The sequence below is a fragment of the Zymobacter palmae genome (assembly GCF_003610015.1).
GTDB classification, from domain to species: Bacteria; Pseudomonadota; Gammaproteobacteria; order Pseudomonadales; family Halomonadaceae; genus Zymobacter; species Zymobacter palmae.
Genome location: NZ_AP018933.1, coordinates 2767452 through 2881110, shown reverse-complemented (window position 1 = coordinate 2881110; position 113659 = coordinate 2767452). Strand labels below are relative to the sequence as shown.

Below are 113659 nucleotides of genomic sequence, written 5' to 3'. Positions count from 1 at the left end.
CCGCGTTCTTCATCGCTTTGGCTATACGCTCGAACTGCCGCTGGGCCGAGGTCATTTCTGCCTTAAGGTCGCTTTGCTTGGTCTTTGCCTTGGCGTGCGCATCAGCGACCTTGTCGGTTTGTTGTTTTAAGCGGTTGAGGGCTTGAGCGCTGCGATTGATGGCGATGTTGGCACGTCGATAGGCGTCGATATCGCCCTGCGCCTTGTTAAGGTCGCGCAGTTCCTTGCGGGTGCTGCGCATGATCTTGGCGGCTTCCTTTGTCGCCTTACTGATACGGTTGAGGGGCGCAGTGGCTTTATCCACTGCACCCAGAAGTACTTCTAGCTTGAGTGAATGAGCCATGCGCCCCTCTCGTCATTCTTCATCGCCACAGTGGCGAAGGCGGGCACGTTCCCGCCAGTCCATCAGTTCTTCCAGTGAGAAGTCGTTCATTTCGGAAGGTGGCCAGTGGAAGACCATCGCAATATCTGCCATCGCGTCTTCCACTTCGTTGGGCGGTTTTAGCTCGCCATTTCCGACCCGACTAAAAAACCGGTGACCTCCTGCGAGATCTGGAAGAAATCAGTCACGTTCATCTGCTGCAGTTCGTGCTGCTGCAGGGCTGGGGTAGTGATACGGGAAGCGACGCGCATCACCTGATCGGTATCACCGGCGAGCAGCGTCATCAGCTGACAGCCGCGCATTTCACCGGCGCTAGGGCGGCGCAGTTCGATGGTGGTGATTTCGGTATCACCGCGCTGGAGCGGCTGCTGCAGGGTGATGGTGGTGGTGACAGCGGGGGTGGTTTTTGCCTTGGCCATGTGAATCGTTCCTATGTGTCAGAGAGTCAAAATGTGTGGATCAGGACAGCTGCAGCGCACGGCGGCGCGCTTCGAGGCGGTCGACGCCTTCGACCATGAACACCATGTTTACAAGGTCGATTTCGATCTTGGTCGTGCCGTCGATAACCAGCTTGTAGTAGCTAAGCGACGCTTTGAATTTGTGCTCGGTTTTGTCACCGGCCTTGCCGGTTCCCATGTCGATTTCTGTCCAGCGACCGCGCATCTCGACTTCGACGGCACTTTCACCGTCATCGCCTTCGTACGAGCCGTAGAACATCAGCGGTACCTTGGAAACGGATAGATCGCCGTAGTGCTTGAAGGCGGCCTCCATCAGCCCGCCACAGCTCACTGTGGCTTCGAGCTTGTCCTGCCCCATATCGAGGTCGACGGCACCTTCCATGCCGCCACCGCGCCATTCTTCGGTTTTACGAGTGAGCTTGGGCAGTTCGATGGATTCCGCTTCACCCAGCCAGCCCTCGCCGTCAACGCGGACGTTGAATGCTTTTAGTACCTTTGGAAGTGACATGCGTGCTCCTTACCCTGCGCTAACTTGCTGCGTGAAGTCGGCGAGGTATTCGTCGGTGATGGTCTGGGTAAAGCCGAGGTCTTCGAGCGGCGGCACGGGTGTGTAGTCGTAGGCAATGCGCAGGCGGCCATCGGCCAGCTGTTCCTTGCTGTTGTCTTCGGCCATCCATGCCTTGCCGCCCATTAGGTAGCCCTGACGCACCAGTGAGCGCAGCTTGTTGTTAATGCCGGACAGGATGTCTTTGACGAGGGCAGGGGTGAGCGTGGCATCGACGTGTGCCGCTTCGGCTTCGGCGATCGTATCGGCCAAAATCTGGGCGGTGCGGGTGTAGTTCTCGAACACGAACTTGCCGTTCTGGTCGCAGGTACGGCTGCCCCAAAAGCGGAAGCCTGAATAGCGCACCAGCGTAGTGACCTGCTTGGCGTTCAGTAGTCCCGCATCGTTGTCCGAGTCCTGCAGGTCGAACGAGACCGGCGGCTCAATGCCCAGCGGGCCACTCATGACCACGTTAGATAGGGTTTTGTGCCAGCCGATGTTCTTGTCGATCTGCGCGCGCAGGCCCACCGCGAAGGCTTCCGGCGCAATGACGCTGTTGGCGGCAGTGGCGGTATCGAACCAGTCGAACGAGGGCCAGATCACCATCAGCTCACGCACGCCGAGTAGGTCGCGGTATTTGATCGCGTCCTGCGCGGTGTTGCAGCCGCGCGCATGGACATAACCGAACGCGCGCAGTTTCTTGCAGATCGCGCCCAGTGCGGTGGCCACCTCGGGATAGCTCAACTCGGGCACTGCCAGAATGCGGGGTTTGACGCCAGTGCGAGACTCCGCATCCAGCAGCGCCTGCATGCCCGTGCGGCGGCCGTTGGCATCAGTGCCACCGATCAGGTTGGCCTTGATTGCATCGTCACCGTCGCCATCGTCGACGCGCACAACGATCACAGTCGTTGAGACCAGCGCATCAATGACAGACAGCGTACGGCGCAGCGTGCCCTGCTTACCGGCACTGCCGATCGCCTTAGACAGACTGTTGCACAGCACAGGGGTATTGAGTGGGAACACGGCCGGATCAGCGTCCTTGGCCGTACAGACCACGCCGATGACCGACGTGGACACGGTCTTGATGGCGAGCGTACCGTCGTTGGATTCGACGACGCGCACCCCGTGGTGATATGAATCGAGAGCCATTGGTATGCCTTCCTCATGAGTACGTGCCACATCCTGCGGGGCGTTACAGCGCAGTGCGAGTGATGGGCTGTGTGAGTGGTGTTGATCACATGCCGCCGCTAAAACAGCCCTGCCGGTTCGGCCTCGATGTCCCAGCTGAAGATCAGCACCTCGCGTGCCTCTGAACCCTTACCACCTCCCACCGTGTACTTAATTCCTGTGTCCTCGATATGAAAATCTGCGAACCAGCGGCGCACGTCAGGGTGGTCATTGAGGCTAACGATGGCCTTGCCTTTGAGGCGTTTCAGTAGGCTGGCCATCTCTTCGTACTCGTGTGCGCCAAAGTCCACGCCATAGCCTCCTGTCTGCCAGTAGGGTGGATCCATGTAGAACAGCGTGTGCGGACGGTCGTAGCGCTCAATGCACTGCTGCCACGACAGATGCTCGATATAGGCGCTAGATAAGCGAAGGTGTGCAGCCGACAAGGTTTCTTCCAAACGCAGCAGGTTTAACTTAGGTGGCGTCGTGGTTGCTGTGCCGAAACTACGAGCAGGAACGCAGGCACCAAAACCATTCTGCTGCAGGTAGTAAAAGCGGGCGGCGCGCTGGATATCGGTCAGCGTTTCGGGGCGAGTGGTCTTATGCCACTCGAACATCTGGCGACTACTCAACGCCCATTTGAATTGCCGCACGAACTCTTCAAGGTGGTTTTGCACCACGCGGTACAGGTTCACCAGCTCGCCGTTGATGTCGTTCAATACCTCGACCTCGGCGGGCTGCCGCAGAAAGAACAGGGCAGCACCACCGGCGAACGGCTCGACGTAACAGGAGTGATCGGGGAAGCGGGGAAAGATGCGGTCTGCCAAGCGACGCTTACCGCCCATCCACGGAATTATCGGGGCCACCATGTCGTGTACCTGCCTTTATATGACTGTATGTATATACATATAATGCAAGGTGAAAATGGCGGCGGCGAGGGGATAGGCGTGTGGGAAAAGAAAGCCACAGCCGCATAAAAAGACCCGTCATATTAGACGGGCCTTTGGCGGTTACGCGGCCGCTATGGTGGTGTCGCCGATATGGTTTAACTGGTCGATAAATGGCCCTGCAATGGCCGTGAAGTCGGCATCGTCAGCTGCAGCGCGTACAGCAGCTTTACCTGCCAATCGGATTGAGCGTATCTGGCGGATCACCTCTTCTCGGTGCGCGGCTGCCTCGGCGATTTCCTGTGCTGCCTGCAGCGGGGTAACGCCTTCGGCATCGGCCCATGCTTTGATTTCTTCGGGGCACTTGGTTTCATCATAACCATCGGCATACCAGCGCCCGTGCGCCTCGATGACCTGCTGGTATTCGATATCCAGTAGCTGACCTACGGATTGATCGCGGGCACGCGCACCATCAGCAGCTGAGTCGATAGCATCAATAGCTTTGTTCTTCGCAATGTCGACCCCTTCGTTATCCCTGAAAATGTGCCATACCTGTCCATTCCAGATGGCCTGCTGTCCTTCGCTAAGTGACGGCGGGGCCATGTCGATAAAGTGACTGCCCTCGGGGACGATATTGGACTCTTGATAGCCCATATATTTGCCTTGATCGTCAACAATTGAATATGTCTTAACGTTCATATCAGTCCCCGATGCGCAGCATCACCAACGTGGAATATAAATAAATTTGATCCCACGGACGCCCCTGTGTATGTAAAAACCCAGCTGTTACTACATCGCCAGCATTGAAATACGAAACGTCCACAATAGGGGCGTCCGCATCACGATTGCCTGCGCTACTGTTTGTGCCGACGGCCCCCTTGGTCACCTGCTCGCCATTTTTCATATAGGCAGCCATCCAGTAGGTGGCGGCACCTGTCACATCTCCTCCCGCCCACGCCCTAACATGGCCGATTATCATATATGTTCCTGCTACAGGTACTTTGAACTCGGTACCCGACACTGACCGCATCACATAATCGTTAGCGGTCGTGAAAGTGACAGATGTGTAAGAAGAATAATAATGTTCTTTTAAATAATTGGTCGTAATTAAATTACCTCTACCCGATACCTCTCTGCGCGCACCTTCTTTCAATGTGCCGACGCGATCGCGCAGCTCAACAAGCTGGGCCGTATCGGCCGTTTGATTATGATCTGCCGTCACTCCATCCAGCGCTTCAGCGTTATGCCCCATGCTTGCGGCAGCGCCTAACCCTTCTGTGACTTTTTTCAGGTGTTCCGCATTCTGTTGAATAGACTGTTTTGCCTCCTTCAGACCGTTGGCATTGACCTGCACTGACTCATCTACTTTTTTGAGTGCTTCCGCACTGGCCTTTGCCGCGTCGTCCACGTACTGCCGCGTCGCCAATACGACACTGGGGTCGACCTTGAGGGTGACGGCGGCGGTATCGCTGACCTGCATCACCATGCGCACGGTCTGGGTGCGGCTTGTGCCTTCGTTTAGCAGCGGCTTGTAGGTGGGCGGGTAGTTGCCGTAGGCGATCAAATTGCCTTCGTCATCGAATACGCCGATCTCGCGGATTTCCCAGCCGCCGACCTCGGGAGGCAGCACCTGCTCGCAGACGATGAAGTTCGGGTTGTCCTTGTCCACTTCGACGCGGTTTAGCGGCGCGCGGCGGCGTTCGTGTACCAGCGCTTTTGCACTGGCATCCGGCTGCGGGGTGACGCCGTTGGCATCGCCGACGGCCAGCGTCGATAGATTGACCTTCTGGCCGAGCGCCACGGCGTTGGCCACCTTGGCCTGCCCGACGCTGGTCAGAATCGTGTAAAAGCTCGCCATGAGTTACTCCGGATAGACGGTGGTGGTGTCGATGACGTCCAGCGCAATACCGGCGTAGGCGACGCCGTTGCACTGGGTTTCAGGGGGAATGTAGGGATAGACGGTGGTCACATCGCCGTCATAGACCGCTGCCGCGATAAAGGTCTGGCCACGCGTTTCGCCCAGCAGATCAAGGCCGACAATATGGCGACTGCAGGGCTTGGCATCGTTGACCAGCCGCACTAGTTCGGCATACATCGCATCGGTAATACCGGTGTCGAGTACGCCCACGCGCAGGGCGAAGGTGCCGCGTCGCCCCACAGGGTTCATCTGGTACCAGTGGGTAATTTCGAGCAGATAGCCCAGCGGCTCGACCACGCGCCGAATCGCGGCCACGGTGCCCTTATAGCGGTGGATATGAAACGCGCTGGCCACCACGTCGCGCTTGACGCTTTCCGGCCACGCGGGATCCCAGCGGTCAACCGAGCATTGCCATGCCAGATAGGGCAGCAATGACGCGTGACAGGTGTGCGGGTTTAATACGCTGCGTACGGGAATGGGCACCCGTTCAAGGTCGGCCAGCACGTTGGCCAGCCGACGCTCCAACGCGGTGCTATTGGGCGGCAGTAGATCACTCATCGGTGCCCCCGTTGGTGATCGCGATGCCGATACAGTGCGAGGCCTGCGTATTGTCCAGCACGATATCCTGCGCGGGTTCGAACAGATCAAGGTGCTGAACGCCGGTGACGTGCAGCGCGCCAATCACCGCTGAACGGCGGATGTCACGTCCGAGGCGACGCTGTTCCTGTACGTACTGCTCAATGCTGGCCTGTGCCGCCTGCATGATCGGTTCCTGCTCGGGGCCAGGGTAGATGTACAGCGTGGCCTTGATCGTGTAGTCGACGATCGTCGCCGACTGCACCGTGACGCGATCCGCGCAGGGAATGACGTCCTCGGCCGACAGCGCCTTGCGTACCGCTGCCAGCACGTCCTCATCAGCGGCCCCGTTGCCGAGTTTTGACAGCACGGTGACCACCACATCGCATGGTTCGGGGCTTTCGGCCTTCACGTCGGCGATGCGGCCATCGGCTGAGCGGGCGTGATATTCATAGGCACCGGTTGGGCCTGCCACCGACATGCCTTCATAGGCGGACATGGCACGGATGCGCAGATCAGCGTCGCTTTCCTTGCTGCCGTCGGTCAGCGTCAGGCGCGCGACCCCGTTGTTAGCGGCCGCCGCGTCCAGATCATCGCCACCGGCGAAGGCAATCAACACCGCGAGCACCGCCTCGTTGCTGTGCTGTCGCAGCAGCAGTTCGCGGTAAGCGTTTTCCTCTAACAGCTTGGTGATCGGCTCTGATTCACGCGCCAGCGTGGCGGTCATCTCTTCCCGCTCGCTCGCCGGTGTCAGTTCGAGCAGGCGCGCCTTACGCTCGGCAAGGATCGCCTCAAAACTCAATTCTTCAACGATCTTGGGCTTGGGCAGGGTCGACAGGTCGATCATGACGGACTCGCAAGTGACAGGGTTTCAGAATACTGCTGGCCCGCGTTGACATCGTGCAGGCGTAACTGCAGCTGCAGGTGTGCGCCTTGCTGTTCGAGGCTTTCAATACGGCTGATCTCGACGCGCGATTCCCAGCGCGCCAGCGCATCGACAATGGCTGACGCTACGCGCAACTGGGTTAGGCCGTTAAGCGGCTGGTCGATCAGAAAGGGCACGATGCTGCCGTAGTCACGGCGCATCAGGCGGGTGCCGATCGGCGTCATCACAATGTCGCCGATGCTCTGGGTGATGCTGTCGCGGCGGGCCAGTGCCTTGCCCGAGGCTTTACTCATCGACATGACCGATTACTCCGGCGGATCCGTTTTCGCGCTGCCACGCTGAACGCTGGGATGCTGATGGCTTATCAGGCTGATGCCGCCTGCCGTTACGTCGACGGCCGAGGTCACGCCTTGGGTGACGGTGACGTGCCCATCCAATGTGATGGCCGGTGCCTTAAGCGTGATGGAGGTATCCGCCGTGGCGGCGATAACTGGGGCTTTCACTGTGGCACTGACGCTGGCCATCGCGTCGATCTGCGGTGCCTTAGCCGTAATGTCCGCGTCAGACGTTACCGTGATTGCGCCTGTGGTCGTGACAATCGCTTGCCCTGGCAGTGTGGCGGTCAGGGTGCTGGACGCATGGTCGTATTCGAGGCGTGCGCTGTCGGGGTAGACCGTGACGGTCTTGTCGAGGCTGCGCTCGGGCGGCGGGTTATCCTCGGTGTAAAGACTGCCAATGACCCGCGCGTTACCGGTATCACCGCCAATGGCCAGCAGCAGCACGTCTTCACCAACAAACGGCGGCCGCCAGTGCGATACACCTGCGGCGCGCGAGGTTGTCCACGGGATCCAGTCGGTGTGCAGGCTGCCACTTTCGACGCGCACACAGGGCGGCGTTACGGCGGTGTCGACCATCGACACCTTGCCGGTGCGCACGATGCTTTGCAGCAAGCGGCGGATCTCGTTTAGATCAGCGGAATTAAAGTCAGGTAGGTTCATGCGGCCATCGTGTCGTGGCGTCGCAACGATGGCGAGCGGTGGGCCGTGTGAGTGATGACGACCACATAAGCACGAGGCGGATACAAAAATGCCCCGACCGACGTCGAGGCATTCAGGCTAGGGCATGCAGTGATCAGCTATGACCATAGCCACCTGCAGACGGCGTGCCCGCATCAGACGGTGCCACCTGCGGCGCTGCTTCCTGCACAGGTTGAACGTCGTATTTCATCCCAACTATGTCGCTTTGAAGCCCTTTGATGCGCACTTCCAGCGTCGGTGCGGCGGATTTCACCGGCACGACCTGACCGATTTCGTTGGTCGAGTAGTTGGCGTAACCAACGCAGTCGAAAACACCCGCCTTGGCGGTCGGTACCAGCTTCCAGCTGTAGACGTACTGCTGGTTCTGTTCCTGACCGGCGTACGGCGCGCCCAGTGACTTCTGCTGCACGACCACCCCTGAACCGTTCATCGGTTCGAACGGCCCGAACAGTGACTTGCCTCGGAAACCGAGCAGGTAGTCGCGGTTCGACAGGTCATCATTGTGCGTGACCAGCGTGTTCTTGTTGCCGTGACCGACGCAGAACAAATACACATGGCCATCGTGGTCGATGATGTTGATGCGCTCGATTTCATCGGTCACAAGGTTGGCGGTCAGCAGCGGCGGCATGAATTCAACGAAGGTGTTTTCGTCGTTGGTGAATTCCAGAATGCCGATGCAGCCATTGGCTTTCAGGTCGTCGATCGTCGGCTCGTATTCCGGCTCAAAACGATCGCTACCGATGTACGCGCGCTTGATGCTCCCCGCAGGGCACACCTCGGTACCTGTATTGGCTTCGAACAGCCCAAAGCGGCGACCCGTACGCGGACACTTGTAGTAGAGGATGTCACGGAAACAGGTGTTTTCAGTCTGATCGGAGCCGAAGCTGCGGCTATGCGCGGTGGGGAATCGCACTTCACGGAGGCTGGCCTGTTCGGCGGTTTCGTAGAAACGACCGTCCGGCTCGGCGAGCAGGTCGTGATAGTGAGGCACATCAATCACCAGCGCAGCATCAGAGGCCGTAACGTTCTGAATGGCGGTGGCGAAGCGCTGACGGGTCTGCCAGTTGCCGTTCAGCTCGACGCCCTGCGCGACGGTGTAGAACGTCTGCAGTTTGCCGTCGTCACGCAGCAGGGTGGAACCGCTCCATTCCTGACAGTCATCGAACAGGCGTTTTTCACCGAACAGGTAGCCACCGGCGGTGTAGTGCAGGCCATCCTTGGAATAGAAGAACACCATGCGCGCATTAGCGCTTTCGACGTCATCGACCGGACGGGCCAGCCCGACGATCACGGTGTAGCCACCGACGTTGGCCACTTGGTTCTGCTCGTTCATGGCGTACCACCAGTCCCAAAAATGCCAGCCCGGCATCAGGGTTTTGAGCTTCGCCAGATTGAACGGCGGGATAGTGTTGGCCGCAGTCGCTTTGATCTTGGCCGCGGCTTCGCGCGTCCAGTGAGACGGTGCGTAAGCGGTGGCCGTGGTGTTGGTCTTCGACGCTTTAGTGTGCTTGGTTTTCATGCGATCTCGCTCATGACGGATACAAGAATGCCCGCGCAGTGGCGGGCAGCAGGCGGCGGTGGCCGCATGCCCCGAACGTCACTCGGTCATGCAGTGACGGGGCTATCCTGTCCTTGATCGGGATTCGCTTCGAGCGGTGCGCCGTGTGAGACAGATCACCGACGCGGAAGATCATTTAGCACGACGTCGGAGACGATGCGGCGCGTCTTCGGCGTAACCCCTAATAGCTGACGGGCATCGTATTTATGCGTGCGGGGTTTATGGCGGTCGATCTTATCGCGCAGGCCGTACTGGTGGACTTCGGCGATCTTGGCCACCGGCCCGACAAACTGAATCGTGGCCCCGTTGGCGGTGGCAGTGGCCTTCATGTAGCGGGCAGTGCGGATCTTAGAAAACATGGCGGCACGCTTGATCTTGCCGCGTTTATTGCGTTGCTTGCGGCGGGGGACGTAAGCCGTGCCGTCGGGGTTACGCTGGGCTTTGATCCGTTGCTGCTGTTCTTTGCGCACTTCGCGCGCGATCTGGCGAGCCATTGCCGTACGTGATTTGCGATCCAACCCGTTGATCAACGGCTGTACCCAGCCTTCCAGCAGGTTTAGATCGTCCATTCTGACCCCTCAGCATTATCCGCCGTCACCAGTGTCCATGTGCGCGTTTCCGGCAGGCCGATATCGAACGCCGGTGCTTTGTGCTCGATGTCGATTTTGCCGGTTTCTTCGCTGGCCTTGGCCACCACACGTTCATTGAAGCGGATGCGCAGGATCAGATCGACCACGCCCTCATCCAGTATTTCCGCCTCGAACTGGATCGCTTCGTGGGGATCAACGTCCGGCTCAAAGCGCTGCATCCACATCAGTAGCGGCACCACGATATGGTCAACGTCTCGGCTGTAGTCCAGTAGCACGATCTGCGCAGTGTACGTGTAGCCGTGCGAGAGGCTGGGGCCGCGATGGAATTCGATCTTGCCGTCCTCGACCAGCGTCACGATCTGGTCGGGATTGCGTTGGTATTCGGGCAATGTGGTCAGTAGGAACTGCCGCACGTCGTGCAGTTTCTTCATTGCTGATTCTCTCCTAAACACTCAATGACGCGATCGACACGGGCGGCGCATAACCCCCACGCTTCGAGGGTGTCATCAAGCTGACGGCGCAGGTCACCGTTGGCCTTGGGGCGTGCGGCGGGCAGTACGCACGGCTCGGGTATCGCGCAGGTAGTCACGGTAACCGGCGGTGCCAGTGAGGGGGCCGTGTTGGTACAGGCGGGCAAGCTCATCAGGCAGGCGAGCGTTAGCCCACTCGCGGATAGCGCGGTTTTCACGTTGTAGATCCTCTGCGGTTTGCGTGGCCTGCGATGCTGCGGCGCGCAATTCGGCCAGTTCGCGGCCGTTGGCCTGTTGCTGTTCGTTGAGCTGTTCGAGGCTGTGGTTCAGGGTGTCGATAACGCGCTGGCGGCGCAGCGACTCGGCATGCTCCACGGCCTGTGCGTGCTGCGCTGCGTCACGCTCGGCGCTGACAGTATCAAGGCGCAGCCATAGGCCGCCGACGGTGATCAGCGCGATGACGCCACCGGCAATCACCCATTGATTACTCATAAAGACACAACTCCCGTTCTTCGGTGCGCCGCTGGCGAATACCGTCATTGACGACGTATTGCCCCGTCACAGGGTCATAGACGTAGATCCAACGCAGCAGCTGATCGCAGGCGGCCGGATGTTCGGCATTCAGCATTTGCAGCAGCGTCGAGCGTTTGAACTTGGTTTCGCCCACGTTGAACACAAACGAGGCCAGCCCTGCCTTGCGGGGTTCCGACATCGGCGCGGTCACGCTGCGATTAACGACGGTCAGTGCTTCGGCCAGATCCTCACTCAATAGCCGCTTGCACTCGTCATCGGTGACGCGCAGGCCGCGATGAACATCGGGGCCGGTGTGGCCGTAGCACACGGTCAGCACGCCCGCGATATCGACGTAGGCGGTGTTGCGTTTGCCTTCCCACGGTGCAATGAACGCCCCCGCAATCACGATGGCGGCCCCGCCGATCACTTTCTTAACGTGCGCCTTCATGGGCTATCGTCCTTGTCCACGGGCTTGGCCGCTGGCGTGTCCTGTCCGCGCAGGTAGCGGATAAAGCGTGCCACCCAGTACGCGGCCTGCACCACGACCAACACCAGCGTGGCCAGCTGGATCAGGGTCGGAATAGTGATGCCGTTCATAAACAGCACCGAGGTGGTCACACCGGGCGTGGCGTGCGTGGCACTGCGAGCGACGCCCGCGATGATGTTGTCGCCTTCGATCATGCGGCGTCTCCTGTCAGTCCCAGAGCTGTAGCATCGTGTCATTGGTCTGCTCCGACGCGGTCGTCGAGAAGTCCGGCAATGTCACGCGGGTACCGAGCGGCAGCACGGGGCCGAGAATGCACAGGCCGGAGTTAAGGGCATATACGGCGATCACGTCGTCGCTGGTACCGCCATAGCGGTGGCAGATCAGATCGACGGTATCGCCCTGTTGTGAGGTCACGACCGTGGTCATATCAGTTCAACGATGTTGTGCGGTCGATCACAGAGATCACAGATGGCGAACATGGCTTCACGGCGGTAATCGCCCGCGATCTCGCCTTTGGTTTCGCTGTCACGGGTACCGCTGCCCGAGGCGTCGTAGTCGCGGTAGCGTTCAATGAGTAGCGCATGGGCATGGCAGTACACGGCGCGCAGGTAAAGCGCGTTTAGGCCGTCCGGCGGCAGGTAGTCAGGCACCGGCACGGCGGCCAGTGATGCATGCCCCGCGGTCACCTGCTGACGCTGCCAGTCGCGCAGTAGGCGATTGACGGCGGCGATGGCGGTGGTGATCGCGGTCTTTAAGCGTGCGTCGGTGACGGTATCGGTGATGCGGTGGGTATCGCGCAGGTCGTCGGCGCTGATATCCGGCCACCAGTCGGCGTTTTTAACGGTGAGGGCAGGGCGTGCGGTGCGGGCATCGCCACCCGTCACTAGAAAGCTGCTCATAAGGGGATTCCGGCTAGGTGAGGGGGATAGACCTTGCCCTCAGAACAGGCCAGCAGGCTGGCCGTTCATCGGCGAGGAGTCCCCCTCGGTCGGCGGGCGACGCGGTAGATCAGCCGTCAGACTGATCGCTGTTCTTTTTCATCCGGCGTTCCAGTTCATTACGCAGTCGTTTGCAGCCGCATTTGTCATGCAGCGCCAACGCTTTGGCGTAGTGATCCAGTGCGTCCTGATCGTGGCCACCCGCTTCGCAGGCACGGCCCATCGCCTTATGCAGTTTCGCGCGCACGGGGTCGACGATGTCGCGCCCCTCGACGATGCGGGCGATCTCTTCCAGCAGCGGCAGGTTATCGGCGTCGATGTTGTCATCGCCGTCCATCAGTGACGCGACCGCTTCCTCGACCAGAATCTCAGCGTTAGTACGCTGATGGGCGTCCGGTGCGGCCAGCCCGTAGCGGATAGCGTATTCAGCGATCGGCAGTGCGGCGGCAATATCGCCGACGTCCAGCGTCCACAGCAGCAGGGTGACCAGCACTTGATCCGAAGCCCCTTGACCGTTTTCAAGTACGCCCTGCAGATACGACTGATAGTGCGGCAGCCTCTCAGCCTTGCGGGCGATCTTGTCTTGAATCGAACGGATGGTATGCAGTTCGGCCTTGTCACGATGCAGCATCATCAGATGCTGCTCGTAGGCTTCGCCCTGCATGCCCCCTTCACTGGCTGCCGCTGCTTCGGCAGCGGTGACCTTCATGTAATGGCGGCGGGCAGGGGTGGTCATGCGATCACCTCGATGTTTTCGATCAAGCACCCAAAGCCGTAGTCCTCTACGACGTAGGCGTCGTTGCTAGACTCGAAGTTTTCGATGCGGTCGCGCTTGGCGTTATCGACCACCACGCGGCGGCGGCTGCCTTCCTGCCAGTACAGCGACAGGTTAGATAGCGAGGTGATGAAAATGCCCTTATCCAGCATGAACGGCACCTTGTTCGCTTGCAGCCCCCCAATACGGCGCTGGGACACCATCATGTCGAGCGCACGGCTTTCGGTCGGCTGGTCGTACTTCTGAATCAGCGGGAAGTACTTGTCATGCAGCAATTTGCGGCCGACCAACACCACGAGGTCGGGGTCTTCCTGATACCACGGGTCGATCAGCTCGTTGACGGCGTCCATGACCAACGCATCAATGTTGGCGTAATCACCGCCAACGCCGATGGTGATCTTGCCCGCTTCCTTACCGGACGACATGACCCGTTTAGGGGCGTGTTCGCGGTACTTCTGCAGCCAACCGATGTTGACGTCCTGCAGCAGCGGGTTAGCGACCAGATCGGTGGTTTTGTCGGCACGCACACCGTTCCAGCCGATCGCAATGCGATCCAGCGCCTGACGCTTAAGGATGATGTCCCGTACGCGGGTCTGGAAGTCGGGGAACTTGGCCCACGCATCCAGCTGCTGATAGCGGATATGGGTATCGAAGTTGGTCTGTACGCACAGATAGCCGTTTTCATCTAGCGTGGTGACGTCGCGCGTCGCGCGCTCTTTTTCATCGGTGTTGGTACGTCCGGCAATTGGGCCAGATACGCCAAGGCCCAGCCGCTCGCCCATCTGCTCGCTGACCCCCACCATATTGATCTGGCTCAGAAAGTCGCTGGACTCCTGCATATTGGTTTCGAGGCGCTGCTGCACTGACGGCTCGACGGTAAATTTCTCGCTGGCATCACTGATGCCGTTGAGGTGGGCAATTTGGTCTTTCAATGCAGAAAATTTCTGACGCGTAGGCGTGCGCATGGTGATGTCCTTAGCAGTCGGTGAGAACGGCAGCGTTACCGCCCGTCGCAGGGGTACGGCGGGAATAGCTGGCCTGTGGCTGGGTATCGAGCGCCTGCGTCAGCGCCTCGATCTGCGTCTTGAGCGCCGTAAACTCGCCGTCACGCTGTTCGAGTTGGTCGCGCAGCTCGCTGTTGTCCTGCGCCAGTGCTTCTAGCGCCTTGCGCACGTCTTCACCGTCGCTGTCGCCGTGGTTTTCTGGCGGCTGTTCTTCTGGTTTCAGGCCAGAGAGCAGGACGGATATGCGACTAACGATGCTGTCAGCTAAGCGCATGGCTTTGCCGTCGCTGAAATCCAGCGCGGTTTCTTCGGCAGCGGTGAACAGGTTGTCGGGGTGCTGTTTGCGGTTGGACAGCGGGGAGGGCTTTTGCTGTTCGTGCTGCTGGGCGCAGAACTGCAGCATTTCAGTGCCGAGTGACGCGGGGTTATCGGTGACCGCAAGGCCCATCAGGTATGCCTTACCGGTGTCGGCAAAGCTCGGGGCCACTTCGATCGAGGTGTAGACCTTCTGGCGGTTCTTAACGATCGCCTTCAGTTCCTCGGTCGGGTCGAGCGCGGCCAGCAGTACCAGCTTGCCGTCCTTATCCTCTTCGGTTTTGAGCGCTGTCACATCGCCATAGGCCTTGAACGGGCCGTCCGGCGTGACGCCGCGAATATGTTCGCAGTTGATCCGTGCGCCGTAGACCTTGGGGTCGTACTGCGCGGCGGCTTGTTCCAGCCATTCGCGTTTCAGAGTGCGGCCGTCGCAGGTCGCCCCTTCTTTCGCAATCCGGAAATATTTCATGTCGCACCTGTGCTGTGGGTAGTCGCTGCACAGGGTCGATGGATTAACGGGCGGGGTAAACGCGTTAGGCGTGTGAGTGCGCGGTGGGACAGGGCGGCAGTGCTTCGCGCTATTGATGCGCTCGGTAGTCTGCCTGCCATGACTACATTACATGACACCTCAGACAGCGGCGGCACCGACCGCCTGACCGCGCGCCACCTCTACTGGATGGGGTGGCGGGTGGCCCGTATTGCCGAACACCTTCACCTCAAGCCTGCCACGGTGCACAGCTGGAAGCAGCGCGATAAATGGGACGAGGCCACCGAACACGAGCGCATGCTCGGCTCGCTGGAGGCGCGCTATATTTCGCTGATCGTGCGCGACAGGAAGAGCAACGCCGATTACAAGGAGATCGACGAACTTGGGCGCGCCTTTGAACGGTTGGCCCGCATCAGCAAATACAACGACAGTGGCAAGGAAGCTGACCTTAACCCCCGCATCCGCAAGCGCAACACGGCCGCGCGCAAGGCCAAGAACGATATCGGTGAGGAAGGGCTGATTCAGCTGATCGACGCGTTCGAGGGATCGCTGTTCAACTATCAGCGCGCTTGGTACCAAGCGGGCCTTGATGAGCGCATCCGCAACATCCTCAAAAGTCGCCAGATCGGTGCAACGTGGTACTTTGCCCGTGAAGCCGTGGTGAATGCCTTCGAAACCGGCAAGAACAAGATCTTCCTGTCCGCCTCGAAGAATCAGGCCCTGATTTTCCGCAACTACATCGTCCAGTTCGTCAAGATGGCGACCGGTGTCGAACTCAAAGGCGAGCCGCTCGTGCTGCCCAACGGTGCAGAACTGCACTTCCTCGGTACCAATGCCAAAACCGCACAGGGTTATCACGGCGACGTCTATCTCGATGAGTATTTCTGGATCCACGGCTTCCAGACGTTTCGTAAGGTCACGTCAGGGATGGCGATGCACAAGCAGTGGAAGCAGACCTACTTTTCCACGCCGTCCAGCATTGACCACGAGGCGTACGGGTTCTGGTCGGGCGAGCTTTATAACGCGCGCCGCAAGCGTGATCAGAAAGTGGCGTTCGACATTAGCCACACCGCGCTTGCCAAAGGGCTGCGTGGGCCGGACGGCCATTGGCGACAGATCGTCACCGTACAGGATGCCATCGCCGGCGGCTGTGATCTGTTTGATCTGGATCAGCTGCGTTTGGAGTACAGCGAAGACGAATTCGACAACCTGCTGATGTGCCAGTTCATGGACGACGCCCAGTCAGCGTTCCCGCTGTCGTTTATGAAGGGCTGCGCGGTGGATGCGTTCGATCGCTGGATGCGTGACTACAAACCGTGGACGAAGCGTCCGTTCGGTGAAAAGCGGGTCTGGATAGGGTACGACCCGTCGGGCGAATCGGAAGAAGGCGACGGGGCAGGGCTGGCCGTCATTGCCCCCGCCGAGTCGATGGGCGATGCCCATCGCGTGCTCGAGTATCACCGCCTGCGCGGGGCCGACTATGAAGCACAGGCCGAGTTCATCGAACGCGTGACCAAACGCTACAACGTCGAGCATATCGGTATCGACGTCACCGGCATGGGCGACTCAGTGGCCCAGTTGGTCGAGAAGTTCTTTCCCAACGTCACCCGCTACCGCTACACGCCGGATCTTAAGTCGGCGATGGTACGCCAGACCCAGCAGATCATCCGCAAGCAGCGCCTGCAGTTCGACGCGGGCGCGCACGACATCACCCAAGCCTTTACCGCTATCAAGCGCACGCTGACCAAGTCCGGCACCCAGATCACCTACAAAGCAGGGCGTAACCAGCACACCGGCCACAGCGATATCGCGTGGGCGATTATGCACGCGCTGCATTTTGAACCGCTCGACGGCCCTCAGACCACCCGCCGTTCCATTATCGAGGCTTACTAATGACTGACTCACAACAGGGCAACGCCCACATCGAAGCCTTCACCTTTGGCGAGGCCGAGCCGATTAGAACGGCGTACGATCTGGTCAACACCGGACTGTGGGCGATGGGCGGGCTGTGGTACGAACCGCCGTTCGACTACCGCTTACTGTCGAAGTGCTATCGTGCCACACCGCATCACGGTTCAGCGCTGCAGGTAAAGCGCAATATCCTTGTCCGCTCATTCATCCCGCACCCACTGCTGTCGCGTCAGCAGTTCACCGCACTGGCACTGGACTTTTTGACCTTCGGTAACGCCTACCTGCACCCGATCTATAGCCGCCTTGGTAACCTGATGGCCCTTGATGTGCCGCGCGCCAAGTACGTGCGCCGTGGCCTTGATCTTGACACCTACTATTGGGTACCGCTGTACGGACAAGAAGAAGCCTTCACCACCCCGCCGTGGCACCTGATGCAGCCAGGCATTGATCAGGAGGTCTACGGCGAGCCGGACTATATCGGCGCGCTCGATTCGATCCAGCTCAACAAGGAAGCGACCACGTTCCGCCTGCGCTACTACCGCAACGGCAGCCATGCAGGGTTCATTCTGTACACGACCGGCGACAAGATTGATCCCACTGATCAGGACAACATGCGCAAGGCATTGAAGGACTCGAAAGGCCCCGGCAACTTCCGCAACTTTTACATGCACATCACTGATGGCAACAAAGACTCGGTGAACCTGATCCCGATCAGTGAGATTGCGGCCAAGGATGATTTCCAAGCGATCAAAGGCCAGACCCGCGACGACCAGCTGGCCGCCCACCGCGTACCGCCGCAGCTGATGGGGATCATCCCCAACAACACCGGCGGCTTTGGGGACATTGAGAAAGCGGCGGCCGTGTTCGTGGCCAACGAACTGGAACCGCTGCAGGAAACGCTATCGGAGTTCAACGATATGATTGGGCAAGAGGTGATCCGCTTCGCCCCGTTCAGTCTCAGCCAGCCCCGTTCATAGTCCCCGCGTTATACCGATATCTAGGCCGCCCGCGAGGCGGCTTTTTTGGGCATCAGTTAGAGCTAACGATACTCTCCAATAGATATTGCACCTGAAATGTCCACTCTTTTTTTCCTTTGCGGAGCTTTGTCAGATAGTCACGGGTCAAGCCTGACCTGCCGCTTAGTTCGGTCATTGTTCCGCATACCGCTATGGCCTTTCCAATGATCTTGGATTGGTGGTCAGCATCAGTGCAATGGTCTTTTCTGGCATCAATCACTTTGCTGCTTCCATTTTAATTCTTGTGACATCAAGCATGTAGGCAGCGCCCTGCTCATCCTCAACCGCCACACCGATAAAACCCAATGCCTTTGCACTGCGAGCGGTTAGGCGCTGAACATTCCAATCCTCATCTGCCATGTCTTCTGGCTCGATATCCATGTCGTAGACCGACAGGCTTCCATCAAGAAGCCCCATCGCCGTGTCTTCGTCTACACTCAACCGCCCCATAAGCTCATCAATGAAAGGGCGTGCAGCTTCCCAGTTATCTTGATACCACAGACTACCAGCCTCAATGATTTCGCTGTCGTTGAGACTGGTAACAAACACATGGTAATCGCCAGCGGTCATTACATAGATAGTTGGAGAGAAGAATAGAAATTCATCGAAACGCCCAAGGGTGGACGGCGTGATTTCTGTTTCTGGGCTGGTATGGAAAAGCTGCATGGCAATGTCCCTTTAATCAATGCCTGTACTATATGTATTCTAAGAATACATTGCAAGGATTACCCCTCTCTCTGGTAGATAAAAATTTTCCGTCTTTTTTTGCTATTTGTTTGACATTTCAAGTTTTTATTGAGCTGGATTCTATCCGGCTCGCTAGAGCGCTCCTGCATTCGCACACGCCACCACGCGCAGTTGCCCCCCGCGCCTGCGGTTTCTAAATAGGTCGATTTTTATGCAGGGGGGAAGGATACGAAACAGCCCGCATGACGCGGGCTGTGGCGAGATTTCGAGGGCAGGAAAATTATGCGGATTTATGCGTTTTTGCACAACGTGACCGCATCACCTGCGCGTGCATCAACGTTGCGGCATCAACGGCGGCCATCAGGCCGATTTCTGACTCTATTCAACCCGTGGGCACATGTTTATTTGGCGCGCCGTGTGCGCCTTCTACGGCCGTCTCCACAGGCCGTTATGACGCCTAAAACCTACATAGATAAAGACGGCAAAGCCGCATGGAATGCGGCCTAAAATCGGTAATTTACACATATTTTTATGCTGTAAGTTGTTGTTTTTATACTATTTGTAGTTCTGCCTTGTAATCAGTAGGTCCCGAGTTCGACTCTTGGTGCCGGCACCATATTTAAGTTCTTGATTTATCAGGGATTTCGAAGACCACCCCACGGGGTGGTTTTTTCGTTTTGGGCCTTTTACATAGATTGTTCACGTAGATTAATAGGCCTTTCCCTATATTTCTGATGTTGCTGCAAAAGGTACACTCAGATCATATACGCCTATCATTTCGACCAATCTGTGCTTCGACGCCTTCTGGTTTCATGGTGTGTACCATGCGCGCCAGCCATTCCTTGTCGTTAAATCATGCAGGCCAAATCGTTTTGGCGTCTTGATCACTTCACTGTTTTCCATCCCTTTCTTCCTGCCTTGTTTCGTTTTGCTCCCTCGTGGCTGTTGTATTTGCCTTGATCAATGAATTCGTCATGGCTATCGCTTGCCGTCAGATGCCTGCCTACGGCACTTATCGTTAATCGCCCCCGTTCTTCCTGCTTGCAGGTCATAGGGGGTGGCGCACGCGTGTGTGTTTGCAAAGCGATGGATAAGGATATATCTGCGCGCATGAAAGCTAGAAGAAGGTGCTGTTGGGTGATGGAAGGCTGGATGTGTGAGGAGAAGGGAAGTACTTGAGGGGGCTACGGCCCCATGACGATCGTATATCGCCTTCATCATGGGGCCGAGGAGTATCTAGTGGCGCTTAGTACACCTGCTGGCTGCGCAGGTAGTCGTCGTAGGTGCCGGTGAAGTCGGTGATGCCGTCTTCCTTCATTTCGATGATGCGAGTGGCCAGCGAGGCTACGAACTCACGGTCGTGACTGACGAAGATCAGTGTGCCTGGGAAGTGTTCCAGAGCGAGGTTGAGCGCTTCGATCGACTCCATGTCCATATGGTTGGTCGGTTCGTCCATTACCAGAACGTTGGGTTTCTGCAGTGACAGCTTGCCGAACAGCATGCGGCCCTGTTCACCCCCGGACAGAACACTAACCATCTTCGGGATATCATCGCTGGAGAACAGCATGCGGCCCAGTGCGGTGCGTACCTGCTGCTCACCACCGGTTGTCCACTGGCCCATCCAATCGAACAGTGTCATGTCGTCTGCGAAATCGTGGGCGTGATCCTGCGCGTAGTAGCCGACTTCAGCGGCGTCCGTCCATTTGACAGCACCTTCATCGGGGGCTAGATCGCCGACCAGTGTGCGCAGCAGCGTCGTCTTACCGATACCGTTCGGCCCGATGATGGCAATGCGTTCACCCGCTTCGACCATCATCGACAGCTTGCTGAACAGCGCTGGGCTGTCAGGATAGGCCTTGCTGATATGGTCGACGCTGAGCGCCTGATTGTGGATCTTGCGGTTCTGCTCGAAGCGGATGAACGGGCTGACGCGTGAAGAAGGTTTGATTTCTTCAAGCTGGATCTTGTCGATCTGGCGGGCGCGTGACGTGGCCTGCTTCGCTTTCGAGGCATTGGCCGAGAAGCGGCTGACGAAGGCCTGCAGCTCGGCGATCTGGGATTTTTTCTTGGCGTTGTCGGCTTGCAGACGCTCGCGGGCCTGCGTGGCGGCCGTCATGTAGTCGTCGTAGTTGCCGGGGAACAGCTTGATCTCGCCGTAGTCGAGGTCGGCCATGTGCGTGCACACGCTGTTCAGGAAGTGACGGTCGTGCGAGATGATGATCATCGTGCTCGAACGCTGTACCAGTACGCCTTCCAGCCAGCGGATGGTGTCGATGTCCAAGTGGTTGGTTGGTTCGTCGAGCAGCAGCACGTCCGGATCGGAGAACAGGGCTTGTGCCAGCAGCACACGCAGCTTCCAGCCAGGGGCGACTTCGCTCATTGGGCCGTAGTGCTGTTCCAGCGGGATACCTACACCTAGCAGCAGTTCGCCTGCGCGGGATTCGGCGGTATAGCCGTCCAGCTCGGCATACTGCACTTCGAGGTCGGCGACTCTCATGCCGTCTTCTTCGCTCATTTCAGGCAGTGCATAGATGCGATCGCGCTCTTCGGCGACCTTCCACAGTGCATCATTCCCCATGATGACGGTGTCGATGACGCGGTGCTGTTCGAAGGCGAACTGATCCTGACGCAGCTTACCGAGGCGGGTGGACTCACCCACCATGACCTGACCGCTGGACGGTTCGAGGTCGCCCCCCAGAATCTTCATGAACGTGGACTTGCCGCAGCCGTTGGCACCGATCAACCCGTAGCGATTGCCGTTGTTGAACTTGACGGAGACGTTCTCGAACAGGGGCTTGGGCCCGAACTGCATAGTGATATTGGCGGTGGAGATCACGCTGGAAGATCCTGCTGAAGGCCGCGCGGCGAGCTCGTCGCTTGGCATGATGAAGGGCGCCGCACGCACGACGCGAAAGTCCCCGATTGTACGGGGTTCGGCGGGAAAGTGCAGCGGCGCTTTGAGGAAATGGCTTCGGCCGCGGGGGGAATGCCCCATGCGGTAAGGGCTGGGTGATCCGCATGGGGCTGTTTATGTTCGGGTTATTGACGCCAAGCCGGGAAGGGATCGGCCATCCGTTTCCACAGCGGTACGCCCGCGATCATCTCTTCGTCATCAAGTAGGCAGGCGTCGAGCTGGTGCGTGATCGCCTCCTGATCAAGGTCCTGACCGATGAACACCAGTTCTTGGCGCATATCGCCGAACGGTTCTTCCCATACTTCGTCGATCGATTTGAGGTAGTCGGGGTCGGTAGGCCAGCTGTCGTCGGGTACCGCTTTCCAGAACATGCCGGCAAAACCGTAATGGGCGATGCCGCCAGCCTGACTCCACTGTCCGGCGAACTGTGGGCGCGTTGCCAGCCAGAAGAAGCCCTTCGAGCGCAGTAGGTTTCCGCCACACCAGTCGCCGTGCAGTACCTCGTAGAAGCGCTGGGGATGGAACGGGCGGCGGGCACGATAGACGAAGCTGCCGATGCCGTACTCTTCGGTTTCGGGGGTATGTTCGCCGCGCAGTTCCTTCAGCCAGCCGGGCGAACGCTCTGCGCGCTCGAAGTTGAAGCGCCCTGTCTTGACCACTTTGTCGATCGGGATGTTGCCCTTGCTGATGGGGATGATCTCTGCCTCGGGGTTGAGCGAGCGCAGCACAGCCTTCAGCGCGTTCATCTGCTCAGTGGTGATCAGATCGCTCTTGCTGACCAGCAGTATGTCGCAGAACTCGATCTGTTCGACCAGCAGATCGGCGACATTACGTTCATCGTCAGCACCGAGGCTCTCGCCTGCGTCTTGCAGGCTTTGGGCATTACGGTACTGTTTGAGGAAGCTGGCGCCATCCACCACGGTAACGAGGGTGTCTAACCGCGCGATGTCCGACAGGCGCTGGCCGTTGTCGTCTTCGAACGTAAAGGTTTCGGCGATAGGCAGCGGTTCGGCGATGCCGCTGGATTCGATCACTAGTGCATCGAAGTGCCCTTCGCGGGCCAAGCGAGACACCTCGATCAGCAGGTCCTCGCGCAGGGTGCAGCAGATACAACCATTGCTCATCTGGATCATGCGTTCTTCGGCGTAGTTGAGTGATACCTCCTGTTGCACCAGTGCGGCGTCGATGTTGACCTCGCTCATATCATTGACGATGACGGCCAGTCGCTGTTGACCACGCTGGTTGAGCAGGTGATTGAGGACGGTGGTCTTGCCCGCGCCAAGAAATCCGGACAGCACGGTAACGGGAAGCGGCGATGACATGATGGCTGAGGCTCCGACGATAAATAATATTTAGAATGTTATAACATTGCATTTATAAGAATGGCAATGGGGTTCACTGGTGCGAGGCGTCGTCTGTCGTCTGTCGTGTGGCCGGGAGCCGAAAATGGCCTCCCGCCGCGGGTAATCCATCGGGCGGGAAGCGAGACGCAAGGCGTAAACAAGAGCAGCGTTAAGCGAGAACGTTGCTGCCCAGTGCGGTATAGCCAATGCGATAGTGTTGAGCGTCAGCAGCACCATCGGCACCTTGTTCTACCGCTGCTGGCGTGCCGAATGACACCTCTAAACGTTGCCACGACGTTGGGTTCCATGCCTGTAGTACGTTGGGGTGCTCGGCAGCGGGGGGGAGCATGGTGTTCAGCGAGGAATGGGCTGGAATAGGAACCACCCGCTTGTGGGCAGTGGTACAGGTTTTTACCCACTGGGCGTCTGGTGTGCTGCCAAGCAGCCAAGTGTCTACGGTAGGCCAACCGTATGCCTGCGTCAGGGCGGCAAAGCCTGCTGAGCTGAAGAAGCGTCGCATGCTGTCTGCGTCTTGCCACACATAGAGAGGGGCATACAGGTTCTCATGTGAAGGCTGCTGTGCGTCATCGCGGCGCGCATACAGATAGACTTTGAACACCAGCCCCGGGTAGTCATCAAGACGAGCGCCGTTGTCTCTGATGCGACGCTCAATGATCGCCATGTCGTAGTCGGCGGGGAGCGTGAAACTGTATTGCATGACGATCATTGCGGATCTCCTGTCAGTCCTTTGCCTAGCCCGAAGCACCAGTCTTCCGTCGCTGTGAAGCGGATGACGATCATCACGTCATCAGGGCGCACCCCAAGTGCGTCGACGAGCCGCTGTGTGAGGGTGCGATAGAGCGCCTGTTTCTGTTCGAGGCGGCGAGGCTTGCCCGCGGTAATCTCGAATAACGTAAAGCGTGAAGAGCGCTCGCCGGCCATGTAGTGCGGATCATAGTGAAGCTGCTCGGTCGGTTTGATATCAACGATCTGAAATCGGTCGGCAGCGGGAACATCGAATTCATCGACCAGCGTCTGGTGAAGGATGTCCTGCACTTGATGCAGCTCTGCCGCCGAGCGGCCTTCCTGTACGGTGATGCGGGTCATCGGCATCGTCATTGCTCCTCTGTCAGACAGCTTAGGCCGGAGACGGCCGCTGGCCATCCGGCGTAGAACGCTAGATGGGTCATAAGCTCGACCAATTCCTGGCGATCAAGTCCGTTATGGCGGGCAAAGTCGAGATGCCACGGCAGTTGCTGCGTACGCTCCAGTGCGACGAGCGCGGCGACGGTGATCAAACTGCGGTCTCGGGGAGAGAGCTGTGGGCGTTGCCAGATGTCATCGAACAGTACGTCCTGACTGAGCTGGGCAAGCTTGGGCGCGATATCGCTCAATGTTTCGCGTGTCAATGGGGTGGGCATAGTGATCATCTCCGTGGGGGATGACGAGAGTGTTGCGCCGATCTATGATTTGGAAAATCAAAATATACGGTATTTATCATCCCGAAAAAGAGCACCATTATGCCTGGAAGACCACTATCGCTGGATATGGACGCGCTGCGCAGTTTCGTGGCGGGCATTGAGCTTGGCAGCTTTGCGCTGGCGGCCGAACGCCTCTGCCGCTCGACGTCGGCCGTCAGTGCGCAGTTGAAGAAGCTGGAACAGCAGTGCGGTACGGCACTCGTGGAGAAGGACGGGCGTCATCTGCGGCTGACCGAAAGCGGTGAAGTGCTGATTGGCTATGCGAAGCGCTTGCTGGCTCTGAACGATGACGCGTTGGAGGCGGTAGCGGGGCAGCGGCTGGCAGGACACGTGAGGTTGGGTATGCAGGAGGACTTCGGTGAAGCATTGCTGCCCGAGGTACTGGGCCGCTTTGCGCGTGCGCACCCAGACGTACAGATCTCGGCGCGGATCGCGCGCAACAAGGCCCTGTGCCACGACATCGACAATGGGCAGCTCGACCTCGCGCTGTGTTGGCACGATGTGCACGCGATGCCTGATGCGCCCGTGCTGACGACGCTGCCGTTGCAGTGGATTTATCACCCCGACACGCCCGTGCAGCGCTACTTAGATCAGAAAGAGCCACTGCCATTAGTGCTGTTCGAGGCCCCGTGCCTGATGCGTCAGCGGGCACTGGCCGCACTCGATGATGCAGGCATTCCTTGGCGCATCGTCTTCACCAGCCGCAGTCTGGGGGGTATCTGGGCCGCCGTGAATGCGGGATTGGGCGTGACAGTGCGGACGATGATGGGAATGCCTGCTGTCTTGGCGATTGATACGGCGCAGGTGCTGCCTGCGTTGCCACCGCTTGGTATTTCGCTGCTGCAGTCTGGGGCTCGGCTGTCGGAGGAAACAACGCGGCTGAAAACGTTGTTGGGTGGGGTGATGCAATGGCAGATGGTGGCGTCGCCGCAAGGATAGGGTTGTGGCACGCACGTGCCGCTATGGGCAGTGCGTGCCATGCGTCTCAAGGGTGGGCAATGCGGACGATGGCTTCCTGACCGTTGAGCGACAGGTCGTCATGCAGCTTCTGTTTAATCGTGACGAACAGTGCACCGCTGCGTGGGTCGCTGGCGAGGCTGTTGGGGAACACCTTCAGCGGATACTGTGCGATGGGTGCGGAGGCCTGCCGTTCGCTCAGGGCATAAACGTTGAGCTGGCCACCATCGCGGTCGGTAACGTAGAGGCGCTGGCGAGCGGCATCAATTAGCAGTGCCAGTGGGCCTTGGAGGTGATCCAGCGTTGCAACGGTGGGGTACTGTCCGGCGGGGTGCCTGGTGTTCACGTCCAGTACCAGTACACGGTGGCCTTTGCTGTCGGCGGCGTACAGGCGCTGTGTGGCGCTGTCGTAAGTGATGTTGACCGGGTGAATACCCGCATCAAAGGTGGCACGTGGGGCGAAGGTTTGCGTTGACAGTTCAATGACATGCCCATCGGCATTGGAGACGAACAGGCGCTGGTGCGCATCATCCAATGCCAGCCCCGAGGTCCATTTGCCCATGTGTTCGATCGTATGCATAAGCTTTTGCTGCTGGGTGTCGATCACATAGACATTGCCATCTCCCGCGACCGCTGACATGTAGAGGCGGTTGCCATCGTCGGAAAGGCGCAGTTCGCGCGGGTGCACCGGAAAATACTTATCGGTGGGTGCCTTAGTGGCCACGGTGATAGTAGACCGTAGGCGAGCGTCATCACGGATATCCTGACGCATGTCGATGATCGACACGGCAGCGTCTAGTGTATGGCCGACATAAAGGCGGTTGCGAGAATCATCCAGCGCTAGGCTGAAGGCTCGCAGCGGCAGCGTGATGGTGCGTTTGAGTGCCAGCGTGTCAGGGTCGAGAACCTGAATCAGTCCCTTGTTGGCCTGAGGATCTCTGAGGTTGCCTGCCAGCGCAACGTACAATTCATGATGACGGGCGCTGTAGGCCACTTCATAGACGCCTTGACCGAGTGACTGGCGCTGAAGGTGGCTTTCCTTCGTGGTAACGGCGGGGGTGGCCGCTGCCTGCTGGACAACAGGAAGCCCGCTGAGACCCGTGGCAAGTAAGGCAAAGCCGATATGACGTAGACGCATAGTGAAGACTCCTGTCGGGTGCAATTACAGATCCATCGTGGCGGAGAGTTTGACGGTGCGAGGGCTGCCTTGGGTCAGGTAGCCGAAGGTGCTGACGCTTTCCCAGTAGCGTTCCTGAGTGACGTTATCCACACCCAGTCGCCAGACGGTCTGGTGACCGCCGAGGCGCGTGCCGTAGCGCATGCTGAGGTCGAGGCGATGCCACGGTTCGACGCGCAGCTGGTTGGCGGTATCGGCGTACTGTGGGCCCGTGCGCAGCACGGTGCCGCTGAGGGTTAGGTTATCCACCCACGGCAGGTCCCATTCGGCTCCGGCACGCATCTGATAGCGGGCCACGCCCATTGGGCGATTGCCGTCCTGCGTTCCACCCGCGGTGTTTTTTAGCTGCGCATCCATGAACGTCACGCCACCGTTGAGACGCACGACCTGTGCCGGTGCGCCGTACAGCGCGAGTTCGATCCCGCGGTTCTGCTGTTCGCCATCCAGTGCCAGTCGGTTGCTGGCATCGGCGCGGGCACTGGGCTGACGGATATCAAAGACGCTGAGGGTGCCGCCGAAACGTGCCGTGTCCAGCTTGATACCCACCTCATTCTGGCGCGAACGCACCACGCCAAGCGTTTCACCCGAGTTGGCGTAGGACGCACCGGCAGTCGGGCCAGCCTGCAGTGCTTCTATATGGTTGGCGAACAGTGCGATGGGCTTCCACGGCTGATATACCACGCCGTATACCGGTGTGGCGGCTGAGCGGTCGGAAACGGTGCTTTCATTGCCCTGATAGTCGTTGTTGACCACCCGCACGTTCTGATAGCGCATACCGAGGGTGAGCTTCAAGCGATCATCAAACATCGACGCCGTATCCGAGAGCGAGACGCCCTGTGACGTGTCGCGCTCGACCACGCTGGGGTGGTGCATATTGCCACCGGTGGTGGTCATACTGCCGGCGGGAATATAGGTGACGTCGCCGTCGTAGAGGTTGCCCGTGACCGAGCTGCTACCCATCGTATAGGCCGAGCGTTTCTGGCTGGTGTTCGCCGAGTAGGCCAGCGTGAGTGCGTGGTTAAGCCCCGGGGTGCTGAAGTGGCCGCGTAGCCCAGCATTGCCTGCAACGTTGCGTGTTTTTAGCGCCGTATCCATGCGGCTGTAGCTCACGCTTCCGCTGGAATTGGTCAGCGATGGGGATGAATAAACCCCTTGCTCGTCGTTGTAGCTGGCGCCGAAGGCCCCGAAAAGTGTCCAGTCTGTCGCAAGGTCGTATTCACCACGCGCCACGCCGTAGCTACTTTCCAGCGTTGATTCGGTCCAGTTGGGGGTGTAGTTGCGGGTGCCTGTTGGCGCTGAGGGCAGGAACGCATCGCTGCCGGTTAAGCGGCTGGTGTTGAGGCCCGCTCGTCCGCCCTCTATGTGCTGCCGCTGATAGCCCACGATTAGCGCACCGCGGGCACGTTCACCCGCGTAGTCGAAGGCTAGCGTGCCCGCGGTGGTACTGCGCTCATCGTTATCGACGGCGGTAGTGCCGCCACGCCGCACACCGTTAAAGCGCACGCCATAGGCGTGATCGGTACCGAAATGCCTCCCAATATCAAGGGATGTGCCGGCTTGGCTCTGGCTTGTGTAGTCGAATCCGACTCGTGTCAGTGGCGTGTCGCTCGCCAGTTTGGGTTCGAGGTTGACGCTGCCGCCCACTCCTGTACCGCCGTTGGGGACGCCGTTCATGAATGCACTGGAGCCTTTGAATAGCTCCACCCGCTCAATGGCCGAGGTGTCTATGATCTGACGTGGCATCACCCCGTATAGACCGCTGAAGGCGATGTCGTCGGGGTAGAGATCGAAGCCGCGAATCTTGTAGCTCTGGCCGTAGTTGCCATAGCTGTAACCCGTCTGCACCGAAGGATCCTGACGCAGCACCTCACCTACCGTATGCGCTTGTTGATCGCGGATGCCTTCAGCGGTGTAGCTCAGCACCGAGAACGGCACATCCTGTGCCGACTGTTCCCCCCATATTCCCAGCCGCCCACCGGGCGCGATCTTGCCGTTAGCGTGCGGTGCGGGCAGGGCATCGCCGTCGACAAGGGCACTGTCCGTCACGGTGATGGTGTCGAGTGCGCGTGAGCGAGTGTGGGCCGTTTCACCGCTGGCCAGTGCGGGTTGGGCCAGAGGCAATCCGGCCAGCACCAGTGTGGGCAGATGGTGGCGGGCGCGTCGTGAAAGAGGGGCAGTCATGGCGGTCACTTGATGAAAATGGATATTTATCGAGTACCAAAAAGGTACTGATTATGGGTAATAGCACCCCATCATCTGGGCATGTTCTTGGCGCTGAAGGCTATCGCGTTATGCAGAACCAAGGATCATGGGGTGTATAAGTCACTTACTGCGATGGTGGGGCTCTACGTTATTGCAAACGATAATCGTTATCAATATTAACGAGAGATAAAGGTAGTATCCCCCATTTATGAGCATGGCGGCCCTAGCTTTAGGCATGAACAGAACGGCTGCGCAGTAAGCAAAGCCGCTCAGGGAAAGCCTGTGCGCTGCCTGTTGCCGTCCTGCTAGGGTGAACTGGCACGAGCGTATTTCAAATTGCGGCAGTTGCAGCGTCAGCACGCACGGCTGAGCTGCAATATCGCGCTAAATCAGACACGGCTGGATCATCTGCAGGCGCGCAACGGCGTCACGAACGATGACCCCGTACTGACACAGCAGCAGCGCGACGAGCTGCAAGCGCAGCAGGCCCCACTCATCAGCCAGATGGGTCGTCTGGCTGGGATCAGGCTGGGGCGCTGAATACATTACGGTCACCGTTGCCGACCACTGATACAACTCCCGTTCCTCCGATACGGCCTACGCCGGTGCTGGGCAATGCCGCCGATCTGTTGCAGTGTCGGCCGGACATGCAGGCTGCCAAGGCGCGACTGCATGTCGCAACGGCGGAGATGGGTGTGGCGACAGCCGACCTATACCCGCGTATAACTCTCGGAGCTTCAGCGTTTTACCAGACGGTGGACTCTCGGTCGCTCGGTCACGGAGACTCGTCTCTATGGTAGGTCGGACCACCGCTGAGCCTGCCGATCTTCGATCGTGGCAGACGACGTGCTACTGTCGAGCTGATGCGGATGGATCAGCAAGTGACGGTGGTTGCTTGGCAGCAGGTGGTGCTTAACGCCTGGCAGGACGTGGATGATGCCCTCCATGATCAGACGGCCGAGCGCCAGTGCAATCCGTATCTGCGAACCCGTGCCGCGAACAGCTGGCCTTCGCGCGTACGCGTGTGGCTAACGGGCTAGTCGGTGGTATTGCAGGCAGCGCTACGCTGGCGCCAGACACAGGACGCGCGGGTACAGAGCGACAGGCGTCTGGAAATGTCACCGGTGCGGCTGCTTAAGGCCGTTGGAGGTGGTGTGTCGGAGGAAGGGCGTTCCGCAACAGAGCCGTCTGCTCGCTGAGACGGGGCTGAGACAGGACAGAAAAGAGAGGATATCAATACGGACTTCGTGTAGAAGAAGAGGTTCGTATCAATAAAAAAACACCGCTCGTGGCGCCAAGGCACCAGAGCGGTGTAGGTATCGGGACAGCGACCTCACAGCAAGTCGTATCATAGCGTTCGCCGTCATCCATGACGTTGAACATATGCGTTTGCCCCAGCACATGTGGCATTGCCGATCCTTGGCAGTGCCACATGCGTCATTCAGCCATCAGTCTACAAGTACCAACGCAACGTCGATGTTGCCACGTGTGGCGTTGGAGTACGGGCAGACGACGTGTGCTTTATCAATAAGCTTCTGTGCGACTTCCTTGTCGACGCCTGGCAGGCTGATGCGCAGTTCGACTTCGATACCGAAACCTTTCGGGATCGGGCCGATGCCAACGTGTCCAGTGATGCTTGCATCCTGCGGCAGCGCGATCTTTTCCTGGCCCGCGACGAATTTCAGAGCGCCGATGAAACAGGCGGAGTAACCGGCAGCGAAGAGCTGTTCCGGGTTGGTTCCTTCACCGCCAGCGCCACCCATTTCACGGGGAACGGACAGTTTTACATCCAGTGCCTTGTCGGACGAGGTCGCACGACCATCGCGACCGCCGGTAGCAGTGGCTTCTGCGGTATAGACAACCTTCTCGAGAGACATGGCGGACTCCTTGTTCGGTGAGGACAGCACGCCTTCAGATAAAGGCTGTGTTGTCTGCTTGGTCATTACTATGAGCCTTCTCGCTATACGATAGGAAACAGATCGTATGAAAAAATTGATAGGAAGTATGGAATGACCGATCGCTTCGAAGCTCTGCTGGAACACTTCTCGCTCAAAGCGCGGACGTTCCACTCAGGGCCGATCTGCGGCGTGCAAGAAGCGGAAATTGGCAAGGGTGTTGGGCTGATTCACTTAGTGTATGAAGGCGAAGTATCGGTTCATCACAACATGAAAGAGCAGGTCTATATCGATCAGCCTAGCTTGCTGGTATACCCGCGTGCACTGCCGCATACCTTTGTTATTCCGCCGCAGAAGAGTGCGCTGCTGGTTTGCGCGCGCCTAGCGTTTGGTGGTGGCGAGGCCAACCTGCTGGCGTCATCGTTGCCAGACTGGTTCTGCGTACCGCTGACGGAGCTGGGCGGGGCCGAAGGCGTACTGTCTCTGCTGCATGAAGAGGCCTTCAGTGATAACTGTGGCCGCCAGGCTGTGTTGGATCGCCTGTTCGAAGTGGTGCTGATTTATGTGCTACGCCTGATGGTGCAGCAGCGCGAGCTCCAACCTGGCCTGTTGGCGGGTATGGCGCACCCGCGTCTGCGATCGGTACTGATTGCTTTGCATGAGGATTCGGCTCGCGAGTGGACGCTGGAGTCCATGGCGGCGCTGGCGGGTATGTCGCGCAGCGTGTTTGCCAACGAGTTTCGTGAAGTGGTGGGGTGCACACCGGCGGTATATCTGCAGCGCTGGCGCATTGGCCTGACTCAGCAGGCCTTGTTGAAAGGGCAGTCGCTTAAGCTGATCACCCATGAGGTGGGCTACAGCAGTGAAGCGGCGTTGTCGCGGGCATTCAAGGCCCAATTGGGGCTAACACCACGCCAGTGGCTGCACGAGCAGGAAGCGCTTCCGTCCTGATCGTGCAGCGGTGCCGACAGGCTGCGGTCAGCGAGCATCCAGCGCAGCGGCGGGCTGCGAGGACAGATCGCGAATACTGCAGACGGCGCGCATGGCACTGGACAGCACGTCTTCATCACGCCACTGGGCAACGAGTCGTGCCGTGTTGCCTGCGTTGAATCCGACCAGTATCGGCTTGCCGAACACCTTCAAGCCGTTGACCCAGTAGGACCACAGCCCAGGTAGCTGACTGTCCTGCCAGACGAAGCTGGTGTTGTCGCTGTCCCAGAACGGTTCATCGAATTCGAGCCACAGCTTGTCCATCAGCCCGTTGCCCATTGCATTGATCGCATGCTGCTTTTCGATCGGAAATGCGGGGGTGAACTTGACTCGATTTTGCTTGAGTACGCCCAGCGGCAGCGTGACGACGCAGTAGTCGGCGGTCACCTGGTGGCCGTTCTGCATCATGATAATCACGCCATCGTCCTGCTGATAGACGTGCTTCACCACTTGCCCCGTCTGGATATCCAGCCCTTTGGCGAGGGCATCGACGATCGGCATGTAGCCTTCGCGCAGCAGCACGTCGCGCCCTTCGGCACGTAGCCCTTCACGCAATGCCATGATCGACAGTTCAGCCGGATCGGCCGCGAATTCCTGTGTGTACTGCACGTGTGCGGCCCAAGCTTTCTGTGGGTCGCTGGTCAGCCCGAAGGCGTGCGACACGCTATCGTCGGGCAGCAGCACTGATGACAGCACTTCCTCTTCCTGTGCGGCAAGTGCGTCGATGGCGGCGCGCTGATCGCTGTGGGCTCCCAGCGAGTCGTAATCGAACGGCAGCTGTTCAAGGGCCAGCTGGTCGGCCAGCTCCTTCGCCGTATTGTCTTGAGTATCCACGCCGTGAATCCATGCGGCCCCCAGTGGCGCAGGAATACCCGCGATCTTGTCAGCGCGGGTGCGGCCCCCGATGGTGTCCGCTCCTTCCAGTATCGTGACCTTGCGTCCAGCGCGGTGCAGTTCAAGCGCACACGTTAGACCTGCCAGCCCGGCACCGATCACCACGACCCGATGGGGTCCTTGGGCCGTCTCGCGCACGGCCTTGGCGGCCTCAATACCCGAGTTGATCGCCCCTTGCGTGGTGGCGGGAGCGTTGGCTGAGGTGGCTTCACCTGCAAAGAACAGTCGCCCGAAAGGGGCCTTGAGGGCTTCGCACAGGTGCTCTTCCGCTGTCCCCGCTTTTACGAACGAATACGAGCCACATGCCAGCGGGTCATGCAGCCAGTTAGTGCGTACATAGTGCTTTAGTGGAGGAATGTTGTTCATGTCGTGTCCTGTCTACGGCAATGAATGCACGCGTACGCGTTACATGCGTGATCGGTGCGGCTACTCAGTCAAGAACATATGCGCCGGTATGTCGACTGTAAGGCCGCGCATGACATCTCGCGCTGGCGCCAGAGTGGTCTTAAGTGTTCTCAGTATAGACGCCACAGCGGCGACTAGATGGCTGACATCAAAGGCTTTGAGCGTTAGCGCACAAGCTGTGCTGCAGTGTCGCACTGCACCAATGTTTAGCGAGCGAGGCCATTTTCGCGTTGTTTTTGGGCCTACCGCTGTGGGAAGAGGACAATCGTGATTTTTTCTATAAAAGAGTGAAAAGGCGTCCCTAGTGGACGCCTTCTTTATGAGCGAGTGTTGCCGACAAGGCAGCACGTTCGCTTGTCATCATGGTGTCATCAATAGACCGGCGTCAGAACCTGATCACTCGGTACGTAGTTGAACTGCACCTGTGCGCTCTGTGTCTGCGGCATAGTGATGCGAATAACCGGTAAGAACGCCTGAGTCTGGTTGTAGTAGTCGAGCTGGTAGTGTTGAGCGTCGGACAAACCATCGGTGTCGGCCAGATAGAAGAAGGCCTGCAACGGCAGCTGGCTGCCCTTGCCACTTTCCCACGTGGCCAAGCGGAACTCGTTCAGTTCGTTGAATCCAGTATCGCCCAGCAGCGCATGAGCTGTGGTCGCGACCTTGAAGCGTTCAGCCGCTGTCGCTTTATCACCGCTCAGATCGAAGCCGCACTGATGGTGCTGACGGTCATTCTGTTCGGACTGATAGTGTTCAAGCCATTTCTCGGCGGTCGCGATGCCGTAGTGATCGCACGTGTTGCTGGTGTCGGGGAACTCGGCGGTTGCGGCACCGCAGCCGTGATTGTCGCGTGAGGCGGTCGACGCATCCAACAGGAAGTAGCACAGCGCATCAACCTTGACGGCGTTTGCATCGGCTTTTTGCTGCGGGAAGAAAATGAAGCCGCTGTTGTAGCCGAAGGCCAGGTGTGAGTAGCGCGTATCGCTGCGCAGCCACGAGAATGACGTGCCGCCTGTTTTGGTCGAGAAGGGGCTTGGGTCCCAGACATGGTACTGATCGGAGTAGTTCTTATTAGAACGCAGCATTACCCCTGTGCACATGTAAGCCGGAGAGCCATCATTGCACTGTGAGCGTGTGTCGTAGTACTGGCGGCTCAGCTCAAGCGCCGTGCGACGGTACGGCGTTTTAACGGTTGGTCGCTCGGTTGTCGTGGTGGTTGTCGACCCCGTGGTCGTGTTGCCCGTACCGGAGGTGGTTGATCCAGTCGTGGTGCCCGTACCAGAGGTGGACGAGCCAGTGGTTGATCCAGTCGTGGTGCCCGTGCCAGAGGTGGACGAGCCGGTGGTTGATCCAGTCGTGGTGCCTGTACTTGAGGCGGACGAGCCAGCGGCTGATCCGGTCGTGGTGCCTGTACCGGAGGTGGACGAGCCGGTGGTTGATCCGGTCGTGGTGCCTGTACTGGTCGAGCTGTTGTCAGTGGTGGATGTTGCGGAGGGCGTGGTTGCTGTCGATGTCGCGGTGGACGATGTTGGCGTCACGACGACATCGGGCTGTGTCGTCAGGCTGTCTGCCTGTACGCCCGGGGTGAAGAACGGCGACAAGATGCCAAGAAGGCTGTAGATGAACTGTTCGTATGTCATGAGTTGTGCTGCCTACGGAGGCGGGCCGCCGACGATCATGGCGTGCGGCCCGCTAGCTGAATAGAAGAGGGAAAGCGACTCAGGAGGTGGCGGCGTCAGAGTCGACCGCTTGGTCTGCCGGAATGAAGCGGAACTTAGCGTTCTGATCCATGGAGGCCGGCAGTGTCAGCTGGACGACGGGCACGAATTTGCCGGTCGAGTTGAAGTAGTCCTTCTGATACATCTGGGCGTTATTCAGGCCTTCGCTGTTGGCGAGGTAGAAGAACGCTTGGATCGGCAGCTGGCCCGGAATGTTGGCGGCCCATGTGGTCAGACGGAATTCGTTCTGGGTGCTGAAGCCTTCACTGCCCAGCTTCTGCTGCGATTGCAGAGCCAGATAGAAGTTGTCGCGTGCCTGTGCGTTGGCGACGCGTTCATCCAGATAGAAGCCGCATTCGTGACGACGGCGCGAGTCGGTGACGCTGGTGTAGTGGGAGTACCACGCGTCGGCTGTGGTGATGCCGTACTGGTCGCAGGAAGCGCTGGAATCCGGGTACGCGCTGTGCTCGGCACAGCCGCTATCGCTGCGCAGCGCCGTATCGGAATCGATCGGGAAGTAGCACTTGGCGGTGACCTTGATAGTGCCCTGTGGTGCCTGCTGTTGCGGGTACAGGATCAGACCGCTGTTGTAGCCGAAGGCCAGCTTGCCGAACTTGGAGTCCTGGCGCAGATACGAGAAGGAGGTTGCGCCGGAGGTGACCGAGAACGGGCTCGGGTCCCAGGCGTGGTACTTGTCGGAATAGCCACCGAGCACGCGCAGCATGACACCGGAGCACATATAGGCCGGCGCATCACTGTCACATGTGGAGGTCGTGTTGTAGTAGCGTTGGGTGAGCTCGTTGGCCGTGCGGGGTTTCTCGGCAGTGGTCGAGGTGGTATCCGCGAGGGCATGTTGTGCCGTCATCAGTGCGAATACTGCCCCAAGCGCGCCAAGAATATTATTTTTGTAATAGCGCATGGTAGTTACCATTATTTATATTATTATTGTGGGGTGATCTTCATCAAGATCATTATTATTATCCCTTGCCTGAATATCCGAAGGCCATTGTCGGTAGTTGTCGTATAAGCAAAGGACAACACCGACAATAAATATGCCCGATCAGAAATAAATGCATGGCGATGATAATAAGCGGCTTGTTTGCTTTTAATGTGACCACGTTAGGCAAGACAAGCCGCTGATGGGGATCAGAATCCCTGATCTTCTGCTCGGTAGGCGAACCCTACGTCATCGGTGGCGCTGGTCGGCATGTCGAGTCGGATGACCGGCACGAAGCGATGGGCCTGCTCATAGAAGTCGCGCTGATAATTACGCGCGTGTTCCAGTCCGCCTTCCTTTCCGCCCTGATAGAAAAACGCCTCAACTGGCAGTCTGGCGCTGGTGCCGTGGGGCCAAACGTCCAGCTTGAATTCGGTGACATCGTTGAATGCGATATCGCCGAGTGAAGCGCCGGCCTGTAAGGCAAGCTGGAACGTGCGGCGTGCTGTGTCGCGATCGCCGTTCAGCATGAAGGCGCACTGGTGATGCTGGCGGTCTTCAACAGCGAAGTAGTGCTGGCGCCAAGCATCCACGGTGGTGATGCCGTATTGCTCGCAGCCGCGGCTGTCATTGGGGAACAGCAGTGTGGTTGCACCACAGCCGTGATCGTCGCGTTCATAGGTCGCGCCGTCGGTCGGGAAGTAGCAGTGCGCGGTGTAGTCGATCAGGTAGGAAGGATGGTTGCGTGCCGGGAACAGCACGTAACCGCTTTCATGTCCGAAGGCGAAACCTTTGAATTTCGTGTCGCGGCGCAGCCAAGAGAACGACATCGTACCGTCGCGGTCGGCCAGCGGGCTGGGCTCCCACGCGTGCCAGCTGGTCGAGAAACCATTGAGTGCTCGCAGCATGATGCCGCTGCACGCATAGGCAGGCTGACCATCGGCGCAGGCTGTAGTGGTGGTACGGTACTGCGCACGCATCATCAGGGCTATATTGCGGCCATAGCGATTGAAGCGGCTGACCTGATCCAGCGTCAGTGATCCAAACGTCGGCATGGTGACAGTCGCCTCTTCTGCATGTGCCACGGGCGTATTCATGCTGAGAGGAAGCAGGGTCGCGAGTGCAGCGGCCAGAAGAGTGCGAGACGTTTTTATCGTTATTGTTGTCATTGTTCTTATTTTATTGGATGAATTATCGTACCGGAAAGATAAAACGGGTAATAAACCCGAGCGATTCATCACTCGCTGTCAATATCAATAGCGTTATCTTTTATAAAAACGCTATTTGCGGCGGTGAGCGTCGATAATTGCATTCGTATTGCCGTCCATCCATTCATGGGTGATGTAATAAGGCACTATAGGAAGCGTTCAATGAAAATAAGACATGTCCTGTTGATGAGGGTGTGACGCCACTTGGGCTTGGGCCGAACGATGACGAGATCAGGGCGATAGGTGTGGCGCGGTAGCGCGGCGATGGAATGTGCAATCTGGGAGGCGCAGGTTGCCATTCCCGTACACAGGCACTAGGACTTGTAACAAGCATTCATGAGGAATGCGTTACCGAGCGTAGGTTGAATAGCCACTGTCGCGGTCTTCTGACGCAGAGGACGGGTAGGCGCTCGGTCATCACGAACAAGGAGGTCATTCCATGAGTTCTCAGCATCCTCAGCAGCGCTTTCCCCACCCACCGTTTGAGCACCAAGTGCAGCAGCCACCGGGCCTCGACAGCAATATGACGCCTCGTGCCGATCACGGCGAGCAGAGCTACAAAGGCCACGGGCGTCTGGCAGGTCGTAAAGCCCTGATTACCGGCGGCGACTCTGGTATCGGGTGCGCGGTAGCGATTGCCTATGCGCGTGAAGGGGCAGACGTTGCTATCAGTTATCTTCCTGCCGAACAGAGCGATGCCGATGAAGTGATCGCGCTGATCGAGAAGGCGGGCCGCAAGGCCGTAGCACTGCCGGGCGATATCAAGGATGAAGCGTTCTGTGGCCAGCTGGTCGAACAGGCCGTCAATGCATTGGGTGGGCTGGATATTCTGGTCAACAACGCGGGTAAACAGCAGGCGGTCGATGGCATTGACGAGCTGACCACACAGCAGTTCGATGAGACCTTCAAGACCAACGTCTACGCGCTGTTCTGGATCACTAAAGCAGCGCATCGCCACCTTAAGCCTGGGGCAGTGGTCATCAACTCCACCTCGGTGCAGGGGTTTATGCCGTCGCCCAACCTGCTCGACTATGCGCAGACCAAGGCCAGCATCATCGCCTTTACGCGCAGTTTGGCCCAGCAGTGGGCAGACGAGGGCATCCGCGTCAATGCCGTCGCACCCGGGCCGTTCTGGACGCCACTCCAGTCCAGCGGTGGTCAGCCACCTGAAGCCGTCCAGACGTTCGGGGCCGAATTGCCGCTCAAGCGCCCCGGACAGCCGGTTGAGATCGCACCGCTGTACGTGACATTGGCCACTGATGAGGTCAGCTATTGCACAGGGCAGGTGTGGGGTGCCAACGGCGGGGCATGTATCGCCTGATACTTACCTTGTGTGATCGACCGTACAGCAAAGGGCACCCCATGGGGTGCCCTTTATCGTATGCGGAAATGATCTGACAGTAGCGATGGCGCAGTGACAACAGCCGCTACGCTAAGGGCTGCGCTGCACGAGCATCTTCAGTACACGTGATGGACTGCACCTTATCCGCCACCGCACGGGCAATGCGCGCATGTGTTGCCAGATCCAGATGTTCACCATCGTCCTGAACGTGACCCAAGGGCGCCAGATCAAGAAAGGCGACCTGCTGCTGAGCGCAGATCGCTTCAAGATGCCCTGCCAAAGCACGCGATTTTGCATCGCCACCCGCAGATGCATTGTCTGGGATTGCCACTTCATTAATGGGAATAGGGGACAGCACCAGTATTTGGGGTGTCTGCAATGCGGGACCCACCGCAAAGCGGCGCACATCGTCAATCAGCGTGCCGACATTGGCCGCAATAGTGGCGGCATCAACGTCGAAGATGACCTTCAGGTCGTTGGTGCCCAGCATCAAAATCAGTAGCGCTACGGGGGTGTGTGACGCCAGCACCGGGCGCAGCGTCCGCCGACCGTTGAGCCACTCGCCGCGCGGATCATCGTACACCGTCGTGCGCCCGGGCAATCCCTCAGCAATGACATGCCACGCGTCGCCCAGATGCTGCTGGAGAAGATCGGGCCACCGTTGTCCTACCGGCCAGCGATGGTTCTGGGCAGGGCACGCGCACGGCATCATGCCGAAGGTATTGGAATCACCATAGCAGACAAGGGTACGTGACATAGGCGGTCTCTCCGGCGTGGCTCAAGTGAAAGGCGTCGTTTTTCATTCATACCTGACTGCGCCGCCGATCACAATGGCATGAGCGACGGTGCAGCGCGTGGTGTCAGGATGGCGAGTGCGCGAGGGCATGGCGGCGCTGCAGCGCTAGCAGCCAAGGCAGTGTCACCGCAACCAGTACACAGAAACCTACGCCGGTCAGGCACATCCTCATAAAGAAGCCTGAGTAGATCGGCAGGCTGAGCGGCGCATTGTCGATATCGGCCGGTACGCTAGCCAAATTGGCGATCACTCCGCCAGCATACTGTGCCAGCCCCGTGGCTACGAAGTAGATGCCGATCATGAAGCCGCGCTGGTGGGCGGGAATGTAGCGCGACATCATCGCGATGCCTAACCCGCTGATCAGCAGTTCGCTGAGCGAGAAGAACCCATAGCCCGCAATCATGACCCACGATGAGGCTAGACCGTCATGGGCAAAGGTGCGCGCCGAGCCGAAGACCGCGAAACCTGCCGTGATTGCCAGAAAGCCCAGTAGGAACTTCACCGGCGTTGGCAGCCCCAGATGGCGGCGTTCGAGGGCCGTATACCCCCACGCCAGCAGTGGACTGAGCAGCATGATCCAGATCGGGTCTAGTGCTTGAAACTGCGCAGGCGACCAGCGCCACAGTGACAGGCCGAACAGCGACGCGTTCAGATCGACATTGTGCAGCGCAAACAGATTGAGCGAGGTGAACATCTGCTGATAAAAGATGAAGAACAGCATGGTTTGCAGGGTGAGAATCGCTGCGATAAGCAGGCCCGCGCGTGATGCCTTCGGCTCGCGCAGGATCAGCACGGCGAACGTGACCAGCACGATCAGGGCCAAGGCATAGACGACCAACGCGGCCAGCTGTGTGTAGGACAGAATGAGCGTGCTGAAAGCAACCAGCGCCACGCTCATGGCCAGCAGCATGCCCCAGCGGATAATGGGAACGCGATGCTGGTCGAGCGCCGAGCGGACGTGGTGCAGTGTATGGCGTGTCGCCATCAGGTTTGCCAGCCCGACGAGTAGGCCCAGTGCGCAGCAGGCGAATGCCGCGTGCCACCCGAGGCCGCTGCCATAGCGCGCATTTACCGCATCGTTGACCCACGGTGTTAGCAGCATCGACAGCGTTGAGCCGACGTTGACGGCCATGTAGTACAGCGTCGAGGCACTGTCGAGGGCGGCGGTGTCGTGCTGATAGATGCGACTGAGCAGGTTGCCTGCATTGGCCTTGAAGAACCCGTTGCCGACGATCACTACACTTAGGCCGATCATCAGAAACGATTCGCTCTGTACCGGCAGGGCCAGCAGCACATAGCCCGCGGTCAGGATGACGGCACCGATACGGATGCAGCGCTGCGTGCCCAGCCAGCGGTCACCGATCAGGCCGCCGATAGCGGGAGTAGCATAGACCAGTGCGGCCGCTGCGCTGGTGACCAGATTAGCGCGGGTATCGGGAAAGCCTAGGCGCTGGATCATGTAGTACAGAATCAGCGCTTGCATGCCGTAATAGCCGAATCGCTCCCACATTTCGACCATGAACAGTGTGGTAAAGGCTCGCCGTCGCTGTGGCGAGGTCATGGGTGTCGACATGAGCATATTCTCCTTAAACATGAAGGGGGTTGGGTGATCCGGTCTCTATCATTACCGTATCTAAATGAAACATTCATGTATGCAGGAAACGTGCTGGGAGAGCCGTCAGCGGCATGAACGAGGGGTAATCTCCTTATTCCTTGTTCATGCCGCTAGGAGGGAAGTAGGTCAGGCGGTTTAGATTGGGCAGCGAGCTAGCAGCGTCGCGAAGCGCAGCTTGATGCGGTTGCCCTGCGCATCGGTGCGGTGCAGTTCGCCAACGTCTTCGTTGTAGCGCTCCAGTGTCCAGCCTGCGTCAGTGTAGAGGCGGCTCAGCTGGCCTATGCCGAAGGTGAACGGAAACGGCATGGTGCATGGATAGTCGTCGGTCGACATCGCCGCTACGATCAGGTTGTAGCCGCCCGGAGCCGTGTGTGCCTGCATCTCATGGATCAGGCGCTCTGGTGTGCCGGGCTGCAGGAACATCATCACCACGGTGGAGATCATGATGTCGTACTCGCCACTGACGGCGTACTGGTTGAGGTCGACTTGGTGGATATCGACGCGTTTTTCCAGCGCTTCGTTGTGCACGACGGTGGCCAGCGATTCAAGGCTGTTGATGTTGTGATCCAGCGCTGTGACGCGATGCCCTTTGAGTGCCATGTACAGCGTGTTGCGCCCGCCGCCGCAGCCCAGATCAAGCACGCGCAGAGGTGCCTGAGTCTCGGTGTGCTGGAAGGCCTTGATGACCTCGGAGTGGGTGCGGGTCATGCCGTACTTCAGGTGGCCGTAGTCTTCCAGTGCGCAGAACAGTGAGAGCTGGCAGCGCAGATCGTCGGATACGCTGACAATGCGGTGAGCCTGATGTGGTGGCATGAGCGGCAGTGGTTGCTGTGCCGAGGCCTTATACGTGGCCGTCACCTGATCGGTATCGTCGAGCCATTCCATCGTGAGTGTACCCGCCAGCACACGCAGCTGGGCCGACTGTCCCTCGGGTGCACAGTGGCGTTCGCGCAGGGCCGCAGGCAGAGTGGCGGCGGTCCATTCCGGCAGTGTCTGGCTGCATTTCAGTGATGATGTCATAAAGGCTCCTCATACCTTGCTTCACCGAGTGCATCGGCGAAGCAAGGCGTATGGGTGGTTCAGCGTAGGCGTGGCAACTGCTTCAGCAGGCCAATGGCGTTCGCCGTGTGCTTGCCGAAGCACAGAAAGGCAAGCAGTGTACCGTCTTCCGTACGGCCTTTGGCGGTCATGCCGTCAGCATCGGCCGAGATCAGCCAGCGCACATCGGGGTGGAATGGATCGCCTGCGGCCTGAATGGGAAAGGTAGGGGTTTTCACCCTCACCAGCATCGGCGGTAGCATCAGATGTGCACTGTCGTCGCCCGTTAGCACGCGGGCCAGCGTTGCGGCGCTGAGCTGGATGGGTTGCAGGAACGGCCACAGGCGACCGCCGATCTCTGCGGCATCGCCGAGCGCATGAAGGTGTGGCACGCTGGTTGCCAGCTGGTCGTCGACTACGATGCCCTGCCGCACTTCCGCTCCGGCACTGGTGGCCAGACGGGTATCCGGGCGCAGTCCTACTGCGCAGATCACTTCGTCCACCGTCACCGATGTGCCTGTCGATAGCATGGCGCGCAGACCGTCGCGGTCGGGCAGTACGCTGAGCAGGGTCGCATTCAGATGCAGCGACACGCCTAGTGTATGCAGCGCATGTTGCAGCGGGCCACCGAACAGCGGTGGCAGCACCTTAGGCAGCAGGGTTGTGGCCTGATCGACCAGCGTCACCCGTTTCCCGGCACGCGCCAGATCCATCGCCAGTTCGATGCCGACCAGACCCGCTCCCAGCACCATTACATGCTTTGCCGCGCGCAGACGCTCTTCACTCAGCGCATATTCCTGACGGCTGTTGAAGGTCAGCAGGCGTTCGTGGCCCAGTACGGGGGGCACGATGGCTTGCCCGCCAGTGGCCAGTACCAGTTCACCGTAGTCGAAGGTGCCCGCATCGGTGTCGATGCAGCGCTGCTCGGCGTTGATTGCATTAACGCAGGTGTGCGGGTGCAGCGTGCAGCAGTTTGCGCTGGCGAAATCGGCGGCCGATTGCTGGATTAGATCGTCTGCCGACTGATCCTTGCTGAACACATGGCTCAGTTCGGGCTTTGCGTATTCATCGCCGCTGTCAGCCGTCACGATGCGGATGGGGCGTTCGGGGGCCAGACGTCGCACGCTTCTGACCAGCTGGCGTGCGGCAAAGCCGGCCCCCACAATCACGATATCGTGTGTCATGGTCGCCTCGTCAGATCATTTCGTTGAAGACGTCTTTACCCAGCCCGCATTCGGGGCACAGGAAGGTCTCCGGCACGTCTTCCCACGGTGTGTTCGGGGGTACGTCTTGCTGAGGTTCGCCCTTGACCGGGTCATAGATCCACTGGCAGACGCTGCACTGCATGCGCGGCCCCAGCGGTTTCTTATCAAGCATGGCGGGATCGACGCCGGTGGCTTGGCGTGTTGAGGCGGTCGGCTCTGATACCGACAGATCATGCAGCGCCCACAGGCGAGCGATGGTGCGGCCATACTCGCGGCATGCTTCGAGTGCGTCTGTGTCGGGACGCCATTTTTCCTTTAGCGAAAGTGCGGTATCGAACCCTGCATCCATCAGACGCGTCTGCACGCGATCGACTGCTCCTCCGGTCCAGCCGTAGCTGCCAAACGCCGCGGCTTTCTTGTTGCGAAAACGCAGTCCGGCCAGCTCTTCAAGCATGCCCGCGACTTTGGGCATCATCACGTTGTTCATGGTCGAAGAGCCGACCAGCACGCCTTTGGAGCGGAAGATTTGGGTCAGCACTTCGTTCTTGTCGCTGCGCGAGATGTTGTAGCTCTTAACCGCGACGAGTGGGTCGACTTGGCTGATCCCTTCTGCGATGGCATCGGCCATCATGCGGGTGTTGCGTGACATGGTGTCGTAGGCAATGGTGATGCGGTCTTCCTGATAGTGATCCGCCCATTCCAGGTAGTGCTCAATGATCTGTTCCGGGCGTTCGCGCCAGACCACCCCATGCGAGGTCGCGATCATCGACAGTGGCAGTTTGAGCGCCAGCACTTCATTAATCTTGGCGGTGACTAGCGGGCTGAATGGGGTCAGGATGTTGGCGAAGTAGCGCATGCACTGTTCGTACAGCTCAGCCTGATCCACTTCATCGTTGAACAGATGTTCGTCGCAATAGTGCTGGCCGAAGGCATCGTTGCTGAACAGCACCGCGTCCCCAGTCAGGTAGGTCATCATGCTGTCCGGCCAGTGCAGCATCGGGGCTTCGACAAAGACGAGAGACTTGCCGTTGCCGATATCCAGCGAGTCGCCGGTCTTCACGACATTGAAGTGCCATTCGGGATGATGGTGATGTCCATTGATGGAGTCGATAGCATTGCGCGAGCAGTAGATCGGCACGTTTGGAATCCGCGCCATCAGCGCGGTCAGCGCGCCAGCATGGTCTTCTTCCGCATGGTTGATGACGATAGCATCGATGTCGAGCAGGTCGATCTCCTGTGCCAGATTACGCACGAACGTTTCGCTGAAGCGGTGATCGACAGTGTCGATCAGCACGTTCTTGCCTTCGCGGATCAGATAGCTGTTATAACTGCTGCCCTTGACCGTATGGTATTCGGTGCCGTGGAAGTCGCGGATTTCCCAGTCGCGTTGACCTACCCAATGAACGTTGCCTGTGACGTGAATCGACATGTTGCTGCTCCCTGAACGAATGACATGTGCATCTCATCCTCGGCAGGAAACGTGCCAACTCTTTTTATTGTTTATTTTCAATATATTATAAGTGATAGGTGTCTTATTGATATTCGTGAAAAGATATCAATATGGTAAGGTGTGTATCTTGATGATACATGCTGATGGGAGGGTGTTATGTCGCTTTCTTTTCGCTCGCTGGCCGATGTCGCGCTGGCGCTTCAGACCGATATCGGCGATCCCGATCGCTTTCAGCGTCTGGTGCAGCGCCTTCACCAGCTGCTGAAGTGTGATGCCACCGCGCTGCTGCACTATGACCACGGTATCTTTCGGCCACTGGCGATGGCCGGATTGCCGCCGGATGTATGCGGTCGGCACTTTCGCATCGACGAGCATCCGCGACTGGAGGCGATCGCCCGCGCGGGTGACATCGTGCGCTTCCCGGCCGACAGCGCCTTGCCGGATCCCTACGATGGGCTGATTCCCGGGCACGAGCACATGCATGTTCATGCTTGCATCGGGTTGCCGTTGCTGCGCGATCAGATGCTGATCGGGGCACTGACACTGGACGGCCTGAGTGCCGATCAATTCAGCGACTTTTCGGATGAAGCACTGCGGCTGATCAGTGCACTGGTGGCCGTGGCGCTCGACAACGCACTGTTAGTGCGCCAGCTCGAAGAGCAGCCGGTGCAGCTGCCCATGCCGCGCTCGCCGGGTCAGAGCACCGCCCACGACATGATCGGCCAGTCACGGGCCATGCAGCAGCTGCGGCAGGAGATTGCCGTAGTGGCGGGTACGGACTTAAGTGTGCTGATTCTGGGTGAGACAGGCGTCGGCAAAGAATTGGTCGCTCAGGCGGTGCACGCCGGGTCGCCACGCGCCGCACAGGACATGGTGTACCTGAACTGTGCCGCCCTACCCGAATCGGTTGCCGAAAGCGAGCTGTTTGGGCATGTGAAAGGGGCTTTCACCGGTGCGATTAGCAATCGTGCGGGCAAGTTCGAAATGGCGAATCACGGCACGCTGTTTCTGGATGAGATCGGCGAGCTGTCGTTGTCATTGCAGGCCAAGCTGCTGCGCGTGTTGCAGTACGGTGATGTGCAGCGTATCGGCGATGATCGCAGTGTGAAGGTTGATGTTCGCATTATTGCCGCGACCAATGTCGATCTGAAGGAAGCGGTGCTGCAAGGGCGCTTTCGTGCGGATCTGTATCACCGGCTGAGCGTGTTCCCTGTTCATGTGGCCTCGCTGCGCGAGCGCGAAGGCGACATCGCTTTGCTGGCGGGGTTCTTCTGTGAACGCTGTCGTGCACGGCTGTCGTTGCGCCAGTTGTCGCTGTCGCCGGCGGCGCTGCAGCGTCTCGAACGCTATCCGTGGCCCGGCAACGTACGCGAGCTGGAGCACGTCATTTACCGCGCTGCCGTGATTGCCGGTGCCGTATGCCGGCAGGGCGAAGCCGTACTCAAGCCTGAACATCTGGCGCTGGAGTGGACGGAAGAAACGCGCAGTGACGATACGCCTACGCTCAGTGGCCAGATCGCTGCCGTGCATATTGATGTGCCCCAAGCGTCGCTGCGCGATGCGACCGAAGCCTTCCAACGTCGCTGGATCTCGGATGCACTGACGGCCTGTCACGGTAACTGGACGGCCGCCGCGCGCCAGCTGGGCGTCAATGCGCCCAACCTGCACCGACTGGCCAAACGACTACAGCTCAAGTAGTTAATGCCGACCTACTGACGTGGACAGTCCGTGCTGAAGCGGATGACGTCCGCGTCATAGACGTCAGGTTGCAGTGATGAAAAGCCCATATCGCCCTTCTTATGCAGCCCCGGTTTTAGCATTCCTTTCAACAGGCCTTCTTCCGCAATATCGAGTGAATACGATGTGCCGCGGCGATCATAAGCCTTGAAGCAGCCATGCGCGAGATCGACGGGCTGATGGCCCACGTTGGTCAGCGACACTTCAAAAAGGCGCGTGAAATATGTCGTCGTTCCCTGCGTCGTGGTCTGTGTGCCATCCGGCGACGCGATGACCATCACCGAGTCTGCGGGCGTTGCCGCCACCGCGCTTCCTACCATCATCGACAGCATGATGGCCAGTATCCCGTTGCGCTTGAGCATGAATCGTCCTCTTCAGCATAACATCATGCCTTCAGCGTAGACGCTGTGCCGCTTTCTGCCGCGTCCTCCCGCGTATCCACTATGACCTATCGAACTGATCGCGTGGTGCTACTAGGCTGTGGTTTCCCACGCGCCTAGGTATGAGGTAGTCAGCACAGAGAGCCGAGGGCGTTTTACGGTGTGCTACTTAGAGCGTGTGAGGGTGAGACTGTCAGCCAAGGGGCTTTCTCACCCCTTTTTGCGCGCCTAGGCATGAGGTGGTCAGCACGGAGAACCATATGCGTTTTACGGTGCGCTACTTAGATTAGAGCGTGTGAGGGTAAGACCGTCAGCCAAAGGCTTACTCACCCCTTTTGTCGCTTCATTCGTATCACGGGAGGGGCTGGAAGAAGCAACGTTCTTGGTCACGACTCTATGCCTGTCCAGTAGAACTCGATCCTGATCCCGCTCGGGTCGTAACACATCATATGCATGGCCGGGCCGCCATTGAGTTCGGTTGGCGCGAATTCGATCCGGATGCCGTTATCGACCAATCGTTGGTGAATAACCGTCAGTTCGGCGCGGCGCTGCATATGCAATGCCAAGTGGTGAAGCCCGACGTTTTTGCGGCGGTCGAACGGTGATGCGCCTTCCTCGGTGGCCCACAGCGTTACCATAATGCAGCCGTCACTGACGAAGATGGCGGGGTAGTCCTCGCGTCGCTTGACCTCCTGCCATCCCAGCACACGGGTGAAGAAGTCCGCGCTGCCTTCCAGATTGGAAACGGCCAGACCTACGTGATGAACGCCATGCGTAAGGGGAGCGGACATTGCAGTATCCTCTGATGAGTCGGTTGAGCGGTTGTCCGTATGGATAACCGCGGGCATCACGGTAGCCGCCGCGCATGCGGCAGACTCAAGCGTGTCGAACCCACTTACTCACTATAATTCCTTACGCTGTCGCCGCGTCAATGCCTGTCGTGACAGGCGGGCATGGTCCTTGAGGGATGACTCTTCCTGATGGGATATCGAGCATGACGTGACGCTAGGCAGGTTGTTCTGGCTGCGATGAAGGACATTCTCACACGGTCGAGTTGTCGTGTGCGGTACCCGACGCTTGCGCATGTGCCAGCAGAAGACTGCGGCGTGGGTGCGTTATCAGAGCAGAAGGGGCGTATACGGTGTGTGTCATAAAGGGCACCGTATGAAGCGTACCATTTTTGACGAAGAATCAGAGGAATGAGCGCCGCCTGACAACAGCGGCGCCGAGCATTGCTATCAGCTGACTTTGTCGGTGCTGACCTGACTGGAGAAGCGTTCCACAGCCGTCACCACATCAGACGACTCTTGGTGGATGCGCTTCATGATATCGCCTGCAGAGTTGGCCATGCTGGCCCCTTCGTTGACGCACGTCATGCACTCGCGCATGCGTGAATTGGCCTGCTGAGCCAGCTCGCGCAGCTGCTTGATGGTATCTACTACCTGCTGAGTGGCATCCGATGTGCTGCCGGACAGGCGGCGCACTTCCTGTGACACCACCACGAATCCTCGGCCGTTTTCGCCCGCGCGGGCCGCTTCGATCGACGCATTGATCGCCAGCAGGTTGGTCTGGCGTGCGATGGCTTCGATGCTGGAAATGATCGCGTTAATTCCCGACGACCGGCGGTCCAATTCATCGATCATCTGCGACGCATGCGTCACGATCTCTTCAGCGCGGTGGATCTCGTCGACCGTGCGCTCAATGATGCCCGTACCTTCGATGGTCGTCTGCTGCGTATTGGATGAAATGCGATAGGCCAGCTGAGCACTTTCCGCCTCGGCGTGGTTGACCTGTACGCGTTGCGTGATATCCGTTGCCAGCTTGATGACCTTGACCAGATGACCGTCAGCATCACGGATCGGGTTGTAGGTGGCTTCCAGCCAGCGCTCCTGTCCGTTGCCCGCGATGCGGCGGAACTGACCGGACATAAACTCGCCCTGCCGCAGCCGCTCCCAGAAGTCGGTGTAGCGGGGAGAGCGCCTGAACTCATCATCGCACAAACAGCTGTGGTGCTTGCCGATCAGCATCTCGCGGCGGTAGCCCATGACACCCAAAAAGTTGTCGTTGGCCTCAAGCACCTTGCCATCCATGTCGAAGGTGATCGACGCCATTGAGCGGTCGATGGCATCCAGTTGCCCGCGAGAATCCTGCTCCCGCGCGACGCGGCGGGTAATGTCCATGGCGGTTTTAATGATTGACGTGGGACGCCCGCGACGGTTGAGGACGGGAATGTAAGATGCGCGCAGCCACAGCGGACCGCCGCCCTTGCGAACACGGCGGAAGCGGCCTTCACGGAAATGGCCCTGGCGCAGTTCAATCCAGAGCTGTTTGTATTCAGCGCTGTTAACGTAGCTGTCTTCGCACAGCGAGCTGTGATGCTGCCCGATCAGTTCGGCGCGCTCGTATCCCAGCGTTTCAAGCATGCGGTCGTTGGCTGCCAGAATGATGCCATTCATATCGAACTCGATGATGGCCATGGCATGCTGCATCGCTTCGGCGGTCTGTTTCAGGTGTCGCGATCGGGAAAACATGGTGGTTCATATCCATTTTCATGAGGGGGAACAGACCGCGCCAGGGGTACCGAGACGAGTTGGACTGGGCGGCATCTGTCACATGAAGAGCGCTGGTCGAGTGCCATCTGCTGGCGAGCCGTACGGCGCGTGGATGCTATTAACGACACTCCGATAAAAAGACTAAAGTATTCGTCGCTTATTCTGGATTGAAGAAGTTACTTTATGTGAAGTTTAATATTGCTTATGCCTCGTTGTATTTTTAATGCATTGAAAATTAAAGAATAAATGGGATTGAAATAACTTTAGAATTGAAGTGTCTTGTTTTGATTTTAGTTGTAATTTTTTGTAATAATTGTAATGTCAATGGTGAGCCTGCGCTCTATTCCTATTATCCGGTAGAGGCCGCCGACTCTTCGGTGGCACTGGCATTTTGTTGGTCAGGACAGGCGACGCGCACACGCGGGGTGTTTGTAGGTGGGGCAAGAAACATATTCAAACAGTCGGATTCGAAAAGCCTTCACCGGTTCATTACACTGTGCCCACCGCCCGCTCCTGCGGGCCGATGCGGAGGCTTCATTCCTCCTTGAGCTCGTTTTCTGTGGAACCCCCATGCCATGGCCTTGATTACTTTGCCCGCTTTCAACCTTGCCGCCTGCCGTCGCGATGTGCTGGCCGGGCTGACCGCCTCCTTTGCGCTGGTTCCCGAGTCGATAGCCTTCGCGTTGGTGGCCCAGCTCAACCCCATGATGGGGCTGTACGGTGCGGCCATCATCTGCTTCGTCACAGCGCTGCTGGGCGGTCGCCCCGGCATGATCTCCGGTGCGGCAGGGTCAATGGTGATGGTCATCATTGCGCTGGTGGCACAGCACGGTACGGCCTATTTCCTGTGGACCGTGCTGCTCAGCGGTATCGTGATGATGCTGTTCGGGCTGCTGCGGCTGAGCGTGCTGGTACGCATGATTCCTCACCCTGTCATGCTCGGGTTCGTCAACGGGCTGGCGATCGTGATTGCTCTGTCGCAGCTGGGCCACTTCAAGGTAGATGGCCACTTTCTGACCGGTATGCCACTGGGTGTGATGGTGGTGCTGGCCGCGATGACAATGGCCATCGTCTATCTGGTGCCACGTGTATTTTCCGCGATTCCGCCTGCGTTGATCGCTATTGGTGTGATGGGGCTGGCCGCTTGGGGTCTGCATTTGCCGACCCGAACGCTGGGTGACATGGCCAATATGGCCGGTGGTTGGCCGACGCCAGCTTGGCCGATGGCACCGTTGACGTTGGACACGCTGAAGATCATTACGCCGTATGCGCTGCTGATGGCGATGGTCGGGCTGCTCGAAACCCTGCTGACCTTCAACCTGACCTGCGATATCACCCGCACCGCGGGTCAGCCTAACCGAGAGTGCGTCGCGCTGGGGGCCGCCAATGTGCTGTCAGGCCTATGTGGAGGCATGGGGGGCTGCGCGATGATTGGTCAGACAATGATCAACCTTGGTTCGGGGGGGCGCGGACGCCTGTCGGGTATCGTCTGCGGAGGCATGGTGATGCTGTATATCCTCTGCCTGTCGCCGCTGATCGCGCACATCCCGCTGGCGGCACTGGTCGGTGTGATGTTTGTCGTGGCCCAGCAGACCTTTGCGTGGAACTCGCTGCGCACCGTGGGGAGGGTACCGCGCAGTGATATTGCGATCATCGTGGTGGTTACCGTAGTAACGGTCGTGACCGACCTGGCGATTGCCGTGATGTGCGGTGTCGTGATCGCTGCGCTGGTCTTTGCGTGGAAGCATGCCGCACAGCTGCAGATACGGCGTGATACACAGGACGGCAATACCTGCTATTACGGAAGGGGAACGCTGTTCTTCGCCTCTACCACGCGTTTTGATGCGGCATTTGATCCGCGACACGACAGTGAGCGCACAACACTCGACTGTCGGCATCTACTGCTGGCCGATCATTCAGCCATTGCCGCACTGGAGGCACTGAGACGCCGTTATGCCCAAGAAGGCAAGCAGCTGGTGCTGACGGGATTGGGGGCTCATAGTCAGCGGCTGTTGGCGCGTGCGCACGCGCTGCCTGACAGCCACTGACCTTCTTGCAGTGGTCGCGATTGCATCAACGCCGCCGAGGTTGTCCCCTGCGCGACAGGGTTTTTCGTGTGCCCACGTAGGTCGCGGTGATCGACCGGGGCGCTTTGCGCTCCAGTTAATGCGCCACTCTTTGCTTCGATAGCGTGTGCTTTGGCAGCACGCGCCTCACAGTGTGCTTGCGGCCCGGATGAGCACGCACGGGAACTGGGATGCATCGATATCAACGACATCTTCTTCGAAGAACGGGCCAAGCTGATCAAGGCTGTCCACGACGTCGATATCGGCCAGTTCATCCAGATAGCCGTAATCGGCTTCCAGCACCAGCAGCAGATCACCCGGCTGCTCTTCTGCCAGCGCGTTCAATCCCGCCAGCATCTCGCTCAGCATCATGGCATCGCCTTGATGGGGAAGCTCGAAGAACAGGCGATCGCAGGGCGTGCCGTCTTCATCTTCTGCTTCCGCGACTTCCCGCAGCAGAACCGGTTGCAGACGCACAATACAGCCCTCGTCGGGGCCTTCGTCATAGCCTTCATGCAGTACGGGAAGATCTCCATGCATATCATGCAATTGAGTCAGTTGGTCTAGTGCTTCGTCCAGTGTCATGATGGGTCCTTTCAAGCTAAAAGCGCATCGTTGCGCAAGGGATTGAAGTCGATGAGGCGAGTATGGAATGCCTCCTCGGCGAACCCTAGCGACGCCCGTTGTCAGGGGTATTCGCAGAAAACCCCGCGCTCGTCACCACCACTGACAAGGAGTCAGATCCATGTCGCACTCTGTTCTTCATTCGCTGTGGCCAGTGTTGTTGGAAGCCATGGAGGCGCGTTTCTGTCACCTCACCGAACGGCTGCCGTCGGGACGCTGCTTCCGGCACGACGCTGTGCTGAGCTGTTTGAGCGGCTGGGCATCGGACACCTTCAACACGGTATCGGGCATCCCTAGTACCTTCGAGGATGTGGCCTCCATTACCGCGCTATATCGCCACTATCGTTGGCCTGCTAGCTGGTGGCTGCCCGAACAGGCATCCGCTGACGCACGGCATTGGCTGACTCAGCAAGGATGGCAGTACGCCGAGTCGGACATGGCGATGGCGCGTGAGATGAGTGGACTGCCCGTGATGTCGCAGCGGCCCGGATTCCGGGTGTACGAAGTGACCACTACGGCAGATATACAGCTGTTCGGCAGCATCATGAGCACGATCTTTGAACGCGATGCGCCTGTTGAAGCCGCGGAAGTCCGCGAGGTCTACAGCGCCATGTGTCCGCCTGAGCAAGGACAGGCGCATTGGCAGCTGCTGATCGGCGTCGAGCGAGATAAGCCCGTGGCAACCGCCTCGCTGTTCATCCGCGATGGCATCGCCAGCATCAATGACATCGCCACGCACCCTGCCTATCGGCGACAGGGGATCGGTACCGCCATGTTTGAAGCGACCTTGCAGCGTATCCACGAAAGTGGTGCCGCTTGGTGCGTGCTGCAGGCGTCGGAGGCAGGACAATCGCTTTATGCGCGACAAGGGTTCAGTGCCCTTGGAATGATCGACACGTGGAACTTGAGTGAGGGCGATGAGCGCGCGACAGGTGAATGACGCAGAGCGTCCAAGAAGAAAGACGTTCAAGAAGAAAAGAAAGAGGTGCCTAGGAGTAGAGGCAGGATGGGATGCTGACCCTTTATGAGGGCCTATAGAGGGGATTTACACGACGGTGGCGGCATCTGATATCGTGACACGATAACAAACGGGTGCTTGCCCACCGCTGTCGTACCCACGAAGCTCAACCTTTCCTCCGACAGGACGCCTTACAATGACAACAGCAACGGTTCACCTCTCCTTATCGGATGCTCACGCGCTTGCCGTCCGCATCCTCGAACACAATGGCTTTAGCGCTGCCCACGCGCATGCGATCGCAGATACGGTGGTGGCAGGCGAGCGCGATGGCTGTGCTTCTCATGGGCTGTACCGTGTGCTGGGGTGCGTGCACACCCTCAAGCAGGGCAAGGCCTCTGGCGATGCAGAGCCGGCTTTTCATCGCATGGCTCCTGCGCTGTTGCGCGTGGATGCTCAACAGGCCTTCTACTCGTTGGCTTATCAGCAAGCGGTACCCCAACTGATTGAGATAGCGCGTGAGCAGGGGATCGCCGCCATGGGGATCAACAACTGTGTCCACTATGCTGCGCTGTGGCGTGATATCGAAGCGTTCACGGCAGCAGGACTGGTTGCCATCGCTTGCACCCCCAGCCACGCCTGGGTAACGCCTTATGGGGGCTCTCAGCGTTTGTTGGGTACCAACCCCTTTGCCTTTGGCTGGCCGCGCCCTGACGGTCGTGATCCCTATATCTTTGACTTTGCAACCAGTGCGAGTGCGCGTGGCGAGATCGAGCTGCATCGCCGAGCAGGCAAGCCGATTCCGGAAGGTTGGGGGGTTGATGAAGAAGGGAATGCCTGTACCGATGCCGCCAAGGTACTGCGCGGTGCTCAGTTGACCTTCGGTGGTCACAAGGGGTCAGCGTTGTCAGTGATGATCGAATTGCTAGCGGGGCCGCTGATTGCCGACATGACCAGCCGTGAATCGCTGGCATTTGACGGTGGGAAAGGTAAGACGCTGCCGATGGGCGGTGAGCTAGTGATCGTCATCGACCCGAAACGCTTCCTAGGTGAATACGCTGATCAGGAACTGGCGCGTGCCGAAACGTCGCTGTTCAAGGTGATGGAAGATGATGGCGTGCGCATGCCGGGCGCGCGGCGCTACCGCAACCGTGCGGTGAGCCAGCAGCAAGGGGTCGATATTCCTCAGGCGCTGTTCGATGACCTGAACGCACTGCTGTAAGGCCGACGGTGCTGTATCAGGCCGCGTGTCACAGCGGCACGATATGATGGGTAGGGGTGCCGAGTCCGCGGCACCCCTACCCCTACATTGTGTGTTATCCACACCCGTTTTGCCGATGACAGGGTGTGGATTACTTGCGTGATTTGGCTTTTTTCGCTTTCTTGGCCTTGGCTTTTTTGGCCGATGCCTTTGCCTTGTCCTTCGCTTCTGCCTTTTTCTCTTTTTTCTTGCGTGTTCCCGCTGCCTTGCCAGAGGCCTTCACCTTCTCTGGGCCCTGATAGCGTGCGGGTACCGCTTCGATGATACGGCGTTCGATCTGACCCAGCTTCAGGTAACGGGCGATGCTGGCCATCAGGTTCCATTCGAAATGCATCGCCAGCGTGATGGCCAGTCCCTCGGCATCGGCGCGGCCGGTACGGCCCACACGGTGCAGGTAGTCATCACCGCGGCGCGGTACGTCTAGGTTGATGACCAGCTCCAGCCCTTCTACGTCCAGACCTCGTGCGGCAACGTCGGTGGCAATCAGTGCTTTCACCTTGCCCGTGCGCAGGCGTTCTACCGCCAGCGTGCGCATGCGGCGGTCGCATTCGCCGTGCAGGATGAATACCGGCAGTTTTTGGCGCGCCAGTCGCCCATACAGCAGTTCGGCGTGTTCGCGGGTATTGCAGAACACGACGGCTTTATCGAATTCGCTGTGTTCCAGCAGCCATGCGACCTGTTCGAGCTTCTGTTCGAAGTCGTCGGACGTAATGAGCTGGTGACGGATATGCGCGCTGACCTGACGCGCTGGGGTGATGCGCAGGCGCTTGGGTGCTTTCAGCACGTCTTCACTTAGGCGGCGCAGCTTGAGGTTGCCTTCGGTGGCTGAGAACAGCAGCGTTTGGTGTTCCGGTGCGCAGGCATGGGCCAGTTGGGTAACTGTATTAGCAAAGCCCATGTCGAGTAGGCGGTCGGCTTCATCCAACACAACGTGAGACACCTGATCCAGCACCAGAAAGCCATCTTCGAGACGCTCCTGAAGGCGTCCCGGGGTGCCAATCACGATATCGTGGCCGCCGCGGCGCAGCATTTTCTGCTGAGAGAAGTGATCTTCGCTGCCGGTGACCAGCGCGATGCGCAGTGGTAGTTCGCGGGTCAGCTGTTTGGCGACGTCGGCAATCTGCTGCGCCAGTTCACGCGTCGGCAGTACGATCAGTGCGCGGGGCTGACGAGATGGGCTACCGGTTAGCAGCTTCTGTACCACGGGCAACAGCCACGCCAGCGTCTTGCCGCTACCGGTCTGGGCCGTTGCCAGTACGTCATGACCTTCCAGCACCACAGGAATGGCCTGTGTCTGGACGTCGGTAGGCTCGGTGAAGCCAAGCGCTGCTACGGCACTTAACAGGTCAGGATGGGAGAGCAGTTGATTGAACACGGCGTACCTCGCAAGGCTATCCTTTATCGACACGATAGAGTTGTTCTGAGCGGGTGATGAAACGCTTTTCACTCTATGAACAGCGCCACACGCGCAGGCCAGTTGCGAACCGCATTCGAACAACAGGCCATCATGGGGAGGGGCATTCTGAGGGAGGGGGCAACATAGCGCAAGCGGTGGTGCATGTGCGAACGGTGCTATGCGGGCTGGAGCTGGGGTGCGACAAAAATGACCATAGGGGTGCGACAGTCTGTCAATGACTATGCAATAGCTCCCCCCAGCCCACATGACTACTGGGCTTCATAGCGAGCCGCTGTGTGTTGTAAAACCCTATTCGACGATTTGGCGCGGTTGTCAAGAATTGTCCGCGAGGCTTTGCTTAACTACTCTTCACTCATATTGACTATATCTAGTGGTTGACCACGTGCTTATACACAACATGTGGGCATCCTGTGTATAACTTGTGAAGGCCTTTGGGTACAAGGGAGTGGATAAAATGGCACCGGTAGTAACCAAACGAGACGGACGTGAAGTGCCCTTTGATGCAGGCCGTATCTGGAAGGCTGTCCTCAAGGCTGCGCACGCGATCGACTTTGATGACGCCGAGAGCCTGAAATCCATCGTAGATGAAGCTATCGCTACCCTTGAAGCCCGAGAGACCGTGGATATCGACGATATCCAGCAGTGCGTCGAAGATGCACTGATGCACAGCGGCCACACGCGTTTGGCACGGGCCTATATTGAATATCGCCACAGCCGCGACTTGGCACGCGAGCGCCGCAGCACTCTGATCGACGAAGTCGAAGGGCTGATCAACCTGCGTGACAAGAGCTTGCTCAACGAAAACGCCAATAAGGACAGCAAGGTCATTCCGACCCAGCGTGATTTGCTGGCCGGTATCATCGCGCGTCACTACGCGAAACGTCACATTCTGCCGCGCGATGTCGTGCGTGCTCATGAACGTGGCGAACTGCACTACCACGATCTCGACTATTCGCCGTTCTTCCCGATGTTCAACTGCATGCTGGTAGACCTGAAAGGCATGCTGGACCACGGTTTCCGTATGGGCAACGCTGAGATCGAGACGCCCAAATCCATTGCGACAGCTGCGGCTGTGACCGCGCAGATCATCGCGCAGGTGGCCAGTCACATCTATGGTGGCACGACCCTCAACCGTCTTGATGAAGTGCTGGCACCGTATGTACGTCGCAGCTACATGAAGCATCACGCGGTCGCAGAGCGTTGGAACATTGCCGATGCGGACGCCTACGCCATGGAGCGCACTCAGAAAGAGTGCAAAGACGCATTCCAGGCGCTCGAATATGAAATCAACACACTGCATACCGCCAATGGCCAGACACCGTTCGTGACGTTCGGGTTCGGTCTGGGAACCGACTGGGCGGCGCGCATGATTCAAAAAGCGATCCTCAACACGCGTCTGGCGGGTCTGGGGCGTCATAAGAAAACGGCGGTCTTCCCGAAACTGGTGTTCTCGCTAAAAGACGACGTCAACCTGAATGCGGAAGATATCAACTACGATATCAAACAGCTGGCTGTAGAGTGCACCAGCAAGCGCATCTACCCAGACATCCTCAACTACGACAAAGTGGTTGAGGTGACCGGGTCGTTCAAAGCGCCGATGGGATGCCGCAGCTTCCTGTCACGCTGGACGAACGAGCAGGGCGAAGAAGTGCACGATGGCCGTAATAACTTAGGCGTCGTCAGCCTTAACCTGCCGCGTATCGCCATCGAAGCTAAAGGTGATGAAACCGCGTTCTGGAAACTGCTGGATGACCGCCTTGCGCTGGCGCATCGTGCCCTACAAACCCGCATCGACCGTTTGAAAACGACGCGTGCTCGCGTAGCGCCGATTCTGTATATGGAAGGCGCCTGTGGTGTGCGCATGAAAGCGGACGACTGCATTGCCGATTTGTTCAAAAATGGTCGCGCTTCCATCTCTCTGGGCTATATCGGCCTGCATGAGACGGTTCGCGCGCTGTTTGGCTCTGACGTGCACTTGTACGATGACGTGCATCTGCAGGAAAAAGCGGTCGCTATCGTACGTCATCTCAAGGAAGCGACGCAGCGCTGGACAGCAGAATCCGGTTACGGCTACAGCCTGTACTCTACGCCGAGCGAGAACCTGTGTGACCGTTTCTGCCGCCTCGACCGTGAAGCGTTTGGCGTAATCAATGGGGTAACGGACAAGAAGTATTACACCAACAGTTTCCACCTCGACGTTGAGAAAGACGTTGATCCGTACTCCAAAATCAAGTTCGAGCAGGTTTATCCTCCGCTCGCGAGCGGTGGCTTTATCTGCTACGGCGAGTACCCGAACTTACAGCACAACCCGAAAGCGATCGAAGACGTCTGGGACTTCAGCTATCGCCACGTGCCGTACTATGGCACCAACACGCCGGTCGATGAATGCTATCGTTGTGGTTATCAGGGTGAGTTCGACTGCACTAACAAGGGCTTCCAATGCCCGTCCTGTGGCAACCATGACCCACGTACGGTGTCCGTGATCCGTCGTGTCTGTGGCTACCTCGGCAGCCCCGATGCTCGCCCGTTTAACGAAGGCAAGCAGGAAGAAGTACAGCGTCGCGTTAAGCACATGGGCGGTTCCGTCGAAGTGCAGGAGAAACGCCAGTTATGAACGTGGTGGGTTACTACCCTGTCGATATGGTGAATGGCCCGGGTACGCGTGCCACACTGTTCGTGGCCGGCTGCGAGCATAAGTGCAAGGGCTGCTACAACGCGGTGACATGGTCACCGCGGGCAGGCTCGCCCTATTCGCGTGAACTTGAAGACCGCATCATTGCTGATCTTCAAGACACCGATGTGAAGCGCCAAGGGCTGACACTGTCGGGAGGAGACCCACTGTTTCCGCTCAACATGCCGACCATCGAGCGACTGGTGCGTCGCGTACGGGCAGAATGTCCGGACAAAAACATCTGGATGTGGACAGGGTATACCTTCGAACACCTCACAGATGATCAGAAGAAGATCGTCGACATGATCGACGTATTGGTCGATGGTCGTTTTGAACAGGACCAACTGGATAAGACGCTACTGTGGCGAGGAAGCCGCAACCAACGCATTCTGGCGCTTACTCCTGCGGCTCAGCATGCGCTGGAAGGTACTGATGCCGTCTCAGTGATCGCCCAGCAAGGCTAAATCCACGCCAAATAGGTCTTCTTCACGATGGGCCAATTCGGCCTGCTTCAATGCTTTTTTATATATGCACAGCCCCTTATATGACAGGCGGTTGTGCACCTTTTCGCATGTCTTCTTTACATCCAAGCGCTGATGCGAGCGTTATGGTTTGGCCTGTTTTTTGGGTGCCCTAGTGATCAAGCATTCCGCCCTATTCAGGTATCTGCTTGGCTTAGCGGTAACTCCCATCTTTCTGGCGTGATAATCCAAGCGATTGCATGGTGTAGACGTGATTCTTCTCTTGCCACTCGTGTGAGAGACGAAGTCCCTCCGCGCGTTGTTCAGCGGTCATTTTGGGGGCAATGCGGGCCTTTTCCTCAATGCCCGCAGTGCCTTCTAGGTCATAGCACATGTAGGCTTTGATTAAGTCTACAGGGGTGCCACGGCCTGTTTCATAGACTGCTCCAAGCAAATCCCAGTCATCAAACAGTGGCCCGTAATCACCATACAATTTTGACAACCAATGGAATCCCAATGAATCATTACGTTCAATGCCCGTTCCAGAGAAGTAATATTTTGACAAATATTTCATTGCTTTATAGTTTTTATTTTCTGCGGCATTCTTAATCCATAAGAAGGATTTTTTTTCATCTTTCTCTAGTAGTTCTCCATCTAGAAATAATTCACCAAGCTTGAGTTGGGATACTGCAAGCCCATCTTGAGCAGACTCTAATAAGTATCTTACAGCTTCTTTGTTTGGAATTTTTGTTATTTCTCTGGTTATAAATAAACTATATTTCGCATCATCGATGTTGTTTTTAGCCAAATAAATAAGACTGTCTTTAGCATGCTCTTTTGCTTCTGGGGAGCTAGTCATGGTTTTTAAAGCACATAAATATATTTCTTTTTCAGTGTTTGATGTGGGGCATTTTATGCTGAAAAGTTCTGAGGAAAATTGTAATCTACTTTTATCCGGTTCTGCGTAAAGTATTCTTGCGTTAGAGATATTATAAACAAATAAGCTTAATAAGGCTAATATATATGTATGCTTTTGGTATCTCATTTCTTATCCTCGTATTTTTACTGAATCGCTTGCAATTGGTTTATAAGGTTCGCCAATCTCGAAAAATCCAAACCTTACCGTTGCTTGTTCTAAAAGCATTATTTGGTATTCAATGGTTTTTTTAAAAATGCCATTATCAGCATTTATACTTGGATCGCACACATAGACATTGCCGGTGATCTCTCCTATTTCATTTTCGTTTTTACGATATTTTAATTCTAAATCTTTTGTGTTCGAAGAAAATATATTTTTTGAATTGTTATTTGTGATACTTAATAAAATATCTCCGACAATTTTTTCTGGTAAAGAAAATGTTATATATGCTGTTGAAGGGATAATTTTGGGGTGTAAATTAGGTGCCATACCAATATGATTAGTATCGGCAGGTCTAGTAATATAAACTTCCAAAGTAATCCCGGTCACTAGCATCCCCAATGCCTGTGCCTCTTCGTTAAGTGCACGGCGCTGATAATCCTTCCATTCATCTGCAGCGGCTGGATCGTTGGGTAGGCTACGTGGTTTATCGCCCCCGAAGGGTATGCTGTTGTAGTAGTTGTGGTTGGGTCGACCGAAGACGCTGCGGTGAACCCAGAGACGTTGGGGCAGGGTCAGCTCTTGCATGGTAAGTATGGCCAAGGCAATGGTAATCACGGCCAGCACGAGGGTGATGCCGAAGGACCACCACGCATTGAGTGCATAGAAGGCCAATACACCGGAGATGGCTGAGATAGTCGCACTTGCCCCCATCCAGGCTACGATCATGCCCGGTTCGCCGTTGCGGTAAGCTTCGACGGCTTTGAGAACATCCAGTACGGCGCTGACAATGTCCAGAAAGCTGCAGGCCATGGGGCCTTGATTGACCTGCAGCTTTTCGAGAATGACGTATCATATTATCGGTAACTGCCGTCTTTTTGGCGCGATAATCCGAGCGATTGCATGGTGTAAGCGTGGTTTTGCTCCTGCCACTCGCGTGAAAGACGAAGCCCTTCGGCACGTTGTTCAGTGGTCATTTTTGGGGCAATACGGGCCTTTTCCTCAATGCCTGCAGTGCCTTCGAGGTCATAGCACATGTAGGCTTTGACTAAATCGATAGGTGTGCCACGGCCTGTTTCATAGGCTCTCCCTAACAAATCCCACCGACTAAAATATCTTCCTTTTGTCACCATATGTTTTGTTAGCCAAAGAAAACCTTGGTCATCGTCTTTATCTGTTCCTCTTCCAGTATAAAAATCCCCAGAAACATTAAGCATCGCATCTGCGTTACCATTTAAAGCTGCTTTCTCGGTCCATTTATGGTATTCAAAGAGGTTTTTTTCAACAAACTCTCCGCGAGCATAAAGTAGCGATAATTCTAGCTGGGATGGGGGATAGCCAGATTTTGCTGAAGAAAATAAATATTCCATGGCTTTTTCTTTCATGCTTTTACTTGAATCTTTTCTAGTCATTATTTTATATAGAGAAAATTGTGCATCTAAAATTCCTTCAGATGCCATTTCGGTAAGACCTTTTATCCCTTTTTCAGTTTCTCCGGAATTTGTTAGTTCAATATATTTAAAATATCTTTTATTCAATTCCGGTAGTTTTTCTGGGTTTTTGCTATAAGTTATTCTGTAATCAATGCTTAGGTCTTCCCTGTCAGTATAGAGTGTTTTGCCTCCAATTTCGGATGAAATTACGCATGCTGGCCAAATAAATGTTAATATTAATATAAGCGCTAATTTTCTCATTGTCACGTCCTAACGTTTGTCATGTCTTTTGCTATGGGAATATACATTTCTTTTCCTTCATAAAAAGAAAATATAGCTGTAAATTATTTATTATGTTGAAGAGATTGTTTTATGGTTATAGTTACAAAAGAATCTGATTGAGCCTTTTCTATTTTTTCCAAATTATCTGGGTCTAAATTTATTATTTCTGTTTCTTCTTTTATATATTGCCATTTTTTACTTTCTTCTTGATGTTCAGTATTATTTGATAATTCCTTGCTATGATTTTTATTTATAATTTCTAACTGAATTAAACCATCAATATTTTGGGGGATGGAAATGTTAATAGATATAGGAACCCCATTCATTCTCTGCATACAATCATATGCCTCTCCCGCTTTTCCAACTGGATTAGCTTTATACACGTTAACTTCTAAAGTAATCCCGGTCACTAGCATCCCCAATGCCTGTGCCTCTTCATTAAGTGCGCGGCGCTGATAATCCTTCCATTCATCTGCAGCGGCTGGATCGTTGGGTAGGCTACGTGGTTTATCGCCCCCGAAGGGTATGCTGTTGTAGTAGTTGTGGTTGGGTCGACCGAAGACGCTGCGGTGAACCCAGAGACGTTGGGGCAGGGTCAGCTCTTGCATGGTAAGTATGGCCAAGGCAATGGTAATCACGGCCAGCACGAGGGTGATGCCGAAGGACCACCACGCATTGAGTGCATAGAAGGCCAATACACCGGAGATGGCTGAGATAGTCGCACTTGCCCCCATCCAGGCTACGATCATGCCCGGTTCGCCGTTGCGGTAAGCCTCGACGGCTTTGACAATGTCCAGAAAGCTGCAGGCCATGGGGTCTTGATTGACCTGCAGCTTTTCGAGAATGACGCATCGTATTATCGGTAACTGCCATCTTTTTGGCGTGATAATCCAAGCGATTGCATGGTGTAGACGTGGTTTTTTTCCTGCCACTCGTGTGAGAGACGAAGTCCCTCGGCACGTTGTTCAGCGGTCATCTTGGGAGCAATGCGGGCCTTTTCCTCAATGCCTGCAGTGCCTTCTAGGTCATAGCACATATAGGCTTTGACTAAATCGATAGGTGTGCCACGGCCTGTTTCGTAGACTGCTCCAAGCAAATCCCAGTCATCAAAATGTCTCCCCGCTTTATCATAAAGGCGCTTTAACCAGAGAACTCCCATAGAATCATCTCTTTTGACCCCATCCCCTGTAAAGTAATTCACAGCCATCTCTCGCATTGCGTCGGTATTCCCAGAATTAGCTGCTTTTTCCATCCAAAAGTTATATTTGGTTTTGTTGTCGAGAGAATCTTTTTTGTTCGAATAAAGATATGCTATTTCTTTCTGAGCGATGGCATTTCCATCTTGCGCGGACTCTAACAAATATTCTTCTGCTTTTTCATCGACGATTTTTAATTCTTTTCTAAAAATGTAAAGACTTCTTTTGGCATCTGAAAGTCCACTTTTAGAAAGTTTCTCAAGTATAATTCGAGATTTATTTTTATACTCTTCATTTTTTGATGCATATCTCAATGCTAATAAATATAAATGTTTTTCATCCGGTTCCGTATTAGGTTGTACTTCTGATTCGAAATTTTTCAGCTGATCATTCATTAAATCTTCATTATTATAATATATTGTTCTGGAAAAAGCTGGAAGCGAACATATTATCGCAATAAAAAACAATATGAATTTAAAATATTTCATTATTTACTCTCTAATTTGATAATATCTTTTGCTATAGGAATGTAAATATCCGATAGGCTATATACCTCAAAAACTACAGTTGATATTTTATATTTTTCATCTTCAAATACAATTGACCTCTTGTAACCAAGAGGGTATTTTGTGAATTTTTCATCCTTGCGAGCTTTATTAAGATTGTCGATATAAATTATATCTTCTCCCTTTTTATTAAATATTATAATTTCATCATCCTTTTTTGTGGAAATTTGCTCTTTTTTTCTTATGGCAGTTATTTTTATTGTTCCATCTAGCGTTAGAGGAATAAATAAATTTAACATTAGTTCCGGCTTGCTATACTCGGGAGCATCCTTATTTTGAGCCCCTTTCCATTCGGGAAATAACGGATCAACATTTTTAATAGCTGGAACAATACCATTTACTTCTAACGTGATTCCGGACAACAACATCCCCAATGCTTGTGCCTCTTCGTTAAGTGCGCGGCGCTGATAATCCTTCCATTCGTCTGCAGCGGCTGAATCGTTGGGTAGGCTACGTGGTTTATCGCCACCAAAAGGTTCGCTGTTGTAGTAGTTGTGGTTGGGTTGACCGAAGACGCTGCGGTGAACCCAGAGACGTTGGGGCAGGGTCAGCTCTTGCATGGTAAGTATGGCCAAGGCAATGGTAATCACGGCCAGCACGAGGGTGATGCCGAAGGACCACCACGCATTGAGTGCATAGAAGGCCAATATACCCGAGATGGCTGAGATGGTCGCACTTGCCCCCATCCAGACTACGATCATGCCCGGTTCGCCGCTGCGGTAGGCGTCGACGGCTTTGAGAACATCCAGTACGGCGCTGACAATGTCCAGAAAGCTGCAGGCCATGGGGTCTCGATTGACCTGCAGCTTTTCGAGAATGACGTATCATATTATCGGTAACTGCCGTCTTTTTGGCGCGATAATCCGAGCGATTGCATGGTGTAGACGTGGTTTTTTTCCTGCCACTCGCGTGAAAGACGAAGCCCTTCGGCACGTTGTTCAGCGGTCATCTTGGGAGCAATGCGGGCCTTTTCCTCAATGCCTGCAGTGCCTTCTAGGTCATAGCACATGTAGGCTTTGACTAAGTCTACAGGGGTGCCACGGCCCGTTTCATAAGCTCTCCCTAACAAATCCCACCGACTAAAATCTCTTCCCTTTGCTGCAAAATATCTTGTTAGCCAAAAAAAACCTTTGTCATCATCTTTATCTATTCCTCTACCAGCATAAAAATCCCCAGAAATATTTAGCATTGCATCTGCGCTACCATTTAGCGCTGCTTTTTCGGTCCATTTGTGATATTCAAATAGATTTTTTTCAAAAAACTCTCCGCGAGCATAAAGTAGCGATAATTCTAACTGGGATGGTGGGTAACCAGATTTAGCTGAAGATAATAGATATTCTATTGATTTTTCTTTTGTACTTTTGCTTGAATTTTCTTTACTCATTATTTTGTATAGAGAAAATTGTGCATCCAAAATTCCTTCAGATGCCATTTCAGTAAGACCTTTTATTCCTTTTTCGGCTTCGCTTGAATTTGCTAATTGGATGTATTTAAAATAGTTTCTGTTTAGTTCTGGCAAATTTTCAGGATTTTTCTTGTAACGCATAACATAATCATCGGCTGCTTTTTCTCTGTTATCGTAAAGGATTTGATTTTTAATTTCAGATGAAGCGGCGTATGCTGGCCAAATTAAGGCTATTATAAAAAAAATAATTAATTTCTTCATTATCATGTCCTAAAATTGACTATATCTTTTGCTGTGGGGATATAACTTTCTTTTTCTTCATAAAAAGAAAAAGCGGTCATAAATCCTTCGTTATATTTAAGAAGTTTCCTTAGGGTTATGGTAAAAAAACCATTTGACCGATTTTTCTCTATTTCTCCTGAGCTATCTACGACTAAGCTCTCTATTTATTCTCCTTGTTTTATATATCGCCATTTTTCGTTTGTTTTTTGATGTTCAGTATCGTTTACTAATTCCTCGTGATAATCTTTTTCTATAATTTCTAGCTGTAGCACTCCATCAATATTTTGGGGGATGGAAATGTTAATAGATATAGGAACCCCATTCATTCTCTGCATACAATCATATGCCTCTCCCGCTTTTCCAACTGGATTAGCTTTATACACGTTAACTTCTAAAGTAATCCCGGTCACTAGCATCCCCAATGCCTGTGCCTCTTCATTAAGTGCGCGGCGCTGATAATCCTTCCATTCATCTGCAGCGGCTGGATCGTTGGGTAGGCTACGTGGTTTATCGCCCCCGAAGGGTATGCTGTTGTAGTAGTTGTGGTTGGGTCGACCGAAGACGCTGCGGTGAACCCAGAGACGTTGGGGCAGGGTCAGCTCTTGCATGGTAAGTATGGCCAAGGCAATGGTAATCACGGCCAGCACGAGGGTGATGCCAAAGGACCACCATGCATTGAGCGCATAGAAGGCCAATATACCCGAGATGGCTGAGATGGTCGCACTTGCCCCCATCCAGACTACGACCATGCCCGGTTCGCCGTTGAGGTAAGCCTCGACGGCTTTGACAATGTCCAGAAAGCTGCAGGCCATGGGGTCTTGATTGACCTGCAGTTTTTCGAGAATGACGTATCGTATTATCGGTAACTGCCATCTTTTTGGCGTGATAATCCAAGCGATTGCATGGTATAGACGTGATTCTTCTCTTGCCACTCGTGTGAGAGACGAAGTCCCTCGACACGTTGCTCCGCAGTCATTTTTGGGGCAATGCGTGCTTTTTCTTCGATGCCTGCGGTGCCTTCAAGGTCATAGCACATGTAGGCTTTGACTAAGTCTACAGGGGTGCCACGACCTGTTTCATACACCCTACCTAGTAAACCCCAGTCGTCAAATAATGGGCCGTAATCTTCGTATAATTTGTGTAACCAAAAGAAACCCAAAGAGTCATTTTTTTTAACGCCTGTCCCCGAAAAATAATATTTCGATAAATATCTCATTCCTTCATAGTTTTTACCTTCGGCAGAATTTTTTATCCATTTATAAGATTCCTCATTGTTTTGTTGTAGAATTTCCCCGTGTAAGTATAGCTTACTAAGTTCAAGCTGTGCTTTAGGAAGCCCTTCTTTTGCCGCTTCCATTAAATATTTGACGGCTTCTTGATCACTTATTTTTAGAGATTTTCTTGAAATAAAAAGGCTGTATTTTGCATCAACTATATTTTCCGAAGATAACCATAACAAAGATTCTTTTGACTTAAGACTATCTTCTGGGCTTTTTCTTAGCATTGTTAGTGCACATAAATAAACGCTTCTTTTGTTTTCTGTTGCGGGACATTTTATATCAAACAAATCGTTAATAAAGTGCATATTGTCTTTATCTGGCTCGGGATAAAATACTTCTGCAGTGGATATAGATGGCATTGCTAAAATCACAACGAAAATCATATTGATGGTTATGGTTACAATAGACATGTCTTACCCTCGTATTTTAAATTTGTCGCCGGCCATTGGGATATAAATATTAGATTCTTCATAGAATTTAAATTCTATTTCTATGTTTTTTAGTGGTGGTATTTCATGTCTTAATTTTTTTATAAAGCTACCATTTTCTAAAATCATATCTTCTTCATTTGTGTATTCATTTTGGTTGATTATTTTTATTTTATTTTTGTCTTTCCTGTAATTAAGTGTAATATGGTTGGGTTCTATTAAGTCTGGATTATTGTTGCCTTGTCCCATAATGTTTAATGATATATTTCCGTTAAGATTCTCTGGGATAGAGAGCTTTACTTCTAAATCAATGTTTTTGCCAGTACCATAAAATTTGGGAATAACGGCGGTGGCGCCATCAATGATAATTTTCGTACTTACTTCCAAAGTAATCCCGGTCACTAGCATCCCCAATGCCTGTGCCTCTTCGTTAAGTGCGCGGCGCTGATAATCCTTCCATTCGTCTGCAGCGGCTGGATCGTTGGGTAGGCTACGTGGTTTATCGCCCCCGAAGGGTATGCTGTTGTAGTAGTTGTGGTTGGGTCGACCGAAGACGCTGCGGTGAACCCAGAGACGTTGGGGCAGGGTCAGCTCTTGCATGGTAAGTATGGCCAAGGCAATGGTAATCACGGCCAGCACGAGGGTGATGCCAAAGGACCACCATGCATTGAGCGCATAGAAGGCCAATATACCCGAGATGGCTGAGATGGTCGCACTTGCCCCCATCCAGACTACGACCATGCCCGGTTCGCCGTTGAGGTAAGCCTCGACGGCTTTGAGGACGTCCAGTACGGCGCTGACAATACCCAGAATGTTACTGGCCATGCTCACTTTTTGGAGCAGTGGGGTGGCGGAGAGTAGGCGAAGCTTCCCTACCTCTTCGGTGCTGACCATGGCTGCGCGGCCGGTGTCTATAAATGCTGCCGTAGCGCTGGCGGCACCTAAAAAGCTGCTGATCAGCGAGTTGATGTCGGCCAGGTTGTTGTTATCTTTGAGAATAGCGGTGTACAGCGAATAGCCTGCAAAGAAGAGTGAAATAGAACTATGGAAGCCCTGCTGGATGTCCTGTTTGTTGATGTTGCTGAGGCTGTGAACCACCGGCTCAGAGGGCGCTTTGCTCTTGATGCTGAACTGCTCGTTGGTATCAATGAAACGCACTTTGACTGAATCACCGCTAGCGCTGTGTTCGAACGTTTTGAGCGACTTGATATTACTGTCTTCCACCAAGAGATACACCTTGACGGTGGCTTCGTTTTTACCGGGCGATATCTCTGTCACGGGTTGGTGACGAACGGTGCTTGTGTTGCCGTGCTTATCCTGTACGTCGGCAACCGTATGCATTTCATTGCGTTCATAATGCGCTTTGAAATGCTGAGGCAGCTCGCGCATGAAAGCGCTGTACTGGCTAGCGGACAACGATAGTTCTGCAATGCGCCTAAAAGTCTGTCCTGCTATTCTAAGGCGCATGTTTTCAATGCGTGCCAGTATATGGACCCACGCTGAGCGTATGTTCTGTGCAGCCTTTACTAATTCCAGTGACGCTGCCGATACGGATTGGTTGATGGCTTTGAAAACGTCGGTCGCCCCCATCGACGCGGCTTTCTCAATACCCTTACCAAGCAGGGCGAAAATGGTCTCGTCCGTCAATGATTTGCAGTTCTTGGCAATCAACGTGTTTAGGGCTTTGGCAAACTTGTTGACGTTGGAAATCTTTAGCAGCTCACTTGCGAAACTGGCGTCATCGGTTTTCAGTTTGTCTGTCAGCAGACTGATCAGCTGTGGGTTATGAAGGCCGAGGCTGGCCGTCAGCAGGTTCTTCGAATCAACCTTGAGCAAGTGCTCGTACCACAGCGATTCGCTGTGCTCGGTCATGACATTGCCGACTAGGCAGCGAAAGGTGATCTCCATAAACGCGGCGGCCAGTTCCACGTGATGCTGCATCCACGCGTAGGCCTCTACCACCAAAGGGGAGCGATGCACTACATAGGTGGCATAGTCTCTGTCCATCTGCATGAGCTGTGTGTCACGCACTTGCACGGCATTTTCGTAATCACGCTTGAAGGCGAAGAAGGCATCGCTGTCGACGTACTGTGCAAAATTATCGATGATATCCGCATGGGCATCACTGATGCGCTTCGCTTCCTTTGCACGGCTCTGTTCCGGAGTGTCTAGCCATAGCAGTCCCATGCTTTCATAACCGCTGGCGTACGGGGATTTTGTCGACTCTGCGATGGTTTTGTAGGTCTCATCATTCGACTGGGCCTTCGCCTTGATTTCAGCTGTTTTCTGATCCAGCAGCATATTGAACATGCTGTAGCAAGCCAGCTTGCGACGCGTTTCCAGTTCGGATGCCGTGCATTCTGCTTCGTCCTTCTTCTCTGGCGCATGCCCGACCGTTTTGCCGAATACTTTCTCTGGCTGTTGGCGGTCGTAATTGAGTGCTTCCATGAACCCAATATCATCGTTCAGCGCCAGCATCACGCCTGAGGTGCCAGTGCGATGCTGCACCTTTTCCATATGCGTGATGAATGCTTTGCCGATGTCACCCCCCAGCGCTGCATCTCGTTGATACGGGTGCGGATCAAACAGCGCCTGATGTGGGCAGTTGTGTTCGGCCAACAGGGCGGGGATACGGGCAGCCGGATAGGCGTGATCGCTGTTTGCTCCCACGGTCAGTGACTGCATATGCAGAGTGCGCCATGGCGCTTTCGTCAGCTGTTTGCGCAGCGCTGTGGCGGGCATCGGCAGTTCGCTGTAGTGCAGCCAGAGTGTGGTTCCCTGCTTTGCTGGCCAGTGGATCATCGACGCAATCACATGGTGAGAGGCGTCTTTGCACTTGAACGGCTCGTTCGACTCTTCCGAACGCCCACATTTGCGCTTGATGTCTGGCACACCACTGCTGTCCGTCTCGTCGATCGCGAAGAGGCGGAACTTAGCATCTGGGGTGATTTGCCACGCTCCGATTCGCTGGGTCGCTTCGTCGAAAAGATACAGATAGCCGCTGCGCAGCAGGCGCAGTGTGTAGTCGTGGCTTTTCAGCCAGGCATGTCCGGGTGGTGCCGGGATCGAAGGGACTCCGGTATCGGTGCCGGTCAGCTTGGAAATGGGGGCATAGCGAACGGGTAGGATCGCCATACCTTTGCTGCTGCAAAAGTCACAGCCGTGGCCCTGTTTGTTGGCGGGTGTGCCGTCTTGGGCGCTACGGCAGATGAGCGTATGAGGGTTCATATGAAACGGGGTCCCTGTCATGCGTTTGTTCAAGGCGTGACCATTCTTCTGTGGTCATCTGCGAGATCAATGTGGTCAGCGGCGTATCAGTGGCGCGGTGTTGACGCAATAACCGCTGAAAGTCAGGCGTTCTATCGTAGCGCCAGTTTTCTTCGATGCCTAATAGTACGAATGTCGTGACATCGGTCGCGTCGGTCAGTTCATGTTCGTCGGCAATGCTCATCCACGTGCGGATGCGGCGGTAGTGGTCGGTGGGTAAGGGGTTGCCCTGTCTGACCTTTTGCCAGCAGCGTCGGATGCGTTCGACGGTCTCCGTCAGACTAATGGCCTCCCACTGCTCGGTACGAATAATGGTCGCTTCGGGTGATGTCTGGCTTCGCGGTACTGCTGGGCACTCAATTGTCAGCGGTCGTCGGTCGGCATCGGGTAGGGTCCAATGCGTGATTGGCCCCATCAGTACCTGTTGCTGGGCGTCGTCCAGCAGACAGACGAGCTGATCCATGACCCGAGGATCGAAGAAGCGCAGCAGCATGCGGCGGCCGTCTGGTGTTGGCTGCACCATCTGGCGTTCGATATGGGTTATGAGCGCTGACGGCGATGCGTCGGTCGTCAGCCAGCCACCGAGCAGCTCGCGGTCGATCGTATCGGCGTCTGCCAGCCATTGCTCAGCTTGTGCAGCGATGTCGGGCCGCTGTTGCAGGTCGATCAAGCGTAGTGCCCAGTGGGCGGGCAACTGAACGTGAGGCTGTCTGATGACATACAGTCCATGAGCGGCATCGACGTGCTCTGGCCCCGACAGGGCCATGGGGTCGTCGAAGCGCGGGTTGAGCAGCAGGTAGCGTGCTGTGCTCGTATGAGGTAAGGGGGTCATATGCCTGCAGAATGTCGGTAGTGTTGTGTAAATCCTGCCATTTTGCGGATAGAACTACAAAGGCGGCGGTGGGACTTACGCAGGGCGTGCATATTGTTGAGCCGTTCTTGACGGCCAGTGCTGGATACACACGATAGCTCTAGGCGGTCGAGGCTTCTGCTTCACTATGTCTACTGCCCTTGTTATCGTCTGGCTTGTAGAATGATTAAGGCAACCTTTCGTTAGAGCGATTGCGTTGCTACCGAGACGGGACGCAAAAACCTCCCGCTCATTCACATTGTAATGACGCATTTTTGGGGGATTATCATGTACGAATATGATGATGAACGACTAGTGTCGAGTGGAAGCCGACCGGATATCCTCATGTGGCTGCTGGTGGCCCTGCCGCTGGTCTCAATGCTATTGCCTGATGCCTTGAACATGGTTGTGGGCATGGTGGGGTTGGGGCTGTGTATAGGGGATAGCCGTACGCTGACATCGCAGGGATACAAAGCACCGCATGCCGCGTTGGGACTGATTAGTCCTGTCTATGTGCTGGTGCGGGCGATCAAGCTCAACGATGCCTTGGCTTGGGCAATATTCGCAGCGTATATCGCGTCCATTATCCTGTCGTTCGTTGTTCTCTTCATTCAGTATCCCTTGCCTTAAACAGGCATAATGATCGGGCGCCTTAGTAAAAAGCATAAGGCGTCCGATTTATTTATTGTTTTTCAGAGCGGCCGCTTTACCCTCCTGCCAGCCACAGCCACAGCCACAGCCACAGCCACAGCCACAGCCACAGCCACAGCCACAGCCACAGCCACAGCCACAGCCACAGCCACAGCCACAGCCACAGCCACAGCCACAGCCACAGCCACAGCCACAGCCACAGCCACAGCCACAGCCACAGCCACAGCCACAGCCACAGCCACAGCCACAGCCACAGCCACAGCCACAGCCACAGCCACAGCCACAGCCACAGCCACAGCCACAGCCACAGCCACAGCCACAGCCACAGCCACAGCCACAGCCACAGCCACAGCCACAGCCACAGCCACAGCCACAGCCACGTGATGTTGTGCTTAACGCGCGTTTTATAACCGCCGTGCCCATGTCATTAATGACGCTCCAAGTCACAGAAGTGCGGTAACAACTGTCTGTTCTAGAGCGGGCGAAAGTAGCCGCTCGGGTTATGAAGCCGTCTCTTAGTGCTGTCGCTAGCATTTGCCTGCTCGCTTCACAGATGAAATGCCATCGCTAGCCTCTGAATGCCTTCTTCTATCCGCTCTTTTTCGATTGAATGAAATCCCAATCGCAGGAAGTTGTCTGGGGCGGGGGTTCCCCAGAAGTGGGCCTGTCCGGGTTCGATGAGTACGCCCATCTGGGCGGCGCGCCACGCGAGCTGGTTGATGTCGACGCTGGAGGGCAGTTCAAGCCAGAAGGCATTGGCGTGTTCGCTACCTGCTGCGCGTCGGCACTCGGGGAGCCAACGGTTGAGGGCATCGTTCATGCGTTGCCAGCGGTGCATGGAGTCTTGGCGGTAAGTATGCAGGTAGCGGTCGTAATAGCCCTGCGCTAGAAAATGGGCCATCTGGTGCTGGATCGGGGTCGGAGGGTGGCGGTAGGACAGACGGCGCAGGGCGCGTAGCTCTTCCACCAGTTCGGCAGGGGCGACCAGATAGCCCAGTCGCATGCCCGGTGTCAGTGCCTTAGAGAGGCTGCTGACATAGATGACACGCTGGTCGCGGTCACGTGCCTTGAGAGCAGCATGAGGGTGAGGGTCAAAGTGAATGTCCGAGTCGTAATCGTCTTCAATGATGATTTGGTCGTGCTGGCGGGCATGTGCCAGCAGCTCGTCACGCCGTGCGCCACTCATGCGAATACCGGTGGGTGATTGGTGGCCTGGGGTGACGTAGAGGTAGTCGCATGAGGCCATACGGGCGTCGAGCTGGATACCTTCTTCATCGACTAGGTGAGTGGTGATCGTGCTGCCTTGAAGGGCGAAGACATTGGCGGCTTCGCGAAAAACGGGGTTCTCTACACCGATGTGCGTATCCGCATTGAACAGCAGCTGGGCGATCAGCGACAGGGCGTTTTGGGTGCCCAACGTAACCAGTATCTCATCCGGATGGGCCACGATGCCGCGTTTGGGCAGCACTCGCTGGATGATCTGCTGTACCAGCAGCGGTACGTCGCGGTCGATGTCATCGTAGAGCCAGTCGTCGACCCGCTGGGCCTCGGTAAGGCAGCGGGCAATATGGCGCCACTGCGTGATGGGAAAGAGCTGTGTGTTCGGCTGGCCGTATACAAAGGGGTAGGGGTAGTCCATCCAGCGAGCCGGTTTGGTCACCATTCTTAGGCTGCTGGGTGGACGTCGTACCCGTGCTCCCCAGTCGGGGGCCGTGGTCGGTGTTTGGTGCAGGGGAAGGTCTGCTATGCCATCGACGCTGTGATAGTCGGGGTGAAGGTAATAGCCGCTGCGTGGGCGGCTGACCAGATAACCGTCACGAAGCAGCCCTTCATAGACGAGCGATACGGTATTGCGTGAAATGGACAGTTGGCTAGCCATCTGACGGCAGGAGGGCAGGCGTTCGCTGGCGGGAAATACACCGCTGAAGATGGCATCAATCAGTCTTTCGCGAAGCTGCTCTTGCAGTCCGCGCTGCGGGGTAAAGTCGATATTCAAATAGTGATCCATCATGTGCACTTCCTCTGGCCTGTGTGGTGTGTTCCTCCTCAAGCGCGGCGACCCTTGCTCTGTCAGGTCGATGCGTTGCATTGGCTAGAACGAACAGAACACCCCGAAGGGTGCTCTGTCGTTGCGGATGGTGGGCCGCCGTATTCGATACGCGGTCAGGCCTGATCGCGATCAATGTGGAAGCCGTTCCACGACTGACGTACGGGCATCACTTCCAGACGGTTGATGTTCATATGATCCGGCAGCGTCGCGATGTAGTAGATCTGTTCGGCGATATCGTCAGCGCTGAGCGGAATCGTACCTTCGTAGAGAGCGTCGGAGGCGGCTTGGTCGCCTTTGGTGCGCACTAGGGTGAATTCGGTTTCGGCAATACCGGGGGCCAGATCGGTAACGCGTACGCCCGTGCCTTGCAGGTCACAGCGCAGGTTGTAGCTGAACTGTTTGACGAATGCCTTGGAGGCCCCGTAAACATGGCTGCCGCGGTAGGGCCACTGTCCTGCGATCGAGCCGATGTTGATGATACTGGCGCCCTGGCCGGTTGCGATCAGTGTAGGAAGTAGAGCATGCGTGACGTTGACCAGCCCTTTGATGTTGGTGTCGATCATCGTATGCCAGTCGGTGAGATCGACGTCCTGCGAAGGCTGCGGAGCCAGTGCCAGCCCGGCGTTATTCACCAGCGCCTTGATGGCTTTGAACCCCTCGGGAAGGTTACTGACCATGTCGATGACGGCATCGGCATCGCGTACATCCAGTGTGGCGGTGTGTACGGGCACACGCGCTGACAGTTCGTCTGATAGTGCCTTCAGGCGATCCTCGCGGCGGCCAGACAGTACCAAGGCCCAACCCTTATCGGCGAAATAGCGTGCAGCTGCCTGACCAAAACCAGAGGTGGCACCGGTGATGAACGCAATGGGGGTGTTCTGCATGGTGTGCTTCCTTGAGTTAAGGAGTGACTGCCAGCTGGCAGGTCGCCCGATGAAGTAAGGTGATAGGCCGCTGCGGGCACGGGGTGTAATCAACGCTCCACTAATCTACTAAGCATGTCTTCTGACCTTATAGCGCCAGTTTGTGTAAATCAATAGGACAGTTCTGGCCCATAAACTGCATCCAACTGGCACTATCACTTGCAATGGCATTGCGCTTAGCTTGCAAGAACTGTGACACCTTCCCATGTGCAAGGGACAGATGCCTCTGCCCCTGTTTTAAAAGGCGTTTGGCGATGACTACACCTACCAACGATAGTGTGCGGCAGCTGGATCAGCAGTACGTTTTTCATTCTTGGTCGGCTCAGGAGGGGCGCCACCCGCTCGTTATTGCGGGCGGGAAGGGCTGTCGCCTGTGGGACTACGAGGGCCATCGCTATCTCGACTTCAGTAGTCAGCTGGTCAACACCAATATCGGTGCCCAACATCCCAAGGTGATTGAGGCTATCAAGGCACAGGCCGAGCAGCTGACGACGATTGCCCCTGCTACTGCCAATCTGGCGCGTGGTGAAGCCGCTAGACTCATCTTGTCGCACGTATCGGATCGCTTCAGCAAAGTGTTTTTCACTAATGCGGGAGCCGACGCCAACGAAAATGCTATTCGCATGGCACGTCTTTACACTGGCCGTGACAAGGTGCTGTCGAGCTATCGCTCCTATCACGGCAATACCGGCAGTGCGATCTGTGCGACAGGGGACTGGCGTCGCCTGCCCAACGATTATGCGCGCGGCCATGTGCACTTCTTCACGCCCTATCTGTATCGCAGTGAATTCAACGCAGCGACTGAAGAAGAAGAGTGTGCCGCCGCACTACGCCATCTTCGCCGCATTATCGAGTGCGAAGGGCCTTCCACCATCGCGGCGATCCTGCTGGAAACGATTCCGGGCACGGCGGGCATCCTGATGCCGCCTGAGGGGTATCTGAAAGGGGTGGAAGCACTGGCGCGCGAGTTCGGTATCGTACTGATCATGGATGAGGTTATGGCGGGGTTCGGGCGCACCGGCCGCTGGTTCACCTTCCAGCACTACGGTATCGAACCCGATCTGATCACCTTTGCGAAAGGGGTCAACTCGGGCTATGTGCCCGCTGGTGGGGTCATCCTTTCGAACGAGATCAGCCACTTCTTCGATAATCGGATGTTTCCAGGCGGCCTGACCTATTCAGGGCATCCGTTGGCGATGGCGGCTATCGTAGCGACTATTACAGCGATGGAAGATGAAGGCATTGTTGAACATGCCGCTCGTATCGGTGATGACATCATTGCGCCAGCGCTTCGTCGGCTCGCTGAACGGTGCCCGATCGTGGGCGATGTACGCGGCAAGGGGGTCTTCCATGCCATTGAACTGGTCAGCGATCGTGAGACACGCGCACCGCTTCCAGCAGCACAGATGGCGGTCCTCAAGGCGGACCTGCTGGCGCGGGGCATGCTGAGCTTTATCGCTGAAAACCGTATTCACGTAGTACCGCCGTGCGTTGTCACCGTCGAGGAGGCTGAAGAAGGACTGGCCATCATTGAGGCCGCACTGACGGCACTGGCTCGCTCGCAGGACTAATCGGAACGGCCTTTGCAACGCAATGTTCTTGGGCCGATAACAACAGGCACACGGGGTGCAGTCAGCCCCTCTGGCACGACATACCCTTTCTGATGGCCGCCGTGAGCGGCGGTCGTCGCAGGGCCTCTGTGCTGCCGAGCTGGAGGCGGGACACCTTCAGTTCGGCCTTATTCCTTGCAGTTCACTTGCTTTCCCCATAAAGTTTGCCCTACTCAACGGGGTGCGGCCTTGGTCGCTGAGAGAGGTAACGCCTTAACCCGTCGTACCTGATCCGGATCATGCCGGCGGAGGGATTGAGCATCTCTATGCCCGTTTCTGGGCACTGCCTATCACTTCCGCACGCGACCCTTTTCCCTACTGCCTTGCGGAGGTCTGCGATGCGCCATCGTTTTCTGACCACTTTGGTCTCGTCTCTATGCGTCCTGTTTGCAGCATCGGCCTATGCCGATGAGCGTCCGACGCTTACCGTCTATACCTACGATATATTTGCGCGCAAGGTGATCACGCCGGAGCTGCGTCAGCAGTTCGAGGCGCAGTGCCAGTGCCAGCTCAACATGGTCGGATTGGGTGATGCGGGCAACATCATGTCGCGTCTGCAGTTGGAAGGGACCAAGACTCAGGCCGATGTGGTGCTGGGAATCGACAACAACCAGCGAGCCGAAGCGCGTCGCAGTGGGCTGTTTGCACCGCTACCAACCCATCTTGGTACCCCGACGCTGCCGATCGACTGGCAGGATGCGACCTTTATGCCCGTGGACTGGGGCTGGTTCACCTTCGTTTATGACAGCCAGAAAGTGCCTACTCCGCCCGCCAGTCTTGATGAACTGATCAACAGTGATCTGCGTGTGGTGCTGGAAGATCCGCGTACCAGCACGCCGGGGCTTGGCATGCTGCTATGGATGAAGTCTGTCTATGGTGATAAGGCCGCCGAACGCTGGCAGCAGCTGGCGCGTCATACCGTGACTGTATCGCGCAACTGGAGCGAAGCCTATGGGCTGTTCCTGCATGGTGAAGCCGATGCGGTGCTGTCCTATTCAACCTCTCCTGCGTATCACATCGAAAAAGAAGGCGAGCATCGCTACAAAGCGATGAACCTGTCGGAAGGGCTGTACATGCAGATCGAACTGGCGGGCAAACTGGCGTCGTCGGCCCATCCTCGCGAAGCGGATCAGTTTCTGGCCTTCATTACACGGCCCGAGTTTCAGCAGCGTATGTTAGTGACCAACTGGATGTATCCCGCATGGCATGACAGCGAGATCAAGCGTCCGGCGGGCTACTATCAGGATACCTTCACGCCATCACGCACGTTCATGATGGATGACGCCACGCTGGATGCGCATCGCAAGGCGTGGGTACGTGAGTGGCAGTCGGCCATGAGCGGCGCTCGGCGCTGATGGATAAAGCGCAATGATGATGAGACAAGGCTGGCGTTGGCAGCCCATTGCCACCCTAGTGGCGCTTGTGGTGCTGTTGGCATCGTTGATTGGCCCCTTGGGCGCACTGCTGGTGCGCTATCCCCCTTGGCCGTTGGAGGCAGTCGTCGGGGATGAGTACCTGCTGGGCGTGGTACGTTTCACCGTGCTGCAGGCGTTGCTGTCGATGGTGCTATCGATTATGCCTGCCATATGGATCGCACGGGCTTTGGCGCGGCGCTCAGCTTTCTTTGGACGATCATGGCTGCTATCGCTGCTGGGGTTACCGATTGTGCTGCCGCCGATCGTGGCGGTATTCGCCATCACGGCGGTGTACGGCTACAACGGTGTCGCCAACCATGTGCTGCTGGCACTTGGGCTGCCGCGGTTGGGGTCGGTCTATGGATTGATCGGTATCCTGCTCGGCCATGTCTTCTTCAATCTGCCGCTCGCGGTGCGCTGGCTGTTGCCGCTGTGGGAGCGGATTCCGGTTGAACACTGGCGCTTGGCGGCGCAGTTGGATATGCCCAGCCGCACCTGCTTTAGTGTGATCGAGTGGCCGGCCATCCGTGGGGCGCTGCCGGGTCTGGCGGCGCTCATTTTCCTGTTATGCCTGACCAGCTTTGCCGTCGTGCTGACCTTGGGTGGTGGCCCAGCCGCCACCACACTGCCGGTTGCGCTGTACCAGAGCTTGCGCATGGAAAGCGATTTTCCTCTGACGGCACAGTTGGCCTTGTTGCAGATGGTGCTGTGCGTGATCGTGCTGGTGATTCTGCCGTGGCGCGCGTCGCAGGCCACCGACGAACCCGAGCGTTTGCAGCGGGTCGATCGTCACGACCGCCACTCGGTATGGGCGCGTGTGAGCGATGGTGCCGCGTTGATGGGTGTCACGCTGTTTGTGGGGTTGCCCGTACTGGCCGCACTGTTTGCAGGCCTTCGTGGCCCTTGGTTTGAGGTATTGGCGCAGAGTGCGTTCTGGCAGGTGTGGTGGAGTTCGCTGTGGATCGCTCTGGGAAGCGGCGCGTTGGCACTGCTGGTGGGTCTGCCGTTAAGCGCGGGCATGGCCCAACATCAGGCGCGTTTGCGCCAATGGTTGCAGATCGGTGGTCTGTTTGGGCTGGCTGTGCCGACGGTCGTACTGGGGGCGGGTTGGTTCATCCTGCTGCGGGGCAATATCGGGCCGTGGGGCAGTGTGCTCATCATGGTGTCGAATGGCGTGATGTGCGTGCCTTACGTGCTGAAGATGATGGTGCCTGCGTGGTCGGTACTGACCGCACAGTATGGGCCGTTGCGTGCTCAGCTAGGGTTGTCCGAGCGGCTGTGGTGGTGCCGAGTGCTGTGGCCGCTGTCACGCACGGCGTTGGGTACAGCACTGGCAGTCAGCCTCTGTATGAGTCTCGGTGATCTGGGTATCGTGGCTATCTTTGGCGATCAGTCCAGTGTCGTGACGCTGCCATTGCTGCTGCAGAACCAGATGTCCGATTATCAGTACGGTGAAGCGGCAGTCACCTCTGCGGCACTGATGCTGACGATCGGCGGGCTGTTTGCGCTGGTGGATCGTTTGATCGGTGGACGCCATATCGATGTTCACAAAGACGTTCATAAAGACCGTTTGTCCACAAAGACGGCTCACAAGGACCGCGACGATGAATGATGCTGCGCTAGGATTAGTGCTCAAAGAGGCGACTACCTATTACGAAGGGCAGCCGTTCCGGTACTCGCTGGCCGTCAGGCCGGGGGAATGTCTCGGCGTGGTAGGCCCCAGCGGGGGTGGCAAGAGCACGTTGCTCGATATCATCGCGGGTTTTGCACCGCTGGCGGCGGGCAGTGTCTGCGTGAACGGTGAGGACATCAGTCGGCAGAGCGTTGAAGTGCGTCCCGTTACGCTGATGTTCCAGTCGCACAACCTGTTTCCGCACATGAGCGTTGCCGACAACGTACTGCTGGGCATCGATCCGCGTATGAAGCGACGTCGTGTCGAACGGCAGCGTGTGGAGCAGGTGCTGGAAAAGGTAGGGTTGGCCGCTTATGGCCAGCGCTTGCCCGGTCAGCTTTCGGGCGGTCAGCGTCAGCGCGTCGCTCTGGCGCGAGCGCTGCTGCGTGAGCGTCCGGTGCTGATGCTGGATGAGCCGCTGGCTGCGCTGGGACCGGCGCAGCGCCAAGAAATGCTAACGCTGTTAGATGAATTGACGCAGCAGCATCGGCTTAGCGTACTGCTGGTTAGTCACCAGCCCAACGAGATTGCGCCGCTGTGTGCTCGCAGTGTCTTTATTGCGGATGGGCAGGTGGCTTGGCAGGGAGCAACCACCGATTTTCAGCGCGCCGATGTGCCCGAGCAGGTCGCGGCGTACCTCGGGCGATCCCAGCGCTGACGGAACATCGTGTCCTTATACAGCAACGCCCAGTGCGGATGACCGGACTGGGCGTTCTTCTGTCTGGATATTGCGCGAGCGTTATTCGGGAAGCTGAGGGTGCTCTGGGCGCGCGTTGTCGGCGTTGGCCTTGTCCGCCAGCGTGAAGTCGTGCAGGTCGAAGCGGTGGCCGAGCTTGGCGGCTTTGGTCGCCAGATAGCCCCGGTTGAAATCGTTTAGACCGGTCGTCAGTGGTACGCGATCGGCGATCTCGACACCGTCCAGTCGTAGTGATTCGACTTTGCGGGGGTTGTTGGTCATCAGGCGCAGCGATGAGATGCCGAGGTGTTTCAACATGGGCACGCACAGGTCATAGCGGCGAAGATCGGCCTCGAATCCCAGCTGATGATTGGCTTCGACCGTATCAAGCCCGCTATCCTGAAGCTGATAGGCCTTGATTTTGTTGAGCAGCCCGATGCCACGCCCTTCCTGACGCAGATAGAGCAGTACACCGCGGCCTTCTTCAGCAATGCGGCGCAGCGCTTCCTGCAGCTGGTAGCCACAGTCGCAGCGCATTGAGAACAGCGCATCGCCTGTCAGGCATTCGGAATGCACGCGCGCCAGTACCGGCTGACCATCGTCAACCTGACCCAGCGTCAGCGCTACATGCTCCTTGCCGGTATCGGTATCTTCGAAGCCGTGCATGGTGAACGTGGCAAACGATGTAGGTAGCTTACAGCTGGAGATGAACCGTAGCGTCACGGTGAACCCTCTGCATGACAGTGGAAGAGGCCTGACGGCCGGTAAGCGGGGCGTACCGAATGTGGCTATCGGAAAACGCCGGATTCACCGATACTCCGCCAAGACGAAGCGTGAATCAAGACCAATAGTGTACCATTTGATTAGGTGGCTGCTGCAAATTGAAGCTGACAATGTGCCTGGTTGGAAATATTGATGCCGATATGAACACCCCAGCCTGCACAATAGCGTAGTCACATCCGCAGCGTGTGCGGCACCACGTTGCTTCACGGACGAAACCTCGATTAAGGATAGTGCGAACCATGCCGACTTCATCTGCTTCCACGCTCAAGAATGACCGTTTCCTGCGTGCCCTGGCGCGTCAGCCAGTCGACCGCACACCGGTCTGGATGATGCGGCAGGCGGGACGCTATCTGCCGGAGTACCTGCAGACTCGTGCGGAAGCCCGCGACTTTATGAGCCTGTGTCGCAACGCCGAGTTGGCCTGCGAGGTCACCCTGCAGCCGCTGCGCCGCTACGCGCTGGATGCGGCTATTCTGTTCTCCGACATTCTTACTATTCCCGACGCAATGGGACTGGGTCTGCATTTCGTGGCAGGGGAAGGTCCGCGCTTCCATCATCCCGTGCGCGATCGAGCGACAATCGAGGCGCTGCCTGTACTGACGGCGGAGACCGATCTGGATTACGTGATGAACGCTGTGCGCACGATCCGTGGCGCACTGAACGGTGATGTGCCGCTGATTGGCTTCTCCGGCAGCCCGTGGACGCTGGCGACTTACATGGTCGAAGGCGGTCCCAGCAAGGATTTCGGCATCATCAAGGGCATGCTGTACCGCGAGCCAGACACGCTGCATCTGTTGCTGAGCAAACTTGCCGAAGCGGTGACCGATTACCTCAACGCCCAGATTCGCAGCGGGGCACAAGCGATCCAGATCTTCGATACCTGGGGCGGTGTGTTGACGACGCCGGCCTATCAGGCCTTCTCGCTCGACTACATGACCCGTATCGTCAACGGGCTGATCCGTGAGCACGATGGGCGTCATATCCCGATCGTCCTGTTTACTAAGAATGGAGGGCAGTGGGTCGAGCAGATCGCAGCCAGTGGCTGCGATGCGGTGGGCCTCGACTGGACGACCGAGCTGGGCAGCGCCCGCGCCCGCGTGGGCGATCAGGTGGCACTGCAGGGCAATATGGACCCGACCGTGCTGCTAGGGTCGCCCGATGCGATCCGCTCGGAAGTGAAGCGCACACTGGAAAGCTTTGGTCACGGGCAAGGGCATGTCTTTAACCTCGGCCACGGCATTTCTCAGCATACCCCTCCTGAGAACGTCAGCGTGTTCATCGACACGCTTCACGAACTGTCACCGCAGTTTCATCGCTGAGGAGTAGCAGCCGAGGGCATCGTAATGCGCACCCTCGGCTGTTTCGCTTCCTTCCATCTTTCCTTCTTCTGCTTGTCTTCTTAGATCCCTTCTTCATCCGTCTGCGCACTGCTCTTTGATTGCGTTCACCTCTTCCCCGCAGGCTGAGAAGACCGTCCGCTCTCACGCCTGACGCTGCCTTCGACGTTTCACTGCGCTTAAACGAACCTCAATGAAGCAATGTTATGAAGGTTGGGACAGCGGCAGCGCCCTGCGTTGAAGCATGCAAGGCCACGCCGCTCTGATAAGGAACTGGTCGAGGAGGCGTGCAGGTGATGAAACGCTGGCGTGGATATGCCGTCATGGGGAGCGTGGCACTGGGGCTGACGGGGTGCGGGCATCAGTGGACTCGCCCTGATGCAACGCCGCTTCAGTGGCAGGAAGATATGGTGCTCTGTCAGCATCAGGCCGAGGATCGGTTTCCCGCTGATGGCGTGCGGCAGCACTCTCGCTACTACAGCGTGAACCATGGGCGCTGCAGCCAACTGACCCCTTGCCGCCCGGGGCAGCCGTTGCATACGCTGGAACCTCTGGATGAGGTGCGTACGATTGACGTTAACGCGCAGAACCGTGAAGAAGACGTGCGCGTGTGCCTGTTAGAGCGCGGGTGGTTGTAGGTCCGCAACCGAATGAATGTGGCTCGTGTGGGTGCCGAAGGCCGTTCTGTTTTTGCGGTGTACCACTTAAAGACCGCGTTCTCGCGGCACTCCTTCTACGATAAAGCGTCATACTGATAGCAGAGACTATCCGTGCATGCGCGAGCATGTCGTTGAAGGAGACGGACAGATGATAGGTGGAGTGAGCCGCTGGATGCTGATCGGGAGCGCTGCGCTGCTGATGGCGGGCTGTGCGCATCAGTGGACACGGCCCGGTGCAACGCCGCAGATGCGCCAACAGGAACTGGGCGCTTGCAGTGCCCAAGCCGAGCAAAAATTTCCCGTTCGCAATGAGATGGCGATCTACTCTGGTTACACGATGGAGTATGGCTTCTGTAATGAAGCGATGATGGCATGCTTCCCGGGCGACCCGATCAGGATTGTGGTGCCTCAGGTGGAAAGTCATGTGGTGGACGTCAACGAGAAAAGCCGTGAACACACGGTGGCGCAGTGTATGCGAGCAAAAGGCTGGCAGTAAACATCCGATCGAAGGACGGGTTTCTCCCGCATGCTTGGCCGACCTCATCTGCCAATGCACATGTGCGAAAGCCCCGACTCGGTGTCCGCATCCAGAGATGCTGCCGAGCGGAGGATTTCATGGCCTATCATGTAACGGTTGATCGAGTGTGATTCATACCGACATGGGGCTATTTGCGGTCATTGGCCGATAACGCTTTTTATAAAAGTGTGATCCAGTCACCGCCCTGCTTTACGGTGCCGGATCACCATTCATGGACTCCTTCTAGTGAGTGAACGTTTCATGGGTGGAACGTTGGCTCATTCCCTCGTCATTGCCGCTATCCGGCAAGCGCTCACGGCGGTTATGATGATGTTCCCCCGAACATCCCGGCCGTGGGGTCGTGTCGCCCTCTGTTCTGTAGTGCCTCTTCCCATGCTCATCGCGCACTTCTGTGTGTAGCCTGTGCGTCGATGTGCCTACAGTACCATGAGGTGTGGCCGTTGCCCTGCGCCATCAGCGAACAATGGTTGTACAATAATGCACGGATTGAGGAAGCGGCTTAAGTGGGATGACCTGCGCTACTTTCTAGCGTTGGCTGAATCGTCAACGGTAACGGCGGCTTCCAAGCGGCTGGACGTCAGCCACGTAACGGTTTCACGCCGAATCGAACATCTGGAAACGACGCTTTCCTGCCGACTGTTCGACCGTCAGGAACATGGCTATCGTCTTACCGAACGCGGACGCAGCCTCTACGAACAGGCGCAGGCGATGCGTGAAGCGGCCGACGAGCTGTTCCATGCACTGGAAGATGACACCCAAGGGCGTCATACCGTGCGCATCTCAGCGACCCACTCGATCGTGCATCAGCTGCTGGTCGATGCACTGCGCGATGTTCACGAACGCTACCCGCACCTGCATCTCGATATGGATATCTCGCTGCGCAACGTCTGCATCGACAAGCGCGAGTCGGATATCGCCATTCGCTTCGACGATGAGCCCGCCGAGAGCCACCGCCGTGTATGTCGCCGACTGGGCGACGTCGATTTCGTGCTGTGCTGCCACCAAGATCATCGCGAGCGCTTCATGGCGATGGAGTCGACCCCTGTCATTACGCTTAGCCCGACGCTGCGTGAAGTGTTCGACTACCGCTATATGCACGAGTGTATGGGGCGCGTGGAACCGCGCCTATCGGTGGATTCCCTGATCGTCCAGCGCGACGCGGCCATTGCCGGATACGGTGTCGCGTTGCTGCCACGGCCTTTCCTAGAAGACAGCCCACTGGTGCTGTACAGCGACCACGTGCCGCTGCGCCGCACGCTGTGGATGGTGGTGCGTGCCGATATTGCCCAGCTGGGTCCGGTACGCCATGTGATGGATGAGCTGGAACGGTGCATTCAGATGCGTCTGAGCGAGGGCTATACCGCGGCCTGAAGGACGAGACAGAAATACACGGACAGGACATGAACCCGAAGTGCCCTGGCCGTCGCCGAGCGATTGACAAGTACCAGAGCTGCTCCGAGGCTACCCACACCCACACCCACACCCACACCCACACTGTTCTTTGGAGTATGAACCCGCTTATGCAGAGTGTTGTGGATACGAAGGTTTTCCTTCTGTCATCGGTGGGCCGCCGCGAGTACGCCGCGACCGTGGTGGTATTGACTACTCAGAGGCCGGATATGGCGCCTTTTTTCTTCCGGTGACTATCAGGAGGCTATCTGTATGAATAATAGGCCTGCTTCTCTTTATTTAATTTATTGATAGTCTTATGAAGTGTAATTTCTGTATCCCATGCTTTCAAATAATTATTCGTAATATTTTAATTATGGATAAAAAAAGAGGGGTTCATTAAGGTTATGTAAGATAAAAATATAATTCTATATTTCTTTAAAAATAAAGTTGAATCAATGGGTTGTAGTTAAATAGATTCTGTATGAAAAGATGACAACGACGTCCTGTTAATTATAATTGACTCCCCTTAAAGCTAAATATAATGTTTCTCCAGGAATAGGAGCATCGGGTTCTTATTTGGTTTTTACTTATCATAATAATTAAGGAGCATGATATGGCAAAAAATGAAACTCTGGAGTCAAATAAAAAACAGTCAGAAGTCAAATACATCAAACCGGAAATTGGCTCCGGCTTTATCACTCCATCGCCGGACGAGGCCAAACAGCAGGAGACTGCTAGCAAAGAACAGAAAGACACGAAGTAAGATAACGTTCTGTCGGGTGAATGCTTTGGGGCTGCCTTCAGCCTATCGGTAACGCGGCCTTCGGGTCGCGTTTTTTATTGCGCGCTTGCCGAGTGTGTTTGTGTCGATTGCCTTTCGCTACGGCACGGAAACTCTCAATGAAAAGCCGGTGATAAAAAGACCGAAGGCCGGACAGCCTTCGGTCAACACAGCGGCCCAGTGACTACCCGTCTGGGCGCGCTATGGTCGTGCCACTCGCGTGTTATACCGCGGTCAGACCGATGAGCAGGGCACTTTCAGCGTCCATGGATGGCAGGCGTAGACCGGCGTTGCCCAGCCATTCACCGGTGGCTTCGAAGCCTTCTTGATTCAGCCATGCCGGCAGCACACGGGTGTTATGGCTGTCGTTCTGCACCGCTTCTGGGCGATCCAGTATGTCAATGCGGTAGCGTTTGTCCGGGGCGAGGTACGGAATGCGCAGGGCTTCGCTCATGGCCCATGCCGGCATCTTGAGCTGTGCGATCAGTACGACCGCACTGTCGCCGTCTTCGCTGACGACGGCGTGCGCCAGCACGCGATCTTCGTCGAGGGTTTCAAGGCGTGCGGTGCGGCCTGTATGCAGCAGGCCTCGCAGTTGTTTATACAGCTCAATGTAGCGCGCAAAGCCTTCTCGTTCTTCTTCGCTGGCGATCAACGGGTCAAGCTCGACGCCCATATGCCCGAACAGTGCCGTCAGACCGCGGAAGCCAACGTAGTGGCGGCGCAGCGTCGAGTGGCAACGTTCCGCACCGATGTGCGCTCCCATCACTTCCGGTGGGAAGAAGTAGCTCATGCCACGCTGGATGCGCTGGCGTTCCAGTGCATCGTTGCAGTCGGATGTCCAAAAACGCTGCACGTAGCGCAGCACGCCGTAGTCGATACGGGCACCGCCGGAAGCGCAGGATTCGAACTCGGTGGTCGGATGCGCTTCGCGCAGCTTGTTCATCAGTGCATAGAAGCGAGCGGTCTGCTCTTGAGAGGAGGCGCGGCCGTCATGGCTGGCCTGCACCAAGTCGCGGTTCATATCCCATTTGACGTAGTCGATCGGGAACTCGGTCAGGATCGCATCCACGCGTTCGAACAGGTAATCGAAGACCTCGTTGTTGCACAGGTCCAGCACGTACTGGTGACGCCCCGTCGGCTGATCATAGCCTGGCAGCCCCAGAACCCAGTCGGGATGAGCGCGGTAGAGATCGGAGTCCGGGTTCACCATTTCCGGTTCGAACCACAGGCCAAACTGCATGCCGAGCGAGCGGATATGGTCGACGACCGGCCCCAGCCCTTGCGGATATTTCTTCTCGTCGATGTACCAATCACCCAGCCCAGCATAGTCATCGTTGCGATGGCGGAACCAACCGTCATCAATGATGAAGCGCTCGATGCCCAATGCTTTGGAGGCGGTCGCCATGTTCATGATGTACTCAGGATCATGGTTGAAATAGACGCCTTCCCAGATGTTGAGCTGTACCGGACGTTCGGCATCCACGGGGAACTTCAGTAGCTGCTGGCGCACGTACTGATGGAACGCGTGGCTCATGGTGTTGAGACCCGCGTCGCCATAGCTGGCATACAGCCACGGAGTTTCCAGTGTCTCATCAGTGTCGAGGCTAATCTCGCCTGCCTGATACAGTGCTTCGGTCTGCATGAAGCGACGGCCGTCGCTTTTCACGTCGTAACGGATGCGGTGATCGCCGGTCCAGCCTAGATGGATCCCCCAGACTTCACCGTGGCACTCGCCGAAGTGTGTGCTCCCAGCCACCATGCCGGGGAAGTATTCGTGTTGGCGACCGCGGCGGCTTTCCTGAATGTAGCTACCATGGGTGGGTGCGATACGGTGGGTCTGGAATTCTTGCAGCCAGCGGCCGTGGAAGCCCATTAGCTCCTGTGCGTGATCAGGCAGTGGCAGGGTCAGAGCAAGGCGCTGTACGCTGTAGGCGCCGTCACCCAGATTGGTGAGCTGCTGGCGCATGCGCAGCACGCCAGTTTCCGGATCGAGCTGCAACGTGACGGTCAGCGCCAGCTGAGCGATATCGTCCTGACTGTTGATGACCAGCAGGCCCACATCTTCATCTGTGTCGTAGTCGACGGTCGAGAAGATCGGTGCCCAGTCCTGACCGCTGCGATGGCCTTCCAATCCCGGGCTAGAGAACAGGCCGCGCCCCTGCTCTGGCGACAGCGTGATCGGTGCCGTGACATCAAGGCGACCGTTGGGTACGGGGTAGGCGACGCTGTCGGCAAAATCAGCGTCGAACGTTTCCAGTCGTTTGCCCCAGTACACGATTTCCGAATAGGGGGTGACGCGTACGATGACGCTGGCATTTCCGCCATCAAGTTTTACTAGTGTGTTGTCCATGATAGTACGTAACTTCCCTTGAAGTGATGATTCGTTATTCAAAAGGCGTATATAACGATGCATATAACATGGTATGGAAAATCTTATTTTCCGTACCGTTACTATAACTTCCGGTCATCATTCAATAATGATTCTACTGGATCATTTTTATAGGTATGACCGTTTCTTTCGTTGCCTGCAAATCATTACTCATCGCTATTCTCGTTGAAAGCGAAACATGTTGTGGGACGTGGTGTTCAGAAATGATAACTATATTATGTTACGTATATGATAAATGATCGCCCATAAACTTATCCATAAGTATGATATGCTATTTCATTAATTAATCATAAAGGATAATAATCAATAGTATTATGAAAAGAGCGGCTAGCGTTGCTAATCACGCTAGGTGAGGGATGCCATTAAGTATATAGAGCATTGGTATAATATAAAATATGTCATCCATTATAGAAGGCAATATGGGGCTATATGCAGGCGTTATCCCGAGGCCATCATCTTGCGTCAACCTGTCGCTTTTGGCACTAGAACCGCTCTGCTACTTTGTAAGATTGCATTGGCGTGTCGCTGCTGTTTCTGTGTTATCCCTCTTTTTATTCAGCGGCTTGCATACGCTCTCACTCCTTCCCTGATCCGGCATGCGCCGGGCTTGGACAATCATCAGGAATCGTCATGGAACTGCTGTGCCCCGCAGGCAATCTCCCTGCGCTGAAGACGGCTATCGACGAAGGGGCCGATGCGGTCTACATCGGTCTGAAGGACGATACCAACGCACGTCACTTCGCCGGACTGAACTTCAACGAGCGTCGTCTCGAACAGGCCGTCGACTATACCCATCGCCATAGTCGCAAGCTTCATATCGCCGTCAATACCTTTGCTCATCCCGACGGCTTCGAACGTTGGCAGCGTGCCGTCGACATGGCCGCGAGCATCGGTGCCGATGTACTGATCCTCGCCGATCTGGCCATGCTGGAATATGCCGCCGAGCGCTATCCGCATATCGAACGTCATGTCTCCGTGCAGGCGTCGGCTACTAATCTGGAAGCGATCCACTTCTACAAGCGTCATTTTGACGTTGGCCGTGTAGTGCTGCCCCGCGTACTGTCGCTCAAGCAGGTGCAGATGTTGGCCAAGGATACCCCCGTGCCGCTGGAAGTGTTTGGCTTCGGCAGCCTGTGCATCATGTCGGAAGGGCGCTGCTATCTGTCGTCCTATCTGACCGGCGAATCGCCCAATACTGTGGGAGCCTGTTCACCGGCCAAGTACGTGCGTTGGGAAGAAGGCCCGCAAGGGCTGGATGCGCGTCTCAACGAAGTGTTGATCGACCGCTATCATGCCGGTGAAAACGCGGGCTATCCGACCCTGTGCAAGGGGCGCTACGACGTAGACGGCGAGCGCTACCATGCGCTTGAAGAGCCGACTAGCCTCAACACACTGGAGCTGCTGCCACAGTTGATGGCGGCTGGCATCGCGTCCATCAAGATCGAAGGGCGTCAGCGTAGCCCTGCCTACGTCGGGCAGGTCGCGAAGGTTTGGCGTCAGGCTATTGATCGCTGCAAGGCCTCTCGCGAGCAGTATCGGGTCGAACCGCAGTGGATGCAGGCATTGGGCAATGTGTCCGAAGGGGTACAGACCACTCTGGGCGCTTACGAACGCACCTGGCAATAGGAGAGAACTTCATGCAATACGCACTGGGTAATGTGCTGTTTTACTGGCCCAAGGCGCAGATGGAGGACTTCTATGCGCAGGCGGCCAGCAGCAGTGCCGATATCGTCTATCTGGGAGAGTCCGTCTGTGCCAAGCGTCGCGAATTGGCGCTGGATGACTGGCTATCGCTGGCGGCTGAGCTAAAAGCGGCAGGCAAGCAAGTCGTGCTGTCGTCGATGGCACTCATGGAGAATACCGGGCCGCTCCAGAAGCTGATCCAAAGCGTGGATAACGGCGATGTGTTGATCGAAGCCAACGACCTTGGCGCGGTTAACATGCTGGCGGAACACTCGCTGCCATTCGTCGCGGGTTATGCGCTCAACGTCTATAACGCGCCAACGCTGCGCCTGCTGAAACGGCAAGGCATGGCGCGCTGGTGCATGCCGGTTGAGCTGTCCCGTGACTGGCTAGTCAATACGCTGGATCAGTGCGAATCGCTGGGTATCCGTGACAGCTTCGAAGTAGAAGTTTTCTCGTACGGGCACTTGCCGCTGGCCTATTCGGCTCGCTGCTTCACGGCGCGTTCCGAACATCGTCCCAAGGACAAGTGCGAACGCTGCTGCATTCACTATCCCCAAGGGCGCCGCGTTATGTCTCAAGAGCAGCAGCAGGTTTTCGTGCTCAATGGCATTCAGACCCTGAGCGGCTACTGCTACCACTTGGGTAATGAACTGGCGTCGATGAAAGGGCTTGTCGACATCGTGCGCATTTCACCGGAAGACACCGATGTGTTCGCGCTGGTGGACCGTTTCCGTGCCAATGAGGATGGGCAAGCACCGTTCGTCCTCCAAGATCAGCACGATTGCAACGGTTACTGGCGTCGTGTGGCTGGCCTAGAACTGGTCAGCTAGGACGCCATAGGCATCATTGCCGGTGCGCTCTGCCTGCGATGATGCCTGTTTTATCTATCGCAATTTCCCCTACGCCAATGCCTTCGTTTTTTGCCTTTCGATGCATGCTCCACGCGCGCTGTCGAGGCCGCCGTCTATACTCAATGCAGCAGTTAATCCATCAACTCGGCCCGGTGCTATCGAGCCTGCCAGGGTGCTATCTGCTTCAGTACTACTTTCCTGAGTACTTCTAAGTACTACTATCTGCATGAGCACTACACGTCACGGAGAGACGCCCATGAAACTGCATACGATTACTTTGGTGCTGTGCGCGGCCGCTGCATTGGCGGGCTGTTCTGCATCGGCGACGCGCACGAGCGACACCAGCAACCACAAGGCCACCTACCACCTCGACTGTTCCGGCACGTTTCTGTCGATGAACTCCTGTGTGGAAAAGGCGAACAATGTGTGTCCGCAAGGCTATGACGTGATCGACAAGAATCGGGAAGAAGTGAAGGAGCACAAGTCGCAGTCCCGTACGGATGGCGCAGTAGTTGGTAAGGAATTGAAGGAAATGGATATTCGCTGCCACTGAGGCGCGTTCAGCAGGGCGGCTGGCCATCGGTCAGCCGTTTTTTTATGGCATGTTTTATGCGCAAATGAATACCCGAGTCTATGAGCATAGAACAATAATAAAAGATGTTTATGACTCTTCTACTATTTGATTATAATACTAACGTCTCAACATTAACGATGTATACATTCCCATGTTATGGAATTGTAAGTGTGTCGAATAGATGGCTAGCCCAGACGGTAAAAGCGCTGCATCTGATAAAGCCCTGAAAAAGTCATTCGAGCAGGGACACTATCTACTTACGTTCTACGCCAATGGTGTTATAGCGCGGGGCCATAAACTGTGGCGTTATTATTGTGACGACGGAGATCCTACAGTGGATTTTCCAGGTTGCAGTCTGTGTTAAATAGCGTCGATAAGATGTGCCGTAATATCCGAAAAAATTGAGCATAACAGTGCCATGATAATAAAGCGGCTGTGTATGGCATCTGTTCCTTTTATGGAAGCGAGGTGCTTTCGTGGATTATAAGGCGCATAGCATGATAATGGTGATTATGGACGAATATTCGTTATCGGTGCCATACGTTAGCGCTATTATGTATAAGCCGCTTGTTTCTAGGCACTGATTCTCAACTTACACATCGTAATGGAGCACGACATGCAAGTACTTGTCACTGGTGGTAGCGGATATATCGGCAGTCATACCTGCGTACAGCTGTTGCAGAACGGGCACAGCGTCGTTGTGCTAGACAACCTCTGCAACAGCAAGGCCAGTACTGTTCCCGTCATTGAACGTTTGGGTGGCAAAGCGCCGATCTTCATAGAAGGCGATATCCGCGATGGCGAGCTGTTGGACGATATCTTCCGCCAGTATTCCATTGACGTCATCATTCATTTTGCCGGTCTGAAAGCCGTGGGTGAATCGGTTGCCAAGCCGCTTGATTACTACGACAACAACGTCAACGGCACGCTGAAGCTGATCGAAGCAGCGCACAAGGCGGGCGTGACCAACGTCATCTTTAGCTCATCTGCGACCGTCTATGGCGACCAGCCGCGCATTCCATATGCCGAGAGTTTCCCAACGGGCGTACCGCAGAGCCCCTATGGCAAAAGCAAGCTGATGATCGAGCAGATCCTGACCGATTTCCAGAAGGCCAATCCTCAGTGGAACATCACGCTACTGCGCTACTTCAATCCGGTCGGTGCGCATACTTCTGGCGATATGGGTGAAGACCCGCAGGGCATTCCCAACAACCTGATGCCGTATATCGCGCAGGTTGCCGTCGGTCGTCGCGAATCGCTGGCCATCTTTGGCAACGACTATCCGACCAAGGATGGCACCGGTGTCCGTGACTTCATCCACGTTATGGACTTAGCCGATGGGCATATCGCGGCAATGAACAAGCTGGCCAACATACCGGGTGTTCACATCTATAACCTTGGGGCCGGTGAAGGCCATAGCGTGTTGGATGTTGTCAATGCGTTCAGCAAGGCTTGTGGCAAGCCCGTCAACTATCACTTTGCACCGCGACGCGACGGTGACCTCCCGGCCTATTGGGCAGATGCCACCAAGGCCAGCGAAGAGCTTGACTGGCGCGTGAGCCGTACCCTAGATCAAATGGCGGAAGACACTTGGCGCTGGCAGTCACGTCATCCTCAAGGCTATTCCGATTAATCCTTCCTTCAACAGGAACAGGACCTTGCTGGCATGGAACAATTCAACCCGGTTGATCATCCCCACCGTCGCTACAATCCGTTGACCGGACAGTGGGTGCTTGTCTCTCCCCATCGTGCGAAGCGACCGTGGCAGGGGGCGCAAGAAAAGGCCTCCAATCAGCCGCTGCCGTCCTACGATGAGAAATGTTATCTCTGCCCAGGCAACACACGCGTGACCGGGGACACCAACCCGGATTACACCCGTCCGTACGTTTTCACCAACGATTTTGCGGCGTTAATGGAGGACACCCCTGATGCGCCGGAAAGCGGTGATCCGCTGATGAAGTGTGGCAGCGCGCGCGGTACGGGACGTGTGATCTGTTTTTCGCCTGACCACAGCAAGACCCTGCCTGAACTGCCGCTATCGGCGCTGGAAGACATTATTACCACTTGGCAGGCGCAGACGGCCGAGCTGGGTCAGAAGTACCCTTGGATTCAGGTGTTCGAAAACAAGGGAGCGGCTATGGGATGCTCTAACCCACACCCGCACGGGCAGGTCTGGGCGAACAGCTTCCTGCCCAATGAGGCTGCTCGTGAAGACCGCCTGCAGCGTGAGTATCTGGAGCAGAATGGCTCGCCGATGTTGGTGGACTATGCCCAGCGCGAAATGGCGGACGGTCAGCGGACGGTCGTAGAGACCGAGCACTGGCTAGCGGTTGTGCCTTACTGGGCCGCGTGGCCCTTCGAGACGCTACTGTTGCCGAAGGCTCACGTGCAGCGCCTGCCCGACCTTTCGTCGGCGCAGCATGCCGATTTGGCCGTGGCATTGAAAAAACTGACCAGCCGTTACGACAACCTCTTCGAGACGTCTTTTCCCTATTCGATGGGGTGGCACGGTGCGCCATTCAACGGCGAGGACAACGTGCACTGGCAGCTTCACGCGCACTTCTATCCGCCGCTGTTGCGTTCCGCCACTGTACGCAAGTTCATGGTGGGCTACGAAATGCTGGCGGAAACGCAGCGCGACCTGACCGCTGAGCAGGCTGCCGAACGTTTGCGCGCCGTTAGTGACGTCCATTTCCGTGAGTCGGGAGAATAGTCATGGTTATGAAAGAAGAGGCACAGCAGGTTTTCGAGGAGCAGTTCGGGTATTCACCGGCGCTGACGGTGCGCGCTCCCGGCCGCGTCAACCTCATAGGCGAACACACCGATTACAACGATGGTTTCGTGTTGCCCTGTACCATCAACTATTTCACGGTGATCTGTGGCAGTGCCCGTGACGACCGGATCGTGCGCGTGATCGCCGCCGACTGCGATGAGCAGCTCGACGAGTTCTCGCTGGACGATATCCAGCATCACGATACCCGTTCGTGGCCCAACTATGTCCGTGGTGTTATCCGGCACCTGCAATTGCACGGCCATACGTTTAATGGGGCCGATCTGGTGATCAAGGGAAATGTGCCGCAAGGGGCTGGGGTCAGTTCTTCGGCCTCGGTAGAGGTGGCGGTCGGCACCTTCTTCAAGGCGCTGTACGACCTGCCGCTCGACGGCAAGCAGATCGCGCTGCTGAGCCAAGAAGCTGAGAACAAGTTCGTGGGTTGCAACTGCGGCATCATGGATCAGCTGATTTCGGCGCTGGGTGAGGAAGGCCACGCCCTGTTGATCGACTGCCGCAGTCTGGATACGAAGCCTGTTCATCTGCCTGAAGGCACGGCGGTCGTCATCATCAACAGCAACTTCAAACGTACGTTAGTTGGCAGCGAGTACAACACGCGCCGCCAGCAGTGCGAAGCGGGGGCTCGGTTCTTCAACAAACCGATGCTGCGCGACGTAACACTGGACGACTTCGACGCGCGACAGGACGAGCTTGAGCCTGAAGTGGCAAAACGTGTGCGTCATATCCTAACGGAGAACGCGCGTACGCTGGAAGCCGCCGACGTGCTGGCGCGCGGTGACCTTGAGCGTTTGGGCGAACTGATGGCGCAATCGCATGCGTCGATGCGCGATGACTTCGAGATCACCGTACCGCAGATCGATACGCTGGTGGACATCGTCAAGGGTGTGGTCGGTTCGCGGGGTGGGGTGCGCATGACGGGCGGCGGGTTCGGTGGCTGCATCGTAGCGCTGGTACCAGAAGCCTTGGTGCCGGATGTACAGAAAGCTGTGGCTAAGCAGTACGAAGCCAAGACGGGTTTGAAGGAAACCTTCTACGTCTGCAAACCGATTAGAGGGGCAGGCCTTTACTAAAAGGCGCTAGTGGAACGCCGTTACGAGTGCGGCGCTCCGTTAGTTCGCGCTCAGGTGCGTTGGAGAATAGAGGGATTCCAATGTGCCTGAGCGCGCTGTCGTTTCAGTGTCTTGGTGCCTGAAAACGACGCTACTGTCTGGATGGTATCAGCGGGTCAGTGCATTGCCCGTGGCGGCTTCTTCCAACCGCTTAACGTAGTCGGCGGCTTGTTCATCCCCTTCACTCGGCGCCCAACGCATCACCAGCTTGGCGTCCTCTTCGCGGTACGGCCCCTGTTTCACTTCAATAAACAGCGCGTGATCGCTCATGCAGACCATTGAGTGCACGGTGTTCGGCGGCATCTGTACGGCAAAGGTGTCGTTATCAGGGCCGAGGCGCAGTGTCTGCTTCACCATGCCTTCATCGTTAAAGATCAGCAGCTTGATATCACCATCCACGACCTGAAACAGTTCCCAGTCCTGACCGGCCGGATGCTTGTGCGGCGGAATATAGGTGCCACGGCGCAGACCGACGACGATACGCTGGACGGGATCCTGCGATTTTTCATGCAGCCGTTCGTGGGCGCGCAGGCGGGGGGATGCATCCGCCTGACGATAAAGGGCGTCGCGGAACTGATCGTTGAGGATACGCATGTCGTTCTCCTGAAACAGATAAGCAAGGCGGGCCGCGAGGTCAACGTCCATGATGACCGCTGTCACGAGGCACGGGGTCAACGCCATGCCAGTAATGCATGAGCGTACCCGCCCTTTAATCGTATCTGACTGTCCGGGCGGGGAATTGGTTCATCATGTCCCGTTCGGGCAATGACCGATACCTGGACTTTAGATTAGCGTTTACAGGCGTTCAGTGCTTCATTCCCGGCCATTTGTGGCGTTCGACGCGCTGGGCCGCATAGATGCCTTGTGGTCCCGAGAAAAGATAGCTGATCACGCAGGCGATCAGAGCATAAGGCGCAATGGCGGGCCCGAACAGCTCAATGGCCATCAACGTTGAGGCCAGCGGTGTATTGGCAGCTCCGGCGAAAACGGCCACGAAACCGACGCTGGCCAGTAAGGCTACGGGTTGATGGAATAGCTGGGCCAAGGCGTTGCCAAAGGTAGTGCCGATGTAAAACAGTGGGGTAACCTCGCCGCCCTTGAAGCCACTGCCCAGAGACAGTGCCGTAAAGCCAAGCTTGCCGAGCGTATCGTAGAGCGGTACGGGGGTGCGTAAGGCGCTTTCGATCACGGGCACACCCAACCCGATATAGCGGTCAAGCCCGGCAACGCACATTATCAGCATGGCGATGATGGCCCCGCCAACGAACGGCCGTAGCGGTGCCCACGGAATCACTTGCCTGAGCAGTGTCGAAATGCGCTGAGTCAGCCACGAGAACAGGCGAGCCATCAGGCCGAACAGTGCCCCTGCGACGATAACGGCCACGACGGGGGTTAATGAGAGCGAAGGCACGATGGCCGTGGGGTAGTGCGTGTGGTGCGCTCCCCATAGCAGGCAAGTAGCGTGGGCGATCAATGATGCCGCCATGCAGGGAAATAGGGCATCGTAACGCATCGCACCAATAGCCAGCACTTCTAGACCGAAGACCGTGCCTGCCAGCGGTGTGCCGAACACCGAGGCAAAGCCTGCCCCAATCCCCATCACCAGCAGGATACGCCGTGTCTCGCCGTCAAGGTGAAGGCGATGTGCCCACTGATCGGCAATGGCACCGCCCATCTGGATGGCTGTGCCTTCGCGCCCGACCGAGGCTCCGAACAGATGCGAGATGACGGTGCCGACCAGCACCATTGGCATCATGCGGAACGGGATGGTGGCGCGGGGTTCGTGGATTTCATCCAGAATCAGGTTATTGCCGCGTTCGACGCTGTTGCCGAAGCGCAGGAAACACCAGCCAACGACAAGCCCGGCTATGGGCAGAGCCCAGATCAGCTGAGGATGCATCTGACGAGTGCCGGTAGCCCAATCGAGGGCCATCAGAAAGAACGCCGAAGCGGTACCGATAGGAATACCCGTCAGCAGGGCAATCAGCAGCCAGCGACCTATCCAGCAGGGAAGAGAAAGAAAATAAGACCAGCGTTGGTTCATAAGACGCTCCGTGATGAAATACAGATTTGGCATTCACGGAAGCGGGGAAGGGAGCGCGCGCTGCGGGTACACCTGCCTCTTCCCCAGTTTCCGGGAATATCAGCAGGCACCATCAGCCAAAGGGCGGTTATAAGGAGGTGTGCCATCTCCTGATGTCAGGGTGAGCTTACCATGCTTCGCTGTGAAAAGAGTATGGCATGAATCGCCGGAGAAACGATCCGTACCATAGTCCCTATACACCATGCCCCTTACGGATGCGATGGCAACGACGGGGTATGAGTGGCTGCCTGCGGCTGCTCTTCTAGACTGTGTTCTACGAAGTCGGCCAGATGTTCCATGCCGATGCGCAGTGCTTTGGGCATGGAGTCCAGCTCGATGGCATCCATCAGGTTTTTGACATACAGCCCCAGCTCCGTATCCCCTTCAATGATTAAGCGACGCTGGAAGAACAGCGTATCGGGGTCCTGGCGGCGAGCTGAGATCATCAGCAGATCGTTGGCGTCACCGCTGAAGCTGACGTCGGCAGTGCCCTGTTCGCGGATGATCGGCTGGTCGTTCTCAATGGTCATATACCACGAGAGACCGAGGTCACGGATGTCGATATGGATCCAGCGGCCTTCGAGAAAGTCGAGTTCACCTTCTTCGAGCGCCTGACGGAACTGCCAACGCAGCACCTGTTCCAGCAGCTGACGCTTGAGAGCGAAAGGCGTCAGGCTAAGCGGTAGTTTCAGCCATGACGGGCCTTGGCGTACCAGTCGAGCGCGCAGTGATTTCAGCATGGCACCGATTCCTTGTGCAGAATGACGATCTAATGCGTTCAGCTTAGCATGCCGCACCTCATTCTCGACCGAGGTGCGGCATTGTTGCGGGCGCTCTGCTCCCGCCTTGACGTTGGCGGTCGCTATGCTAGATCGCCGCGCGCCTCTTCGAGTGCTTCTTCGGCTTCCAGCCATTCTGCTTCCAGCGCTTCAACCTGTGCAGCCAGCTCGCCCTGACGCTGCGTCAGCGTTAGCAGTTCGGCTTTGCGGGCCTCTTCATACAGCGTGGGGTCGGCCAGCTGCTGTTCGATGTCGGCGATGGTGGCCTGCGCTTTCTCGAGCGCCTTTTCGGCACGGTCGCGGGCCTGTGTCAGAGGCTTGAGCTGGGCACGCAGCGCGGCGGCAGCCTGACGCTGAGCCTTTTTGTCGACGCGAGTGGTATCGTCGCCCTGAGCCTCTGTAGGAGCCGCCTCCGATAGCGATGGCGTCGCCGCGACGGTGTTCTGAGCGGCTGCATCTTCGGTTTCCGGGGCGGGTGTACCCGTGCGAGTACGCAGCCAGGCCTGGTAGTCATCTAGATCGCCATCGAACGGGCTGACCTGTCCATCCACGACACACCAGAAGGTGTCGATGCTGGCACGTAGCAGGTAGCGATCGTGCGATACGATCACGACCGCGCCTTCGAACAGCGCCAGCGCGTTGGTCAGTGCCGCGCGCATCTCCAGATCAAGGTGGTTGGTCGGTTCATCAAGCAGCAGCAGGTTGGGTTTCTGCCATGCGATCAGCGCCAGCGCTAGGCGCGCCTTTTCGCCCCCCGAGAAGTTGCCGACCGTAGCGAACACATCGTCGCCGCGGAAGCCGAAGCTGCCGAGGAACGTGCGTACTTCTTGATCGGATGCCTTGGGTGACAGGGTGAGGATATGTTGATGCGGCGTGCCTTCCATGTTCAGTGCATCAACCTGATGCTGAGCGAAGTAGCCTAGTTGCAGGTGCTCACCTTCCACGCGCTGACCCGCCAGCAGTGGCAGATCGCCGACCAGTGCCTTGATCAACGTCGACTTGCCCGCGCCGTTAGGGCCAAGCAGACCGATACGGTGCCCAGGCTGCAGTGACAGGCGTACGTTAGTCAGCGTAGGGGCATCGCCGTAGCCGATATTGGCTTCGTCCAGCGACAGCAGTGGCGACGATACTTTGTCAGCCATCGGTAGGCGGAACTGGAACGGCGAGTGAGCACGCAGTGGTGCTTCACTGTCCAGGCGTTCGAGCATCTTCAAGCGGCTCTGTGCCTGCTTGGCCTTGCTGGCCTTGGCACGGAAGCGGCGGACAAAATCTTCCAGTTCGGCACGCCGAGTCTGCTGTTTCTCGAACTCGGCCTGCTGCTGTAGCAGTCGCTCAGCGCGGGTGCGCTCGAAGGCCGTGAAGTTGCCTTTATAGAGGGCTAAACGGCGGTTGTCGAAATGGATGATGTGGTCACAGACGCCGTCGAGAAAGTCGCGGTCGTGAGCGATCAGCATCAGCGTGCCCGGATAGCGGCGCAGCCACTGTTCGAGCCAATAAAGGGCATCGATATCCAAGTGGTTGGTCGGTTCGTCGAGCAGCAGCACGTCGGACGGCATGAACAGCGTACGCGCAAGGTTAGCGCGCATGCGCCAGCCACCCGAGAACGCACGCATGGGCTGATCCAGCTCATGCTGAGCGAAGCCCAGTCCCACCAGCAGCTGCTCGGCCCGCGCCCGCGCGCTGTAGCCATCGTGCACTTCATAGTGCCCCAGCGCCTCGGCGTAGCGCATGTCATCGCCAGCGGCCAGAGCCTCGTCGATGTCGCGTTCCACAGCGTGCAGTGCCTGATCACCGTCCAGCACGTAGTCAGTGATTGAGCGATCCAGCGCCTCGACCTCCTGAGCCATGTGCGCGATGCGGCGCTGGGCCGGCATTTCGACGTCGCCTCGGTCAGCGTGCAGCTCGCCTAGCATCAGCTTGAACAGGCTGGACTTGCCGGCCCCGTTGGGGCCAACGATCCCGACCTTGTAGCCCTCGTGTAGCGTCAGGTCGGCTTCTTCGATCAGCACGGTGCCGGCGCGCTGTAACGCCAACTGGCGGAATGCGATCATGAGAGTCTCCTTGTCGGACAGGGGCGCTGCCGCTGACCATGTGCATATATAGGCGGGCATTCTAGCCGACCCGTGAGGTCTACTCTATGCCTGAAGCAGATTGATCCCAGGTTTCCGACGTTCAGGGAACATCTCGGTAACATAAAGCGTCTATAGTAGATATGTCTTTGATCGCTATGGCTCAGGTTATCTGTATCGGCTTTTTTCGAAATGAACACGGCCACATGCGGTATACACTGATGTCATAAGTGACGGTTCGATAAGGCTGCCTAGTGGGTGGCCGTGAAACGAAAACGAATGGGCTTCCGATGTGTTCGACTGCCCGAGGGCGCAGCGCAGCGGGCCTCCACTGCAAGTGAAGGAGCAGGATATGAAGAAATTGCTGGGTATCGTGGCTATTGGCACCGCTGTGGCGCTCACGGGTTGCCAGAAAACTGACAACGGTCAGCATACTGACACGGCCAAGGGCACGCCCGTAGCGTCCATGAACGAGCAGGAAAAAGCATCCTACGCACTGGGTGTACTGATGGCGGATAACCTGAAAACGGAGTTGCCGACCATTCAGCTGAACTCGTTTACTGCGGGTCTGAACGACGCCTACAACGGTCACTCTGGCATGAACGCCGAGGAAAGCAAAACCACGTTCCTCAACTTCCAGCACAAAACCTATCAGGAAACGGTCGACCGTAACCTGAAAGACGGTCAGGACTTCGCGGATAAATTCGCCAAGGAAGACGGCGCTAAGAAAACCGACACTGGCATTGCCTACAAAGTGCTGGCATCCGGTGACGCTAATGGCCCGCAGCCGACCGACTCCAGCAATGTCGAAGTGACCTATGAAGGTCGCCATATCGACGGCAAAGTCTTCGATTCCAGCAAGGAACCTGTTGCGTTCAACATGTCTCAGGTCATCCCGGGCTGGCGTGAAGTCGTCAAGCAGATGCACGTTGGTGATGAATGGGAAGCCGTCATCCCGGCCAACAAAGCTTATGGTGAGCAGGGCACTGGCGAAGGCACCATCGGTCCGAACGAAACGCTGGTCTTCAAGATCAAGCTGCTCAAAGTGGCTGATAACGCCCAGCACTGATGGCATCACAGCGTGTATCACAACCGCTTCCTACGGGAGGCGGTTTTTTTATGGGCGGTGAGCCACTCATCTGAATTATCCACAGTGAGAAAGAAGAAACAGCCTGTGGATAATTTTGTGGAATTCCCGTGGGAGAGCAGGGGGAAAGCTTGGTATATCTGCCCCGGCGTTGACCGAGGGCAGTGATATCCAGATAAAGTGTTATCTATATCTTATTGAATATAAGCGCTATTTTTACACCTATCGAGGCCAGAAGTGCGCGCGAAACAAAATCCTCAAGTTATGCACAAGCGTAGAATGAACGGCTTGTCAACTGTGGACAGTGCTCTTCAAAAGGTGTAGGGAGGCTACAACGGGCTGGCAGTGCTCGGTAATATCGTACCAAGTACCCACGGACCGCTGGCCTGGCAGGTGCTCAATCAGCGACAGACGCCACTGAGCATCTGGGAACTGGCACGGTACGGGTATCCCTTCCGCGTGGAAGGCCTGGCCGGAAGGACTGCGGGCCAGAATGATGCGGTGGGTATCCCGCGATAGGCCGTGCCGCGTCATGACCAGCTCGAAACGGGCATCTGCTGGTGCTTCCGGTGCCGTTACCAGCAGCGACAGCTGCGAGCTGCCGCTTTCCTGCAGCTGGATCGACACAGGGTTATGACGCCCCAGTGAGGTGGTGCAGGTGGTCTGGGTCGGTGAGCAAGGCTCGAACGCGGTATACCACGTGACGCTGCGCAGGCCCGCGCCGTTGTTGTAGTAACTTGCCAGATACGCAACGGCCACCACTATCGTGAGTAGCGTCAGCAGGGTCAGGCCGTTCAGTAGGCGAGAACGCAGGGGTTTACTGCTGCGCTTCTCTTGAACGCTATCAGTGGCGGCGTGAGGCATGGCGTGCTCCGACTGAAATGAATCAGGATTCGCGGCGGTAGATCAGATCCCACACGCCGTGACCCAGACGTTCACCGCGTGTTTCGAACTTGGTCTGCGGGCGGAAGTCAGGGCGCGGAACGTAGTCGCCTTCTTCAGCGGTGTTGGCAAAGCCCGGCGCATCGCGCATCACTTCCACCATGTATTCCGCATAGGGTTCCCAGTCAGTGGCCATATGGAACGTGCCGCCTGGGGTAAGGATGCGGCGAATCTTTTCAGCGAACGGCAGCTGTACGATGCGGCGCTTGTGGTGTTTCTTCTTCGGCCACGGATCGGGGAAGAACAGCTGTACGGTGTCGATGCTTTCTGCTTCCAACCCTTCATCCAGCACGCGAATCGCATCCTCGCGGCAGACACGTACGTTGGTTAGGCCGGCCTTGTCGAGTTCATCAAGCAGCTTGCCGACGCCCGGTGCATGCACTTCGATGCCGAGGAAGTCGGTGTCTGGGTTCTGACGTGCCTGTTCCAGCAGCGACGCGCCCATGCCGAAGCCGATTTCGACGACACGACGGGCCTTGCGACCGAACAGAGCATCGAGATCAAGACGTTCGCCTGCCTGCAGCGTGATGCCCAGGCGCGGATAGACGTCTTCCAGCCCGCGTGTCTGTGCGGTGGTCATGCGTCCTGCGCGCAGGACATAGCTTTTGATGCCACGGCGTGGGCGCGGCTGTTCGGAGGAGGTTTCGCGATCGGTCATGGTGTTCGTTACTGACGATAGGGCCGAACCGCAGTAGCGGATCAGGCAGCGTTTCTGAGGGCCGGTACGCGGTGCGCGCCAGCGGATATGGCGCTTAGTGTACTGGCTGCGCCATGGGATATCGACCCCGACGGGGGATCAACGCGCACGGGATTTGCGTGAAGCCCTGCAAGCTGCCTACGATGAGCGCTGATAAGCCTGTCGGTGATAGGTGAAGGACAAGGAGAATCCGATGAACGGCGACGGCCGATTCTATCGACTGCTGGTGGTGCTGACGGCCTTCAGCGGTGCCAGCATTATCATGCTGGGCGCATGGGGAGCGCACTGGCTCGATAGCCCTCAACAGCGTGTGTTCGACACGGCGCTGCGCTATCAGGCTTGGCATACGCTGGCACTCGTGGCAGTGCTGATGTCCATGACCGATGCCCGCTGGCTGCGACTGCGCAGTGTGTGTGCTCTATGGTGGCTCGGTATGGTGCTGTTCAGCGGTTCGCTGTATGTAATGGCGCTGACCGGATGGCGCGTCGGACTGGTGACGCCGTGCGGGGGGCTGTTGTTGATGGCGGGATGGCTGTGGCTGGCACGCCAGTGGTGGTGTCTGATCGGTGACAGGAGGGCGGTGGCATGACGGTGCGGCTTCAACGCTGGGGATATGGCTTCGCGCTTGGCCTGCTGATGGGCTGTCTTTCTGGCTGTTCTCTGTGGCGCACCGAGTCCGAAGAGGTGCGGCAGCGCGATGCCGTGCAGCGGTTGGGCGTCGATGCCGTAACGCAGCTGTTTGCTACCATGCCGCCTATGACGCTGGCGCCGGGCGATATGGTGCTGGTGGCACGGCCGGATATCGCTCCTGTTGCAGTGAAGCTGCCGGTCGATGCGCAGGTGGATGGCCCTCGGCTGCGCAATGCGCTGGTACGCGCCATCCTGCAGATCAAAGATATGCCGCAGGTCGTGGGGTGGGCGCCGCGCGACGAAGAGGTCGAGCTGGCATCACCGCTATGGCGTCTGAACAGCCGCTTCAGTGCTTTTCCACCGATCTCACTGTCCGATCGCCAGATATTCCCGTATCTGCTGACGCTATCCCTGAAGCGTCCCGATCGGCCTGAGCATGCGATGACCCTGTCTGGGGCGTTCGACAGCCAGGCTTTGGGGCCACAGGTCCGTCACGATTCGCTGTTCTCGGTGGAATAACGGTAAAGAATGCGCACTGACATCTGACTGTCATCTTGATTCTGTATCTCGTAGAGAAGGCCGCCTGCCTGTGCGGCCTTCTTTTGCATGATCGGTACTACTGCTTTATCGCCACTACGATGGATTATCGAATCAGGGAGCAAGAGTCATATGATGTCAAAATGGGCTGTAATGGCACTGGCGCTGGCAGTAAGCGGCCCCGCTCTGGCACAGGAACCGCCAAGAAATGGACCGGTATTGGTGTACGCTCATCGCGGGGCCAGTGCGCTGCGCCCCGAACACACGCTGGCGGCCTATGCGCTGGCTATTCGTGACGGCGCGGACGTGGTCGAACCCGATCTGGTCTCAACGCGTGAGGGTGCCTTGGTGGCGCGGCATGAAAACGAAATCGGCAGCACCACCGATGTGGCACAGCATCCTGAATTTGCCAGCCGCAGAACAACGAAGGTTATTGATGGCCAACGGATAACGGGCTGGTTCACCGAAGACTTTACGCTAGCTGAACTGAAGACCCTGCGTGCCCGTGAGCGTTTGCCGGAGCTGCGTGGTACGCGCTGGGATGGCCAATTCCAACTGGTGACGCTGGACGAGATCATCGACTTCGTTGCGGCTGAATCAGCGGCCGCGCATCGCCCCATTGGCCTGATCCCCGAGATTAAGCACCCCAGCTATTTCCATTCCATCGGGCTGCCGATGGAAGACAAGGTGCTGGCGACGCTGCAGGCTCATGCGTATACACGGTCGGCCACAGTGACCATTCAGTCATTTGAAACCGATAACCTGCGTTACCTGCGAGCGCGCATTGGTGATCGTCCCAATATTCGCCTACTTCAGCTGCTGGATAATAGCGATGCTGTGCTGCCTGATGCCACTGGCCCTGACAAGGGCAAGCGCTATGCTGAACTGGAGACGCCGCAAGGGTTGAGCGAGATAGCCCAGTATGCTGATGCCATTGGTCCCGGGCTGGACAGCCTCATTCCGCGCACAGCGGATGGTCGCCTGATGACACCTACCCCGCTGATCCAAAATGCCCATGCGGCAGGACTGCGCGTCGAACCTTACACCTTCCGTCCTGAAAATAACTTCCTGCCCGTCGACTACCGTAAGGGCACAGCACCCGCCACGCGCAACGATGATGGAATGGTGGCTGTAGTGCATAAGTTTATGGATGCCGGTGTCGATGCGTTCTTCACCGATGACCCCGCACTGGGACGCCGAGCCGTGGATCAGCGCTAATCGTTCATGCTTCTATTGCTGATGCTGCACCATTGCAAGTGAAATGGCGCAGCATCAGTCGTTCATGGATGAGGTACTTGTGGCCCGTACCTGCCGCAGAAATCAGCACGCGATCCGTGCTATAAAGCAGGCGGGTACCGGTTCGATCACCAATGCTCAGGGCGGGTGGGTATTCCTCTGACGGTAGCTTATGCCTCTTCTAAAGCAGCCAACCTCAACCGCAATAAGGCGGTGGTGCTCTGCAAGGCTGGACCTTTATTGCTCGCGCAATCAAGGAGCTGATGCTAGGCGTGATTTTAAGTGGAAGCCTGCGTCCCTTCGTTCGCATTGGCTCTCGGCACGATCAATGTATGCCCAGCACAAGTAGTGCTATGACTGCGGGTAACACGTCTTGCAATAAGGTGCGACAAGGCGAGAACAGAATGCTTGAATACGTGTGCATGCTTCGAACAATGCCGCTTCAGATGCTGCGTAAGAAAGTCTGACATAGGGAGATACACCAAATGCAGCCCCTGGCACTAATGCAACGTGGGCTTCTTCTAGCAATGCCTCTGCAAATATTTTAATCGCTTACGGTCTTCAATAAGCTGTTTGGGGGCAAAAGAACGATGAGTGCACTTTCAATTTCTAATGTTTTCTTGAGTTCTGTCATACCTGCATCTGCACGGTTAGCTTTTATTGACGATGCCAAGGCCTCTATTTTGTCTATGCCTAGTGTTATGCCAAAAAGCATGTGTGGGGATTGGCATCGTCATGGCAAAGGACAGCTAATTTACCCTCGCAAAGGGCGGTGTCGCATTTATACGCATGACCGTGTTTGGGTGGGTAGCCCGCGTAAGGCTATCTGGATACCCGCAGGTGTTGAACATACATTGCAGGCGATTGATCAATTGAATGTGCATAATATTTATATTGATACTTTAGCTATTGATGGGCTCTCTAAGGTAAGCCACTTAGTAATAGTGACGGCCTTGCTTGATGAATTACTTGAGTTTAGTAACAATCTTCCAGTGCATGCCTCTCATTACAAATGTACGTATTGGCACGCTCTAAATTTAATTGTGGACCTTATTCGGCTGTCGACAGACGTTATCACGCCAACACTGCCTCTTTCGGGTGATCGACGTTTACGCACCATCATGGAAGCCTTGATTAACGACCCAGGTAATGACCAAAGCCTCGAACAGTGGGCTTGCATAGCGTGTAGCAGCAGTAGAACTATCGCGCGTCTTTTTGTAAGCGAAACCGGTATGACGTTTAGGCAATGGCGGCAGCATCTTCGCGTTGTAGAAGCCATCTCTCATCTGGACGATGGTTGCTCTATCAGCCAGACTGCTTATGACCTTGGATATACCAGTCAGAGTTCGTTCACCGCCATGTTTCGCCGTATTACAGGGTGTAGCCCTACAGAATTTTTACAGAGCAATTAGCTATAGCGGCCCCAATTGCTCTGACGTTATTTATAGCCAGCCAAGCAGGTGCCACCAAAAATAATCCAATGGCCATAGCAAAATGATAGAGATCAGCGCAATGATGAAGCATGTGCGAATGACGTCTTTTGCAGGCAAGTTGCCGCTTTGAATAGCAATCACCAAAGGAGGTGCTTGGTAAGGCAAGATAACCGTTGAAAATCCAATAACTTGTGTCATATAGATGGCTTCTCTACTCCATCCGCTCGCCGTGCTCAGTGTATCTGTCATAGGTGTCAGTACGGCTGGTACGCCAGGGAGTGTCACTATCAACCCCATAATTGTTGAAAGTGCGGATAGCATCGAAAAATTATGTATAGGCGCATCATGTTGCATCGGTACCAAGTGAAGTAGCGCTGTTGCAACGTCGTTTGCTAGTCCACTGCGATAAGCGAGCATCCCCATACTAACGATCCCTGCAACATAAAAAACAGGAGCAACTCCCATCGTCGCTAAGGGCTTTGGTTTCATCATGCGAGAATGGGGATACAAGCATATGATCGCGGCTAACATACCCACCCACGCGGTAGAAATGCCATGTAATGGCTCTGTCATCCACATGAGCATGGTGGCTAATAGCAAAACAGCGAGTGGTTTCTGTCCAGCGTGATTATGTTCTTCATTAGCATTATCTGACTGCAGTTGAGGTGCGGTATCGTGATAAAAAAGTGATAGGACGATACCTAATATGATGATTTTAAACGCGCCCATTACAGGGAAGTGCAAGACAAAGTATTCAGCATAGCGAGGACCATGGCCAAACATGGCTTCTGTCGCCCCAACAAGAACATTATTAGGGACATTGGCAGGAAGAATAGCGGTAGCAGGTAGATAAGTACCCAGCACGCCTCCTAACAGTACTGCCATTCTTCCTGGGCGTCCTGAAACGTACCCTAATCGATCTGCAAGTGACGTCAGAATAGGGATAAGAAGAATAACGCGACTCATTGCTGATGGCATGATGAACGTCATTATTAGCCCAAAGATAATGCTGCCCCATAATGCCCGCAGGAATGACCCTGAAAAAAAAGGCGAGATCCGAAACGCAATGATGTTTCCTAACCCCGTAAAATTGATGGCAGTACCCAACACGATCCCGGACAGTACTAACCACGTGGCAGAAGAGTACAACCCTGCAAAAATAACGTCGGGCGATGCGATATGAGTCACACTGCTCAGTGTGAAAAATACAAAAGCAGTGAGCCATTCGGGAAGCCAGCCTGTTGCCCATAGAACAATAGAGATGCCTATGATCCAAGTGGCTTGCACCTCTTTGGGAAAAGGTACTAGTAATAGCCCAAATAAGCTAAGGACTAAGACGGCTGCAATGGAGATATATCTCCACGGTATATGCTCTTTCGATATGCCTTCGACTATAGACATCAGTATTTTCCTTAAAAATAGTGTTTGATTAATAATGCTATTAATCGCCTGCAATAGATGAGGCCGGTATTATGTTTGTGGGTATTTTCAATTGCTTGTAATGTACTGATATTCTTTCCCTGCCATTGCCATTGCCATTGCCATTGCCATTGCCATTGCCATTGCCATTGCCATTGCCATTGCCATTGCCATTGCCATTGCCATTGCCATGTCGTACTACCTATATAGAAGGGATATTTTAAAAACACATTTAATTAATGCTGTTTTGTATAGGCATGTGGTTATGTTTTCGCTGTACGAAGCATAGGTTACCAGTTATAAAAATGTGCTGTTGTGTGAAAGAAGACATTAGTTATAGAGAATCAGCCAAACGACTTCGGGATTAATATTTTAATGTTTATTAAATTAAATAACGAATGGTTATATAGGGTCTGATGGCAGAGTCATGTGTTTTTATCAGATGTCTGCCTCTCCCATTGACGTAGCCCGATGGCCTCAATGATATGGGCTTGGGTCACCTGATCCGTTTCGGCAAGATCGGCCAGCGTACGTGCCACGCGCAGTACGCGGTGGTAGGCGCGTGCGGACAGTTTGAGGCGGGTCATGGTGTCGGTAGCCCACTGGCGCTGATGGGTATCAAGTCGACAGGCGTCGTCGATCAGGCGAGGTGCCAGTTGGGCGTTGAGTGCTCCACGCTGCTGTTGACGCTGGCGAGCGGCTACCACGCGTTCTTTTATCGTGGCCGAGGGTTCGTTGGTGCGTGTTGTGTTCATGGCGCTAAGCGGCAGGGCGGGCACCTGTATTTGCAGGTCGATGCGGTCGAGCAGTGGGCCTGAAATATGGTGCCGATAGCGGCTGATCTGATGGGGAGTGCAGCGACAGCGCTGCAACGTGTCGCCCTGATGGCCGCACGGGCAGGGGTTCATGGCGGCCACAAGCTGACACTGCGCAGGGTAGCGCTGGGTGTGTGCCACGCGCGATACCACCACATGGCCTGATTCCAGAGGCTCGCGCAGCACTTCGAGTACGCGCCGCTCGAATTCAGGCAGTTCATCAAGAAATAGGATGCCGCGATGCGCCAGCGATATCTCCCCGGGATCGGCACGGCTGCCGCCTCCTAATAGCGCGGCTTGTGTGGTCGTGTGATGTGGGGCACGAAAGGGGCGTTGGCCCCACTGCTGTAGCGGTGGTTGGCCGCTGATGGAGCGCAAAGCGGCCACCTCAAGGGCTTCATAAATGTCGAGTGGCGGCAGCAATCCAGGGAGGCGGCTTGCCAGCATGGTTTTGCCTGCGCCGGGAGGACCGATCATCAGCAGGTGGTGGCCGCCCGCCGCGGCGATCTCCAGCGCACGGCGTGCTAGCGGTTGCCCATGCACGTCCGCCATATCCGGCAGCTCGGTGGTGGCAAGGGGCAGTGGCTGGGGCATGACGGTCGGAAGTGGGTGGCGACGATTAAGGTGATCGACGATCTGGTGCAGGTGGTCAGCGGCCAGTAGCGTCAGATTGGGTGCCAAGGCGGCCTCACGCGCATTCGCTGTGGGTACGATCAAAGTATGGCCCGCTTTTGCGGCGGCCATTGCGGCGGGCAGAACACCGCGTACGGGGCGCAGATGACCGTCGAGCGCCAGCTCTCCTAGGCATTCGATCTGCGAAAGTGGTGCTGCATCCAACTGACCAGAGGCCGTTAGCAGGGCCAGTGCGATAGGCAGGTCAAAGCGGCCACCCTGCTTGGGTAGGTCGGCGGGGGCAAGATTGAGAGTGATACGGCGAGCAGGAAATTCGAAGCCTGACGTCAATAGTGCACTGCGTACACGCTCGCGGCTTTCCTTTACGGTCGTTTCGGGAAGACCGACAATACAGAGCCCTGGCAGTCCGTTGGACAGATGGACTTCGACACAGACTCGTGGTGCGGTCAGACCAACACCCGCTCGGCTTTGCAGAATCGCCAGCGCCATAGTGATCTCCTTTGAATGCCAACGTGGCAAAGGCTATGGCGGCAGCGGTGTCAGGAAGTTGAGAGGGGTAGAGCATCCTTAACGCATGCACCATTGTCACGCCCTATTTTGGGGCATGACAATAAGTGCGCACCTATGTGGTGCAAATCAGGCGTCGCGCAGCGCTTCTTCGCCTGGGTGTTCGTCATCTGCGCTGCTGCGCTGTGCATCCAGCTGCTTCTCAAGCACGTCGATGCGGCGCTCCAGCGTTTCCAAACGGTTGCGGGTGCGTTCGAGTACGCTTTGCGTGATATCGAACTCTTCACGCGACACTAGGTCCATACGATCGAAGGCGCTGCGCATGGCACCGTGCATGCTCTGCTTGACGCTGTCGGGAATGGCACTGAACTGTGACAGTTTTTCACTGAACTGGCCGAAAAACTGGTTGAAGATATCATTGTTACGAGGCATGGCATCCTCCTGATCCGGGATGTCGAGAAGGCGAGGCGCCATGTGCACATGAGGCGGAAAGCGTGCCGCGCTCTGTGTCCATGCGTCTCCTGAATGATTACAGTGTATCGTGCTGGGGCACAAGTGCTACTTCCGAATCGTGAAAAGCTAATGCGCTTATGTCGCTTTTCGATCATTCCCCCGAACGGAATTGGCATGTATCCTGCCTGCCCATATAGTTAACTATGCCAACCTGCAGTGACGCAGTGCCTGTTCTTCCGCTTCGGCAGCCCTGCCGCATGCCACGGGACCGACAACTCCTAGCCCTGCATGACGACGTACAGGCCGCTCTTCCAACAACAGACAACATCTGCACCGAGGTTTTCTATCATGAAATTGGTATCTGCGATCATCAAACCGTTCAAGCTCGACGACGTACGCGAAGCACTGTCGGACATCGGCGTTCAGGGGATTACCGTGACGGAGGTCAAGGGCTTCGGTCGTCAGAAGGGCCACACCGAGCTGTACCGCGGTGCAGAATATGTCGTCGATTTCTTGCCAAAGGTTAAGCTGGAAGCGGCCGTTGATGACAACATGGTCGATCAAGTTGTCGATGCCATCACGTCCGTCGCCAACACGGGCAAGATTGGCGATGGCAAGATCTTTGTTTCGCCGTTGGAGCAGGTCATCCGTATCCGTACGGGCGAAACCGGTCCCGACGCGGTTTAAACCTGTTTTTGGCTGGCACCTTGTTATCGATGTGAGGCGGGGTGCCCTCTTGCCTTTCGGTGTTCCGGCCGTTTACCTTTTCTGCTGATGCTTCCCTTGCTGCCAGAACCGGACACCACCATGCTGCTCGACACGCTCAATATTATTGCCGTTAGCGCCGAGGCGACGACGGCCGCACTGATTGCCAACCGTTATCGCATGGACTGGTTTGGGGTCGCCGTGATCGGTGCCGTTGCCGGATTGGGTGGCGGCACGCTGCGTGACGTTCTCCTCAATCATCATCCCCTCACATGGGTGAAAGACCCATGGTTATTGCTGCTGACGACCGTGTTCGCCCTGATTGGGGCAGCGATGGCGGCGCGTATGCAGAAGTTGCGTCACCTGTTTCTAGCGCTGGATGCGATGGGACTGGTGGTGTTCACGGTGGGGGGCTGCAACGTGGCCTACGAGCTGCATCAATCGATGGCGGTATGCGTGATTGCGGGGATGGTGACCGGTTGCGCGGGAGGCGTGATCCGCGACGTGATGTGTAACGTCGTGCCGTTGCTGTTCCAGCAGGAGCTGTACGCCAGCGTGTCGGCGGCCGTGGCCTGTGTCTACCTCTACTGCTTCGAGACCCTTCAAATGCCGCAGATGAGCGCGGTTAGCTTGGCCATGATTACCGGCTTCCTGCTACGCGGTCTTGCCCTGCGCTATAACTGGCGCATGCCCACCTTTTCCGCTAGCTGAGACGGACCGCATGTCTCTATTGGTATCCTGCGAGGCATGCGGTGAATGTCGATCACATCGCTTTTGGCGTCACCCCATTAGATGATGATGGGATAGGCGCGCTGTACGGCGCGGCTGACCACTGACGCTACGATTACCTTGACGATATCGCCTCCGATGAAGGCGCATGCCGCGAAGGCGGCCGCCTGTAGCGTCATGCCTGTGCTGTAGGACAGCCAGACGATACCAATCGGGTAGCTGATGACGAGCGCCCCGAACAGATTGCTGGCGATGCGGTAGACCAGACCAGCATTGCCGTGGCGGCGCTGGATCAGCCAACCGACGACGGCCGCGACGATGATCCATGAGAAGACAAACCCACCTGCCGGGGCAAGCAATGGTGCTATGCCGCCGCGTCCGCCGGACAGCAATGGTAGCCCTATCGCGACCAACGCGATGAACAGCACGATCGACAGCGCGCCGCGCCAAGCGCCGATAATGCTACCGGCCAGCAAGGGCGCGATCGATTGCACGACGATGGGTACGCCAAATGGCAGAGTGATCGGTGGAAAGATGGCGGTGGCGGCACTGATGGCCGCGAACAGTGCAATGTAGACGAGGTCGCGTGTCGTCATATCGTTGATTTCCGTCGTAGTGGCTGCAGAAGGCCTGTGCTGAAAGCAGGGCCTCAAGAAGCGATGGTGCGAAACAGGTTCAGCCTTGGCGAGCGTCGATGGCGTCGGCGATATCGTCCGCCATCTTCAACGTGCGAACGATCACGGGGATGGCTGTTGCCAGCAGGCTGAACTCAAGTCCGCGTGCTTTTTGAGCGGCCCGCACTTCATGCGTGACCTCAATGATGACCGGTAGAAAGCGCAGTGCCAGCGAAATCGTCAGGCTGATCCTGTCGGGGTTCACGCCGATGAAGCGCAGGCCAGACAAGACGCGTGTCAGTGCGTCAATGATGGCGGTGGTGCGTGTCGTCAGTGTGATCAGGTTCGCCAGCAGTAGCAAGGCGGCGAGGCGTGCTGAAGAAGTGACGGCCATTTGCCAACCCTGTGCCCACCATTGGAATGCGGCCAGCAGCACAAGCAGCCATGCCAGTGCCTGCAGTTGGCGTACTAGCACCGACAAGGGCAGGCGTGCCACAGGGTATAGCAGCACGATGCCTGTTAGCACGGCCATCATTGGACGCCAGTCGCTCAGGTGGAAGAGTCCAATACCTGCAGCGCACAGTAGGAACAGTTTCAGCCCGGCGGGAAGGCGGTGGATCAGGCTGTGGCCTGCGTTGTACAGCCCTGTCATGTCATCTGCTCGGTGTAGAACGGCAGCGCGATGTTCGGTGGCGCATCAATGGCCACCTTGCCCTGATCAAGCACAATCACGCGTTCCATATGCTGCATCAGTTCTAGATCATGCGAAACAACAATGGCGCGCTGTTCCAGCTGGTCAATCACCTCTGTGATGCGGCGTCGATTGCGCAGGTCGAGCAGCGTCGTTGGCTCGTCAAGCACCAGCCACTGCGGTGACATCACTAGAACGCCTGATAGGGCCACCAGCTGTTTCTGACCACCGCTCAAATGATGAATAGGGGTGTCGCGAAAAGCGTGCAGATCATGCCGGGTCAGCACTTCATCAATCAGCTCGTCAATGCGTGCCTTGGGCACCTTCTGGTGGCGTAGGCCGAAGGCCAGATCCTCCGCTACGGTAGGTAGTACGATCTGACTGTCGGGGTTCTGGAACACCAGCCCAACTCGGCGCCGTACCTGCCGTGCTTGCGTACGGGTGTCCAGTTCATCGACTGTGATGCAGCCTTCCGTAGGCGAAAGCAGCCCGTTCAGCAGGCGTGATAGCGTGCTCTTGCCCGATCCATTGCTGCCCACGATGCCAATTCTGCGCTCCGTTAGTTCAAGCGACAGACCGTTGATGACCGGGCGATTGCGATAGTGATAATGGACATTGTCGAAGCGAATCATGCCTAGCCTCCTGTCATCGTGGAAAATGGGCCACACCGAAAGCCCGTACTGTTGAAGGTAGTGTGGCGAAGAGTGGCTGAAGGTGGAGTGCATTGGGCGACGTTGGCACAAGGTATCCAAAAAGCCCGAGTGATTTGATACGGCGACCGTGTTGTTCTGATCGTTACTTATGAATGCCGACATACAAAGCGATGGGCAGTGCCGCTGCCGGTCGGTATGCTGGCCTTTTTCTCAGCGAACGTTCATGCCATGCCGCAGCGCGCTATTGTACATCGTTTTGGCCCACCACAGGATGTGGTCACGCTCGAACCTTACGTCCTGCCTGACCTCCAGCCGCACGAAGTGCGTGTGCGCATGCTGGCTTCTCCCATCAATCCTTCCGATCTGGTCACCATTGCCGGCCAGTACCGTATGCGCATTCCACTGCCTTTCCTGCCCGGGTTTGAAGGGGTGGGATGCGTTGAGGCGGTCGGCTCCGATGTAAAGCACCTTGCCCTCGGCGAGCGCGTGCTTCCTGTTGGCAGCGCGGGCATGTGGCAGCCATTCAAAACCGTTGCGGGCGAGTGGTGCATGCCCGTTCGGGATGATCTCAGCGATATCGAAGCCGCCACCAGCTTCGTGAACCCTGTCACTGCATGGTTGATGTTGTTCGCCGAAGGGCGGTTGGTACCGGGAATGCGGCTCTTCATCAACGGGGCCGGTTCGGCGATCGGGCGT

General features: G+C 56.5%; 114 protein-coding genes and 2 riboswitches (2 of these 116 only partly in view). Of the genes, 38 read left to right on the top strand and 76 right to left on the bottom strand.

Translation table 11 applies throughout. The features are described from left to right. The 23 genes from ZBT109_RS12765 to ZBT109_RS12655 all read right to left on the bottom strand — a co-directional run. Positions 1–343, bottom strand: the 5' end (the start) of a protein-coding gene (locus ZBT109_RS12765; RefSeq protein ID WP_027705038.1) for a coiled-coil domain-containing protein. 1913 nt of this gene lie to the left of the window's left edge; the window shows 343 of its 2256 coding nt (coding positions 1–343); it begins with the start codon at positions 341–343; its stop codon lies off the left edge, out of view. 12 nt (positions 344–355) lie between these two features. After that, entirely contained in the window at positions 356–475 is a 120-nt protein-coding gene (locus ZBT109_RS12760; RefSeq protein ID WP_027705037.1) for a GpE family phage tail protein, read from the bottom strand. 26 nt (positions 476–501) lie between these two features. After that, entirely contained in the window at positions 502–801 is a 300-nt protein-coding gene (locus tag ZBT109_RS12755; RefSeq protein ID WP_038278064.1) for a phage tail assembly protein, read from the bottom strand. 40 nt (positions 802–841) lie between these two features. Then, complete coding sequence (locus tag ZBT109_RS12750) at positions 842–1348, bottom strand: phage major tail tube protein (RefSeq protein ID WP_027705035.1); 507 nt, start codon at positions 1346–1348, stop codon at positions 842–844. A gap of 9 nt (positions 1349–1357) precedes the next feature. After that, positions 1358–2533 carry a phage tail sheath subtilisin-like domain-containing protein gene (locus ZBT109_RS12745; RefSeq protein WP_027705034.1) on the bottom strand — a complete coding sequence of 392 codons (1176 nt, stop codon included), beginning with the start codon at positions 2531–2533 and terminating at the stop codon, positions 1358–1360. Between the two features lie 98 nt (positions 2534–2631). Next, on the bottom strand, positions 2632–3420 hold the full coding sequence (locus tag ZBT109_RS12740) for a DNA adenine methylase (RefSeq protein WP_027705033.1): 789 nt from the start codon (positions 3418–3420) through the stop codon (positions 2632–2634). Between the two features lie 141 nt (positions 3421–3561). Continuing rightward, positions 3562–4137 carry a hypothetical protein gene (locus ZBT109_RS12735; RefSeq protein WP_038278061.1) on the bottom strand — a complete coding sequence of 192 codons (576 nt, stop codon included), beginning with the start codon at positions 4135–4137 and terminating at the stop codon, positions 3562–3564. 1 nt (position 4138) lies between these two features. Further along, entirely contained in the window at positions 4139–5296 is a 1158-nt protein-coding gene (locus ZBT109_RS12730; RefSeq protein WP_051523772.1) for a phage tail protein, read from the bottom strand. Between the two features lie 3 nt (positions 5297–5299). Continuing rightward, entirely contained in the window at positions 5300–5914 is a 615-nt protein-coding gene (locus ZBT109_RS12725; RefSeq protein WP_027705031.1) for a phage tail protein I, read from the bottom strand. After that, complete coding sequence (locus tag ZBT109_RS12720) at positions 5907–6779, bottom strand: baseplate assembly protein (RefSeq protein WP_027705030.1); 873 nt, start codon at positions 6777–6779, stop codon at positions 5907–5909. Before ZBT109_RS12720 ends, ZBT109_RS12725 begins: the two co-directional genes overlap by 8 nt. After that, on the bottom strand, positions 6776–7117 hold the full coding sequence (locus ZBT109_RS12715; RefSeq protein ID WP_051523771.1) for a GPW/gp25 family protein: 342 nt from the start codon (positions 7115–7117) through the stop codon (positions 6776–6778). Before ZBT109_RS12715 ends, ZBT109_RS12720 begins: the two co-directional genes overlap by 4 nt. Positions 7118–7123: 6 nt before the next feature. Continuing rightward, the gene (locus ZBT109_RS12710; RefSeq protein ID WP_051523770.1) at positions 7124–7816 is read right to left on the bottom strand and encodes a phage baseplate assembly protein V; all 693 of its coding nucleotides are present in this window, start codon (positions 7814–7816) and stop codon (positions 7124–7126) included. Between the two features lie 133 nt (positions 7817–7949). Beyond that, a complete protein-coding gene (locus tag ZBT109_RS12705) occupies positions 7950–9374 on the bottom strand; it encodes a glycoside hydrolase family 68 protein (protein ID WP_027705029.1) in 1425 nt (474 codons plus the stop codon). Between the two features lie 155 nt (positions 9375–9529). Beyond that, positions 9530–9982, bottom strand: coding sequence for a phage virion morphogenesis protein (locus ZBT109_RS12700; protein ID WP_027705028.1), 453 nt, complete (start codon positions 9980–9982; stop codon positions 9530–9532). Beyond that, positions 9970–10434 carry a phage tail protein gene (locus tag ZBT109_RS12695; protein WP_027705027.1) on the bottom strand — a complete coding sequence of 155 codons (465 nt, stop codon included), beginning with the start codon at positions 10432–10434 and terminating at the stop codon, positions 9970–9972. The genes ZBT109_RS12700 and ZBT109_RS12695 overlap by 13 nt, the downstream gene beginning before the upstream one ends. Further along, entirely contained in the window at positions 10431–10646 is a 216-nt protein-coding gene (gene lysC, locus ZBT109_RS14235; protein WP_408646065.1) for an Rz1-like lysis system protein LysC, read from the bottom strand. The genes ZBT109_RS12695 and lysC overlap by 4 nt, the downstream gene beginning before the upstream one ends. 311 nt (positions 10647–10957) lie before the next feature. Then, positions 10958–11434 (bottom strand): lysozyme, encoded by a 477-nt coding sequence (locus ZBT109_RS12685; RefSeq protein WP_027705026.1) that lies wholly within the window; start codon positions 11432–11434, stop codon positions 10958–10960. Next, positions 11431–11667, bottom strand: coding sequence for a hypothetical protein (locus ZBT109_RS12680; protein WP_027705025.1), 237 nt, complete (start codon positions 11665–11667; stop codon positions 11431–11433). Before ZBT109_RS12680 ends, ZBT109_RS12685 begins: the two co-directional genes overlap by 4 nt. A gap of 13 nt (positions 11668–11680) precedes the next feature. Continuing rightward, positions 11681–11887, bottom strand: coding sequence for a tail protein X (locus tag ZBT109_RS12675; protein ID WP_232012850.1), 207 nt, complete (start codon positions 11885–11887; stop codon positions 11681–11683). 8 nt (positions 11888–11895) lie between these two features. Beyond that, a complete protein-coding gene (locus ZBT109_RS12670; protein WP_051523768.1) occupies positions 11896–12372 on the bottom strand; it encodes a head completion/stabilization protein in 477 nt (158 codons plus the stop codon). A 109-nt stretch (positions 12373–12481) separates the two neighbouring features. Further along, positions 12482–13147, bottom strand: a complete 666-nt coding sequence (gene gpM, locus ZBT109_RS12665; RefSeq protein WP_027705022.1) for a phage terminase small subunit — start codon at positions 13145–13147, stop codon at positions 12482–12484. Continuing rightward, positions 13144–14151 (bottom strand): phage major capsid protein, P2 family, encoded by a 1008-nt coding sequence (locus tag ZBT109_RS12660; RefSeq protein ID WP_027705021.1) that lies wholly within the window; start codon positions 14149–14151, stop codon positions 13144–13146. Before ZBT109_RS12660 ends, gpM begins: the two co-directional genes overlap by 4 nt. A gap of 10 nt (positions 14152–14161) precedes the next feature. Further along, positions 14162–14974: a GPO family capsid scaffolding protein gene (locus ZBT109_RS12655; RefSeq protein ID WP_027705020.1), complete on the bottom strand. Its 813-nt coding sequence runs from the start codon at positions 14972–14974 to the stop codon at positions 14162–14164. 138 nt (positions 14975–15112) lie between these two features. On the opposite strand from ZBT109_RS12655, the gene ZBT109_RS12650 reads away from it, so the two are divergent. Both ZBT109_RS12650 and ZBT109_RS12645 read left to right on the top strand, forming a co-directional pair. Then, positions 15113–16885 (top strand): terminase large subunit domain-containing protein, encoded by a 1773-nt coding sequence (locus ZBT109_RS12650; RefSeq protein WP_027705019.1) that lies wholly within the window; start codon positions 15113–15115, stop codon positions 16883–16885. Beyond that, positions 16885–17880 (top strand): phage portal protein, encoded by a 996-nt coding sequence (locus tag ZBT109_RS12645; RefSeq protein ID WP_038278059.1) that lies wholly within the window; start codon positions 16885–16887, stop codon positions 17878–17880. The genes ZBT109_RS12650 and ZBT109_RS12645 overlap by 1 nt, the downstream gene beginning before the upstream one ends. A 255-nt stretch (positions 17881–18135) precedes the next feature. Here ZBT109_RS12645 and ZBT109_RS12635 read toward each other — a convergent pair whose 3' ends face one another. The 6 genes from ZBT109_RS12635 to ZBT109_RS12610 all read right to left on the bottom strand — a co-directional run bounded on the left by ZBT109_RS12635 (position 18136) and on the right by ZBT109_RS12610 (position 24284). Further along, entirely contained in the window at positions 18136–18585 is a 450-nt protein-coding gene (locus ZBT109_RS12635) for an AcrIF11 family anti-CRISPR ADP-ribosyltransferase (RefSeq protein ID WP_027705017.1), read from the bottom strand. Between the two features lie 1267 nt (positions 18586–19852). Then, complete coding sequence (locus tag ZBT109_RS12630) at positions 19853–21442, bottom strand: ABC-F family ATPase (protein WP_027705016.1); 1590 nt, start codon at positions 21440–21442, stop codon at positions 19853–19855. 203 nt (positions 21443–21645) lie between these two features. After that, on the bottom strand, positions 21646–22842 hold the full coding sequence (gene zigA / locus ZBT109_RS12625) for a zinc metallochaperone GTPase ZigA (RefSeq protein ID WP_027705015.1): 1197 nt from the start codon (positions 22840–22842) through the stop codon (positions 21646–21648). Between the two features lie 190 nt (positions 22843–23032). Further along, a complete protein-coding gene (locus tag ZBT109_RS12620; RefSeq protein ID WP_027705014.1) occupies positions 23033–23590 on the bottom strand; it encodes a DUF4865 family protein in 558 nt (185 codons plus the stop codon). After that, positions 23587–23976 carry a tautomerase family protein gene (locus ZBT109_RS12615; protein WP_027705013.1) on the bottom strand — a complete coding sequence of 130 codons (390 nt, stop codon included), beginning with the start codon at positions 23974–23976 and terminating at the stop codon, positions 23587–23589. Before ZBT109_RS12615 ends, ZBT109_RS12620 begins: the two co-directional genes overlap by 4 nt. 2 nt (positions 23977–23978) lie before the next feature. Further along, complete coding sequence (locus ZBT109_RS12610; RefSeq protein ID WP_027705012.1) at positions 23979–24284, bottom strand: carboxymuconolactone decarboxylase family protein; 306 nt, start codon at positions 24282–24284, stop codon at positions 23979–23981. A gap of 99 nt (positions 24285–24383) precedes the next feature. On the opposite strand from ZBT109_RS12610, the gene ZBT109_RS12605 reads away from it, so the two are divergent. After that, complete coding sequence (locus ZBT109_RS12605) at positions 24384–25283, top strand: LysR substrate-binding domain-containing protein (protein ID WP_027705011.1); 900 nt, start codon at positions 24384–24386, stop codon at positions 25281–25283. A gap of 46 nt (positions 25284–25329) precedes the next feature. On the opposite strand, the gene ZBT109_RS12600 is transcribed toward ZBT109_RS12605, so the two are convergent. Then, on the bottom strand, positions 25330–26439 hold the full coding sequence (locus tag ZBT109_RS12600) for a YncE family protein (protein WP_027705010.1): 1110 nt from the start codon (positions 26437–26439) through the stop codon (positions 25330–25332). A 24-nt stretch (positions 26440–26463) separates the two neighbouring features. After that, entirely contained in the window at positions 26464–28659 is a 2196-nt protein-coding gene (locus ZBT109_RS12595; protein ID WP_051523767.1) for a TonB-dependent receptor, read from the bottom strand. Between the two features lie 357 nt (positions 28660–29016). Here ZBT109_RS12595 and ZBT109_RS12590 point away from each other — a divergent pair, with 357 nt between their 5' ends. The 3 genes from ZBT109_RS12590 to ZBT109_RS13910 all read left to right on the top strand — a co-directional run bounded on the left by ZBT109_RS12590 (position 29017) and on the right by ZBT109_RS13910 (position 29720). After that, positions 29017–29220 (top strand): hypothetical protein, encoded by a 204-nt coding sequence (locus tag ZBT109_RS12590; protein WP_027705008.1) that lies wholly within the window; start codon positions 29017–29019, stop codon positions 29218–29220. Positions 29221–29285: 65 nt separating this feature from the next. Then, positions 29286–29480 (top strand): TolC family protein, encoded by a 195-nt coding sequence (locus ZBT109_RS14230; protein WP_408646095.1) that lies wholly within the window; start codon positions 29286–29288, stop codon positions 29478–29480. Positions 29481–29549: 69 nt separating this feature from the next. Beyond that, positions 29550–29720, top strand: a complete 171-nt coding sequence (locus ZBT109_RS13910; RefSeq protein ID WP_156934034.1) for a hypothetical protein — start codon at positions 29550–29552, stop codon at positions 29718–29720. Between the two features lie 408 nt (positions 29721–30128). On the opposite strand, the gene ZBT109_RS12580 is transcribed toward ZBT109_RS13910, so the two are convergent. Next, positions 30129–30557 (bottom strand): organic hydroperoxide resistance protein, encoded by a 429-nt coding sequence (locus ZBT109_RS12580; RefSeq protein WP_027705007.1) that lies wholly within the window; start codon positions 30555–30557, stop codon positions 30129–30131. A gap of 132 nt (positions 30558–30689) precedes the next feature. Between ZBT109_RS12580 and ZBT109_RS12575 the strand changes: the two genes are divergently transcribed. After that, complete coding sequence (locus tag ZBT109_RS12575; protein WP_027705006.1) at positions 30690–31526, top strand: AraC family transcriptional regulator; 837 nt, start codon at positions 30690–30692, stop codon at positions 31524–31526. Positions 31527–31553: 27 nt separating this feature from the next. Here the strand turns inward: ZBT109_RS12575 and ZBT109_RS12570 are convergent, their stop codons facing one another. The 4 genes from ZBT109_RS12570 to ZBT109_RS12550 form a co-directional block, all read right to left on the bottom strand. Then, positions 31554–32825, bottom strand: coding sequence for a flavin monoamine oxidase family protein (locus ZBT109_RS12570; protein ID WP_051523766.1), 1272 nt, complete (start codon positions 32823–32825; stop codon positions 31554–31556). Positions 32826–33235: 410 nt separating this feature from the next. Further along, entirely contained in the window at positions 33236–34501 is a 1266-nt protein-coding gene (locus tag ZBT109_RS13660) for a hypothetical protein (protein WP_145984533.1), read from the bottom strand. A 79-nt stretch (positions 34502–34580) separates the two neighbouring features. Next, the gene (locus ZBT109_RS12555) at positions 34581–35498 is read right to left on the bottom strand and encodes a hypothetical protein (protein WP_051523763.1); all 918 of its coding nucleotides are present in this window, start codon (positions 35496–35498) and stop codon (positions 34581–34583) included. 227 nt (positions 35499–35725) lie between these two features. After that, the gene (locus ZBT109_RS12550) at positions 35726–36685 is read right to left on the bottom strand and encodes a hypothetical protein (protein WP_145984532.1); all 960 of its coding nucleotides are present in this window, start codon (positions 36683–36685) and stop codon (positions 35726–35728) included. A gap of 478 nt (positions 36686–37163) precedes the next feature. Here ZBT109_RS12550 and ZBT109_RS12545 point away from each other — a divergent pair, with 478 nt between their 5' ends. Continuing rightward, the gene (locus ZBT109_RS12545) at positions 37164–38045 is read left to right on the top strand and encodes an SDR family oxidoreductase (RefSeq protein WP_027705003.1); all 882 of its coding nucleotides are present in this window, start codon (positions 37164–37166) and stop codon (positions 38043–38045) included. A 106-nt stretch (positions 38046–38151) separates the two neighbouring features. On the opposite strand, the gene ZBT109_RS12540 is transcribed toward ZBT109_RS12545, so the two are convergent. The 5 genes from ZBT109_RS12540 to norV all read right to left on the bottom strand — a co-directional run bounded on the left by ZBT109_RS12540 (position 38152) and on the right by norV (position 44149). Then, the gene (locus ZBT109_RS12540) at positions 38152–38823 is read right to left on the bottom strand and encodes a GDSL-type esterase/lipase family protein (protein WP_051523762.1); all 672 of its coding nucleotides are present in this window, start codon (positions 38821–38823) and stop codon (positions 38152–38154) included. A gap of 103 nt (positions 38824–38926) precedes the next feature. Further along, positions 38927–40435, bottom strand: a complete 1509-nt coding sequence (locus ZBT109_RS12535; RefSeq protein ID WP_038278056.1) for a peptide MFS transporter — start codon at positions 40433–40435, stop codon at positions 38927–38929. 177 nt (positions 40436–40612) lie between these two features. Next, positions 40613–41497, bottom strand: a complete 885-nt coding sequence (tehB, locus tag ZBT109_RS12530; protein ID WP_027705002.1) for an SAM-dependent methyltransferase TehB — start codon at positions 41495–41497, stop codon at positions 40613–40615. Positions 41498–41556: 59 nt separating this feature from the next. After that, complete coding sequence (gene norW, locus ZBT109_RS12525; protein ID WP_027705001.1) at positions 41557–42699, bottom strand: NADH:flavorubredoxin reductase NorW; 1143 nt, start codon at positions 42697–42699, stop codon at positions 41557–41559. A 10-nt stretch (positions 42700–42709) separates the two neighbouring features. Next, positions 42710–44149: an anaerobic nitric oxide reductase flavorubredoxin gene (norV, locus tag ZBT109_RS12520; protein WP_027705000.1), complete on the bottom strand. Its 1440-nt coding sequence runs from the start codon at positions 44147–44149 to the stop codon at positions 42710–42712. Between the two features lie 177 nt (positions 44150–44326). On the opposite strand from norV, the gene norR reads away from it, so the two are divergent. Further along, positions 44327–45868 carry a nitric oxide reductase transcriptional regulator NorR gene (norR, locus tag ZBT109_RS12515; RefSeq protein ID WP_027704999.1) on the top strand — a complete coding sequence of 514 codons (1542 nt, stop codon included), beginning with the start codon at positions 44327–44329 and terminating at the stop codon, positions 45866–45868. 11 nt (positions 45869–45879) lie between these two features. On the opposite strand, the gene ZBT109_RS12510 is transcribed toward norR, so the two are convergent. From ZBT109_RS12510 to ZBT109_RS12500, 3 genes are all read right to left on the bottom strand, one after another. Further along, positions 45880–46269, bottom strand: coding sequence for a DUF4354 family protein (locus ZBT109_RS12510; protein ID WP_027704998.1), 390 nt, complete (start codon positions 46267–46269; stop codon positions 45880–45882). Positions 46270–46673: 404 nt separating this feature from the next. Then, positions 46674–47078: a VOC family protein gene (locus tag ZBT109_RS12505; protein WP_027704997.1), complete on the bottom strand. Its 405-nt coding sequence runs from the start codon at positions 47076–47078 to the stop codon at positions 46674–46676. A gap of 447 nt (positions 47079–47525) precedes the next feature. Next, complete coding sequence (locus ZBT109_RS12500) at positions 47526–48818, bottom strand: PAS domain-containing methyl-accepting chemotaxis protein (protein ID WP_027704996.1); 1293 nt, start codon at positions 48816–48818, stop codon at positions 47526–47528. Positions 48819–49414: 596 nt separating this feature from the next. On the opposite strand from ZBT109_RS12500, the gene ZBT109_RS12495 reads away from it, so the two are divergent. Next, positions 49415–50887, top strand: coding sequence for a SulP family inorganic anion transporter (locus tag ZBT109_RS12495; RefSeq protein WP_051523760.1), 1473 nt, complete (start codon positions 49415–49417; stop codon positions 50885–50887). 165 nt (positions 50888–51052) lie between these two features. On the opposite strand, the gene ZBT109_RS12490 is transcribed toward ZBT109_RS12495, so the two are convergent. Then, positions 51053–51490: a hypothetical protein gene (locus ZBT109_RS12490; protein ID WP_027704994.1), complete on the bottom strand. Its 438-nt coding sequence runs from the start codon at positions 51488–51490 to the stop codon at positions 51053–51055. Between the two features lie 160 nt (positions 51491–51650). Here ZBT109_RS12490 and ZBT109_RS12485 point away from each other — a divergent pair, with 160 nt between their 5' ends. Both ZBT109_RS12485 and ZBT109_RS12480 read left to right on the top strand, forming a co-directional pair. Continuing rightward, a complete protein-coding gene (locus ZBT109_RS12485; protein ID WP_027704993.1) occupies positions 51651–52469 on the top strand; it encodes a GNAT family N-acetyltransferase in 819 nt (272 codons plus the stop codon). Positions 52470–52683: 214 nt separating this feature from the next. Then, on the top strand, positions 52684–53706 hold the full coding sequence (locus tag ZBT109_RS12480) for an Ldh family oxidoreductase (protein WP_027704992.1): 1023 nt from the start codon (positions 52684–52686) through the stop codon (positions 53704–53706). 130 nt (positions 53707–53836) lie between these two features. Here the strand turns inward: ZBT109_RS12480 and ZBT109_RS12475 are convergent, their stop codons facing one another. Continuing rightward, on the bottom strand, positions 53837–55120 hold the full coding sequence (locus tag ZBT109_RS12475) for a DEAD/DEAH box helicase (RefSeq protein ID WP_169734000.1): 1284 nt from the start codon (positions 55118–55120) through the stop codon (positions 53837–53839). A gap of 496 nt (positions 55121–55616) precedes the next feature. Here ZBT109_RS12475 and nrdD point away from each other — a divergent pair, with 496 nt between their 5' ends. Both nrdD and nrdG read left to right on the top strand, forming a co-directional pair. Then, positions 55617–57776: an anaerobic ribonucleoside-triphosphate reductase gene (nrdD, locus tag ZBT109_RS12470; RefSeq protein ID WP_027704991.1), complete on the top strand. Its 2160-nt coding sequence runs from the start codon at positions 55617–55619 to the stop codon at positions 57774–57776. After that, on the top strand, positions 57773–58297 hold the full coding sequence (gene nrdG, locus ZBT109_RS12465) for an anaerobic ribonucleoside-triphosphate reductase-activating protein (protein WP_051523759.1): 525 nt from the start codon (positions 57773–57775) through the stop codon (positions 58295–58297). The genes nrdD and nrdG overlap by 4 nt, the downstream gene beginning before the upstream one ends. Before the next feature lie 211 nt (positions 58298–58508). Here nrdG and ZBT109_RS12460 read toward each other — a convergent pair whose 3' ends face one another. The 11 genes from ZBT109_RS12460 to ZBT109_RS12410 all read right to left on the bottom strand — a co-directional run bounded on the left by ZBT109_RS12460 (position 58509) and on the right by ZBT109_RS12410 (position 70343). After that, a complete protein-coding gene (locus ZBT109_RS12460; RefSeq protein WP_120185386.1) occupies positions 58509–59339 on the bottom strand; it encodes a tetratricopeptide repeat protein in 831 nt (276 codons plus the stop codon). 3 nt (positions 59340–59342) lie between these two features. Then, complete coding sequence (locus ZBT109_RS12455; RefSeq protein WP_120185385.1) at positions 59343–60185, bottom strand: hypothetical protein; 843 nt, start codon at positions 60183–60185, stop codon at positions 59343–59345. A gap of 44 nt (positions 60186–60229) precedes the next feature. Next, positions 60230–61066 carry a tetratricopeptide repeat protein gene (locus ZBT109_RS12450; RefSeq protein WP_027705646.1) on the bottom strand — a complete coding sequence of 279 codons (837 nt, stop codon included), beginning with the start codon at positions 61064–61066 and terminating at the stop codon, positions 60230–60232. An 83-nt stretch (positions 61067–61149) separates the two neighbouring features. Then, positions 61150–61899: a hypothetical protein gene (locus tag ZBT109_RS12445; protein ID WP_120185384.1), complete on the bottom strand. Its 750-nt coding sequence runs from the start codon at positions 61897–61899 to the stop codon at positions 61150–61152. 44 nt (positions 61900–61943) lie between these two features. Then, positions 61944–62771 (bottom strand): tetratricopeptide repeat protein, encoded by an 828-nt coding sequence (locus tag ZBT109_RS12440; RefSeq protein ID WP_051523985.1) that lies wholly within the window; start codon positions 62769–62771, stop codon positions 61944–61946. Next, the gene (locus tag ZBT109_RS12435) at positions 62771–63634 is read right to left on the bottom strand and encodes a hypothetical protein (RefSeq protein WP_120185383.1); all 864 of its coding nucleotides are present in this window, start codon (positions 63632–63634) and stop codon (positions 62771–62773) included. Before ZBT109_RS12435 ends, ZBT109_RS12440 begins: the two co-directional genes overlap by 1 nt. Positions 63635–63678: 44 nt before the next feature. Further along, positions 63679–64515, bottom strand: a complete 837-nt coding sequence (locus ZBT109_RS12430; protein ID WP_027705645.1) for a tetratricopeptide repeat protein — start codon at positions 64513–64515, stop codon at positions 63679–63681. Between the two features lie 185 nt (positions 64516–64700). Continuing rightward, positions 64701–65348: a hypothetical protein gene (locus ZBT109_RS12425; protein ID WP_120185381.1), complete on the bottom strand. Its 648-nt coding sequence runs from the start codon at positions 65346–65348 to the stop codon at positions 64701–64703. 44 nt (positions 65349–65392) lie between these two features. Continuing rightward, positions 65393–66226, bottom strand: coding sequence for a tetratricopeptide repeat protein (locus tag ZBT109_RS12420; RefSeq protein WP_051523987.1), 834 nt, complete (start codon positions 66224–66226; stop codon positions 65393–65395). A 3-nt stretch (positions 66227–66229) separates the two neighbouring features. After that, the gene (locus tag ZBT109_RS12415) at positions 66230–69472 is read right to left on the bottom strand and encodes a T6SS effector BTH_I2691 family protein (protein WP_120185380.1); all 3243 of its coding nucleotides are present in this window, start codon (positions 69470–69472) and stop codon (positions 66230–66232) included. Then, positions 69444–70343, bottom strand: a complete 900-nt coding sequence (locus ZBT109_RS12410; protein WP_027705639.1) for a DUF4123 domain-containing protein — start codon at positions 70341–70343, stop codon at positions 69444–69446. Before ZBT109_RS12410 ends, ZBT109_RS12415 begins: the two co-directional genes overlap by 29 nt. 306 nt (positions 70344–70649) lie before the next feature. On the opposite strand from ZBT109_RS12410, the gene ZBT109_RS12405 reads away from it, so the two are divergent. Then, a complete protein-coding gene (locus ZBT109_RS12405; RefSeq protein WP_145984531.1) occupies positions 70650–70991 on the top strand; it encodes a hypothetical protein in 342 nt (113 codons plus the stop codon). A 62-nt stretch (positions 70992–71053) separates the two neighbouring features. Here the strand turns inward: ZBT109_RS12405 and ZBT109_RS12400 are convergent, their stop codons facing one another. The 3 genes from ZBT109_RS12400 to ZBT109_RS12390 form a co-directional block, all read right to left on the bottom strand. Next, a complete protein-coding gene (locus ZBT109_RS12400) occupies positions 71054–71392 on the bottom strand; it encodes a hypothetical protein (RefSeq protein ID WP_179949537.1) in 339 nt (112 codons plus the stop codon). A gap of 167 nt (positions 71393–71559) precedes the next feature. Beyond that, on the bottom strand, positions 71560–73023 hold the full coding sequence (pdxR, locus tag ZBT109_RS12395; RefSeq protein WP_027705613.1) for a MocR-like pyridoxine biosynthesis transcription factor PdxR: 1464 nt from the start codon (positions 73021–73023) through the stop codon (positions 71560–71562). Between the two features lie 152 nt (positions 73024–73175). Next, positions 73176–73946, bottom strand: a complete 771-nt coding sequence (locus tag ZBT109_RS12390; protein WP_027705612.1) for an SDR family NAD(P)-dependent oxidoreductase — start codon at positions 73944–73946, stop codon at positions 73176–73178. A gap of 293 nt (positions 73947–74239) precedes the next feature. Here ZBT109_RS12390 and ZBT109_RS12385 point away from each other — a divergent pair, with 293 nt between their 5' ends. From ZBT109_RS12385 to ZBT109_RS12370, 4 genes are all read left to right on the top strand, one after another. Beyond that, on the top strand, positions 74240–75556 hold the full coding sequence (locus tag ZBT109_RS12385; protein ID WP_027705611.1) for an aspartate aminotransferase family protein: 1317 nt from the start codon (positions 74240–74242) through the stop codon (positions 75554–75556). A 206-nt stretch (positions 75557–75762) separates the two neighbouring features. Next, positions 75763–75866, top strand: a riboswitch (TPP riboswitch). A 67-nt stretch (positions 75867–75933) separates the two neighbouring features. Beyond that, the gene (gene thiB / locus ZBT109_RS12380; protein WP_038278776.1) at positions 75934–76950 is read left to right on the top strand and encodes a thiamine ABC transporter substrate binding subunit; all 1017 of its coding nucleotides are present in this window, start codon (positions 75934–75936) and stop codon (positions 76948–76950) included. 13 nt (positions 76951–76963) lie between these two features. Next, positions 76964–78622: a thiamine/thiamine pyrophosphate ABC transporter permease ThiP gene (locus ZBT109_RS12375; RefSeq protein ID WP_051523978.1), complete on the top strand. Its 1659-nt coding sequence runs from the start codon at positions 76964–76966 to the stop codon at positions 78620–78622. Continuing rightward, a complete protein-coding gene (locus tag ZBT109_RS12370; protein ID WP_051523976.1) occupies positions 78615–79340 on the top strand; it encodes a thiamine ABC transporter ATP-binding protein in 726 nt (241 codons plus the stop codon). Before ZBT109_RS12375 ends, ZBT109_RS12370 begins: the two co-directional genes overlap by 8 nt. An 81-nt stretch (positions 79341–79421) precedes the next feature. Here the strand turns inward: ZBT109_RS12370 and ribA are convergent, their stop codons facing one another. Beyond that, entirely contained in the window at positions 79422–80081 is a 660-nt protein-coding gene (gene ribA / locus ZBT109_RS12365) for a GTP cyclohydrolase II (RefSeq protein ID WP_027705609.1), read from the bottom strand. Between the two features lie 299 nt (positions 80082–80380). On the opposite strand from ribA, the gene hemE reads away from it, so the two are divergent. From hemE to ZBT109_RS13905, 5 genes are all read left to right on the top strand, one after another. Beyond that, positions 80381–81460 (top strand): uroporphyrinogen decarboxylase, encoded by a 1080-nt coding sequence (gene hemE, locus ZBT109_RS12360; RefSeq protein WP_038278773.1) that lies wholly within the window; start codon positions 80381–80383, stop codon positions 81458–81460. Between the two features lie 314 nt (positions 81461–81774). Beyond that, entirely contained in the window at positions 81775–82116 is a 342-nt protein-coding gene (locus tag ZBT109_RS12355) for a hypothetical protein (RefSeq protein ID WP_027705607.1), read from the top strand. A 169-nt stretch (positions 82117–82285) separates the two neighbouring features. Further along, on the top strand, positions 82286–82633 hold the full coding sequence (locus ZBT109_RS12350) for a hypothetical protein (RefSeq protein ID WP_027705606.1): 348 nt from the start codon (positions 82286–82288) through the stop codon (positions 82631–82633). 519 nt (positions 82634–83152) lie between these two features. Further along, positions 83153–84046, top strand: coding sequence for a LysR family transcriptional regulator (locus ZBT109_RS12345; RefSeq protein ID WP_027705605.1), 894 nt, complete (start codon positions 83153–83155; stop codon positions 84044–84046). Positions 84047–84680: 634 nt separating this feature from the next. Continuing rightward, a complete protein-coding gene (locus ZBT109_RS13905; protein ID WP_156934039.1) occupies positions 84681–84830 on the top strand; it encodes a hypothetical protein in 150 nt (49 codons plus the stop codon). A gap of 241 nt (positions 84831–85071) precedes the next feature. Here ZBT109_RS13905 and ZBT109_RS12335 read toward each other — a convergent pair whose 3' ends face one another. Further along, a complete protein-coding gene (locus tag ZBT109_RS12335) occupies positions 85072–87201 on the bottom strand; it encodes an alpha-galactosidase (RefSeq protein ID WP_027705503.1) in 2130 nt (709 codons plus the stop codon). A gap of 669 nt (positions 87202–87870) precedes the next feature. Between ZBT109_RS12335 and ubiU the strand changes: the two genes are divergently transcribed. The 6 genes from ubiU to galK all read left to right on the top strand — a co-directional run bounded on the left by ubiU (position 87871) and on the right by galK (position 94212). After that, the gene (gene ubiU, locus ZBT109_RS12330; RefSeq protein ID WP_027705502.1) at positions 87871–88866 is read left to right on the top strand and encodes a ubiquinone anaerobic biosynthesis protein UbiU; all 996 of its coding nucleotides are present in this window, start codon (positions 87871–87873) and stop codon (positions 88864–88866) included. 11 nt (positions 88867–88877) lie between these two features. Next, a complete protein-coding gene (locus ZBT109_RS12325; RefSeq protein WP_038278567.1) occupies positions 88878–89756 on the top strand; it encodes a U32 family peptidase in 879 nt (292 codons plus the stop codon). Positions 89757–90033: 277 nt separating this feature from the next. Then, positions 90034–90330 carry a hypothetical protein gene (locus ZBT109_RS12320; protein ID WP_038278562.1) on the top strand — a complete coding sequence of 99 codons (297 nt, stop codon included), beginning with the start codon at positions 90034–90036 and terminating at the stop codon, positions 90328–90330. Positions 90331–90967: 637 nt separating this feature from the next. Continuing rightward, positions 90968–91984 carry a UDP-glucose 4-epimerase GalE gene (galE, locus tag ZBT109_RS12315; RefSeq protein ID WP_027705500.1) on the top strand — a complete coding sequence of 339 codons (1017 nt, stop codon included), beginning with the start codon at positions 90968–90970 and terminating at the stop codon, positions 91982–91984. Positions 91985–92017: 33 nt separating this feature from the next. Continuing rightward, positions 92018–93064 carry a galactose-1-phosphate uridylyltransferase gene (gene galT / locus ZBT109_RS12310; protein WP_027705499.1) on the top strand — a complete coding sequence of 349 codons (1047 nt, stop codon included), beginning with the start codon at positions 92018–92020 and terminating at the stop codon, positions 93062–93064. A 2-nt stretch (positions 93065–93066) separates the two neighbouring features. Further along, entirely contained in the window at positions 93067–94212 is a 1146-nt protein-coding gene (gene galK / locus ZBT109_RS12305) for a galactokinase (RefSeq protein ID WP_027705498.1), read from the top strand. A gap of 147 nt (positions 94213–94359) precedes the next feature. On the opposite strand, the gene ZBT109_RS12300 is transcribed toward galK, so the two are convergent. From ZBT109_RS12300 to abc-f, 4 genes are all read right to left on the bottom strand, one after another. Then, positions 94360–94932 (bottom strand): WbuC family cupin fold metalloprotein, encoded by a 573-nt coding sequence (locus tag ZBT109_RS12300; RefSeq protein WP_027705497.1) that lies wholly within the window; start codon positions 94930–94932, stop codon positions 94360–94362. A 124-nt stretch (positions 94933–95056) separates the two neighbouring features. Next, the gene (locus ZBT109_RS12295) at positions 95057–96295 is read right to left on the bottom strand and encodes a voltage-gated chloride channel family protein (RefSeq protein WP_027705496.1); all 1239 of its coding nucleotides are present in this window, start codon (positions 96293–96295) and stop codon (positions 95057–95059) included. 96 nt (positions 96296–96391) lie between these two features. Further along, positions 96392–96454: riboswitch (Fluoride riboswitch) on the bottom strand. A gap of 89 nt (positions 96455–96543) precedes the next feature. After that, positions 96544–97074: a ubiquinone anaerobic biosynthesis accessory factor UbiT gene (gene ubiT, locus ZBT109_RS12290; RefSeq protein ID WP_027705495.1), complete on the bottom strand. Its 531-nt coding sequence runs from the start codon at positions 97072–97074 to the stop codon at positions 96544–96546. 122 nt (positions 97075–97196) lie between these two features. Beyond that, positions 97197–99164 (bottom strand): ribosomal protection-like ABC-F family protein, encoded by a 1968-nt coding sequence (abc-f, locus tag ZBT109_RS12285; RefSeq protein WP_027705494.1) that lies wholly within the window; start codon positions 99162–99164, stop codon positions 97197–97199. Positions 99165–99534: 370 nt separating this feature from the next. Between abc-f and ZBT109_RS12280 the strand changes: the two genes are divergently transcribed. Beyond that, positions 99535–100251, top strand: a complete 717-nt coding sequence (locus ZBT109_RS12280; RefSeq protein WP_051523932.1) for an FKBP-type peptidyl-prolyl cis-trans isomerase — start codon at positions 99535–99537, stop codon at positions 100249–100251. Positions 100252–100560: 309 nt separating this feature from the next. On the opposite strand, the gene ZBT109_RS12275 is transcribed toward ZBT109_RS12280, so the two are convergent. Together ZBT109_RS12275 and trmB are read right to left on the bottom strand one after the other, a co-directional pair. After that, positions 100561–101133, bottom strand: a complete 573-nt coding sequence (locus ZBT109_RS12275) for a hypothetical protein (protein WP_027705493.1) — start codon at positions 101131–101133, stop codon at positions 100561–100563. Positions 101134–101155: 22 nt separating this feature from the next. Then, positions 101156–101869 (bottom strand): tRNA (guanosine(46)-N7)-methyltransferase TrmB, encoded by a 714-nt coding sequence (gene trmB, locus ZBT109_RS12270; protein ID WP_027705492.1) that lies wholly within the window; start codon positions 101867–101869, stop codon positions 101156–101158. A gap of 232 nt (positions 101870–102101) precedes the next feature. Here trmB and ZBT109_RS12265 point away from each other — a divergent pair, with 232 nt between their 5' ends. The 3 genes from ZBT109_RS12265 to ZBT109_RS12255 all read left to right on the top strand — a co-directional run bounded on the left by ZBT109_RS12265 (position 102102) and on the right by ZBT109_RS12255 (position 104293). Then, complete coding sequence (locus ZBT109_RS12265; protein ID WP_120185378.1) at positions 102102–102497, top strand: DUF423 domain-containing protein; 396 nt, start codon at positions 102102–102104, stop codon at positions 102495–102497. Next, entirely contained in the window at positions 102494–103057 is a 564-nt protein-coding gene (locus ZBT109_RS12260; RefSeq protein ID WP_051523930.1) for a hypothetical protein, read from the top strand. The genes ZBT109_RS12265 and ZBT109_RS12260 overlap by 4 nt, the downstream gene beginning before the upstream one ends. Before the next feature lie 150 nt (positions 103058–103207). Next, positions 103208–104293 (top strand): glycerophosphodiester phosphodiesterase, encoded by a 1086-nt coding sequence (locus tag ZBT109_RS12255; RefSeq protein WP_027705491.1) that lies wholly within the window; start codon positions 103208–103210, stop codon positions 104291–104293. Positions 104294–104662: 369 nt separating this feature from the next. Here ZBT109_RS12255 and ZBT109_RS14160 read toward each other — a convergent pair whose 3' ends face one another. Then, on the bottom strand, positions 104663–104839 hold the full coding sequence (locus ZBT109_RS14160; protein ID WP_324603185.1) for a hypothetical protein: 177 nt from the start codon (positions 104837–104839) through the stop codon (positions 104663–104665). A 62-nt stretch (positions 104840–104901) separates the two neighbouring features. Between ZBT109_RS14160 and ZBT109_RS12245 the strand changes: the two genes are divergently transcribed. After that, positions 104902–105723 carry a helix-turn-helix domain-containing protein gene (locus ZBT109_RS12245; RefSeq protein ID WP_084261841.1) on the top strand — a complete coding sequence of 274 codons (822 nt, stop codon included), beginning with the start codon at positions 104902–104904 and terminating at the stop codon, positions 105721–105723. A gap of 30 nt (positions 105724–105753) precedes the next feature. Here the strand turns inward: ZBT109_RS12245 and ZBT109_RS12240 are convergent, their stop codons facing one another. From ZBT109_RS12240 to ZBT109_RS12230, 4 genes are all read right to left on the bottom strand, one after another. Continuing rightward, positions 105754–107145 (bottom strand): SLC13 family permease, encoded by a 1392-nt coding sequence (locus tag ZBT109_RS12240; RefSeq protein ID WP_051523929.1) that lies wholly within the window; start codon positions 107143–107145, stop codon positions 105754–105756. 87 nt (positions 107146–107232) lie between these two features. Next, positions 107233–107355, bottom strand: a complete 123-nt coding sequence (locus ZBT109_RS14135; RefSeq protein WP_267878426.1) for a hypothetical protein — start codon at positions 107353–107355, stop codon at positions 107233–107235. A gap of 233 nt (positions 107356–107588) precedes the next feature. Then, entirely contained in the window at positions 107589–109100 is a 1512-nt protein-coding gene (locus ZBT109_RS12235; protein ID WP_027705180.1) for a YifB family Mg chelatase-like AAA ATPase, read from the bottom strand. A gap of 147 nt (positions 109101–109247) precedes the next feature. Further along, the gene (locus ZBT109_RS12230; protein WP_051523813.1) at positions 109248–109550 is read right to left on the bottom strand and encodes an accessory factor UbiK family protein; all 303 of its coding nucleotides are present in this window, start codon (positions 109548–109550) and stop codon (positions 109248–109250) included. Positions 109551–109919: 369 nt separating this feature from the next. Here ZBT109_RS12230 and glnK point away from each other — a divergent pair, with 369 nt between their 5' ends. Then, on the top strand, positions 109920–110258 hold the full coding sequence (glnK, locus tag ZBT109_RS12225; protein WP_027705181.1) for a P-II family nitrogen regulator: 339 nt from the start codon (positions 109920–109922) through the stop codon (positions 110256–110258). 120 nt (positions 110259–110378) lie between these two features. After that, positions 110379–110987, top strand: coding sequence for a trimeric intracellular cation channel family protein (locus tag ZBT109_RS12220; protein WP_027705182.1), 609 nt, complete (start codon positions 110379–110381; stop codon positions 110985–110987). Positions 110988–111064: 77 nt separating this feature from the next. On the opposite strand, the gene ZBT109_RS12215 is transcribed toward ZBT109_RS12220, so the two are convergent. The 3 genes from ZBT109_RS12215 to ZBT109_RS12205 form a co-directional block, all read right to left on the bottom strand. Further along, complete coding sequence (locus ZBT109_RS12215; RefSeq protein WP_027705183.1) at positions 111065–111601, bottom strand: biotin transporter BioY; 537 nt, start codon at positions 111599–111601, stop codon at positions 111065–111067. Positions 111602–111680: 79 nt separating this feature from the next. Continuing rightward, positions 111681–112271 (bottom strand): energy-coupling factor transporter transmembrane component T family protein, encoded by a 591-nt coding sequence (locus ZBT109_RS12210; RefSeq protein WP_027705184.1) that lies wholly within the window; start codon positions 112269–112271, stop codon positions 111681–111683. Next, positions 112268–112942, bottom strand: coding sequence for an energy-coupling factor ABC transporter ATP-binding protein (locus ZBT109_RS12205; protein WP_027705185.1), 675 nt, complete (start codon positions 112940–112942; stop codon positions 112268–112270). Before ZBT109_RS12205 ends, ZBT109_RS12210 begins: the two co-directional genes overlap by 4 nt. Positions 112943–113191: 249 nt before the next feature. Between ZBT109_RS12205 and ZBT109_RS12200 the strand changes: the two genes are divergently transcribed. Continuing rightward, positions 113192–113659, top strand: partial view of a zinc-dependent alcohol dehydrogenase family protein gene (locus tag ZBT109_RS12200; protein WP_027705186.1) — the 5' portion only. 513 nt of this gene lie beyond the right edge of the window; only the first 468 of its 981 coding nucleotides appear in the window; the start codon lies at positions 113192–113194; its stop codon lies off the right edge, out of view.

Coding starts and splice junctions, on each gene's coding strand:
- ZBT109_RS12760 (WP_027705037.1), bottom strand. CDS start 475: ATGGCAGATATTGCGATGGTCTTCCACTGGCCACCTTCCGAAATGAAC.
- ZBT109_RS12755 (WP_038278064.1), bottom strand. CDS start 801: ATGGCCAAGGCAAAAACCACCCCCGCTGTCACCACCACCATCACCCTG.
- ZBT109_RS12750 (WP_027705035.1), bottom strand. CDS start 1,348: ATGTCACTTCCAAAGGTACTAAAAGCATTCAACGTCCGCGTTGACGGC.
- ZBT109_RS12745 (WP_027705034.1), bottom strand. CDS start 2,533: ATGGCTCTCGATTCATATCACCACGGGGTGCGCGTCGTCGAATCCAAC.
- ZBT109_RS12740 (WP_027705033.1), bottom strand. CDS start 3,420: ATGGTGGCCCCGATAATTCCGTGGATGGGCGGTAAGCGTCGCTTGGCA.
- ZBT109_RS12735 (WP_038278061.1), bottom strand. CDS start 4,137: ATGAACGTTAAGACATATTCAATTGTTGACGATCAAGGCAAATATATG.
- ZBT109_RS12730 (WP_051523772.1), bottom strand. CDS start 5,296: ATGGCGAGCTTTTACACGATTCTGACCAGCGTCGGGCAGGCCAAGGTG.
- ZBT109_RS12725 (WP_027705031.1), bottom strand. CDS start 5,914: ATGAGTGATCTACTGCCGCCCAATAGCACCGCGTTGGAGCGTCGGCTG.
- ZBT109_RS12720 (WP_027705030.1), bottom strand. CDS start 6,779: ATGATCGACCTGTCGACCCTGCCCAAGCCCAAGATCGTTGAAGAATTG.
- ZBT109_RS12715 (WP_051523771.1), bottom strand. CDS start 7,117: ATGTCGATGAGTAAAGCCTCGGGCAAGGCACTGGCCCGCCGCGACAGC.
- ZBT109_RS12710 (WP_051523770.1), bottom strand. CDS start 7,816: ATGAACCTACCTGACTTTAATTCCGCTGATCTAAACGAGATCCGCCGC.
- ZBT109_RS12705 (WP_027705029.1), bottom strand. CDS start 9,374: ATGAAAACCAAGCACACTAAAGCGTCGAAGACCAACACCACGGCCACC.
- ZBT109_RS12700 (WP_027705028.1), bottom strand. CDS start 9,982: ATGGACGATCTAAACCTGCTGGAAGGCTGGGTACAGCCGTTGATCAAC.
- ZBT109_RS12695 (WP_027705027.1), bottom strand. CDS start 10,434: ATGAAGAAACTGCACGACGTGCGGCAGTTCCTACTGACCACATTGCCC.
- lysC (WP_408646065.1), bottom strand. CDS start 10,646: ATGAGCTTGCCCGCCTGTACCAACACGGCCCCCTCACTGGCACCGCCG.
- ZBT109_RS12685 (WP_027705026.1), bottom strand. CDS start 11,434: ATGAAGGCGCACGTTAAGAAAGTGATCGGCGGGGCCGCCATCGTGATT.
- ZBT109_RS12680 (WP_027705025.1), bottom strand. CDS start 11,667: ATGATCGAAGGCGACAACATCATCGCGGGCGTCGCTCGCAGTGCCACG.
- ZBT109_RS12670 (WP_051523768.1), bottom strand. CDS start 12,372: ATGAGCAGCTTTCTAGTGACGGGTGGCGATGCCCGCACCGCACGCCCT.
- gpM (WP_027705022.1), bottom strand. CDS start 13,147: ATGACCACCCCTGCCCGCCGCCATTACATGAAGGTCACCGCTGCCGAA.
- ZBT109_RS12660 (WP_027705021.1), bottom strand. CDS start 14,151: ATGCGCACGCCTACGCGTCAGAAATTTTCTGCATTGAAAGACCAAATT.
- ZBT109_RS12655 (WP_027705020.1), bottom strand. CDS start 14,974: ATGAAATATTTCCGGATTGCGAAAGAAGGGGCGACCTGCGACGGCCGC.
- ZBT109_RS12650 (WP_027705019.1), top strand. CDS start 15,113: ATGACTACATTACATGACACCTCAGACAGCGGCGGCACCGACCGCCTG.
- ZBT109_RS12645 (WP_038278059.1), top strand. CDS start 16,885: ATGACTGACTCACAACAGGGCAACGCCCACATCGAAGCCTTCACCTTT.
- ZBT109_RS12635 (WP_027705017.1), bottom strand. CDS start 18,585: ATGCAGCTTTTCCATACCAGCCCAGAAACAGAAATCACGCCGTCCACC.
- zigA (WP_027705015.1), bottom strand. CDS start 22,842: ATGTCATCGCCGCTTCCCGTTACCGTGCTGTCCGGATTTCTTGGCGCG.
- ZBT109_RS12620 (WP_027705014.1), bottom strand. CDS start 23,590: ATGATCGTCATGCAATACAGTTTCACGCTCCCCGCCGACTACGACATG.
- ZBT109_RS12615 (WP_027705013.1), bottom strand. CDS start 23,976: ATGCCGATGACCCGCATCACCGTACAGGAAGGCCGCTCGGCGGCAGAG.
- ZBT109_RS12610 (WP_027705012.1), bottom strand. CDS start 24,284: ATGCCCACCCCATTGACACGCGAAACATTGAGCGATATCGCGCCCAAG.
- ZBT109_RS12605 (WP_027705011.1), top strand. CDS start 24,384: ATGCCTGGAAGACCACTATCGCTGGATATGGACGCGCTGCGCAGTTTC.
- ZBT109_RS12600 (WP_027705010.1), bottom strand. CDS start 26,439: ATGCGTCTACGTCATATCGGCTTTGCCTTACTTGCCACGGGTCTCAGC.
- ZBT109_RS12595 (WP_051523767.1), bottom strand. CDS start 28,659: ATGACTGCCCCTCTTTCACGACGCGCCCGCCACCATCTGCCCACACTG.
- ZBT109_RS13910 (WP_156934034.1), top strand. CDS start 29,550: ATGGATCAGCAAGTGACGGTGGTTGCTTGGCAGCAGGTGGTGCTTAAC.
- ZBT109_RS12580 (WP_027705007.1), bottom strand. CDS start 30,557: ATGTCTCTCGAGAAGGTTGTCTATACCGCAGAAGCCACTGCTACCGGC.
- ZBT109_RS12575 (WP_027705006.1), top strand. CDS start 30,690: ATGACCGATCGCTTCGAAGCTCTGCTGGAACACTTCTCGCTCAAAGCG.
- ZBT109_RS12570 (WP_051523766.1), bottom strand. CDS start 32,825: ATGAACAACATTCCTCCACTAAAGCACTATGTACGCACTAACTGGCTG.
- ZBT109_RS13660 (WP_145984533.1), bottom strand. CDS start 34,501: ATGACATACGAACAGTTCATCTACAGCCTTCTTGGCATCTTGTCGCCG.
- ZBT109_RS12555 (WP_051523763.1), bottom strand. CDS start 35,498: ATGCGCTATTACAAAAATAATATTCTTGGCGCGCTTGGGGCAGTATTC.
- ZBT109_RS12550 (WP_145984532.1), bottom strand. CDS start 36,685: ATGACAACAATAACGATAAAAACGTCTCGCACTCTTCTGGCCGCTGCA.
- ZBT109_RS12545 (WP_027705003.1), top strand. CDS start 37,164: ATGAGTTCTCAGCATCCTCAGCAGCGCTTTCCCCACCCACCGTTTGAG.
- ZBT109_RS12540 (WP_051523762.1), bottom strand. CDS start 38,823: ATGTCACGTACCCTTGTCTGCTATGGTGATTCCAATACCTTCGGCATG.
- ZBT109_RS12535 (WP_038278056.1), bottom strand. CDS start 40,435: ATGTCGACACCCATGACCTCGCCACAGCGACGGCGAGCCTTTACCACA.
- tehB (WP_027705002.1), bottom strand. CDS start 41,497: ATGACATCATCACTGAAATGCAGCCAGACACTGCCGGAATGGACCGCC.
- norW (WP_027705001.1), bottom strand. CDS start 42,699: ATGACACACGATATCGTGATTGTGGGGGCCGGCTTTGCCGCACGCCAG.
- norV (WP_027705000.1), bottom strand. CDS start 44,149: ATGTCGATTCACGTCACAGGCAACGTTCATTGGGTAGGTCAACGCGAC.
- norR (WP_027704999.1), top strand. CDS start 44,327: ATGTCGCTTTCTTTTCGCTCGCTGGCCGATGTCGCGCTGGCGCTTCAG.
- ZBT109_RS12510 (WP_027704998.1), bottom strand. CDS start 46,269: ATGCTCAAGCGCAACGGGATACTGGCCATCATGCTGTCGATGATGGTA.
- ZBT109_RS12505 (WP_027704997.1), bottom strand. CDS start 47,078: ATGTCCGCTCCCCTTACGCATGGCGTTCATCACGTAGGTCTGGCCGTT.
- ZBT109_RS12500 (WP_027704996.1), bottom strand. CDS start 48,818: ATGTTTTCCCGATCGCGACACCTGAAACAGACCGCCGAAGCGATGCAG.
- ZBT109_RS12495 (WP_051523760.1), top strand. CDS start 49,415: ATGGCCTTGATTACTTTGCCCGCTTTCAACCTTGCCGCCTGCCGTCGC.
- ZBT109_RS12490 (WP_027704994.1), bottom strand. CDS start 51,490: ATGACACTGGACGAAGCACTAGACCAACTGACTCAATTGCATGATATG.
- ZBT109_RS12485 (WP_027704993.1), top strand. CDS start 51,651: ATGTCGCACTCTGTTCTTCATTCGCTGTGGCCAGTGTTGTTGGAAGCC.
- ZBT109_RS12480 (WP_027704992.1), top strand. CDS start 52,684: ATGACAACAGCAACGGTTCACCTCTCCTTATCGGATGCTCACGCGCTT.
- nrdD (WP_027704991.1), top strand. CDS start 55,617: ATGGCACCGGTAGTAACCAAACGAGACGGACGTGAAGTGCCCTTTGAT.
- nrdG (WP_051523759.1), top strand. CDS start 57,773: ATGAACGTGGTGGGTTACTACCCTGTCGATATGGTGAATGGCCCGGGT.
- ZBT109_RS12460 (WP_120185386.1), bottom strand. CDS start 59,339: ATGAGATACCAAAAGCATACATATATATTAGCCTTATTAAGCTTATTT.
- ZBT109_RS12455 (WP_120185385.1), bottom strand. CDS start 60,185: ATGGCCTGCAGCTTTCTGGACATTGTCAGCGCCGTACTGGATGTTCTC.
- ZBT109_RS12450 (WP_027705646.1), bottom strand. CDS start 61,066: ATGAGAAAATTAGCGCTTATATTAATATTAACATTTATTTGGCCAGCA.
- ZBT109_RS12445 (WP_120185384.1), bottom strand. CDS start 61,899: ATGGCCTGCAGCTTTCTGGACATTGTCAAAGCCGTCGAGGCTTACCGC.
- ZBT109_RS12440 (WP_051523985.1), bottom strand. CDS start 62,771: ATGAAATATTTTAAATTCATATTGTTTTTTATTGCGATAATATGTTCG.
- ZBT109_RS12435 (WP_120185383.1), bottom strand. CDS start 63,634: ATGGCCTGCAGCTTTCTGGACATTGTCAGCGCCGTACTGGATGTTCTC.
- ZBT109_RS12430 (WP_027705645.1), bottom strand. CDS start 64,515: ATGAAGAAATTAATTATTTTTTTTATAATAGCCTTAATTTGGCCAGCA.
- ZBT109_RS12425 (WP_120185381.1), bottom strand. CDS start 65,348: ATGGCCTGCAGCTTTCTGGACATTGTCAAAGCCGTCGAGGCTTACCTC.
- ZBT109_RS12420 (WP_051523987.1), bottom strand. CDS start 66,226: ATGTCTATTGTAACCATAACCATCAATATGATTTTCGTTGTGATTTTA.
- ZBT109_RS12415 (WP_120185380.1), bottom strand. CDS start 69,472: ATGAACCCTCATACGCTCATCTGCCGTAGCGCCCAAGACGGCACACCC.
- ZBT109_RS12410 (WP_027705639.1), bottom strand. CDS start 70,343: ATGACCCCCTTACCTCATACGAGCACAGCACGCTACCTGCTGCTCAAC.
- ZBT109_RS12405 (WP_145984531.1), top strand. CDS start 70,650: ATGTACGAATATGATGATGAACGACTAGTGTCGAGTGGAAGCCGACCG.
- pdxR (WP_027705613.1), bottom strand. CDS start 73,023: ATGATGGATCACTATTTGAATATCGACTTTACCCCGCAGCGCGGACTG.
- ZBT109_RS12390 (WP_027705612.1), bottom strand. CDS start 73,946: ATGCAGAACACCCCCATTGCGTTCATCACCGGTGCCACCTCTGGTTTT.
- ZBT109_RS12385 (WP_027705611.1), top strand. CDS start 74,240: ATGACTACACCTACCAACGATAGTGTGCGGCAGCTGGATCAGCAGTAC.
- thiB (WP_038278776.1), top strand. CDS start 75,934: ATGCGCCATCGTTTTCTGACCACTTTGGTCTCGTCTCTATGCGTCCTG.
- ZBT109_RS12375 (WP_051523978.1), top strand. CDS start 76,964: ATGATGATGAGACAAGGCTGGCGTTGGCAGCCCATTGCCACCCTAGTG.
- ZBT109_RS12370 (WP_051523976.1), top strand. CDS start 78,615: ATGAATGATGCTGCGCTAGGATTAGTGCTCAAAGAGGCGACTACCTAT.
- hemE (WP_038278773.1), top strand. CDS start 80,381: ATGCCGACTTCATCTGCTTCCACGCTCAAGAATGACCGTTTCCTGCGT.
- ZBT109_RS12355 (WP_027705607.1), top strand. CDS start 81,775: ATGAAACGCTGGCGTGGATATGCCGTCATGGGGAGCGTGGCACTGGGG.
- ZBT109_RS12350 (WP_027705606.1), top strand. CDS start 82,286: ATGATAGGTGGAGTGAGCCGCTGGATGCTGATCGGGAGCGCTGCGCTG.
- ZBT109_RS12345 (WP_027705605.1), top strand. CDS start 83,153: ATGCACGGATTGAGGAAGCGGCTTAAGTGGGATGACCTGCGCTACTTT.
- ZBT109_RS13905 (WP_156934039.1), top strand. CDS start 84,681: ATGGCAAAAAATGAAACTCTGGAGTCAAATAAAAAACAGTCAGAAGTC.
- ZBT109_RS12335 (WP_027705503.1), bottom strand. CDS start 87,201: ATGGACAACACACTAGTAAAACTTGATGGCGGAAATGCCAGCGTCATC.
- ubiU (WP_027705502.1), top strand. CDS start 87,871: ATGGAACTGCTGTGCCCCGCAGGCAATCTCCCTGCGCTGAAGACGGCT.
- ZBT109_RS12325 (WP_038278567.1), top strand. CDS start 88,878: ATGCAATACGCACTGGGTAATGTGCTGTTTTACTGGCCCAAGGCGCAG.
- ZBT109_RS12320 (WP_038278562.1), top strand. CDS start 90,034: ATGAAACTGCATACGATTACTTTGGTGCTGTGCGCGGCCGCTGCATTG.
- galE (WP_027705500.1), top strand. CDS start 90,968: ATGCAAGTACTTGTCACTGGTGGTAGCGGATATATCGGCAGTCATACC.
- galT (WP_027705499.1), top strand. CDS start 92,018: ATGGAACAATTCAACCCGGTTGATCATCCCCACCGTCGCTACAATCCG.
- galK (WP_027705498.1), top strand. CDS start 93,067: ATGGTTATGAAAGAAGAGGCACAGCAGGTTTTCGAGGAGCAGTTCGGG.
- ZBT109_RS12300 (WP_027705497.1), bottom strand. CDS start 94,932: ATGGCGTTGACCCCGTGCCTCGTGACAGCGGTCATCATGGACGTTGAC.
- ZBT109_RS12295 (WP_027705496.1), bottom strand. CDS start 96,295: ATGAACCAACGCTGGTCTTATTTTCTTTCTCTTCCCTGCTGGATAGGT.
- ubiT (WP_027705495.1), bottom strand. CDS start 97,074: ATGCTGAAATCACTGCGCGCTCGACTGGTACGCCAAGGCCCGTCATGG.
- abc-f (WP_027705494.1), bottom strand. CDS start 99,164: ATGATCGCATTCCGCCAGTTGGCGTTACAGCGCGCCGGCACCGTGCTG.
- ZBT109_RS12280 (WP_051523932.1), top strand. CDS start 99,535: ATGAAGAAATTGCTGGGTATCGTGGCTATTGGCACCGCTGTGGCGCTC.
- ZBT109_RS12275 (WP_027705493.1), bottom strand. CDS start 101,133: ATGCCTCACGCCGCCACTGATAGCGTTCAAGAGAAGCGCAGCAGTAAA.
- trmB (WP_027705492.1), bottom strand. CDS start 101,869: ATGACCGATCGCGAAACCTCCTCCGAACAGCCGCGCCCACGCCGTGGC.
- ZBT109_RS12265 (WP_120185378.1), top strand. CDS start 102,102: ATGAACGGCGACGGCCGATTCTATCGACTGCTGGTGGTGCTGACGGCC.
- ZBT109_RS12260 (WP_051523930.1), top strand. CDS start 102,494: ATGACGGTGCGGCTTCAACGCTGGGGATATGGCTTCGCGCTTGGCCTG.
- ZBT109_RS12255 (WP_027705491.1), top strand. CDS start 103,208: ATGATGTCAAAATGGGCTGTAATGGCACTGGCGCTGGCAGTAAGCGGC.
- ZBT109_RS12245 (WP_084261841.1), top strand. CDS start 104,902: ATGAGTGCACTTTCAATTTCTAATGTTTTCTTGAGTTCTGTCATACCT.
- ZBT109_RS12240 (WP_051523929.1), bottom strand. CDS start 107,145: ATGTCTATAGTCGAAGGCATATCGAAAGAGCATATACCGTGGAGATAT.
- ZBT109_RS14135 (WP_267878426.1), bottom strand. CDS start 107,355: ATGGCAATGGCAATGGCAATGGCAATGGCAATGGCAATGGCAATGGCA.
- ZBT109_RS12235 (WP_027705180.1), bottom strand. CDS start 109,100: ATGGCGCTGGCGATTCTGCAAAGCCGAGCGGGTGTTGGTCTGACCGCA.
- ZBT109_RS12230 (WP_051523813.1), bottom strand. CDS start 109,550: ATGCCTCGTAACAATGATATCTTCAACCAGTTTTTCGGCCAGTTCAGT.
- glnK (WP_027705181.1), top strand. CDS start 109,920: ATGAAATTGGTATCTGCGATCATCAAACCGTTCAAGCTCGACGACGTA.
- ZBT109_RS12220 (WP_027705182.1), top strand. CDS start 110,379: ATGCTGCTCGACACGCTCAATATTATTGCCGTTAGCGCCGAGGCGACG.
- ZBT109_RS12215 (WP_027705183.1), bottom strand. CDS start 111,601: ATGACGACACGCGACCTCGTCTACATTGCACTGTTCGCGGCCATCAGT.
- ZBT109_RS12210 (WP_027705184.1), bottom strand. CDS start 112,271: ATGACAGGGCTGTACAACGCAGGCCACAGCCTGATCCACCGCCTTCCC.
- ZBT109_RS12205 (WP_027705185.1), bottom strand. CDS start 112,942: ATGATTCGCTTCGACAATGTCCATTATCACTATCGCAATCGCCCGGTC.